This is a genomic window from Nisaea denitrificans DSM 18348 (assembly GCF_000426505.1).
GTDB classification, from domain to species: Bacteria; Pseudomonadota; Alphaproteobacteria; order Thalassobaculales; family Thalassobaculaceae; genus Nisaea; species Nisaea denitrificans.
The window spans coordinates 185384-300726 of record NZ_KE384531.1 but is presented as its reverse complement, the minus strand read 5'-3'; the positions used below and the strand labels follow the sequence as shown (position 1 = coordinate 300726).

Sequence of the window (115343 nt, the reverse complement as noted above, 5' to 3'; positions counted from 1 at the left end):
TTCATGGAGCAGAGCCATCTCGCGGATATCTTCAACTGGGGCCTGATCGGATTTCTGATGGTCTTCGGTATCTCGATGATCATCGGCCGGATGGAAGGCGACAGTTATCTGGGCGGTGTCCTGAAAGGCTTCGTGCCGCCGATTTTCCTGATCACGCTGGTGCTCGGCTCCATCTTTGCCGGCTGGGCAACCCCGACCGAAGCCGCGGGCGTCGGTGCATTCGGCTCATTGATTCTGGCCGTCTCGAACGGGACACTGACCCGGGACGTGCTACGGGATGTCGTTCACCGGACCGGCCTGACCACCTCGATGATCTTCCTGATCTTCGTCGGAGCCACGGCCTTCTCGACGATCTTCCGGAACGTCTATGGCGAAGACCTGATCATCGAGTTCATCGAGTGGCTTCAGCTCGGGCCCTGGCCTCTACTGTTCATGCTGATGTTCGTCGTCTTTATTCTCGGCTTCTTCTTTGACTGGCTGGAGATCACCCTGATCATCCTCCCCGTCTTTGCGCCGGTCATCCAGACAATGGCTCCTGCCTTCGCGCCCCATCTCGGTCTCGAGGTGCCGACCAACAACGCACAGCTCGAATTTGTGCAACAGCAGGTGATCTACTGGTTTGCGATCATCGTGGCCATCAACCTGCAGACATCGTTCCTGACACCCCCCTTCGGCTTCGCACTCTTCTATATGAAGGGCGTCGCCAAGGAGATGGTCTCGATGCAGGAGATCTATAAGGGCATTATCCCCTTCGTCATCCTGCAGCTGATCGGTCTCGCGATTGTGGTTATCTGGCCGGAAATCACGCTCTGGCTACCCAGCGTGTTGCTGGACTAGAGCCAGGCATACATCGAAACAAGAAAACGCCCGGCACAAGCCGGGCGTTTTTGTATCGACGTCAATTCACAGCGCTTTCAGCCCAAGAACCCCGCCTTCAGGTGGCGAATTCAGCCCGGATCGCATCGCTGTGCTGACCGAGTGACGGCACGGGCCCAAAGAACGTATCCGCACCAACGAACTGCGCAGGCGGCGCCACCGTTTCGATAGTGCCGACGGGTGTCTCGAGCGGCACCCGCCGCAAGGCAGGATGCTCCAGCACATCAGCGACGCTGTTGATGGCGCCGAAGGCAATCCCCGCCGCCTTGAGTTTTTCCTTTACCCGATCACGGTTCAGCGGGCCGAAGACTCCGTTGATTGCATCGTTCATCGCCCCGCGATTGGCTACCCGGTCGGTATTCGTGCGGAACCGCTCATCATCCGCGATCTCTTCACTCCCGAGCACAGAGGCGCAAAAGCGGCGCCATTCCCTATCATTCTGCACGGCGATCAGGATCATATCCCCGCCGGCACAGACATAGGCCCCGTAAGGCGCTATGGCCGGATGACTGAGACCGATGCGCTGTTCCTTCAGCACGCCATAGGCCTGATGCAGCAGCCAGGGCGACATCCACTCGGTCATACCGCCGAACAGGGATAGCTTGATCTGGCTGCCCTCGCCGGTCCGCGCACGCAGCAGCAGAGCCTCCAGCACGGCCGTGCGGGCAAACATGCCGCAGGCGATATCGCAGATCGAGACACCGACCCGTCCCATTGCCTCTTTCGAGCCGGTGACCGAGATCAGGCCACTCTCCGCCTGGACCAGAAAGTCGTAGGCCTTCATCTCCGCATAAGGCCCCTCGTCCCCGTATCCGCTGATATCAACCGTAGTCAGCCGCGGGTAGCGTTTGCGGAGGTCGTCGGAGCCAAGCCCGAGCCTGTCCGTCGCGCCTGGCGCCAGGTTCTGCAGGAAGACATCCGCCTTTCCCATGATCCTGTGCAGCAGGGCCAGATCCTCCGGGTTCTTCAGATCCGCAACCAGGCTTTCCTTGCCCCGGTTCAGCCACATGAAAAAGGCGCTCTCGCCCTTTATCTCGTGGTCGTAGCCGCGCGCGAAATCTCCTTCAGCGCGTTCGATCTTGATCACGCGGGCGCCGGCATCGGCAAGGCGGGAGGCGCAATAGGGTGCCGCCACCGCCTGATCGATGGAAAGCACCAGCATGCCGTCGAGTGGCTTTGTCATGACATCTTCCCCGCTCAGTAGGAGCGCGGCAGGCCGAGCACATGCTCGGCGATGAAGGACAGGATCATGTTGGTGGAGATCGGCGCCGTGCGGTACAGCCGGATCTCCCGGAATTTACGCTCGACGTCATATTCCTCGGCGAAACCAAAGCCGCCATGGGTCTGCATGCAGGTATCCACCGCATCCCATGCCGCTTCCGCCGTCAGCAGCTTGGCCATGTTGGACTCGGCCCCGCAGGGCTCACCCGCCTCGAACAGCTTCGCAGCCTTCTCCGCCATCAGGGCGGCCGCTTCGGTTGCCGCAAAGGCTTTCGCGATGGGAAACTGAACTGCCTGATTCTGTCCGATCGGCCGACCGAAGACTTTCCGCTCATTCGCGTAGTTGGTCGCCTTTTCGATGCACCAGCGAGCGTCACCGATGCTCTCGTGCGAAATCAGGATACGTTCCGCGTTCATGCCGTCGAGGATATAGCGGAAACCTTTGCCTTCCTCGCCGATCAGGTTCTCCGCGGGGATTTCCAGATTGTCGAAGAAGACTTCCGTCGTCGCATGGTTGACCATCGCGCGGATCGGGCGGATCTCGAGCCCGTTACCTTTCGCCTCGCGCATATCGACGATGAAGACGGACAGGCCGTCCGTGCGCTTCTTTACCTCTTCCTTCGGCGTGGTCCGGGCGAGCAGCAACATGAGATCAGAGTGCTCGGCGCGCGAGGTCCAGACCTTCTGTCCGTTCACAACATATTTGTCGTTTCCCTTCTTCACCGCGGTGGTGGCAAGGGAAAGCGTATCGGTGCCGCTGGTCGGCTCTGTCACGCCAAAAGCCTGCAGGCGCAACTCACCGCTGGCGATCTTCGGCAGGTACTGCCGCTTCTGCGCCTCGCTGCCGTGCCGAAGCAGGCTGCCCATGATGTACATCTGGGCGTGACAGGCGCCGCCGTTGCAGCCGGATTTATGAATTTCCTCGAGGATCGCGGCGGCGGCACTGATCGAAAGACCGCTGCCGCCATATTCTTCCGGGATCAGAACCGCGAGATACCCGGACTCGGTCAATGCCTGGACGAATTCCGTCGGGTAGGCGCGCTCCCGGTCTTTTTCCCGCCAGTACTCACCCGGAAAATCCGCGCACAATGCCTGAACGGCACGCCTGATCTCGGCGATAACATCGCTGTCCGTACTCATATTTCCTCCCGTTGCGGCTCTTGGCAGCGGCCGCAATCTGGTTTTCAGTCTTCTTTCAGTTTGAAGATAGCAAGCCGGACGGCAATCCGGCCCTCCTTCAAATTGCGATAGATGTGTTTCTGCTTCCGGACGAAGGACTCGCCCATGATGACCGGCGCGCCCGTCGGCGGTTCCGGTTCTCCCTTTTCCGCGCGTAGCTGACGTGCCACGCGCTGATCGTCGAGATAGGTCTCGACCAGGGCTGACTGATCCTCGGATCGTTCAGTTTCTAGCCCGGCGGCATTCGCCAGCGCTTCAATCTCTTCTGCCGAAACCAGATGACTGTGTTCCGGCAGGGTCGCCCAGGGAACGGGCATATGGATCGGCTCTCCCGATCCGGCAACAACGTCATAAAGGCCGAACCGGCCGCCCGGTTTCAGGACCCGGGCGATCTCTCGATAAAGCTCCATCTTGTCAGCGATGTTCATCGCTACATGCAGGGTGAAGATCACGTCAAAACTGTTGTCGGGGAACGGCATGGCAAGCGCGTCGCCCTGCTCGATCCGGATATTTTCCAGCCCGACCAGAGCATTGAGCTGCCGCGCGCCGTCGCAGAACGCCTCTGTCAGATCTATGCCGGTGACATCCGCGCCATAGCGGGTCGCGGCCATGCGTGCCGGTCCGCCCAGACCGCAGCCGACATCCAGCACCTTGTCTCCGGCCTTGATGTCGAGGCTGTCCAGAAACTCCGTCGCCGCCGTCCGGCCACGCAAGTGCATCTGATCGACGGAATGCAGGTCCGCTTCGGTGATGCTGTCCCGGTCGATGCCGGATGCTTCAAGGATTGCGATCAGCCGATCCGCCAGCCCGTCCGAGCTGTAGTGGGACGTGACGTCCGGCAGATCGCCCATCGGAAGGCTAGCCCCAGGTCCCGAATTCGGGAGGCTGAATGATGCTTCCCTGATAGGTCAGTCCCGGCTCCCGGTCTTTCGCCAGCAGCAGCGGCCCGTCGAGATCGACCACGGCGCATCCCTGCGCCACGAGCACGCCCGGCGCCATGGCGAGCGAGGTGCCGACCATGCAGCCGACCATGACCTCGAAGCCCATTTCGAGCGCCTTGTCGCGCAACACCAGCGCTTCGGTCAGACCACCGGTCTTGTCCAGCTTGATGTTGATCATGTCGTATTTGCCGACCAGCGCATCGAGGGTCTTACTGTCGTGACAGCTCTCGTCGGCGCAGACCGGTACGACGCGATCCAGCCCCTTGAGACCTTCATCGTCAGCTGCAGGCAGTGGCTGCTCGATCATGACCACACCGAGTTCGGCGAATTTCGGCGCGTGTTCCTGATACTGCGCCACGGTCCAGCCTTCATTGGCATCGACCACGAGCTTCGCGTTTGGGGCGTTCTTGTGGATCAGGGTAACCCGCTCCAGATCTTTCTCGTCGCCGGTCATCTTCAGCTTCAAAACCGGGCGTGCCGCGTTTTCGGCCGCTTTCGCGCCCATCACTTCCGGATCGTCAACGCCAAGTGTGAAGACGGTCGTGACCGGCTTCGGTTCGGGCAGACCGGCAAGCTCCCAGACCCGCTTGCCGGTCTGTTTCGCCTCAAGATCCCAAAGAGCGCAATCGATGGCATTGCGGGCTGCACCCGGCGCGAGCGCCGCCGCCAGGCCGGCACGGTCCATACCGTTGGCAAGCTCTCCCGCCACGGACTCGATCTGGGCCGCTACGCTATCCAGAGTCTCGCCATAGCGCTTGTAGGGAAAGCATTCTCCCATGCCGGCGACATCGTCGCCGGCAATTTCCACCACAATGACTTCCGACTCTGTCCGGGCGCCCCGGGATATCCGGAAAACACCCTGCAGCGGCCAGCTTTCGCGACGGACGGTAACCGACCTGTACATCGATTGCTCCTCTGAGTTCAGATAGGCCTAGAGCGGCATGTTATCGACGATGGCACCAACACCGTTGCGGATCGGATCCACAGCAGGCAGGCCCGTTTCGTCGCTGGCCTTCTTCAGGAATTCCTCGGCAGCCTTGTCGTCCAGACTGGAGGTATTCACGCAAACGCCAACGAACTGGGCGTCCGGGTTCGTCAGGCGGGCAGCCTGCAGATAGTACGGAATGCACTCGGTCAGGCTCGGAACCGAGTATTCCGGCAGACCGCGCATGTGCGGACGGTTGGCTTCGTGGCAGAGCACGAGCGCATCCGGCTGGGCGCCGTGGATCAGTCCCATGGTGACGCCTGCATAGGAAGCGTGGAACAGAGAGCCCTGACCTTCGACCAGATCCCAGTGATCCGCATCGTTGGCCGGTGCCAGCTCTTCGACCGCACCGGAAATAAAGTCGGCGACGACCGCATCGACCGAGACACCGGAGCCGGCGATGAAGATCCCGGTCTGGCCAGTCGCGCGGAAGGTCGCCTTCACATCGCGGTTGTGCAGTTCCCGCTCGATGGCGAGCGCGGTGAACATCTTGCCGACGGAGCAGTCCGTGCCGACCGGAAGCAGACGCTTGCCGGTGCGCTTCTTGCCGTTCGCGACCGAGAAATTGCCGGTCGGATGGCGCACGTCATAAAGGCCGAGGCCCTTTTCCTTCGCCTTTGCCGCCAGTGACGGAATAGTGCTGATGCGGGTGTGCAGTCCGCTGGCGATCTCCATACCGAGATCGAGCGCTTTTTCCAATTCGACCAACCAGGTATCCGGCATAAACCCACCGCGGTTGGCGACACCGAGGATCACGGTCTTCACGCCGGCCTCGGCGGCTTCCTCGATGGTCATGTCGGGAAGCTTCAGATCTGCCTTACAACCCGGCAGACGGAACTGGCCGACGCACCAGTCCTCGCGCCAGACCTTGACGCCATTGGCGGTCTTGGCTGCGAGCTGATCGGGCGCATCGCCCAGAAACATAAGATAGGGATTGCGGATTTCCACGACGTCACCTTGGCAAAAATGTGGTTGCGCATTGCCCCGGACGGGGCACGAATTCATCTGTGCCCGCGTCCGGGGGAACTTTATCGACCCAGGGCCGTCTCCATGGCGGAGGTGGCGTGCCTTGGTCAGGTCTCCTCAAGATGGACTTCATGATCACCCGTGGGTGCCACTTTCCATCCGGACGCTGCACTTCGCCACAGAAGATAGGCGGAAAGTGCCAGCAACGCTACTCCGATAATCGGCCGCACAAAGCCCTCCATCATGAAGAGCGGAACCGAAACCGCAGCGAGCAGGACCGGGATGTAGGCTAGGGTCCAAGCTTTGGTTGTCCGTGCTTTCTGGTACCAGGGGAAGCCGATGGAGAAGACTGACACAAGCAGGAAAAACAGCGACCACGGCCGGGTCAAGAACAGCATCAGATCGCTGTCGATCGCCAGCGAGCGTGACAGGTTGAGCTCGGCGACATGCCCCAGAACCACACCGAGAATAATCGGTGCCAGCGGGAAGCCGAGCTGCCGCATCACGTAGCCGATGATCCCGAAGAAGAACAGCACCCAGATATCGTAGGTAATGTTGTTCAGGGCAAAGACGCCAATAGCACAATAGGCCAGGATCACGGAGGCCAGTAGATACATCGGAATTCGCGTCACCATCACAAACAGCCGCAGAGTCACCGACTGCATGGCGATCATGATGAAGTGGGCCAGGAAGAACGCGACAAAGATCGCGTAGGCCAGATCCGGATTGTCGGAGATGAAAGTCGGGCTTGGCTGAACATTATGGATCAGCAGGGCTCCGAGCATCACGGCGGTGATGATGTCACCGGGAATGCCGAGCGCCATCATGGTGATCAGGGCTCCGCCGGCCGTCGCATTGTTCGCGCTTTCAGGCGCGATAATGCCATCGGGAGTACCCGTGCCGAACTTCTCCGGTGTCTTCGACGCCTTCTTAGCCTGGTCATAGGCCAGAATATTGGAGATCGAGCCACCGGCGGCGGGAAGTACTCCCGTAAATACGCCAATGACGGACGACCGGAGCAGGTTGGTCCAGCGGGCGAACACCATCCTGATCGCCTTCAGATGCTCAATCCGGATCCGGGCATCGGCGCCCGACGCATCCATCAATGGCTGCCGTGCCTTCACCCGGTCCTGCAAGTCGGACAACAGCTGGCTGAACGCAAAAAGGCCAATCAGAACCGGCAGGAAGGTGAAGCCGGATTCAAGATCATCGATGCCGAAGCTGAAACGCGCCACGCCATTCACTTCGTCCTCGCCTATCGTCGCGATGAAAAGACCCAGCGCACCGGCGATCATGCCCTTGACCAGATTCTCGCCGGAGAGGCTCGCGGTGATGGTCAGAGCAAAGAGCACGAGAGAAAAATAGTCCCAGGGACCGAACTCAAGGCCGATTACGGCCAGACGCGGCGCCAGGGTCACCAGCAGAACGGCGCTGAAGATCCCGCCGAAGAACGAAGACCAGACGCCGAGGCCAAGTGCGAGGCCGGGCTTCCCGTTCCGCGCCATCGGGAATCCGTCAAAAGTCGTGGCAATGGAGGATGGTGTGCCGGGAATACCGGTCAGCATGCCGGACATCAAACCACCGGACAGGCCGCCGACAAAGACACCGATCATCGTCGACAGCCCTTCGACCGGGCTCAGCCCGAAGGTGAAAGGCAGGGTCAGAACGACAGCCATCGCAATGGTGAAACCCGGGATCGCGCCGGCAATCAGGCCCGCGGTGACGCCGATCGTCATCAGTGCCAGGTTCCATGGCGCGAAGACATCGGCGAAAGCATACATAAGTGTTTCGATCATCGCGCTCGTCCTAATTCAGCTGCAAGAGTTCGCCGTCCGGCAGCAGAACGCCGAGACCGAAGGTAAAGATGGACCACATCAGCCCCACCGTTCCAACGGCAACGGCCAGATGAAGCGGCACACGTTTCAGCTCCGGCTCACCCAGAAGCGTCAGAGCGAGAAAGACGAAGCCGATGCCGCCAAGCAGCATGCCGAGATAGGGCAAGGTCACGAGGAAGAGGAAGAACAGGACATAGACGGTAATCGCGTTACGGTACCGACCGAGACCACTGCTCCCGCCGCCGTTCTCCGTTTTGACAACGGATGGCTTGAGCACACTCTGCCCGAGCATTGCGAGACAAAAGACCGTCAACACGCCGAGCACGACCTGGGGCCAGACGCTCGACTGCATTGTCCCGTAATTTGTCTCTTCGATGTCCAGGCTCGCGGAAATCATGACACCGCAAAAGACCAGAAGCAGCAAAGCAATCAACGTATCGCGATTCAAGCGCGCCACCGGCGTTCCTCCACATTCCTTATCGTTAAACGCAAACGGCGGCCCCCGGGGAACGGGAGCCGCCGCGCGTCGGGCTGATTAATCAGTCGCCCTTGTAAAGTCCAACTTCAATCGCGATCCGTTTCCAGTCCGCGAAGGTCTTTTCGAAGTAGCCCGTGTACTCTTTCGGGCCGAGATAGTTCACGGTCGTGCCCTTGGCGGTCATCGCTGCGACCACTTTCGGATCGGCAGCCGCTTTCTTGAAGACTTCGGCGTAGTGATTGATCACGTCCTGGCTGACGCCCTTCGGCAGAACTACACCGCGGTCCGTACCATAGATCAGGTTGTAGCCCTGTTCTTTCAGGGTCATGACATCCGGGATTTCCGAGTTCCGCTCCGGCGTAGTGATACCAAGCGCCTTCAGCTCGTTGGTCTGGATGTACTTCTTTGCCGAGGCAAGGTTGATTTCACCGATATCGATGTTCTTGGCCAGAAGAGCGGTCATCCGCTGACGGGTACCGTCATAGGAAACGTGCTTGAACTTCACGCCCGCAGCATCTTCGAGGAGCAGGAAGATGAAGTGGCTGGTGGAGCCGAGCGTACCGCCCGCGGTCACCGAGCCCGGCGCCTTTTTGGCGGCTGCGACCAGTTCCTTGATGTTGTTGTACGGCACGTCCGGGCTGGCGCCGATGATGGCAGGGGTCCGGGTCAGCAGGGCGACCGGCTCGAACGCATCCCAGGTGAAGTCGACCCGGCCGTTGAAGAAGCTGGTCAGCGCGCTCTGGTGAATGGCGAACAGGGTGCAACCGTCCGGCTTCGCCTTACGGGCTTCCTTGGCACCCTTGTTGCCGCCCTGGCCACCGATATTGACGACCTGCAGCTTCGGCTTTGCGCCGGCTTCGTTCGCCGCTTCGACGAACTGACGGAAGATGACATCGGTGCCACCGCCCGCGCCCCACGGCACGATCAGTTTGGCTGTACGGCAGGACAGATCCGCGGCCTGGACGGCCGACGCGCCGGCAAAAGCAACTGACGCTGTCGCAAGAGCCGCGAAGAGTGCTGTCTTGAGCTTCATTTTATTCTCCCTTAAGGCACACCGACCGGACGGACGGTGCTCGAAACCTTCCAGGCGCACCAGAAGCGCGCCCATCTTGTGGCTGACACCCTATGAATACCCTGCCATCTGTCAACTGTTCACAAACGTTGCCGTGGGCATTCCATTGGAACGTGCATAAAGTAAAATAATTCGCCCAGTGGCCAGGCATATTGATTCAACGAAGTCTTTCGCCCTCAGCTTTTTTGTCCCAGGCGCCCGCCGTTATTCTGGCGTTGAATCATTTCACCCCAATCGGCTGCAAGATTTTCAAGATATCGTGCAAATCCGTCACCGGTGATTAAGGCCGCCTCAGTTCCGTATTCATTGTGCAGGTCCGCCAGAACGCCGCGAGTTTCCATGACCTTCTGCATAATTTCGGTAAGGCTTTTGACGATATCGTTTGGCATATCGCGTGGCCCGAAGAGCCCGTGATCGATCCCGAATGTCAGCCCTCCCGCCTCGGATCCAATCGTGGGTACACCGGCCAGCATGCCCGGCTCAAACGCTCCACTGACCGCGAGCACATGCAACTGCGTCTCTTTGATCCGCGCCGCCGCAGCCTTGAGAGAAACAAATCCCGCCAGACCCGCCGGACCACTCACCAACTCCCGATAGCGCGATATGCCGCTGGGATAGCTGCGGATCCGAAAACGCACACCGAGCGACTCCTCCATCCTCAGAAACAGTAATTGTTCAAGCGGGTCCTCAACGAGGGCGAAAGTAACGCTCTCAGGCTTCTCGCGAAGTTGGGCAACAATGCCGGAAAAACTTGGCGGCTCCGGTTTCTCACCCTTCGGAGCGGCGGGAGGCGGCCCTCCGGCCGACAATACGATTGCCATCGGCGTCCGCGTCAACAGGGCTATCGGCTTGAATTCGCGCCAATCGGTCTTGCCTTTACCCAGAACCTCGAATGCGACCTGAATCTGGGTATCGAGCATCAGAGTACAGCCGTTAGGCGCCGCATCCTCGATCAACTGGCGGGCAATATCCCGGGGCCGGTTGCGGACCCGGAAGGCGGAGCCCCCAAGCTTCGTTGCCGCATCCGCAACGGCGCGGCCAACCAGATCGCCGGCAGAGCCGACCGCTGACGGTACGATTATGGAAACCGTAATACAGGAAAGCTCTTGTGTCCGGACTTCGTTTGGACGCGTGAGCAGCGCCAAGACGGCCAAGACCACAAGCATCAGGAATTGAAACGGTCTCATTGTGCTCCCATTCGACTGGCGCCCCACTATACCCGGCCCGGTATCGCCGTCCAGCGGCAGCAGATTGCCGCCGCCGTTTGACCCGTCGGGATTTTCCGCTACAGAAGGGTGACGAACTCATCGCGCAATCCAGGAACGAAGGAAACAGAAATGGCTGAAAACATGAAAGTCGGCATCGGCGGACTGGGTGCAATCGGCCTGACACTGGCCCGCGCAATCACCGACGGCCGCCTGCCCGGCCTCGAACTCGGCGCCGTTTCTGCCCGCAATGTAGAAAAGGCCCAGGAAAATCTGGCGTCCATCGGCGCCAGCGCACCTGTCGTATCACTGGAAGCCCTGGCCGATACCTGCGATGTCGTCGTCGAGAGCGCTCCGGCTTCGGTATTCCCAATAGTCGCGGAAGCAGCGATCTCCAAGGGACGGATCTTCGTGCCGGTCAGCATAGGAGCCCTGCTCAACCACATGGAGCTTGTTGAGAAAGCGAACGAGACCGGCGCCCGGCTCATTCTGCCAACAGGCGCCCTGATCGGGCTGGACGCTGTACGCGCCGCTGCGGAGGGTACTATCGAATCCGTGACGCTGGAGACCCGCAAGCCGCCGCGCGGGCTCGGCGGCGCCCCTTATCTCGTCGAGAATGACATCTCTGTCGAAGGATTGACCGAGGCAAAGAAAGTTTTCGAGGGAAATGCCAGGGCCGCCGCCAAGGGCTTCCCGGCCAATGTCAATGTCGCGGCAGCGCTCAGCCTAGCCGGCATTGGCCCGGACCGGACCAGCGTGGAAATCTGGGCTGATCCGTCCGTCACCCGCAACACCCACACGATCAGGGTCGAGGCGGACAGCGCGCGCTTCACCATGACGATCGAGAATATTCCGACGGAAGAAAACCCGAAGACGGGCAAGATCACGGCACTCAGCGTTATTGCGACCCTGCGTCGCCTGAACGCGCCGCTGACAGCAGGAACTTAATCTCCGTCAACTGACCTGGCGGTCTAGCTGAGCAGATTGAGCAGACCGCCACCGCCGCTGATATCTTGGAACAGGCCGACCAGAGATGCGTTCTTGGGCTGCGCAGTGGTGCTGCCGCCGATCGCTTCGAGGTCTTTCTTTATCAAATACTGCTCGATGAACTTGATCGCATAGTTCGTGTTCTCAAGCGGCTTCAGAAAATCGAGGGACTCCGCCGACCCGCTCGTATTGGTAAGCGAAGATTTTTTCTCGCCCAGAATCGAATTCTGGATGTTCAGCGTGAACTTCTCGGCGTTAATCCGGCTGAGGGTCGAGCCCACAGAAAACAGGGCGTCGTTAAGAATACTCTCGCGCGATGCCGCCACCCCGCCGCTGACAGCGACATACTGGAGTGAACTCAGGGCGTTCTTGAAATCTTCCTTGAAGCCACCTTGCGCGTCGACAGTGATTGTCGTGCTCAGCGTTCCAAGAGCGATTTTAAGATCACGGCCGAATTCCTTGAGCAGGTTGTCCCCGCTCTCACCGGCACGCTCAATGATCCCGTCAAGGTCACCACTGATCTGCCGAATTTCAGCATCGATAGACCCCAGCGGATCCGCGACATTCGCCGCAAAGGCAAAGACTTTTCGATCCGTGACAAGATTGTCTTTCAACTCGGAAAGGGAATCCGTCACCGTCGTATCGATATCGCTCAGAATACCATTCGCATTTGCAGCGCTAAGAGTAGTGGGAAGCGCTCCGAGAATCACGGTATCCAGAGAACCGCCACGCGCATCGATACTCTTCCCGGAGGCTGCATCGGCTTCGTAGCTGATCGTGCCGCCGGTCAACAGATTGTCGAACGTAAACGTGTTCGTTCCGTCGGTCGCCGTCCCTGCATCGTTGATCAGGGATGCCAGCTCTTCGAGTTTCCCACCATAAGCTGTATTCAATTCGTCAATATCGGCATCATCGGCTTGGGCATCAAATGCCAGCGTCCGAATCTCAGAGATCACTGCCGCTGCTTTCGAAAGGCGCGTGAGCCCATCATCTACTGCCGAGATTCCTTGGGACAGCGCCTGCGTGTTCAGGGAGTAACCGAAATTCACACTGCTCACGCTGCCAGCAAAACTGGATGCATTGACACCGTTATAAACTTGCGCAGATTTGAAATCAGTTTCCACAGCCTCAAAATCAACCTTGGCCGCCGCAATATCCGCAGACAAAGACCCGAGATTGATTGCCTGAAAAGCCGCGTTGCTATTATCCAGATTCGTCAGAAAACTGGAAAGATCAAGCGAGCTGGTCACAACCCCTGTGCCATCCGACTTCACCACCGTCGTCGTCTTGGCCGACGGCAGGGCATCGATACCGCTCCCCCCATCACCTGACGGCAAGAACAAATTCTCGGTCGTACCGGCAGTACTGTCGCTGTAATTCGAACCTTTGATAAAGCCGTCCGCACTGGTGATTTCGGTCACCAGCCGATCAAACTCGCTCTTCAGGGCGTCAAGTTCTTCCTGCGTCTCGACCCCGGCCGCTTCTTTGAATATCGCATTGATCCGGGTCAGGTTCGGGTCGGTATTAATCAGCGCTTTTTCGGCTGCCGCGATCAATCCCTGCTGGCGGATCAGCTCCGGTATGGCGGCTTCCTGAACAGGAATTTCGTCCGCAAGAACCCCGGCCGGATCAGTAATATTATCGATGTCCTGCAAGTGAATGCGAAGATCTTCGAGCTGATCCTGCAAGGTCGACAACTCAAGGCTGGCGTTCGTGACAGCGGCAAGCCCTTTTTTGACGGAGCTCAGGTCGTCATTGACCAGATCGAGCTCGGTCTTGGAGGCATTCTCCTCGTCCCGATCCAATGTATTCAGTCTGTCAAAATCGAGTTTCGCATCGATCAAGGATTGCTGCTTCAGCACGGATTGATTAGCGATCTGCGCCGGCAAACCGAGGGCCGTCGTCACAATATTCCGCAGGGGCAAATCACCAAGAATTTCGAGCGCGCTATCAATTTCATTGATGCGCCGCAGGAAAAACACGGCCTCGCGCGCCGCCGGGTTCTCGAACCCGATCGAAACTTCGAACGCATTGGTGAGGTAATCGTCAATGACCTGGGTCTGCGCTTCAGCAGATTTCAGCTTGTTGAAGCCTTCGTTCTTGACGTTCAGAAACTTCGCCAGCTCGCCGTAACGTGAATCTGCCAGTCGGTTAGCATAGGAATTCACATCGTCCGGATCGCTGTTGATGATCGCCTTCAGCTTGCCCGGATTGTTGAGTTCCGCTTCCAGGCCAAAGGCTGTCAGGACGAATTCGAGGGTCTTCCGGTCTTTCAGAAAATCTTCGAGCGAGCTGATCTCGTTCGCGCTCGACTGGAAGTTCTTGATGTTTTTCTGAACAGCAGCGCTTTCGTAAAAATCACGACGCGCGCCTTCCGGATCCCGTTTGTACTTTGCAAACGCGGCAACACCTGAGGTCGTCCCGCCACTACCGGCGTTGAAGGACCCACCCAAAATGCTCAATGCGGCGGCTGCGTTAGTCATCGAACCCTCTGCTTCTGCTTGCTTTGTGCAGATATATTAACAAAAATTAATATGCACAAAACGGGCCATCTCTTCTGAGATCCCGGAACATATAGCATTTTTTCCTGAAAACTACAATGCAAGATAGAGTCTGGCGCAATTGCACCCGCGGGCATCCCCGGACTATAGTTGCAGCCCATTCCAACCGACCCTCGCGGATCAGTCATGTTTACCACCAGACCCGAAATTCGCGGCACCTTTGGTGTCGTTGCCTCTACGCACTGGCTGGCCTCCTCGGCCGGCATGGCGATCCTTGAGCGCGGCGGTAATGCGTTCGACGCGGCGGTTGCCGCAGGGTTCGTGCTGCAGATCGTCGAGCCACACCTGAACGGCCCGGGCGGCGATCTGCCGCTGATCATGCACAGCGCAAAAGAAAACCGGACGCAGGTGATCTGTGGCCAGGGACCGGCGCCAAAAGCCGCGACGATCCCGGCAATCCGCGATCTTGGCCTCGATCTGATCCCAGGCAGCGGCCTGCTTGCCGCCGTGACACCCGGCGCCTTCGACACCTGGATGCTGATGTTGCGCGACCATGGCACCATGGGCCTCGGCGATGTCTTGGAATATGCCATCGGCTATGCCCGCAACGGCTACCCCGTGGTCTCGAAAATCACCGACACGGTCGAGACAGTGCGCGGGCTTTTCGAAACCGAATGGACGACCTCTGCTGCGATCTATCTGAAAGACGGCAAGGCGCCAAATCCGGGCACGCTGTTCTCCAACCCGAAGCTGGCCGATACCTACGAGCGGATCGTGCGCGAAGCGGAAACAGGCGGCGGCAGCCGCGAGGCCCAGATCGACCGGGCACGGGATATCTGGTATCGCGGCTGGATCGCGGAAACCATCGACCGGTTCTGCCAGGATGCCTACATGGACGCGACCGGACGGCGCCATAAAGCGCTGCTGACCGGAGACGATCTCGCAGACTGGTCGGCTACGTATGAAGATCCGCTGACCTACGACTATGGCCGGTTCACCGTCGCGAAGTGCGGCGCCTGGAGCCAGGGCCCAGTGATGCTGCAGCAACTCTCACTGCTGAAAGCCATGGGCATCGCCGACATGGACCCGACCGGACCGGATTTTGTCCACGCGGTGACCGAAACCTCAAAGCTCTCTTACGCTGACCGCGAAGCTTACTACGGCGATCCGAACTTCGTTGACGTGCCGATGGAAACGCTGCTCAGCGACGCCTATGCGGAAAGCCGCCGGGCTCTTCTGGGGAAAGATGCCTCCGACGCCTTCATTGCCGGCACCATCAAGGGTTACAGCAACAACATCTCCCACTCACTGCTGCCGCATGCGCAGGATATTTCCGGCGCCGGCATGGGCGTTGGTGAGCCGACCGTCGGCAAGATGGGAGAGGCCCGGGGCGACACGGTCCATATCGACATTGTCGACAAGGACGGCAACATGGTCTCGGCCACGCCGAGCGGCGGCTGGCTGCAAAGCTCGCCGATCATTCCGGAACTCGGCTTCTGCCTTGGTAACCGGGCGCAGATGTTCTGGCTCGAGGAAGGCTCGCCTTCCACACTGGCGCCGGGCAAACGCCCACGCACCACGCTGTCGCCCTCCTTCGCGCTGCGTGACGGCGAGGCCTACATGCCGTTCGGCACGCCGGGCGGAGACCAGCAGGACCAGTGGTCTCTGCTGCTGTTCCTGCATCATGCGGACCATGGCATGAACCTGCAGGAATCCATCGATTGCCCGGCTTTCCACAATGAGCATTTCCCGAGCTCGTTCTGGCCGCGCGGCCGGGTCAACAAACGCCTGGTGCTCGAGGACCGGTTCCCTGCGGAGACTTATGCCGAACTGCGCCGCCGGGGACACGATCTGGAGGTCGGCGACCCCTGGTCCGAAGGCCGCCTGACAGCGGCCGCCAAGGATGGCGACATGTTGCGGGCCGCCGCCAATCCGCGCGGCATGCAGGGCTACGCTGTCGGCCGCTAGAGCGGCCGGCCGCGCGCCGCGCGTTCCATCAGGCCTGTCGTAAGATATTCCCGGAGATAAAGCGCGAGATCGTCATTGAGCGATATCGCGCGCTCCCGTCCGTCCTCGAACCGGAAGGTAATGACGAACCGGTCATCGACAAGATCGATCACGAATGATGCAACCTTCGGAACATCGCCCGCTGACTCCTGAGTCAGCCGCTCGTGGGGCTGTTTCGCGAAAAAATCCAGCCACTCGCGCGCTTCCTTATCCTGCATTATCCCCCCACTCCCTCGGCCCGCAACAGTATCATAGGATCGAAACTCCAGAGGATTGCAGCGGAAATACTGTTCATTCAAATAGGATAGCTGCTAGTCCATAAGCAATAACGGTCCCGGCCAGAATGGAGCGAGCCCCGTGAAGAAACTCATCATATTCGTCACCCTGCCGCTGATGCTCATCGTCGGTGCCGGAATGGGGGCTGTGATGTTCGGGCTGATTCCGGGGTTCGACCCGCTCGGAACCCAGAAGAAAAACGACATGGCGAACGCGAGCAGCGAGCCGAAAGAAGAGCCCTTTCTGAATGAAGCGCCGCCGACATTCGCAGCTTCTCCCCCGGACGCCGTTAATTTTCAGCTTGAAGAATTCGTTATCAATTTGCAGACCGAACGGCATTATCCGGTCTTCATGCTGCTCAGCATCGCGTTGGAGCTGAAAGACCCGGCGGCCCAGATCCGGGTGACCGCGCTTGAACCACGCCTTCGGGACAAGGTGATCATCTTCGCCAGCAGCCTGACCGAGCAAGAACTGAACGGGTTCGAGGGTATCAACAGGATCCGGGACGGACTCTGGGTTCGTCTCCGCGAGATCATCCCCAAGGAGGATCTGCTTAACGTCCAGATCCTGAAGATGACGATCAAGTAGCGGCCGCGCTTTCCAGCTTGCCGGTCTCGGTTTCGATGACCTCTTCGAGCCGGGCCATGAAGCTCTTCCGGTCAAGCCCCGGCGGGATCGGCTCCAGCACATGAACGTCGATCACGCCCGGATATTTCATGAAGCTCACGCGGGCCCAGAACTGACCGGAATTGAGGGCAATAGGCACCACCGGAACATTCAGCGCACGGTAAAGCGCGTAGACACCCGGATGATAGGCCTGCTCCGTTCCCGGTGCGACGCGGGTGCCCTGCGGGAAGATCACCACCGGCCGGCCTTCGGCAACCCGCTCCTCCGCCGCCTTGACCATCAGCTTCAGCGCACCGGCACCGGCTGACCGGTCGATCGGGACCATGCCGACGCGTCGGAGATACCAGCCGATCACCGGCAGTTTCAGCAGTTCCTGCTTCAGCACGATGGCAGGGTCCCGGCAGAACAGCTGCAGCGCGATCGTCTCCCAGGCGGACTGGTGCTTGCAGGCGATCAATACCGGGCCATCCGGCATCCGTTCCGCACCAGTCAGGCGCCAGCGCAATCCCACCACTAGGCCGAGCAGTGCAATGACACTTCTGGACCAGGCATCCCTGACGGCGCAAACCCAGCTTCGCGGTCCGAGACAGGCCGGCAAAAGCAACAGGCCGACAATTGGCGTGAGCGTGTAGAAAAGAGCGTTAAAGAGCGATGCCCGGAAGGCTTTCATTTTGGAGTCCCTTGATTTATGGGACACCCTTTACTGAAGAATGCCGGGCCTGTCAGGGCAAAACTGACCGCACGCCCGTTGTACACTGGAGCCCGAAGCCCCGATGAGCGATGCACAAGGCGCCGGACGTCACGACCATGAACCCTGGTTCGCGCGCATGATTGAGGCGCTTGAAGAACAGGCCCGGGCGCAGCAGACGATCACCTATGCGGAACTCGCGGTAGCGGCCGGCATCGCCGGACGCTACCGCATCCATCGCCTGACCGAGGCGCTCGAGGACCTGACGGCACGCGACCACCGGATCGGCCAGCCGTTGCGCGCCGCGGCTGCAATCTCGAAAGCCCGGGACGGTCTGCCCGGCCCTGGTTTCTTCCAGCATTGTGCCAAACTTGGCCTTTATTTCGGCCCAGACCACGGCCCGCAGGCCGAAACCTTCCATCGGCTGGAGTTGAATCGCCTATTTGTGAGGTTCGGATAACGTGGTTTCACTGGTAATTGCGCCGATGAAAGCTGATTAATTATCCTTACTTCCGATATAGTCATGTATTCAGAAATTGAAGTGGACGATTTGATGTCTCTTCCAGGATTGCTTCGCGTCATGCTTTCGGCGGCCGTTCTCCTCGGCACGTCCGGGACGATGATCGCCATCGCAGCGGACCCGGCCGCGACAATCAGCCAGAAGGGCCGAAATTTCACACCCGATGATGTCACCGTGAAAAAAGGCGACATGGTGCGTTTCGTGAACGACGATTTCTACGGACACAACGTCTATTCGGAGACTGAGGGCGCCGACTTCGATATCGGGCTGCAGCCGCCTGGCGAGAAGCGGGACGTTGTCTTGGAGAAACTCGGCATCGTCGATGTCCGCTGCCGGATCCACCCACGGATGCGCATGAAGATCACCGTAACCGAATAACCGGCACGCGATGTCTCTCCGCCTCAAACTGATCGGCGCGTTTCTGGTAGCCGTACTAGCCGCCGGCGCTCTCGCGGGGACCAGCTTCTTTGCCACATGGTCGCTCGGCGACATCGCCAAGGCGATGTATGACCGGCCGCTGCAATCGATCAATTTCGCCCGCTCCGCCCAAACCAACTTCCTGGTCCTGGAGCTGGAGGAACGGCTTACAGGTGCCTCGTCGGAAGAGCGCCTTGGCCGCCTGCGCGAAGATTTCTTCATCGATCTTGAAGTCGCCTCGGATCGCCGGATGTCGGAACGAACACTGGAGCTGGCCGAGGCCCTGCGCATGGACTTCGAAGCTTGGTGGGACGCTGCCCATACCGCGCGGACCGATCCGGCCATGAAGCCCCAGAGGGACATCATCGCGGAACGGCTGAAGGTCAATCTCGACATCCTGGTACAGACCGCCGCCGAGGACGGGTACCGCTTCTGGCTCGCCGCCGAACAGAGCGTCAACGATACCAAACTGCTAACGAGCTACATCCTCGGCGGCGTTCTGGTGGTCTCCCTGATCGTCGCCGGCCTGCTGGCCCGCAACATCATCAGACCGCTGAACCGGCTCGCCAAGGGCACCATATCGCTCGCCTCCGGTGACCGCTCCGTCGCCGTCGACTCGCGCGATCGGACCAGGGGCGACGAGATCGGCGGCATGGCCCGCTCCCTGCTGGTGTTCCGGGACGTCATGAACGAGGTGCGCGAAGCGCGAGACAGCGCCGAGGCCGCCGCCAAGGCGAAGTCGGACTTTCTGGCCATGATGAGCCACGAGATCCGCACCCCGATGAACGGCGTCATCGGCATGACCCGGTTGCTGCTGCGCCGCCCTCTCGGCACTGAGGAAAAACATTTCGCCGAGACGGTACTGGAAAGCGCCGAAGGGCTGATGCACCTGCTGAACGGCATCCTTGATTTCTCAAAACTGGAAGCCGGCAAACTCGATCTCGAACTGCTGGATTTCGACCTCCACCGTATGGTGGATGGCTCCCTCGCCCTGATGCAGGGCCGGGCGGAGGAAAAAGGCCTCACCTTCCAGGCCGATGTGGACGAGAACTGCCCGCGTTACCTGAAGGGCGATTCAGCCCGGCTGCGCCAGGTGCTGCTGAACCTGGTCGGTAACGCCCTGAAATTCACTGAAACAGGCGGCGTCACCGTCTCCGTCAGCCCGGCCTGGACGGAAGGCAGCTACCGGTTCAGCGTCACCGATACCGGCGTCGGCATCCCGCAGGACAAGGTCGACCGGCTTTTCCAGGAATTCAGCCAGGCGGACAGCTCAACAGCCCGGCAATATGGCGGCACCGGGCTTGGGCTCGCCATCTGCAAGCAGATCGTGGAACTGATGGGAGGCCAGATCGGCGTCGACAGCGTCCCCGGTGAAGGCAGCACTTTCTGGTTCGAGATCCCGCTCGCCGACGGTGCGATGCCGGACAACCGCGATCTGCCGGCAAGCGCCCAAACGCTGCCGCCGCTCACTCTGCTCGTCGCCGAGGACAATCTGGTGAACCAGCAGGTCGCCCGCGGCCTGCTTGAGGCCGAAGGTCATAGTGTGAAAATCGTCCCGGACGGTGCCGCCGCGCTTGCGGCGTTGGAGGCCGAGCCGCCCGGCACCTTCGACGCGGTACTAATGGACATGAACATGCCGGTGATGGACGGGCTGGAAGCGACCCGCCGCATTCGCGCCCTCGACCCGCCGCTGTCGGACATTCCCATCGTTGCCGCCACGGCGGCTGCAACGGCAGAGGAGGTCCGGCGCTGCCTTGCCGCCGGCATGGACACCTATGTCGCCAAGCCGATCCATCCGGGCCTGCTGTTCGGCGCTCTGGCCCGCGTGCTGAAGCTCGACAGTCTTGAAGACAGCAACAGTGATGACGACTGGGCGGACGACTTTCCCGAAGACACCGCCTCCCCCGTGACCGAGCGGTTGATGCAGGACGGGCCGGCGCTGGAACCGGACATTCTCGCCACCTACCGGGATCAGCTCGGCGAGGAGTTCGCGGATGAGATGGTGTCCGACTTTCTCGGCTCGGTCGATGCCCACGCAGCCATCATCGAGGAACATCTCAAGGCCCGGAATGCCACCGGACTGAGCGAGGCCGCCCATACGCTGAAGAGCGCAGCCGCCTCTGTCGGGCTACGCGATGTCTACCGGGCTGCACTTTCGGTTGAAACCGGCGCCGAAGCGGATCATTTAGAGAACTGCACGGCAGCCGCCGAAAATCTGCTCGCTGCCCTTGAGCAAAGCCGCACCCTTTTCGACAACCAGGCCGCCAGATGAGTTTCATGACGGATCATACCAGCAGCATTCGCCCGAACTTTTCCGAATACCAGGTGATCATCGCCGAAGACGAGCCGATGGCAACCAAGCTCGCCCAGGGCGCGCTGAAACTGATGGGCTTCCGACGGATCTTCCACGCTGCGGACGGGCTGAAAGCCCTGAAGCTGCTGAACGAGCTGAACGGCGACGTCCAGCTCATCGTCTCCGACTGGAACATGCCAGAGATCAACGGTCTCGAATTCCTGCGCGCCGTGCGGAAGACCTACCCGAAGATGCGCTTCGTTATGCTGACCGGAAACGCGAACAAGGATTTCGTCATCGCCGCCCGTAAATACGGCGTCGATGCCTATATCGCCAAACCCTTCACGCCGGATCAGCTGAAAAGCAAGGTCGAAGCGATTTTCAAGCTCTGAGTGCGCTCCGTTACGGGTGCCTCATCTTATCCTGATCTGATCTAGTCTGCCGAATGCTTCGTAGAAGGATGTACGCGCCTTACTTGATTGCTCGTTTCATGCGCTGATTGCACTTTTTAGCAGACTGGAAAGCAGCAATGACCTTCTCAAAAGCCCTGGCCGCGGCCGCTTTGGCAACCAGCCTCACCTGGGCAGCCCCCGGCTTTGCCCTCGATCTGATTGCCCTGACGGCCAACAACCAATTGCTCCTGATGACCGACACGCAGCCGGGCTCGGCGCGGTCACTCGACATCACCGGGGTCGACACCAAGGTGCTTGGTATCGATATCCGCCCGGCCGACCTCGCGCTCTATGCCGTCACCGCAACCGGCACGATTTACACCATCGACATCAAAACCGGCGCCGCCACCCGCAAATCGAAAACCTCCGAGCGGCTGGAAGCGGTCGACAATCTGGTCGTCGATTTCAACCCCCAGGCCGACCGACTGCGGGTCATGGCCTCAAACGGCCAGAACCTGCGCGTCGATGTCGAAACCGGCGCCGCCGTGATCGACGGCCGCCTGGCTTATGACAAGAGCGATACACATGCCGGAGAGGAGCCAGGCGTGCTGGCCGGCGCTTACATAAATTCCTTCAAGGGGACGAAATACACCCAGCTGTTCGACGTCGACAGCAAGAACGGCATGTATGTCGTGCAGGACCCGCCAAACGATGGCGTGCTGAAAACCGTCGGGCCGACAGGTCTCGCCAAGGGAACCAAGATCGAAGCCATCGACATCTTCACCGACCCGAAAGACGAGTACCACGGCTTCGCTGCCGCCGGGGGCGCGCTTTATACCTTCTCAGTGGCCAAAGGTGCGATGAGCCGCGTCGGCAAGATCGCCTCACCCGCCGGGGCCGACGTGATCGATATCGCCACGCCGGTCGTGAACCGTTGATCGTGGAAGCGCGCGGCCGGACAAAAGGAGACTGCTCCGGCACTGATCGGAGCCGCCGTTTCGTCACACTTCTCGCGCTGACGACAGCAGCCTGCTGGCTCTCAGTCGGAGGGCTCTACGCGGCAACACCGTTTGTGATCGAGCAGTCCGGGATCGCCTTCCAGCCGAAATCCATCACCATCAAGGCCGGGGACACCGTGACCTTCCTCAACTCGGATGTGTTCGGCCACAACGTCTACTCGGACAGCGAAGATGGAGAATTCGATATCGGACTGCAATCGAACGGGTCGGAAGTGCCTGTGATTTTCGAGAATCCGGGCCGTTTCATCCTGCAGTGCCGGATTCACCCCCGCATGCGGGCCGAGGTGATCGTCACCCCCTGAAGGCCACCTATCGAGATGATTTTCAAGCTCTGAAAACCCGGTCATACTCCCCGTTAACGATTAGCCTGAAAGGGCATCATGGGAGGACCGGACAATGAGCCACATTCAAACAGAACATCTTTTCGACATCACACTCGCTGTCGAAGCCCCATTGCAATTGCTCGGCCACACGCCGTACGGCGAGCGCAAGATCGCCAAGGTCACCGGCGGTAGTTTCGAAGGTCCCGCGATCAAAGGCACCGTGCGCGGCGGCGGCGGCGACTGGATTCTCGTGCGCAACGATGGCGTCACGCAACTCGACGTCCGTCTGGTGCTGGAAGCCGACGACGGCGCCCTGATCTACATGACCTACAAGGGCCTGCGCCACGGCCCCGAAGAAGTCATGGCCCGGATGAATGCCGGCCAGCCGGTCAACCGCGACGATTATTACTTCCGGATCACGCCCAGCTTCGAGACATCGGCGGACAAGTATCTCTGGCTGAACAAGGCTGTGTGCGTGGGATCAGGTGACCGGACGCCAGCAGGCCCGGTTTATAATGTTTATCGGGTGTTGTGAGGAACTTTAGATACCCCGGTATTGTCATGTAATTCAGGTCGTTACGCTTCATCAACGCAGACAGAGGCCGACACCAGATCAAAAAACGGACAAGACAAAAAACAAAGCAACTGCGGAGAACAGGAAATAAACGGCAAAATTGGCAACAATGAACTTCGCAGTTGCAATCCGGGATACAATCCACACTTGGGCAGAAAGATCAGCCTCTACCTGATCTAATGGTTTTCCAGAATCGAACTTTTTTTCAAGAGAAAGGCCGTATTCTTCCAATGTTTTATACATAGCGATGTCACGAAAATATACTATCCCCTGATTTTTCAAGACTTCTTCACTCTGGTACATTTTTTTATTCACCCAATTCAAGAAACTTATTCTACAGGATTTTCTCGAAATAGAAGGAATAAGCGCCAGAGCTGACAGAATAAAAGAAGAAAACAACAAAGCTAAAATCAGGAAATCTTTCTCGACTAAAACAGGGAAATTGTCGGAGGCCACAATACCCCAAGTCTTCCTCTGACCTCCCAATAAAAACTGAAGGTACGACAATAAAAGCGTAAAACTAACACCAGCAATTACGACGCATTTTGCATCACCATAGCGCACCGAGTTCCCAACTTCCCGGAACACATTCAACAGAAACCCTTTCACAACCCCACCCCGTCGGCTCATCGAGAACAATGCTGCTTTCTACAACATCATGAAAAGATAAGAAAACAGGGAATTGAGGGGGAGCTGAGCCTGCTTGCCGGCAGGGTCATAAGACATAGGACAGAGGCGAGGACAGGGGGCGAATTACTCCGGCCGCACGGCCTCGGCAAGCATCGTCATGCCCGGGATCATCGGCCCAACCTTCACATCCGTGAAGCCCGTCTTCTTCAACTGCTCCGCCAGCCATTCATCGTCGAGCGAACGCGCTTCAGGCGTGAAGGCGGTGTGCTGGAGCTGCCAGAGGGCGGCGAGTTTCGGGCCTGTGCGGTCGGCCGTAACCACGAAATCGTGGATCAGCAGGCGGCCGCCGGGAACCAGATGATCGTAGGCGCGCTTCAGCAGGCTGTCATGCTCGTCACCGGCCACGCCGGAAAACAGATAGGACATCAGGATCGCGTCCTGCTCGCGCGGCCATTCGGTGCGCAAAGCATCGCCAATGACATATTCGATCCGGTCGCTGAGCCCGGCCTTCTCGACATAGCCTTTACCAAGCGCGGCGACGTTCGGGAAATCGACAATGGTCGCGGCCAGGTCCGCGAACGCTTTACATAAAGTGATGGCAAAAGCGCCGGTACCGCCGCCGACATCCAGCAGCTTCTTGCCGCCACTGAGGTCGATCAATTTCGCCAAGCCCCGCGCCGGGCCGAGGGAGCCGGCATGCTGGCTGTTGGAATAGAGCTTTGCCTGTTCCGGGTCGGAGAACCAGTCGGCGTAGGAGCTGGTGGCATCATCCGGCAGGTTGTTGGCGATGGCATCCTCGATCTGATCCAGCAGACCGTACATCTGCCGGTCCACCTGCAGACGCAGATAGTCGCCGAAATCGTATTTCGCGCCTTTCACCAGGAAGCTCTCGGCCGCCGGCGAATTTGCAAAGCGCCCCTCCACCGCGGAGACCACGCCGAGCGAGGCCAGCGCGGTCAGCAGGGTCTGGACCCGATCCGGATGCAGGCCGGTTGCCGCGGCCATCTCCTCGACGGAGAGCGGACCGTCTGCGAGGCAGGTGAAAACCCCATGATGCAGCGCAGCAAATAACGCCTTAGACCCCATGAATCCGAACGCGATATCGGAAATCTCTTCGGCGTTTGTCAGCAACGTCATCGTCATATCCCTGCTTTTTTATCGTTATTCCGACATAAGTTATCTGATTTTGCCAATAGCTGCAAAACGGTCATGGTTTTTCGCGACAGGGATTGGACTTAGCGGGATCTGCAGGGGTCAATTCATGCTGCGCCGCACACGCAAATGAATTTTGAAGGAAGCTATCCGCCGTCGGCGGATCCACCACCTCCCCCTCTCCTTGACTCGCCCCGCCATCGGTTGAACGATAACTCGATCAAACAACGAATGGAGATGACCATGGCTCTCTACAAAGATGATCGGTATCTCTTGAAATCGGCAGTCCCCGTCTTCGACGAATTCCACCGGCCCGGCGACGATGCGCCGCGTTCCGGAATCTATCGCTGCGAAGGGTGCCGGAAGGAAGTGGCATCAAACCAAGGGGAGCCGCTACCGCCGCAGAACCACCATCAGCATGACGAGAGTCTGGGCGATATTCTCTGGCGGCTAGTCGTCTCAGCGGATCACGATCCGAAATAAGCACGGTCAGGCTCCGGCAGACGCCCTGCCGGCTTCCTGTTGGCGGTAAAATTGACTTTATAAAATATGCAGGCACAGAAACGCGGAGAAGCTTTTCGGCTTCTCCGCGTTGTATGTCAGGACCAGAGAACGTCCACCAAAGGCCCTAGATCAGGAGCGGATACCAGCAAGGAAGCGCTGGATCTCGGCTTTCAGCTTTTCCGCGTCCTGCGACAGGGCGAGAGATTCGCTCTGGATCGTCTGGGCAACCTCTCCCGTCACCTGGGTGGCGGCGGAGACCTCGGAGATATTGCTGTTCACCTGGTTCGTGCCGGCAGAAGCCTCTTCCACGTTCCGGGCAATTTCCTGGGTGGCGGCGGTCTGCTCTTCCACGGCGGCGGAGATGGCGGCCGCGATCTGATCAACCTGCTCGATGGTTTGCGTGATCGCACCGATCGCCGTCACAGATTCGTCCGTGGAAGCCTGAATGCCCTGGATCTGGGCCGAGATTTCCTCGGTTGCCTTGCCGGTCTGGCTGGCCAGATTCTTCACCTCAGAGGCAACGACCGCAAAGCCCTTGCCTGCCTCACCGGCCCGCGCGGCTTCAATGGTGGCGTTCAGAGCGAGCAGATTGGTCTGCTCGGCGATGTCCGTGATGAGGCCCACCACTTCGCCGATTTTCTGCGCGGCTTCCGCCAGACCCTGCACCTTGCTGTTCGTATCTGCCGCTTCGCGCACCGCACCGGAGGCGATGCTGGATGCCTGCGAGACCTGTTGGCCGATTTCCGTGATCGAGGCGCTGAGCTCCTCGGTGGCTGCCGCCACGGTCTGGATGTTCCGGGCCGCATCCTCGGACGCGGTCACGACGAGCCCGGCTTTTGCCTTGGTTTCCTCCGCCGTCGCCGACATGTCTCTGGCGGACGTATTGAACTGTTGCAGCGAAGTGGAAACATGGTCGACCATGCTGCCCACCGTGGTTTCGAAGTCGTCGGCGGTTCGAACCATCATCTGCCGCTTTTCGGCATCGCCTCGCTTCTCGTCCTCAATACGCTGATCTGAAAGAGTACGGCTCTCCATGGACGCGGTCTTGAACATCTCCACAGCCTGAGCCAGATCGCCAACATCGTCTTTACGGTCGAGATAGGGAACGTCGACATCAAGCTCGTTGGCGGAAAGCCGGTGAATGACCCCGCGCAAGACCGGGAACGGCTTCAAGAGGCGACCGACAACCAGCACGGAGACGGCCACAACAATAACGGCAAGCACAGCCATGACGCTCAGCAGGCTGAACGTCAGCTCGTCCCTGATCTCCGCGATCGCGTTTCGACCGACGCCCACATAGAGGATACCGATAACCTTGCTCTTGTCAGTGGTGGAGAATATCGGCTCATAGAGGGTGAAGTATTCTTTGCCGAGGATTGTCGCCAGCCCACGGAAAGTCTGCCCATTGGTGATGATCGGGTAGACCTTGCCTTTCTTGCCAAGCGGCGTGCCGATGGCACGGCTGCCGTCGTTCTTCTTGATGTTCGTGGTACGGCGCCAGAAGTCCCCGGTTTCCTCGTCCCAGGCAAAGATCGTCGCCGTCTCGCCGGTGGCAAAGCCAACATCGTCGATGGCGGCGTGCTCTTCGAATGCGGGGATCTGTCCCTTCCAGGAAACTGAAAGTCCGTCGCCCTTCTTTGTGACAACGAGATTTTCGTAACTGTCCGACAACATCATGGCTGCCGTTCGCAAGTTACGATCCTGAGCCGTCGCCGCCTGTTTCTCGACATAATCCGCGATCAGGAAGATCGCTGAATACGCTGTCGCAAGCATTGCAATGGCAACAAGAATAACAGTCACAGATGTGACCTTATTCCGCACGCTTATGCTGGAAATATTCATGTACCCCACCCACTTTGCAAACATATCTCTCGACGGACTAAGACACCGCTTGATGTACAAAGTAGGCAATATTCCTTAACTAAAACTTACTATGACTTTGTGAAGTCAGAAATCTCAAATACGTCCTTATTCGAATGCTTTTCGGAGAAACAAACAACAAAAATATCAATGCGCTACAATCGCCAAGAAGTGACCTTATTGAATATAAGGACTCAAAAATATCCTACGCCGAAACGGAGATATCTTGGACTTATGATGATGCGCGGCCGTATCTGCACGGCGACCACTCGACACGGGCCGGACGGCGCCGCCGCTTGGACTGATCTTCATCCGGGACTTGCTCGCGTTCGACTTTCTTCGCTATCGCCTGAATGTGCCGAATTATTTTGCGATCGGCCACGCCCCAAAGCCGTACAATGCTTCCGGATTCTCAAGTAAAATGCGATCCCGCACTTCTCCATCGGAAACCCAGGTGCCGAGTGATTCCATCAAGCCCGAATTTACGGGTAAGGAATCAGCCTCTCCCGGCCAGCTCAAATGCGGCCAGGCGCTACCCCAGATCATGCGCTCCGGCGCCCAGTCGACAAGCGCACCGGCAAGCTCGCTCACTTCCGGGTCTTCCGGGTTACCGTCTTTACCGATCGCGTAAGGCGCCGAGAGTTTCACCCAGACATGTCCTTTGTCGACGATATGGCGAAGCGCCCGAAACCCCGGCTGCGTCAGGCTGCGGGAGAAGCGGAACCCGCCAAGATCTGGCAGGATGATATTTCCGGGCCAAGCGCGAACCATCTGCTCGACCTCATGCAAGTCCGAGCCGTCCATCGCCAGCTCGATATTCCAGCCGGTCAGGTCATGCACACGCCGGACATGGCGGTCGATCTCGTCCCACGGACAACTTTCCCGGTGCCGCAGCATGGTCACGCGCATCCCTGTGACACCAGCGGCCGCAAGATCCTCAAGCTCCGCTGCCTCGATCCCCGGGCGCACCATGCAGAAGGCCCGCGCGCAGTCCTCGACATAACCGTCCGGAGCGACGGCCAGTGCTTCTAGAGAGGCAAGCAGCGTATTGTTGTCGAAGCCAAGCTCGTCCGGCTGGATCAGGACCACCCGCGACAGGCCGATTTCTTCCTGAACGTCGCGATACGCTTCCGTCGGGCGCTCCGGCAGATCTTTTGGAGGTGCCTCGCCGGAAACGCTTGTGATGCGAACGTCGCAGTCAACAGAGCCGGGGGGCGGCGTGATGCGGCGCTCGTCCGCATCCGCGCGGAGTTCACCAAGGAAAGCTTCGAAGGACATGCTGTTTCCGGTGGTCAGAAGAGCTGGAACGTGCCGGTTTCCCGATACCGGGCGAAATGACCGAGCGCACTTTTATGGGCATGGATCATCTCCGGCAGATCGTCCAGCGGAAACCAGTCCAGCGCCAGGGTCTCGGCCCCGTCAGCCTTGAGGTCCCCGCTCCATTTGTGGACGACGAAATCCACACCGAAACCCTGGATCGTATCGCCGTTGGGATAGACCAGCGTGGATTCTTCCGGGGAGGAAGCGTGGCCCCATGGCGTGGGATCGAGCACGGTGAGACCGGTTTCCTCCCGGACCTCCCGGACAAGCGTCTGCAGCACGCTCTCGCCAGGCTCGGAGAACCCGGCAGGCAATCCCCAGACACGGAAGTCACCCCGGAGCTGCAGAAGCACACGATCCTGATCATCTAGAATGACGCAGCGCGCACCCGGCATCAGCACCATGCGGCTGCCGATCAGCTTCCGAAGCTGGCCGAGATAACTGTCGGCGAAATCATCACCCATCATGATCGCTCCGGCGATCTCTACATCACCGCCCCGACCTGCCAGGGGATAAACTCATGATCGCCGATGCCAAGTTTCTCGCTCTTGGTCTTCTCGCCGGAGGCGACGGCCAGCACCTGCTGGAAGATCTCCTCGCCCATTTGCTCAATCGTCATGCCTTCGTCCAGCACGGCCCCGCAATTGATGTCCATATCCTCGACCATGCGGCGATACATCGGCGTGTTTGTCGCCAGCTTCATTGAGGGAGCCGGTTTGCAGCCATAACAGGAGCCGCGCCCTGTGGTGAAGGCGACCACATTACTGCCGCTCGCCACCTGGCCGGTGATCGAGCAGGGATCGAAGCCGGGGCTATCCATGAAGACAAAGCCCTTGGTGTCGATCCGCTCACCGTACTTGTAGACGCCGGTGAGGTTCGTGGTACCGCCCTTGGCCGTTGCGCCGAGCGATTTCTCGAGAATGGTGGTGAGGCCGCCCGCCTTGTTGCCGGGGGACGGATTGTTGTTCATCTCGCCGCCGTTGCGGGCGCAATAGGCTTCCCACCACTTGATGCGCTCGATCAGCTTCTCGCCAACTTCCTTGCTGACCGCACGGCGCGTCAGCAGATGTTCCGCCCCGTAAATCTCGGGCGTCTCCGCCAGCACGGCGGTCCCGCCATGGCGCACCAGCAGGTCCGCCGCATAGCCGAGCGACGGGTTCGCGGTCATGCCAGAATAGGCGTCCGAGCCGCCGCATTGCAGGGCCAGCGTCAGTTCCGAGGCGGGACATGTCTCGCGCCGACTCTGGTTGGCCAGCGGCAGCATCTCCTCGATCAGGGCAAGGCCCTTTTCGATGGTCTTCCGCGTGCCGCCGGTTTCCTGCAGCGTCATGGTCCGCAGGCGGGGGCCGCGCTCAAGCTGATGGGCTTCCAGCAGGAAGTCGATCTGGTTCACCTCGCAGCCAAGTCCGACCAGAATGATCCCGGCGAAGTTCGGATGCCCGGCAAAGCCCCAGAGGGTGCGCTGCAGGTTCTCGTACCCCTCGCCCGTATCCGCCATTCCGCAGCCCGTCGCGTGACTGAGCGCCACCACCCCGTCCACGTTCGGATACTTCTCCAGCATTTCCGGACTAACCGCGTCGGCCAGATACTTCGCCGCCGAAGCAGAGCAGTTCACGCTTGTCAGGACACCGATATAGTTGCGCGTCCCAACCTTGCCGTTCTTCCGTCGGAAGCCCTGAAAAGTCGCGCGGTCCGCCTCCGGGATATAGTCTGTCTCGGTCCGATCCATACAGAAGGCGTAATCCCGCTCGAAATCCTTCATGGCGACATTGTGGGTGTGCACATGTCCGCCCGGGCGGATGTCCTCGGTCGCGAACCCGATGATCTGATTGTACTTCTTCACCGGCTCACCGGCGCCGATCCTGCGCGTCGCAATCTTGTGCCCCTGCGGCACAGGTGTGAGCGTCGCCACCATCTCTTCCGGAATCTTGACGTTAGCCCCGATCTCGGAACGCGAGGTAACGACATTGTCCGCCGGGTTCAATCGGACCGTCAATTTCTGCGCGTCCTGCGCCCCGCCTGCTTCAGCCATCACCAGCACTCCCTATTATTTAATTATGGTGATGATAGCCCACCACATGTGCCGCGCAAACGCTTGCCGCATGGAAACCCGATGCCGTACTCATGAACCTCGAGAAAATCAAAATCGGGGGAAACATCATGTCAGGACGTTTGGCGGGGAAAACCGCTCTTGTGACTGCATCCGCGCAGGGTATCGGCCGGGCCACTGTAGAGGCTTTCAGCCGTGAAGGCGCGACAATCATCGCGACTGACATCAATCAGGAAAAGCTCGCCGAACTCGAGGGACTCGCCGGTGTCACCACACGCCGACTCGACGTGCTCGACGGCGATGCCGTTAAAGCCGCGGCAGCAGAGATTGGCGCAATTGATGCGTTGTTCAACTGCGCCGGCTTCGTGCATCACGGCTCGATCCTCGATACATCCGACGAGGATTGGGACTTCTCCTTCAATCTGAACGTCAAGGCGATGTTCCGCATGTGTAGGGCCTTCCTGCCGGCAATGCTCGAATCCGGAGGCGGCTCGATCATCAACATGTCCTCCGTCAGCTCCAGCATGAAGGGCATCCCGCTGCGCTGCGTCTATGGATCAAGCAAGGCGGCGGTGATCGGCCTCACCAAATCGATCTCCGCCGATTTCATGAAACAGGGCATCCGCTGCAACGCGGTCTGCCCCGGCACAGTTCAGTCTCCGTCCCTGGACGGACGAATCAACGCGTTCGACGACCCGGTGCAGGCCCGCAAAGATTTCATCGCCCGCCAGCCGCTCGGCCGCCTTGGCACGGCAGAGGAAATCGCGGCGATGGTGCTCTACCTCGCCTCGGACGAAAGCGCCTACACAACCGGCCAAGCATTTGTAATCGATGGAGGCATCCTCAATTGACCGACCTGTCCGACTTCAAGGCCGCCGCGGAACGTATCCACGGCAAGGTCCGCCGCACACCGCTGCTGGACGCTATCGCCCTGAAAAGCGATCCGGCGCCCGGCGCCCGGTTGCTACTGAAGCTCGAAAACCTGCAACCCACGGGCTCTTTCAAGGTGCGCGGCGCCACGAACACCGTGATGTCGCTGACGGATGAAGAGCGGTCGCGCGGACTGATCACGGCCTCCGGCGGCAATCACGGCCTCGGCGTCTCTTTCGGCGCCCGCATGACCGGCTGCCCGGCAGTGATTTATCTGCCCTCCAGCACGCCGCCTTCAAAGGTGGAAAAGCTGAAATCCCTGGGCGCCAAAACCATCATCGAAGGCTCCGTCTGGGATGAAGCGAACGAAGCTGCCCTCGCCCACGCAGAAGCGGATGGCCTGACCTATATCCACCCCTTCGCAGATCCGCGCGTCATCGCCGGACAGGGCACCATCGCACTTGAAATGCTGGAAGACGCGCCGGAAATCGACATGCTTATCGTCGCCATTGGCGGCGGCGGGCTGATCTCCGGGGTGGCGACAGCGGCCAAGTTGCTGAAGCCGGGTATCAAGGTCATCGGTGTCGAGCCGACCGGCGCGCCAACCCATCATGCCGCACGCGCGGCGGGCCACCTAGTGACTCTGGACAAGATCGAGACGGCGGCGGGCACGCTGGCACCGCGCACATCTGCCGAGCTCAATTTCGAGCTGATCTCGAAGAATGTGGATGAGCTGGTGCTGGTCAGCGACGCGGAAATGAAAGCAGCCGCCGAATGGCTCTGGGAAGAGACCGGCCTGTCCGCCGAGCTCAGCGGCGCAGCGGCCCAGGCCGCCCTCATGACAGGCAAGGTCCCCGCACCGGCTGGCAGCACTGTCGCCGTTATCGTCTGCGGTGCCGGTACGGACGGGCTACCCGCCGCTTAGCGACACATCCATAGCCAACAAGCCCCCCGTTCAGGGGCCCTTGCGGATGACAAACGTGAAGGTGCCTTCCGCCTCAGCTTCGCTGACGAGTTCATGGCCGCCGCTGTTACAGAAGTGTTTGAAATCCAGTGGAGAAGCCGGGTCCGTCGATTGCACGGAGATCAACTGGCCCGCCTCAAGGCCTTTGATGGCCTTACGGGTTTTCAACACCGGCAGCGGGCATTTAAGGCCGCTTGCATCCAGGGTAAGTGCCGGTTCGCTCATAAGTCTCCGTCCCACAGGTGATCACGTTTTCTGCATATTGGGTCGCAGGGCCCGTAATGCCAATCCCGGTAACGTCGCGGCCATGTCCCGTCGGACGAGCATCCGCAATCTCCCGGATAATCTTGGCAAGCAGGACGTCTGCAAACGGCGTCTCTTCGTCCGCCACCATAGCGAAGGCACCGAGCCCGCCAATCACGTCCAGCCGGTAATGCATTTCCAGCGGAATGTTTCCCGGCCCTCGATGCCCACCGCCACGACTCTTTACAACCAAAGCATTGATGGTGATACCCGCATCCACCGCCCGGTCACGGGCCCAGTCAATCGGCCGGCCGCCAATCTGCGGGCCATCACCGGAAACATCGATGACCATGCGCACGCCCTCATAGGTATTCGTCAGGATCTTGTCAGTGGAATAAGCAATGGCCTCGCTGATCGAATTATAGCCCCAGGCTGCCCGGGGCGCGGATAACAACGCCTCTCCAAATGCGCGAGCATCTTCCGGCCCCGCAATCTCTCGCCAGTCGACAATTGTGTGCTGGGACGCTTCATCACCCCATTCGATATAGCTAACCGCGATCTTGCCCCAGCGGCCGGATGCCACGGCATCCAGAACGCGCCGATCAAGCAGCGCCTCCGCATAACCCTGCCGCTGAAGTAAAAGCTCGTCATCGTCAATCGAGCCGGAACCGTCAGCCGTAAAAACCAACTCGAGATCTACCGGTTCCGCGACACCATAGGGTACACAAACTGTTATTCCCAACAGCCCAAGCGCGGCCGGCAGCCAGCAACGCATAAAACAGACATGTAGACTTAACTTATTCGAAAAAAACCGAAACTTACCTGTGGATAACTTTTTTGGCCATACAAGAGAGCTAGAAGCTTTAGATATGAGAGATCCCGCTCGCCCCATGGTTACCCGCCTCTTGACATTCGGACTTAAAAGTCAATTCAGGATATCGCTTTAAATTGGAAAAGATTGATATTATTCACAAGCCATTCACAGCTTGGCATTTTGCATGTACTGGCGGTGAGTGAAGTTCACCTTGGAATCTGATTTCCAACTAACGAACCCAATTAAATATACTGGTCCCTTCGCTTTTTCAAAACATCAAAAAGACGCGGCCCAGAGAGATCGGAGTGCGGGGCCTCGAGGCACAATGTACATCCCGGCGAAACGGCCGACGGGGACTGTCGCGCCACATCACTTTACACAGCACCTGTTCAATAACCCGCACCACCACCGGGCATCACCTCTAGGGCTCGTCTTTCCGAATGAACGGGATTCCCGTCCATCCCCAAAAGCTCAGTCTCCGCTATGAGCGAGACAGGCTCCCTCACCCAATAAGGGAAATCTATCTGCAGAACCAAGCGGCCACCGCCGCCGGTCATCCGCTGAAGCTCACGCCTGTAGCGGCTCTGGTCGACATAGCTGGAGAAAGCGCCATCGATGGTCATGCGCATACGGTGTTCGCCTCTCTCTGCGACACTCATCCGACCAAAGCACACCGGGCCTTTGAAGACGTTGCGATCCGGCGGGATCGCAACCAGATCGCCGCATTCACCGCTAACGGGATCCCGGGCCGCAATAGAAAGGCTGATTAAACCGACCGCATTTCCGCCAGAGCTTTGAGTCTTGTTGTCTGTCGAAGAGAGCCGCAGAACAAAGCCCGCAAATGCGGAAAAAAACAGAATGGAAATAAAAGCCCCCGCCAAGACGGGCGCTCTTAAACGGCTTCGCCATGACGCTATCTTCTTCCCTACAGATGGAGGCTGCTGGAGCAAGAAACGCTCTGCCGCCTCCCGCCCGAGACAGATTTTCAGCGCATCCCGCACGTTTGCCACTGGTAGAGACTGCCAGCCGTCCGTATCCGCGATGGCTTCAGATCCATGCGGGTACAAGAAGACACCCTCTCCCTGATCAGGAGCGTCGGCCCGGGCCAGTTTTTCAGCGACATGCGTTACCGGCGTCACCTTCAGATCCCGGCCCAGACCGCCGGTAACCAGGATCGTTTTCCCGGCCGCGTCCCCCGGCTTGGCCAATACACCGGAAAGCTGGAAGGCATGAGCCAGGAACATTCCCAGCTGCCAGCTCTCTCCCGCCTCTATCGGTGCGGCAACATCGGTACGGTAAACTGGATGCCCCGTCATGCGCTCCACAACACCTGTCGGCTCGCGCACGAACGCATCATAGGCCGGGCTGACCGGCAAGGCCGTGAATGCCCCTCCGACGCAGATGACGGAGCGGACCGCCGGGTTTTCACGCGCGATGTTCTGGACCTCTACCGGCCCGCGCGTTGTTGCGATCAGCACCCTGATCAGCGGCATCGTCGCCATCAGGCCAACAGAAACCGGCTATCCGGGTCGCGAAACAAGTGAAGGAAGGGATCATCGGACGGCAACATGAGCTGAACCCCGCCATCGACGCTTTCAGGCAAAGCCCGCATCACCGGCTCGCCCGCTTCGGGAATGCCAATCGCGAGACGCGGCATGTCACTTCCGTCATCCAGACGTTCCACGATGAAATATGCCAAACCGCCGGCGTCATACGCAGCTTCCAGACGCATCCGGAACGCATCCGTTTCACGTACAGCCAAGGCCCCGTCACTCGCGGCGGCAACTGCAGGGAGATGTCCGAGGGCGAACCGACTGGCCAACGTCATGAGGGCAGCCCTGACGTCCGGACGCCGCACGGCCATTTCCATGACGCGCCGCCCCGTAGCGCTTTCGGGGTCCGCAAGACATTGCACGAACGCCGCGAACGGAACCGGTTTGTCCTCCACCGCCGCCGCCTCTGAAAGCCAGAGACGGATATCCCGGTCCGCGGAACTGGCGACAAAAAGGGCTTTGGCAAACCCGTCATCGTCCCCGGGGAGCTTTGGTTCAGTCATGCCGTCTCCCGGTAAAGCGCCGCGAGTGCGGTATGGAAACGGCGGCAATCCTCTTCGAACACCTGCTCTGCGGGGATCAGGTTGAAATGACGTTCAAGTGCCGCAAGGAACGCCCGCAGCTCTTCCCCGCATACCCGCAACAACGGCTCACATGCCGTGGCGGCCTCCATGATCTCGAGCTCGCACACCCGTTCCTCTTCAAAACCGCGTCGGTTCACCTTGGCAAAAGCCAGACGGGACGCCTTGAAAAGGCCGGCTTCCGGCATCGTCTCCGAATCACCTTCAACAGCGCCCTGAAGCAAACGACCGATCGCCCCGCCCGGGCGCAATGGCACCACGTTGTCAGCAAAGTCAATTTCAGGCTCGTTGATCCGGTTTCGCAGTGCCCGTGCCACCTCCGGGAACAGATCGAAACCAATTTCGAAAGCTTCGGGCCGCGCATTCCGGAACAGGATAAACATCAGGGCGAGCCGGACCTTCCTGATCTGCACCGTCAATTCCTGGAAGTCGTCCGTTGCAGCCCCGTAATCCTCGACCGGCTTCTGATCGATCAAGGCCTCAACCGCCCCATGAGGCTCTGTCGCCTTTCTTTTCCGGACAGCCTGAACGATCCGGGCCTGATGCGCGCCGAAACATTCCGCTCTCAATATGGTCAAAGGCAGGACGGCGGCCGCATCGCCCGCCTCCATCACCAGTTCCAGCCGCGCGCTCTCACGCTTGTTGATGGCCTTCAACCGGTCAGCCGGTGGCAGGGCCAATTCCGCAAGCACGGACCGCCTACCCTCGACCACCTCGAGGGCACCGCAAATCTCCTCCGGATCAACCTCACCGGCATCCCGTGATGAGCCGATCGGCGCCGCCGCATCAATGGCGAGCCGATCGGCGGCCGTCTTCAGCGCCAGTCTCAGATGGAGAAAGTTGATCGCAACCGTCCGGAAACCTTTGAAATCGCTCCCCGCACGACGGTCGGAACAGCATTCCTCCCAGAAGGCGAGCACCGTTCTGTCATCGATTGCATCGGCACTGACCCGCCGGTCCGTTCTGTCCGCGATGAAGCTGCACATCGCGTTAAACTTCCGCTCATATTGCTGCGACGGCAGGTGATCTTTCAGGAAGTCATAGAGCCGCCGGGACAATCCATTGGCAAAGGACTGCATGTCTTCCCGGTCTTTCGGACCAGACAGGAAAGCGGATATTTCATCATCCATTTCGGAAAACCCGAGCGCGGTGACGCAAAAATCCAGCAGCGCCGCCAGAAAGGGCATGCGTCCGTAGCTCACCCTGAACACCGGCCCCGGATAACTGATGATCAACTCATCCGCTCCCGCCTCGATCTCCCTTGGCGCGGCACTCCGCCCCGCTGCCGCGAAAGCAGCGGCCCTGTAGGCACCAGACGTCGCGGCCCGGACACCCCAGAAGAAACCGACATACCCGTGACGGCCGGAAAGCTGGTCCGCGGCCGCTATCAGATAAGCGAGTTCAAGAAGGGGTTTGCCGTAAGCCCTGGCGGCGATTGTCTGAACCAGAGAGCGGCGGGTCCGCGTATCGTAGCGCCCGCCATCGTCACCAGAGGCATCAAGCACGGCGGAAAGCGCCGAGGCCAGCTCATTGCTGATCTCGGTCCTGAGACCAGATGCGCTGCCACCGAAATCCAAAATCGGCACCGGACCTACCCAATATGGTGAATATGCTTCTATTTATTCGTTTTTTACGTGTTTATATTTGTCGATTTTTCCATTAACGGCAACAGCTTATCCTTGGCAGAACAAGCCGCATTAAGGCTCTGAGGCGATGACAGTCAAATGGGTGCCGGCTCCATCATCGACGACACGGGCTCCGGATAATCCGGCTCCCTTGGCGATCTTTCCCAAACGCTCACGGAATTCTGTTTCGGATGCCAGGCTGCTGTAGCGGAAGCCAATGCCGCCCCCCTCTTCCGGCAGGTTGATGACAACAGGCGCCAACGGCCCGTCTCCCTCGACCGTAAGGATATCGGCAATTGTGAAAACCGCTTCCGGGGCAATTCCGTCGAAAGCGACCTCGAACGTCACGGTCTCTCCCTTCCGAGAGATACCCGCCGGAAGTCCCGCCGCTGCGATCATATAGGGAAGAATGTGAAGCGCGCCCTTTTGCCGCCGCGTGACCGCCGCCAACTGCCGGAAAAAAACACCCGCAGAGATGGGAGTTGCTTCCGCAAGTACAGCGGGAAGGCCCTCGGTCAGCAGAACGAAGACGGCCTCCCGATCCTGCTTCAGCCCGGTTCGCGCGGCGACGAAAAGTCCGGGCGTACCGCCAATCGGGATAAGGTGCTCCTCACCCGCCGGGACCTGAAGCACGGGCCCTGACCCATCCACCGTCAGCCGGCCGGTAAAGTAGATAGGCTGGACCAATCCATCCGCCGTCCGGGCATAAAACGCAGCGCTGCGCATGTGCGGAGATGCGGCGATACGGACACGCGGCACGGCACCGCCACGAAGTTCCGCCACATCCAGCCGGACCTCCTGCTCTGCCGCGCCGGCATTCAGCGGCACAATAAGGAAGAACGAAGAAATGACACCTGCGAGCAGGAGAGCGAGCACCGGATCAGCTCTTGCGTGCCGCGACGGCCTCGGCGAGGACACAGAGGATCTCGAACATGATCGTGGCACCGGTCAGGGCGGTAATGCCGCTCGGATCGAAAGGCGGCGAGACCTCAACCACATCCCCGCCAATCAGGTTCGCTCCGCTCATCCCGCGCACGAGCAATTGCGCCTCAAGCGCGGTGAAACCGCCGATCTCGGGCGTGCCGGTGCCGGGCGCGTAAGCCGGATCGATGCCGTCGATATCGAAAGTGAAATAGGTTGGCCCGTCCCCGATCACCCGGCGTGCCTCGGCAATAACCGCATCCAGCCCCATCTCGTAGGCTTCATGTATCTGGATCACGCGCATGCCGTGCTCGTAACTGAAGGCCCACTGGTCCCGTGAATTGATGCCGCCCCTTATGCCGATCTGCACGCAGCGTTTCGGGTCGAGCAGCCCTTCCTCAACCGCGCGGGAGAATGGCGAGCCGTGGTGAAAGCGGGAGCCGAGATAATCGTCCCCGGTATCGCAATGAGCGTCGATCTGGATCAGGCCGACGGGCCGCTCCCGGGCCAGAACCCGCAGGATCGGAAGCGAAATGGAATGATCCCCGCCTACGCTGAGCGGGACAGCACCGGTAACCGCCAGATCCTTGTAGTAACGCTCGATCTCTTCATGGGCGCTTTCAAGCTGGAAAGGCCGCTCGACCACCGCATCACCAACGTCGCCAATGCTGCACAACTCGTAAGGACAGACCCCGGTCGCCTGATTGATCGTGCGCATCAGACTGCTTTGATTGCGCACCTCGCGCGGGCCGTGCCGGGCACCGGGTCGATTGGTGACGCCGCCATCGTAGGGCACGCCGACCAGGGCGATATCGAGGCCCGCCGCACTCTCCCGGTAGGGCGTGCGCATGAATGTCGGAATGCCTGTGTAACGCGGCAATCCCATCGCCTTGATTTCCTGATCCGACATCGTCATCGCCTGTGTCCCCCGGTGCTTTCGTTCCAGTTTGCGATTGGGCCAGCGCGGATTGCAAGTCTGGACCCTCCCGACAGAAGGGCGCTACTGTCCGTTTCCCGCCGAGTTATCAAGAGACCGAGATGACACAGTATTTTCCTGCCTCAAGCGAGTCTTGGGAGCCTATTGATCCGCGTGACGCCGGCTTCGACGCCGCCGGCCTGAAAGCCGCCAGCGACTTCGCCATCAAGAACGAGTCGACGATGGATCGCGATATCCGTCGCGCCCTCGACAACGATCTGTTCGGAGAGCCGGAAGGCCTGCGCGACGTTATCGGCATCACCCGGCCACGCGCCGACCCGCACGGCATGATCCTGAAGGGCGGCCGCATCGTCCATGAATGGGGCGACACCACCCGCCCGGACATCACCTTCAGCATCGCGAAAAGCTACCTCTCGATCTGCGCCGGTCTGGCTCTGGATGACGGCCTGATCCCCAGCTTCGACAGTCCGGTCGCCGAGCTGGTCGACGATGGCGGTTTCGACGACCCACAGAACAAGCCGATCACATGGGCGCAACTGCTGCAGCAGACCAGCGAGTGGCAAGGCACGCTGTGGAGCAAGCCCGACTGGATCGATCACAACCGCGATCTCGACGCTCAAACGGGCGAAGGCACGCTCAAGGGCAAGACCCGCGACATGCAGACCCCCGGCACTTTCTGGGAGTATAACGATGTTCGCGTGAACCGGCTGGCCCTCGCCCTGCTCCGGGTCTGGAAACGGCCGCTTCCGGAAGTCATCAAAGAGCGGATCATGGACCCGATCGGCGCATCAACCGACTGGGAATGGCACGGCTACGAAAATTCCTGGGTTGATATCGACGGCAAGAAGATCCAGTCGGTCTCCGGCGGCTCGCACTGGGGCGGCGGCATGTTCATCAGCTCCCGCGATCAGGCCCGCACCGGTCTGCTCATGGCCCGCAGTGGCGTGTGGAACGGCAAGCAGCTGATCTCCGATAATTATATCGGCCAGGCGACAACTCCGTGCCCGATCAATGCGGATTACGGCTATCTCTGGTGGCTAAACGGCGAGGGCGGCTCCGCGCCTTCCGCACCGCGCACCAGCTATTTCGCCAAGGGCAAAGGCTCGAACGTCATCTGGATCGATCCGGAACTCGACATGGTCGCCGTGGTCCGCTGGATCGAACGCGATGCGTTTGATGGATTCTGTGCCGCCGTGATGGATGCCGTCCGGGAGACGTAAGAATTTATTAATCCAAACAGAGGATTGTTGCGCATTCGGTTGGGCATCCAGCTGAACCGACGGAATTCCAGAATAGCGAATGCCGAGGCTGAAGGAATGCGCATCAATTCTCTGCATTACGCGATCCTGTTCGGGGGAATGGCGGCGACTTTTCTGCTGAATGACACAGCAGTCAGTGCGGAAACCGCCACGGCCCCAACGACAACGACCCAGCCGTCATCCCCGGCAGAAGCAGCCACGGACACTGTTGCGGCTAACAATTCCGCATCTTCGTTTCCGAGTGCGACGCTGATCTGGTGCGGGGCGCTCTTTGTTCTGCTGCAAGGCGCTCTGATCACCCTCCTGGTATTCGGTCATTTACGACGCCGCCGGTTGAGCCAAGCTCTCAAGGCAAGCGAAAAACGTTTTCAGGACTTTGCTTCCATCTCGCCCGACTGGTTCTGGGAACTCGACGCTGAGCACAAGCTGACTTACTTGTCGGACAGATACGAGAAAGTCACCGGGACGCCGGTCGCCATTCAATTGGGCCATTCATACCTGCGATTTGCAGCATTGGAGTGGAACAGCAACCGGGCTGACGTGTGGAAGGAGCATCGCGAGACGCTCAAAGCCCACGAACCGTTCCGCAATTTCGAATACGCAGCCCTCGGCGCAGACGATAAGCCTTGCTTTCGACGTATAAGCGGCACGCCGATCTTCGAAAATGGTGTGTTCAAAGGCTACCGCGGGACTGGCACGGATATCACCGAGGAACGGGACCGTCAGGCACAGCTGCTAAGGACGATATACGAAGCGGATCACGCAAACCGGGCGAAGAGCGCGTTCCTCGCGAATATGAGCCACGAGCTGCGGACCCCACTGAATGCGATCATCGGCTTTTCCGAGATCCTGACCGATCAGCTCTTCGGGAAGATGCAGAACGATCGGTATCTTGAATATGCAAAAGACATCAACGACACCGGCCAGCATCTGCTGACAGTTCTGAACGACCTGCTCGATATTTCCCGTATCGAAGCCGGCTTTCTGACGCTGGACGAGAACGTGATTGATGTGCAGCGAATGATGCGGTCTTGCGTGCGCATGTTGAACGAAAAGATCTCAGCTGCAGCTCTCACCCTCAGTCTGAATCTCCCAGAGGATCTGCCCGCCCTTCTTGGGGATGAAACGCGCCTTCGTCAGGTCGTTATCAACTTGCTGACAAACGCCGTCAAATTCACCCCTGCGGGCGGAAAGATCTCGGCAAGCGTCAGTATTATCGATGACGGCGGCCTTGAGATCACGGTCGAAGATACCGGCGTCGGAATATCCGAGCGGGACCTTGAACGTGTCATGGAGCCTTTCCAGCAGGCCGAACAGGATCTCTCCCGACGCTACGGCGGCGTCGGTCTTGGCCTCTCCCTCGCCCGGAACCTGACCGAAATGCATGACGGGACGATCAAGCTGGAAAGCGAGCCCGGTGTCGGAACTCTGGTGCGTGTCCACCTGCCGGCTGACCGCGTACGAGCCTACCCTGCCCAGGAGGCTGAGAATGCCCCGGGCCAGACCGAGACACTCACTGACTAAAGGCGTTTTCAGATCTCGACGATCTTGCCCGGATTCATGATGTTGTTCGGATCGAGAGCCCGCTTGATCGACCGCATCATACCCAGCGCCGGACCGTGCTCTTCCTGAAGGTAAGACATCTTGCCATACCCAACTCCATGTTCCCCGGTACAGGTACCGTCCATTTCAAGAGCCCGATAAACCATCCGCTGGCTGTGCGCCTTGGCCCGTGCCATCTCATCCGCATCGTCAGGATCGATCACATAGACGAGGTGGAAATTGCCATCACCGACATGACCGACCAGCGGCGCGCAGAGTCCCGAATCGACGATATCCTTTTTCGTCTCCCGAATGCACTCGGCCAGCCGGGAAACCGGCACGCAAACATCCGTCGGCCAGCCCTGTGAGCCAGGACGCAGCGCAAGTCCCGCATAGTAGGCATCGTGCCGCGCCTGCCAGAGAACGTTCCTATCCTCAGTCCTGGTCGCCCATTCGAATGAGCTGCCGCCGAAATCGGCGGTGATCATCTCAACCGTTTCGGCTTGTTCCTTAACCCCGGCTTCGCTGCCGTGAAATTCGAAGAAGATGGTCGGCTTGGCTTCATACCCTTTAAGCTTAGAATAATCGATACAGGCGCCCATCTGGACTTCATCCAGCAACTCCATACGGGCGACGGGAACGCCGGCATGGATCGTCGTTATGACCGAGTCGACGGCCCCTTCCAGAGTGTCGAACTGGCAGACAGCCGACGAGATAGCTTCCGGAATACCGTATACCTTCAGCGTGATCTCGGTGATCACGCCGAGCGTGCCTTCGGAGCCGACGAAAAGGCGCGTCAGATCATAGCCTGCGGAAGACTTCCGGGCCCGCCGCGAGGTCCGGATGATTTCCCCGCTCGGCGTGACAACACGCAGTGACAGCACGTTCTCCCGCATGGTGCCGTAGCGCACCGCATTGGTGCCGGAAGCGCGGGTCGCCGTCATGCCGCCAATCGAGGCGTCGGCCCCGGGGTCAATCGGGAAGAACAGGCCGGTATCGCGCAGATGCTCGTTCAATTGCTTCCGGGTAACGCCCGGCTGCACGGTGACGTCCAGATCCTCGGCATGGACCGCAAGGACCCGGTTCATCAGCGAGGTATCGATGGAGACACCGCCCCTGAGGGCAGCGATATGGCCTTCAAGCGAGGTTCCGGTACCGAACGGGATGACCGGATATTTCAGCCGGTTGCACACCATAACGGCGCGGGCGATCTCGTCTTCGCTTTCCGCGAAAACGACAGCGTCCGGCGCCATCGGAGCATGATAGCTCTCGTCCTTGCCATGCTGATGGCGGACTGCTTCCGCAGTCGTGAATCGGTCCCCGAATATCTGCTTCAGAGCATCGAGCGCTGCGTCACGGGTGGCAGCATCGACTGGCTTCGCCTCTACGTCCATTTCGGGATCTCCGTTCGAAAAGGTAGGTCTGGCAAACTACTCCCAGCTACAAGCTCCAGCAAGAGGGCTACGCTATCGCGCTGACGGCGAACGCCCTGTTGACGGAATTACCGGCAGCCGACATGTTCCGATGATATTCTACAAATGTTCCACCATCTCGGCAGTGCTTGAAACGTGAGTATCTGGGGTAAAATCATTGGCGGCGCGGCCGGTCTTGCGCTCGGCGGACCAATCGGCGCGTTGCTTGGCGCGACCGCTGGCCATGCCGTGGACCGGTTCGCCAGTTCCGATACGCCAAAAGACGAGGAAGCGGCGACCAAGAAAATCGCCTTTACCATTGGCGTCGTCGTGCTCAGCGCCAAGATGGCGAAGGCAGATGGTGTGGTCACCCGCGACGAGATCGCCGCCTTTCGCGAAGTTTTCCATATCCCCCCCGAAGAGGTCCGCAATGTCGGCCGGGTCTGGGACTTGGCCCGACACGATGTCGAAGGCTTCGAGGTCTATGCCCAGCAGATCGCCCGGCTGTTCAATCCGGGCTCACCCGTTCTCGAAGAGCTGCTGCTCAGCCTCTTCCATATCGCCAAGGCAGATGGTGTCATCCACCAGAATGAGATCGCTTATCTTGAACGCCTCTCCGAGATCTTCGGCTTCGATGCCCTTGCCTTTCAGCGCATGCGCGCCGTCGCCGGTGACAAGGACGCGGAAGATCCCTACAGCGTGCTTGGTATCGCGCATGGCGCCGACGATGCTGAGGTCAAAAAAATCTATCGCACCCTTATCCGTGAACATCACCCGGACCGGCTGATCGCCGAAGGCCTGCCAGAAGAGTTCGTCGCTGCCGCGACAGCAAAGATGGCCGCCATCAACGCCGCCTATGACCGTATTGCCAAACAACGCGGTATGAACTGAGCATGGCCCGAGCCTCTTCCGCGCCGCCGATCGTCGCCCTTCGCAACGCCCGGCTCACCCTCAGTGAACGCGTTCTGTTCGACGATGTAGACGTGACCGTGGCCAAGGGCGAGCGCATCTGCCTTGTCGGTCGCAACGGTTCAGGCAAGTCGACCCTGCTGAAATGTCTCGCGGGACAAGTGGATCTCGATCAGGGCGAGCGGTTCGTGCAGCCCGGCGCCAAGATCGCCTATCTGCCGCAGGATCCCCCTCTGCCAAAAGGCATCACCATCCGCGAGCATGTGCGGAGCGGTCTTTCGGTCAATCCAGGTGAGCATCCGGCGGAATATCTGGTCGATTCCATGTTGCTGCATCTCTCCCTCGACGGGGACCGGCTGACCGATGCCCTGTCCGGTGGAGAGTCTCGCCGCGTTGCCCTGGCGCGGGCGATGGTGTCCGAGCCCGACGTGCTGCTGCTGGACGAGCCGACAAACCATCTCGACCTGCCGACCATCGAATGGCTGGAAGAGGAACTGGAAGCCTTCAAGGGCGGCATCCTGCTGATCAGCCATGACCGAACCTTCCTCAGCCGCCTGTCGAACCGGACCTACTGGATCGACCGGGGCGAGGTGCGCCGCAATTCCGAAGGCTTTTCAGCGTTCGCCGATTGGGCGGACAAGGTGCTGGCGGACGAGGAAGCGACCCAGCGCCGGGTCGACAAACAGATCGCCGAGGAAACCCGGTGGCTGCGCGAAGGGCTTACCGCCCGGCGCAAGCGGAACATGGGCCGGGTCCGCGGTCTGCTCGGCATGCGGCGGGAGCGCGCCGAGCGAATGAAGCGGACCGGGCTGGTCAATCTCAGCGTCGGAGATGCCGAGTCCGGCGGCCAGCTCGTCATTGAAGCGAACCATATTTCAAAGTCCTACACGCAACCCGACGGCAGCGAGAAGGTCCTGGCGAAAGACTTCTCCACCATCATCAAGCGGGGCGACCGCATCGGCCTGGTCGGCGCCAATGGTGCCGGCAAGACCACGCTGCTGAAAATGCTGATCGGCCAGGAGAAACCTGACAAGGGCCGCGTCCGCGTCGGCTTCGGCGTCGAGACCGTCTATTTCGACCAGTACCGGGAGACGCTGGACGGCGACGCAACCCTCTGGTCGACGCTCTGTCCCGGTGGCGGCGATACAGTGTTCGTCCATGGCAAGCCGAAGCATGTCGTCTCCTATCTCCGCGACTTCCTGTTCGAGGAGCGCCAGGCACGGGCACATGTGAAGAACCTCTCCGGCGGGGAGCGCAACCGGCTGCTGCTGGCGAAGCTGTTCGCCGGACCGCACAACCTGCTGGTGCTCGACGAGCCGACCAACGATCTTGATATCGAAACCCTCGATCTGCTGCAGGAAGTGCTCGGCGAATATGACGGCACGATCATCCTCGTCAGCCATGACCGAGACTTTCTCGACCGGGTGGTGACCTCCATCATCGCCGTCGAGGGCGATGGCAAGATCGAGGAATTCGTCGGCGGTTTCAGCGACTACGCGGCGTTCCGGAAATCGGAAGCCGAAGAAGCGGCCGCACCGAAAAAACGCGAGAGCAAGCCATCGGCGAGCCAGGCCGAAAAACCGTCCCAGCCACGCGCCAAGCTCAGCTACAAGGATCAACGAGCCCTCGACATGCTTCCGGACACGATCGACAAACTCGGAACGGAAATCGAGACCCTCGGGAACGAGCTTGCCAATCCTGACCTCTTCACCCGCGACCCCAAACGGTTCAAGGCCGCGAGCGCGCGACTGGAGGCGGCCCAGGCCGAACTGGACGATGCGGAGAACCGCTGGCTTGAACTCGAAGAACTGCGTGAGACGGTCGAGAAAGCCCGCGCTTCATGAAGCCGCAGGACATTCTGCTCGGCGTCGTTGTCATGGTGGTCTGGGGCATGAACTTCGCCTTCGGCAAGATCGCCATGGCCGAATTCTCACCAATGATGCTGATAGGGCTGCGCTACCTGCTCACCGCCATCCTGCTGCTGCCTTTCCTCAGATGGCGGGGTATCAAGTTCCTGCATATCTTCGGTCTCTCGGTCACTCTTGGCGTGCTGCACTTCGCCTTCATGTTCACCGGGCTGAAGGGCACCGACGCCTCACTCGCGGCCATCGCAGCACAGATCCAGGTGCCCTTCGCCGTAATTCTCGCGGTTATCTTTTTTCGCGAACGTCCGAACCGGCGGCAAATCCTCGGGATTGCCATAGCCTTCGCTGGTGTGGCCATGCTGGCGGGCGCACCAAAGACGTCCAGCAGCCTGTTCAATCTCGGCCTGGTCATCATCGCCGCGCTGCTTTGGGGGCTTGCCCATATTCAGGTGAAATGGATGGGGACGGTAAACCCGTTCGTGCTGAATGCCTGGATGTCGGTGCTGGCCGCCCCCATGATCCTCGGCTCCTCGCTGATCCTGGAGGACGGGCAATGGGAAGCACTGCAAACGGCCGGGACCGCCGGTTGGGGCGGCGTCATCTACATGTCCGTCGGCGTTACCATCTTCGGCTACGGGATCTGGTACAAGATTCTGCAGAAATACGATGTCTCCCAGACCATGCCGCTGACAATTCTGGCTCCACTGGTCGGCGCAGCCTCCGGCATCATCTTTCTTGGCGAGCATATGGACGCCTTCCAAGTTGCCGGCGCCGCCCTTACCATCGTCGGGGTTGGCGCCGTTACCATCGGACGGACGGCACCAGCACCGAAAGCCGCTGTGGCAGCGGAAGCCGAGGGAAAAGCGCAAGATGGAGGGAATTGAGAACATCATCGACCGCCCCTCCCCGAATCATGACGCTCGTCCGGACGGAACAGCCATCGATATCCTGCTGCTGCACTATACCGGCATGCAGTCGGCAGAAGCCGCTCTCGACCGGCTGACCGATCCGAACGCCAAGGTCAGCGCCCACTACCTGATCGACGAGGACGGCTGCTGCTACCGGATGGTAGACGAGACCCGACGGGCCTGGCATGCCGGTGTCGCTTCATGGCAGGGAGCGACGGACATCAACGCCCGCTCTATCGGCATCGAGCTGGTTAACCCGGGCCATCAGTTCGGCTACCGGCCTTTCCTCGGCTTGCAGATGGACAGCCTGATCAATCTCGCCACGGACATCCTGTCGCGCCACCCCATTCCCGCCTCCCGTGTCCTTGCCCATTCCGATGTCTCCCCGGACCGCAAGGAAGACCCGGGGGAGCTATTCGACTGGGAGAGCCTCGCCCGCAGCGGCATCGGCATCTGGCCCGCGGACGCCCCGACAACAACCGAAATAATGAAGTTTTCGGAGGCGATGAGACTGCTTGCGGAAATCGGATATGCGGCACCTGAAGATACCGTGATGAGCCAGTCAGCACGCAACGTTCTACTCGCCTTTCAGCGCCGCTGGTTGCCCCTTGGTCTGACCGGTGCCCTGACACCGGAGACGGCTGCGCGCATCCGGGAAGTGCATTCAAAGATAATGAGCGCCTAGAACACGCAGCCCCCCATTCGTCATCCCTGCGGACACAGGGACCCAGAGATGACGGGGGAAATAAGGGATGACGGAAGTTAGCGGGTGTTGAGCAAAGGCAAGAGGCGCTGATGCACCTCACTCCATTGCAGCGAGTACAACCGGCTGCGTTGCCCGGCCGAGATACCCCGCCTCGTCGTAAAGATCGCTCGTGGTGATGCCGAGGCCGCTGGCATTCCAGAACGGTTTTGAGTCCACACCCAGCCAAGGACCGGCGGGCGGGCGATGCAGGTGGATAGTGATTTCCGGGTTCGGGAAAACCACTTTCTCCGCATCTACCCAAGCGGGGCGGGAAAGGCCTGTTGCCCAATCAGCCAAAGACAGAACGCGGGTCAGCGGCCCCATGCCGTCCACCACCGGATTAAGATGCCGCATCCAGACGCGGCCTCCCTCTTCCCGGCGCATCTCGCAAGCATCCGCGAACCAGGTTTGATCCATCGACCGGCCGACATGGAAATCCGCCCCCGCAACCGGGGTCCGTTCCACAGGCTGTTCTTCCAGAAACGGCAATGACTCCGGCGTCAGAAACAGGGCGCTCGCCACAGCGCAAGTCTTGCCGCCGGCGACGAGTTCCGAGGAGAGCTGAAGGGAACGGCGCCCCTGACGCAGGGTCCGGACGGAAATCGCGACCGGTTCCATCGGTGTCGGGCGCAGCAGGGACAGGGACATCTGCAATCCCATCCCGCCACCGCTTTCATGGGATGTCTTTTCCATCTCGGCGGCAAGCAGACCGCCGACAACGCCACCATGCAACCCAGGGAAAGGTCCCTTGGCGAGTGGTCCCGGCACCCAGTGGGTGCCGTCGAATGCGCAAACGGGGGAAGCTGTCATATGTCAGCTTCCCCCGTTCACGAAAGATATGTCCAGTGCCTGGAGAGAACGGGATCGTTCCCCCGGGACCGGAGATCGTTTTGCCTTACTCGGCCGCGACCTGCACGCCCGTCGCGTGGGCACGCACGGCCACGTCATAGGCGTCGACCAGCTTGCGGGTCATCTCGCCCGGTGTGAACTTGTAGGTGCCGATGGTGCCGACCGGGGTTACTTCCGCGGCAGTTCCGGTCAGGAAGCATTCGGTTGCCCGCGCCATCTCTTCCGGACGGATGTGCCGCTCGACGATCTCGTAGCCGAGATCGATAGCGAGCTGCTTCACCGTGCGGCGGGTGATGCCGTCGAGGAAACAGTCGGGGGTCGGCGTATGCAGCCGGCCGTCATCCATCAGGAAGAAGATGTTGGCGCCGGTCGCCTCCGCGACATAGCCGCGATAATCCAGCATAAGAGCATCGTGGAAACCACGCGCTTCGGCATCGTGCTTGGACATGGTCGCGATCATATAGAGACCGGCAGCCTTACTGTTCGTCGGCGCGGTGTCGGGAGCCGGACGGCGCCACTTGGCGATATCCAGATTGATCCCCTTCATCTTCGCTTCCGGATCGAAATAGGACGGCCATTCCCAGGCGGCGACGGCCAGATGAATGGTGTTCTGCTGGGCGGACACCCCCATCATCTCGCTGCCGCGCCAGGCAACCGGACGGACATAGCCATCGACGATCCCCATAGAGTCGATCACCGCCTGCTTGGCGGCCTCGATGACATCGACATCGTAAGGGATCTTGAAGCCCAGAATTCCGGCGGAACGGTGCAGCCGTTCGGTATGCTCGCGGGACTTGAAGATCTGTCCGCTATAAACCCGTTCGCCCTCGAACACCGAACTGGCATAATGCAGCCCGTGGCTAAGTACATGCAATTTGGCGTCACGCCAGTTCAACAAGGTACCGTCCATCCAGATGGCACCGTCGCGATCATCGAAAGGAAGCAGGCTCATGAGGTTTCATCCCAGCAAGCTCCAAAGCCTAACCCGTTCGAATTGTTCATGTTGACGGGTGCTTTGGTTAGATTGTTACCCAAACTTGAGCCAAGAGCTAACATTCAAAAGGAATTAAGTCAACATGGTTGACGTAAAAAGCATGGCCAATCCGCTTTTCCTGCGGGAGGAGGAACTGAGGCAAGGCATAGAGATGCTGTTTTTTGCCTATCGGGACTTCACGGGTGAGCCGGATGCCATCCTTTCGGAAATCGATCTCGGGCGGGCCCATCACCGGGTGATCTACTTCGTCGGACGCAATCCCAGGATCACCGTCACCGACCTTCTGAAGATCCTGAAAATCACGAAACAGAGTCTCTCCCGAGTTCTCAGCCAACTCGTGAATGAAGGCTATATCGACCAGACAACCGACCAGGGAGACCGGCGCAAGAAGCTGCTGACCCTGACCGAGAAAGGCGTCGATCTGGAGCATCGTTTGACGGAAAACCAGCGCAAGCGGATCGCCCGCGCGTACAAGGCCGCCGGGGCGGAAGCGGTACAGGGGTTCCGGGAGGTGCTGCGTGGCATCATCGATCCGGGCGATCAGGAGCGCTTCGAGATCGTCGCCCCGGCCATGCCACCTCAACGCCGCGGCAAGGGATGAACAGCCCGATGGATGGCGAGGACCAGGCCCATATTCTTGTCGTCGACGATGACAGCCGGCTACGCGATTTGCTGACCCGATTCCTGAGCGAAAACGGTTTTCGTGTAACCGCCGCAGGCGATGCTGCCGACGCCCGGCGCAAACTGGCGGCAATCGAATACGACCTGATCGTTCTGGACGTCATGATGCCGGGGGAAACCGGCTTCGAGCTGACCCGGTCGATGCGCCAGACCCGCGACCTGCCGATCCTGCTGCTCACCGCCATGGGCGAGGTGGAAGACCGCATCGAGGGACTGGAAACCGGGGCGGACGATTATCTGACCAAGCCGTTCGAGCCACGTGAACTCTTATTGCGCATCCGCACCATCCTGCGACGCACCCGCATCGCCCCAGGCATGCAGGAAGCGACCTCACGCGTCACCTTCGGCCCATACATCTACGACCGGACAGACGCCGAGCTGACCAAGGACGGCAGCGCGGTGCACCTGACCGAGTCGGAAGCATTGCTGCTCGGATGCTTTGCCCAGACACCAGGCCGCACACTGAGCCGGGAGGACCTGGTTGCCCGCAATGCCGTGAACGGCCACGAGCGTACCGTCGACGTACAGATCAATCGGCTGCGCCGGAAGATCGAGAAAGATCCGAAATTCCCCCGCTTCCTGCAGACCGTGCGCGGCAAGGGGTATGTGCTGAAAGCAAACACGGTCGACAGCTGAGTTTCTCCCCGACGCGCCCAGCTATCCGTCCGGGCCAATTTATTTTACATTCTTCCCAGATTTACCGGGCGTGAGCGCCAGCAGAAAGAACGGCATCCGATCAATGGCAACTCTTGCCGACTCCCCACCCCGGACCAAGCGCCGGTCCTGGCTGAAGCGCCGCATGCCAAAGACCCTGTTCGGACGGGCTTTGGTGATTTTCCTGACCCCGCTGATCCTGATGCAGGTGATCTCGACCTATGTTTTCTATGACCGGCACTGGGACACGATGGTGCGCCGGCTTGCGACCTCGCTTGCCGGAGACATCGCCCTGATCGTCACGGAAGTCGAGACGGATTCAAGTCCGGCCGCGCTGGCCCGGATAGACCGGCTTTCCCGTAACCACCTCGGACTGGTTATCACCTACCGGTCCGGCGGCATCCTGGAAAACCGCGGGACTGTAACCCTTTTCGACCCCACCTTGCAGCAGATGCGGCGTTCGATGACGGAGCAGGTACGCCGCCCCTACATGATCGATACCGAAGCGGGCGACCGGCAAATCGCCATCACGGTGCAGCTTTCGGACGGCGTGCTCGAAGTGCTCGCACACGAGAAGCGCCTCTATACCTCCACCACCTATATCTTCGTCATGTGGATGCTGGGCAGTGCGCTGATCCTGTTCGCTATTGCGCTGATTTTCATGCGCAACCAGATCCGGCCGATCCGAAGACTCGCTATAGCTGCCCGCGCCTTCGGACTTGGCCGCGAGGTTGCCAACTTCAAGCCGGAAGGCGCCCATGAAGTCCGTCAGGCCGCGGAAGCCTTTCAGCAGATGCGGGCCCGGATCCGGCGCCAGATCAAACAACGCACAGACATGCTGAGCGGCGTCTCGCACGATCTGCGCACGCCACTCACCCGGATGAAGCTGCAACTCGCCATGCTGGGCGAGGACAAGGCCGTGCAGGAACTCCAGGCCGACGTGCAGGACATGGAGCGGATGGTCGAAGGCTATCTCGCCTTTGCCCGCGGCGAGGGAACAGAGGCCGCCGTCACGACGGATATCAAGGCTCTGGTTACCGATTTCGCCATCGGTGAGCGGCGCGGCGGCATTCCACTCGAGCTTGAGATTATCGGCCAGCCTGTGCCGCCGTTGGAAATGAAACCGCAATCGATGAAACGAGCGCTGACCAATCTGGTGTCAAATGCAAGACGGCACGCGAAAACGGTACGCATCACGCTCGACGGATCCGAGGACGCGTATGAGATTTTTGTCGATGACAACGGACCGGGTATCCCTGAGGCTGAACGCGGCCGTGTCTTCAAACCCTTCTATCGTGGCGACCCGTCCCGCAACCCGGAAACGGGCGGAACAGGCCTCGGGCTGACCATCGCCCGCGATATCGTGCACAGCCACGGCGGCGAAATAGGCCTGGAAGACTCGCCTCTCGGCGGCCTGCGTGTCCGGATCAGAATGCCGGTTTAGTAAAGCCGTCCCCCGTTCGGGACATCGAGTGTCGGGCTGATCAGCACAACTTCTCCATCCTCATCCGGGAAGCCGACAACCAGGCACTCGCTCATAAACTTGCCGATCTGTTTCGGCGGAAAATTGACGACAGCAACCACCTGTTTGCCCTTCATATCTTCCGGCGTGTAGTGCTTGGTGATCTGGGCGGAGGTTTTACGGACACCGGTTTCCGGTCCGAAATCGATCCAAAGCTTGATTGCCGGCTTGCGCGCTTCGGGATATGGCTCCGCATCGGTCACTGTGCCGACGCGGATCTCGACTTTCTGAAAGTCGGAGAATTCGATGGTCATGAGCGGCTCCCTTATCCGGGAGCGGACCTTATGCGCTCTTCCATTTGTCGTGAAGAAGTTTCCCGCGCGCAAAAACAAAAAGCCGCTGGAACCAGAGGCTCCAACGGCTCTTCGCACTCTCTCGGGGAAAGCTTATTTCTTGCCGGTCAGGGACTGGACTTCTTCGAGGCTTTCGTTGATCCGCTTGTTGATCACTTCGAAGGCTTCCTGGTTCGATTTCGCGAGCATCTCGGAGATTTCACGAAGGTTCGTAACAGTGCGCTCGATCGTGGTCTTCACGGTCTCGGTCTGCTTCGCGATCCGGTCTTCCGGTGCACCCTGCGTCATCAGATCGCCGAGGGTCTTCTGGGATTCCTCGACAGCCTGCTGGAAGAGTTCGGCCTGACGCTTGCCAATGGCCTGAAGACCTTCCACAGCCAGCTGGTTGGCGTTGGTGATGGCTTCGATATTCTTCTGCTGCGCGTTCATCAGCGCGTCTGCATCGATGCCGGGCATCTTGAAGTCCATCATCATCTTCTGGAAATCAAGATTGAGAAAAGGGTTTTCCTGCTTGGCCATTGAACGTCTCCACATTTTTGACCCCGTATTACGCGTGTCATCATGACCGGGATACGGTGGTTATTTTTCGCGTCGCAGCGTCATATTGCACTGCATCATCCGCCTTGATATCGGTGTATCCAAGGTAAATGTCAAGAAATATGTTGCACCGCAACAAAATCCTCACCCGCCCGAAAAATCCCTTTTTCAGCTGCGCCTTTTTCGCCCGATAGGCGTGGACGCAACAATCTCGTCAAGCTGTCTCAGCCGCTTGTCGAGCGCGGCCATGGTCGGGCCAAGATCCTCGCTCTCATCCTTGAGCCACACCTGCATAACTGAAATACAGAGTGCGCCCAGAACCTTACGACGCAGACAACCGAGCGGCCCGCGATCTCCGAGGCCGGTCTGCCGAAGGACCATGCCCATCGCCGGAGAAAGGCGGGTCAAACCAGCAAGCGTCATACAGGGGTCCAATCGCGCCGCGGCAAGGATCGCCACATAACCGTCCCGACGCTCCTGCAACAGCTCGAACCGGGTCATGATTGCGTCAAAAAGCCGCTCCGGAACCGGCAGGGATGGATCGCATGCGTCTTCATCAACCGTCGCGTCGGCGAGCCGTTCGAACCGGTCCGCCAGGGCATTCAATATCGCGCGTTTGCCTGGATAAAGACTGATGACTTCTGGCGCGGAGAACCCGGCCCTATCGGCCACCATCTCAACGGTCAGGTCACGCCAACCCTGTTCGCCCGCGACCTGGAGAACCGTATCAAGGATCTTGTCGCTATTCACCGGTTCCATAGCTCGCTCCTGTTGACGTCCCTTTCACATATGTCCCGGTCGGGTATCAAAACAACCGCGTACCTCGGTCACCCCTGATACTCGTCCAGCACCACCACTGCCGTCGCGGTCGAGACATGCTCAATTGCCGAGATCCGGTCGACCAGAGCAGACAAGGCCTGTGTATCGGCAACCCTCACAAGGACCACCGCATCCGTCGGCCCCGCCACGGAAAACAGTCTCTCGACTCCCGGTAAAGCCTGAAGATGCACAAGGACAGGTGCACAAGGCCGCTCCGAAATTGTGATGGAAACAAGAGCGGCGATAGTTGGCAAATCGTCCGCCACCGAGATAACTGCCGTATAGCCGAGGATGACGCCCGCCTTTTCCAGGCGCCGTATACGATCCTGCACCGCCGTTCTCGACAGGCCGAGTTTACGGCCTAGGTCAGACGCGCTGGTACGGCCATGCTCCTTCAGCAGAGCCAGTAAACGCCGGTTCGTTGGATCCAGCTTTCCGTCTTTTCGCATGACGCCCTCCAAAATTCACGCCCTTTTGCAAGGCAGATACGTCAGCCCGCAAATTGCCAGCCCTGTCGTTTCCTGCGACCAAGGAACGATCCTGAAACCGTGATGATGGCCCCCACAATGAAGCACTATAACGCCGCAGACTTCCGCCCCTCAAAGGCCTGGCAAGCGCTGGATATCGAGGTTATCGCGAATGCCAGCGTACGGCTGCACTGGACTGACAAAGCCTACAAATGGCACGTGAATGATGGCCCGGAAGTTTTCGTCGTGCTCGACGGCGAAGTCGACATGAAATACCTGGATGGAACTGAAATACGGTCCATCCGCCTGACACCGGGGGACATCTTCCACGCCGAGGACGGAGATTCGCATGTCGCCGAGCCGATCGGCGAAGCCAGAATACTCGTTATTGAACAGGAAGGCAGCGTGTAGCTAGCCTGCAAGTTCCCGGGAACGGTCCGCCGCCGCTTTCAGCGCTTTCTCGAAGACCGGACCGATACCGTCATCAGCCATCAGGACCTTGAGGGCTTCCGCCGTCGTCCCGCCCGGGCTGGTGACGTTCTGCCGGAGCTGTGCCGCCGGCTCGGAGGATTGCCGGGCAAGCTCACCCGCGCCGGAAACGGTGGCCGCAGCCAGCCGCATGGCGAGATCTGCCGGAAGGCCAAGCTTCTCGCCGGCGGCAGCCATAACCTCGATCACCAGGAACACATATGCGGGACCACTGCCCGAAACAGCTGTGACCGCATCGAGCATGCCTTCTTCAGGGACCTCAAGCGCTTCACCGACAGCGGACAGCAGGTCGCCCGCCAGGTTCATCTGTTCCTGGCTGGCGGCCTTGTTGCCGACATAGGCGGTGATCCCGCGTCCGACCGCAGCCGGCGTATTCGGCATGGACCGGATAATCGCGGCGTCGGAGCCGAGCAGACTCTCGAAGTACTGGATGGTCTTGCCGGCGGCGATGGAGAGAAAGGCAGTCTCCGGGCCGGCATAGCGGGCGAGCGGAGCCGCCGCATCCATCATCTGGGGCTTGAGCGCCAGCATGATCATGCCCGGATGGAAATCGTCCGGGACGTCCGCAATATCCCGGACGATCGTCACACCGTCGATGCCTTCGAATTGAGCCGTCGCGGCCTCGGAATGTTCGATGACGCAGATGCCATGAGCGGCGTAGCCTTTTTCAAGCCAGCCTTGAAGAAGGGCGCCGCCCATTTTGCCGCATCCGAGCAGCAGGAGAGATTTGTTCATTGGAATCTCAAGCTTCTCCGACAACATCCAGCAGCGAGGCCTGCATGGCCTCTTCCGCCGACTTGCCGCCCCAGATGACGAATTGGAACGCGGGGAAAAAGCGCTCGCATTCGGTCAGGGCAACATCGACCAGATCCTCAAGCTGCTCGACGCTCGCGGATTGCGCGCCGCGCAGCAGACACGTCTGCCGGAACATCGGTGTCCCGTCCTCGGTGGAGAGGTCGAAATGTCCGAGCCAGAGTTTCTCGTTGATCATTGCAAGCAGGGAATGGACCTCGCGCCGTTTCTCGACCGGAACCCGGCTTTCAAAAATGCACGAGAAGTGAAGTGCTCCCATATCCTCCTGCCAGAGGAAAAAGAGCCGGTAGTCAGCCCAGCGGCCTTGGATTTCGACGGCAAGCTCATCTGTGCTCGCACGCTCGTGAGCCCAATCATTGGCTCCGACAATTTCCTCCATCAGGTCTAACGGATTACGGGGAACTTCAACCGTTTCGACGTAAGTCAGAGACATACTATCAAACCCCCTCTGAGAGGTGCGCTGTCCGGCGCTCCGGGACGATCGTAGACAGGGAAGCTCGGTCCGTCAGACCGCGATTAACAGCCCGACTAGATCTAGCGTGGTACCAATCGCCAAGTACCACGAGGAGTAGCCTCTCAAATGCGAAACCCGCGATCAACCTATATTTCGTGGGTCGCGTCCGAAATATTGGTACATTTAGTTTTCTTTAGAAAACAGCGGCTTATTTGTTCTTTGCCGTATCCGTCGATGCCGATTTGGCGGAAGCCGTTGTTTTTGCCTGCTTTGGCGCCCGGCGCGTTGTCTTCGCCTTGGCCTCCTTGAGGCTTGCGAGCTCCTTTTCGAGCATTGCAACCCGTTGCGCAAGCGCTTCCTGCTCGGAGCGTGCCTTGTTCGCCTGCTCGCGCACAACCGCGAACTCCTCATAGGTCACGAGGTCATGTTCGCCGAGATAACGCTCGAACTGCTGCCGAATCATCTGTTCCATCTCTTCGCGAACACCGGCGGCGGCGGACATAGCGCCATTCGCCATCTTGGCGATGTCGTCGAAAAACCTGTTATTCGTCTGCATCGGCGGCTCCTCCTATCTGGCCACGGCTGCCGCATAATCGGCAGAAGTACGGGGCACAAGCAGCGTCCGTCCCCAGACCTACTACTTTCGAGCTTGCGAAAGCAATCGGCGTCGGGCGAGAAACGTTCATATAGAGCCAATAAGCGCGACAGGCAGATCGTGGGTCTGTTTGTCGCAGCAGCGGAGGAACGAGCATGATTGTCGTTACAGGCGGGGCCGGATTTATCGGATCGAACCTGGTTGCCGCACTCAGCGAACGCGAAGACCTGGCCCGGGACATTGTGGTCTGCGACGTCCTCGGCACGGGCGAGAAGTGGCGCAACATCGCAAAGCGCGAGCTGGCCGACATCATCCCACCCGAGGACCTGTTCAGCTTTCTCAACTCGCACAAGGACATGGTCGAGACCGTGTTTCATCTTGGCGCCAGCTCCTCGACCACCGAACGCGATGCCGATTTCATCGTGAAGCAGAACTTCCGCACCTCCGTCGATCTGTGGAAATGGTGCGCCGAGAATGACGCGAGGCTGATCTACGCCTCGTCCGCTGCGACCTATGGCGACGGCAGCGAGGGGTTTGAGGATGATGCCAGCATCGACGGCCTCGCCGGTCTGCAGCCGCTCAATCCCTATGGCTGGAGCAAGCACCTGTTTGACCGCCGGATCGCCCGGCTGGTTGCCGAGGGGCGTAAGACTCCGAAACAGTGGGCCGGCCTCAAATTCTTCAATGTCTACGGCCCCAACGAATCCCATAAGGGTAGCCAGCAGAGTGTGGTGGCGCAGATCTACCCGCGCGCAGCAGCCAACCTGCCGGCCACTCTTTTCCGCTCACACAACCCGGATTACGAGGATGGCGGACAGCTTCGCGATTTCGTCTGGGTCGGCGATTGTGTGGACGTGATGATCTGGCTGCACGACACGCCGGATGTCTCCGGCCTGTTCAATCTCGGCACCGGCCAGGCCCGCTCCTTCGGCGATCTCGCCCGCGCTGTTTATGTCGCGCTTGAGAAGGACCCGCGAATCGATTTCGTCGATACGCCGGTGGAGATCAGGGACCGTTACCAGTACTTCACCGAAGCATGCATGGAAAAGCTTCGGGACGCCGGATATCCGGGCCAGTTCACCCCGCTTGAAGAAGGTGTACGGCGTTACGTCCAGGACTATCTCGATACCGAAGATCCTTATCGCTGAGCGCGGGAGCGACACTGATGGAGCAGGCTGGCCTGCCTTTCCCGAATATCGATCCGGTGATCTTCTCCATCGGACCGTTCGCCGTCCGCTGGTACGCACTGGCCTATATTGCCGGCCTGATGCTCGGCTGGCGTTATTGCGTCCATCTGTGCCGCCGCGCTCCGCGCTTCATGGACCCGTCCTCGCTGGATGACCTGCTGGTCTACGCCACGCTTGGCGTGGTGCTCGGAGGGCGTCTCGGCTACGTGCTGTTCTACAACCTCCCCTACTACCTCGAAAACCCGGCGCAAATTCTCATGGTCTGGCAAGGCGGCATGGCTTTCCATGGCGGTATGCTCGGCACGCTCGTCGGGTTGTTTCTGTTCGCCCGGAGGCGCGGCATCAATCCGCTTCTGGTTGGCGACATCGTGGCGGCGGCTGCACCGATCGGCCTTTTCTTCGGTCGCATCTCGAACTTCATCAACGGCGAGCTCTTTGGCCGCGCCACCGATGTGCCATGGTCGATGGTGTTTCCGAATGGCGGCCCGATGCCGAGACATCCGAGCCAACTTTATGAAGCCGCGCTGGAAGGCCTGCTTCTGCTCGCTGTTATCGTGCTGCTGATCGCCCGCACCGATATCAGGCGCTATCCGGGTGCCATCGGCGGCCTGTTCTTCGCCGGATATGGCATCGCCCGCTTCACCGTCGAGTTTTTCCGGGAGCCCGATGCGCAACTCGGCTTCCTGTTCGCTGGCGCGACAATGGGGCAACTTCTTTCAATACCGATGATCCTGGTCGGAAGCTCAGTCATGATCTGGGCCCTCCGCCGCCCGCCGCTCTCTGATAACGCATGACGGCAAGCCCGCTTTCCACTCATCTGAAGGCCTTGATCGAGGCAGACGGCCCGCTCACCGTCGCGCGCTACATGCGGGAAGCCCTGCTGCACCCCGAACATGGCTATTACACAACGCGCGAGCCGTTCGGGATCGCGGGCGACTTCATTACCGCGCCGGAAATCAGCCAGGTTTTCGGCGAATTGATCGGCCTCTGGTGCGCCGCTGTCTGGCAGCAGACGGGCAGCCCGTCCGAAATTACGCTGGTCGAATTCGGCCCCGGCCGCGGCACATTGATGGCCGATGCCCTTCGCGCCGCCCGCATCGTGCCGGGTTTCCGCGACGCCATTGAGGTTCATCTCGTCGAAGCCAGTCCGAGGCTTCGCGCGCTCCAGCGCGAGACGCTGTCCGGTATCGAGGTCAGCTGGCATGACACAGCGGAAACGCTCCCGAGCCATCCGTCTCTGATCCTCGGCAATGAATTCTTCGATGCCCTGCCGATCCGGCAACTGATCCACCGTGATGGTATGTGGCGGGAGCGATGCATCGCCTGGGACAATGAAAGCGACGCCCTAGGCTGGTCGGATATGCCTGCACCAGTGCAATTGATTCGGCTGGTACCTTCCTCCCTGGCTCCGGGCGAGGGCGACATATTCGAGATCTGCGAGGACGGCCGCACGGTCGCGGAGCAGATCGCCCGGCATATTGCCATTTGTGGCGGCGCCGGACTGTTCCTCGATTACGGCCACGGCGAAAGTGCTTTCGGCGATACCTTCCAGGCACTGCGCAGCCACCAGTATGCGGAAGAGCTGGACAGGCCGGGGACCGCGGACCTGACCGCCCACGTCGACTTCAATGCACTTCTCGATAGCGCCGCATCCAGCGGGTGCACCTGCTTCGGCACCGTGACACAAGGACAATTCCTCTCCGCGCTTGGCATAGAGGCCCGGGTCGAGGCCCTTGTCGGAAAAGCCTCCCCCGCCCAGGTGGCAACAATCCGTAGCGGTGCGCGGCGCTTGATTGAACCCACCGAAATGGGCACGCTGTTCAAGGCAGTGGCAATCGCCGCACCGGGAGTGGGTGCACTTCCCGGTTTCGGCCCGCCGCGGGGCCTGTCGGTGCGTGAAACGGGAGCCTTTTCAGGGTGATCCAACTTGACGAGATGAACACGGACAAAATCCGCCACGCTTTCTATACAAGGCGCGGCGGGGTCAGCCAGGGGATCTACCGCTCGCTCAATTGCGGGCTCGGTTCCGGCGACTCGCGAAAAGCTGTCGTCGCCAACCGGGCACGAACCATGGCCGCACTCGATTGCGATGCAGAGTCCCTTTTCACCTGCAACCAGATCCATTCCGCAGTCGTCCATGTCATCGACAGCAACGAGCGGCCGGAAGAACCTCCACGCGCCGACGGCATGGTAACCACGCTCAAGAATGTCGCCCTCGGCGTTCTGACAGCGGATTGCACGCCTGTTCTGTTTTCCGACCCGGGAGACGGCATCATCGGCGCCTGCCACGCAGGCTGGCGCGGCGCCCTGAACGGCGTCATGGAAGCGACGGTCGACGCGATGATCGAACTCGGTGCACGGGCGGACAACATCCAGGCAGCCGTCGGCCCATGCATCGGCCAGACATCCTACGAGGTCGGCCCGGAATTTCCGCAGTCCTTCCTTGAGCAGGACAAGAACAACGCCGCCTTCTTCAGCGCCAGCGCGCGCGAGGGGCACTTCCAGTTCGACCTCTCGAACTACTGCACTTCGCGTCTGTCCCGTCTCGGGCTGGGTGAGATCTACCGGCTGGATTGCGATACCTGCAAGGACGAGCCGAACTTCTTCAGCTATCGACGTTCACGTCTGCGCAACGAGCCGGATTACGGCCGGCAGCTCTCAACCATCGTCATATCGGAGTAGCGCGTGCTGCACTTCACTGATCAGGAACTCGCGGATCGCCGCGCGCGGACTATTGCCCTTATGCAGGAGCGCGGTCTCGACGGCCTGCTGATGTTCCGCCAGGAGAGCATGTTTTATCTGACCGGATATGACACGTTCGGCTTCTGCTTCTTCCAGTGCCTCTATCTCGGCGCGGACGGGCGGCTGGCCCTGATGACCCGGGCGCCAGACCTCCGGCAAGCACAGAATACCAGCATGATCCAGGATATCAGGATCTGGGTGGACCGGGACGGCGCGACACCGGCGCGTGAGCTGAAAGCGATGCTGAGCGAATTCGGCGGCGGCGGGAAGACGTTCGGGATTGAATACGCAGCCTATGGCCTGAATGCACGGAACGGCATGGCGATCAACGCAGAGCTGGAAGACTTCTGCACATTGATCGACAGTTCCGAGCTGGTCTCGGAACTCCGTGTGGTGAAATCGCCCGCAGAGCTGGCCTATGTCCGTCGCGCTGCCGAGCTGGCAGACGATGCCCTCGTCGCCGGACAGGAGCTGACCGCACCCGGCGCCTTTGAGGGAGACATACTCGCCGCCATGCAGGGGGCTGTCTTCAAGGGGGGCGGAGATTATGCCGGCAACGAGTTCATCATCGGCTCCGGCTCCGACGCCCTGCTCTGCCGCTACTTTACCGGCCGCCGCACGCTGGACGCCGAGGATCAACTGACATTGGAGTTCGCCGGGGCATACCGGCACTACCATGCCTGCATGATGCGCACGCTCCCGATCGGAAAGCCGAAGCCGGAGCATGACGACATGCACAGCGCCTGCGTGGAAGCACTGCAGGCATGCCGCGAGGCACTACGCCCCGGCAATATCGTCGGCTCGGTTTTCGACGCGCATGCCGGTGTTATGGACCGGCGCGGATACAGCCATGCCCGGATGAATGCGTGCGGTTATTCGCTGGGGGCAGTCTTCGCGCCGATCTGGATGGATTATCCGATGTTCTATCATGGCAACCCGGTTGAAATCCGCCCCGGCATGGTGTTCTTCGCACACATGATCCTGATGGACAGCGATAAGGATCTCGCAATGACCCTCGGTGAAACCTTCATTGTCACGGAAGATGGAAACGAGCGTTTGTCGAAGCTTCCGCTCGACCTTGTCCGCAAGTAACACCCCGGGAAAGAAGTCGACGGATGCCTCACCTCCAGATCCTGTTCGCCGCCGCAATCATCGGGCTGCTTGTCAGCTGCGTCCTGGTGATTTAAGCCCCCGATCATGAAAGACAGCCTCCCGTGCCGGGACTTTTCCGCGTTCCTTCTCATTCTGCCGGTACTGCTGGCACTGTTCCTGACCGGCTGCGGAGAAATACCCCGCCCGTTCAGCCGACAGCCTCACGAGAAGCCTGCCGTCGAATTTTTTCTCGCCCCCGAAGCCGCCGGCATTTACGTCGAGCCAATTGAGGGACCTGTGGGCTGGGTCGGAGAAGCGATGGCGGCGGCAATCTCGAAATCGCTGGTCGAGCATAATGTCATCGCGAGCGTCAGTGCCCGGAACAAACGCAGTTATGTCCTGAGAGGTCAGGGCTATCAGCAACTCCATGTCGGCCAGCCGGCCGAACTTGTCCTTGATTGGGAGCTGAGTGATCCATCCGGCAAGGTCATCGGAGAGAAACGCGTCTCGTCGACCCCGCCCCCCGCATTCTGGGAGGCGCCTATCGCCGCTCATTTCCGGGATATCTCCAACCAGAATGCGCCAGGCATCGCAGCCTGGCTGCTCCCGCAGCTGGAAACCGTGGCCGCGGCCGATCTTCCGGGACTCTATGTCGATTTGATAGAAGGCAAGGCCGGCAGCGGGAACGCCATCCTGCGCCAAGCCCTGCTACGCAAGCTTCGCGCCCGCGGCGTAACCATAGAGAACAGCATCGCGACTGCGGAAAGCACCCTCTCGCTAAAGGGCAAGATCGACATCAAGCCAATCAATGCGGATACGGATATCGTCGCCATATCCTGGCGCCTTATCGATCCCGTCGGCAGAGAAATTGGCGTGATAGACCAGCAGAACGCGGTACCTTCCGGCAGCATGGATGACAATTGGGTCGCCGCCTCCCCGGTTATTGCTGACGGTGCCCTGCAGGGCCTGTTGCCGCTGCTGCGGGCGTATGAGCGCCAAAGAATAGGCGAGAAACCTGTCACAAAGCGGCAATAACCCTTGCGCGCTTTCAACACGCGCTGATATGTTCCGCCCGCTTCTACTGATGCTGGTTTCCTCGAGATCAGGCACAGCAAGATAGGGATTTCACCGCTCCTTTCCCAACCGAGATCACAGGGCACGAATGTCAGACGTTCGTATGAAGATCCTGGCCTGTAACAGTAACAGGCCTTTGGCGGAAACAATTGCCGCCTACCTCAACATGCCATTGGCAAAAGCCGACATCCGCCGGTTCTCGGACATGGAAGTGTTCGTCGAGATCCAGGAGAACGTGCGCGGGGAAGACGTCTTCGTCATCCAGCCGACCTCCTATCCCGCGAATGACAATCTGATGGAACTGCTGGTCACGCTCGACGCGCTGAAACGCAGCTCGGCACGGCGCATCACGGCTGTCATCCCCTACTACGGCTATGCCCGTCAGGATCGAAAGTCGGGTTCCCGGACGCCGATTTCCGCCAAACTGGTCGCCAACCTGATCACCTCCGCCGGCGCCGACCGGGTGCTGACCATGGATCTCCATGCGGGGCAGATACAGGGTTTCTTCGATATCCCGACAGACAACCTGTTCGCCGCACCCGTGTTCCACAAGGACATCACGGAGCGCTACGGCGATGAGGAAATCACCATCGTCTCGCCCGATGTCGGCGGTGTCGTGCGCGCCCGTGCGCTGGCCAAGCCGCTGAACGCCGATCTGGCGATCATCGACAAGCGCCGCGAACGTGCAGGTGTATCCGAGGTCATGAACATCATCGGTGACGTGAAAGACCGGCGCTGCATCCTGGTCGACGATATCGTCGACAGTGGCGGTACCCTCTGCAACGCGGCCGAAGCCCTGATGGCCTCGGGCGCGGTGTCCGTCGATGCCTATATCACGCACGGCGTTCTCTCCGGTGGCGCGGTCGCCCGCATCACCTCCTCGCCGCTGCAGTCCCTGGTCACCACCGACAGCATCCAGACCACGGAAGCCGTCCGGGTAGCCCGGAATATCCGGCAGATTTCGGTCGCGCCGCTGCTTGGGGAGTCGATCCGGCGGATCAGCGAAGAGCGCTCGGTTTCCAGCCTCTTCAACTTCTAGACCTGTCGCGCCGGACCGGTATCCCGGTCCGGGCCGCTTTGCGCTAGCTTTTTCCGGCGAAAGCCACTAAAACGCCCCGCTCATCCGTTCCGCCTTGCGGGCTGGCACCCCTGGAGGTCAGCCGCACGCGGAACATCTTTATTGGAGAATAAAATGTCTGATGTGATCGCACTGAGAGCCCAGACGCGTGACCGGGTCGGTAAGGGGTCCGCCCGTGCCGCCCGTCGCGCGGGGCTCATCCCGGCCGTAATCTACGGCGACAAGAAAGACCCGGTTTCCGTAACCCTGAATGAACGCGCACTGACGAAGCTGCTTCATCAGACCGGTTTCTTTTCGACCCTGATCGACCTCGAAGTCGACGGCAAGAAGCACAGCGTACTCGCCCGTGACGTCCAGCTGCACCCGGTCACCGATCGTCCGGAGCATGTCGATTTCCTTCGGGTCAGCGCCAGCTCGACGATTACAGTCGAAGTGCCGGTTGAGTTCATCAATGAAGAAGAGTGCCCAGGCCTCAAGGCCGGTGGTGTTCTGAACATTGTGCGGCATGAAGTCGAAGTTAGCTGCCGTCCGGACCAGATGCCGTCTTCACTGACGCTTGATCTGTCCGGCTGGAATGTCGGCGACAGCATCCACATCAGCGCGATCGAACTTCCGGAAGGTGTCACCCCGACGATCACCGATCGGGACTTCACCGTGGCAACCATCGCCGCACCGTCCGCGATGAAGAGTGAAGCCAGCGAATCCGAAGACGAGGACGAAGATACGGCTGAAGAAGCCGAAACCGAGTCCGAAGACTAATCGGCCACGCCGTGCCCGCCTCCTCGCGAGGCGGCCCGGCGGGAGGGGACCGAGCGATGTTTTTGTTCGTTGGCCTTGGAAATCCCGGGGCGAAATACGAGCTGACGCGCCATAACATCGGCTTTCTCGTCGCGGACGAAATTGCCTCAAGCTATGGTTTCGGTCCTTTCCGGTCACGCTTTCAGGCCCTCACCGCCGACGGTACCGTCGGCGGTGAGAAGGTCCTTCTGATGAAACCGACCACCTTCATGAACGATTCCGGCCGCGCGGTCGGCGAAGCGGTCCGGTTCTTCAAGATCCCTCTCGAGAACATCATCGTCTTCTATGACGAGATCGACCTTGCCCCGGGCAAGCTGCGCGTGAAGCGCGGTGGCGGCTCCGGCGGCCACAACGGTATCCGCAGCCTCGATGCCCATATCGGCAAGGAATACTGGCGGGTCCGGCTCGGCGTCGGCCATCCGGGTGACAAGGATCGCGTGAAAGATTACGTTCTGCAGGATTTCGCGAAGGCGGAACGCACCGGCTGGCTTTCGAAACTCGTGCCCGCCGTCGCCGACGAAGCGGACCTTCTGGTCCGTGGTGACGAAAGCGGTTTCATGAGCCGGGTCAGTCAGGCCGTGTTTCCGCAGCGCCCGAAGCCGCCAAAACCGCCGAAACAAAACAACAAGCCGGACCCAGCCAAGGCTGACGGCGCCAGCGATAACAGTCAGGAAAATTAAGTCATGGGCTTCAAGTGCGGCATCGTTGGCCTGCCGAATGTTGGCAAATCCACCCTCTTCAACGCGCTGACCGAAACGGCAGCAGCGGAAGCGGCGAACTATCCGTTCTGCACCATCGAGCCGAATACCGGCCGGGTGGCCGTGCCGGACCCGCGGCTCGACAAGCTAGCCGAACTCGCCAGCTCGAAAGCCATCCTGCCGACCCAGCTTGAATTCGTCGACATTGCCGGTCTGGTGCGCGGCGCCAGCAAGGGCGAAGGGCTGGGCAACCAGTTCCTCGCCAATATTCGTGAGGTCGACGCTATCGTGCATGTGCTGCGCTGCTTCGCCTCCGACGACATCACCCATGTCGAAGGATCTGTCGACCCGCTACGGGATGCGGAGACCATCGAGACCGAGCTGATGCTGTGCGACCTCGACAGCCTGGAGCGCCGGATCTCCCCGCTGGAAAAGAAAGCCAAGTCCGGCGACAAGGATGCGAAGATCCAGGTCGCCATCATGACCAGGCTTCTGGAAGCCCTGCGCGACGGCAAGCCGGGCCGCTCCATCGATGACTGGAGCACGGAAGAGCAGAAGATCGTCGCGACCCTGCAGCTGCTGACCACCAAGCCGGTGCTCTATGTCTGCAATGTCGACGAGGAAAGCTCGGCCGAGGGCAACGAATATTCCGCCAAGGTGTTCGAGATGGCGAAAGCCGAGGGCGCCGTCGCCGTTGTGATCTCAGCCGCGATCGAGTCGGAGATTGCCCAGCTCGGCACCGCGGAAGAGAAAGCCGAATTCCTGGAAACCCTCGGCCTTGAGGAGACCGGGCTTGCCCGTGTGATCCGCGCCGGCTACAGCCTGCTCGACCTGCTGACCTTCTTTACGGTCGGCCCGAAGGAAGCTCGCGCATGGACCGTCGGCCGGGGCGCCAAGGCCCCGAACGCGGCAGGCGTGATTCATACCGATTTCGAGCGCGGCTTCATCCGGGCGGAAACCATCGCCTATGACGATTTCGTCGCCTGCGGCGGCGAGAGCGGCGCCAAGGAAGCCGGCAAGATGCGGGTCGAGGGCTCGGAATACCTGGTGAAGGACGGTGACGTCTTCCACTTCCGCTTCAACGTCTGACCTCAATAGCTTTCACTCGGCATTGGCGGCGGGTAACAACTTCCGCCGGGCCAGCGCAAGAAACAGCAGCCCGGTCGCGAACATGATCAGGCTGTATGTTGCCGCTGGAATGACGTAAGCGCCGCCGCCGAAGAGCAGCACGCCCACCGCGATGGCGAGGGTGCCGTTCTGAAGGCCGCATTCAATACAGATCGAAATTCTCTGCTCCGGCCCGCTGCCAAGCGCTTGGGCGCCGAGGAAGGCGAGCACCATCATGACGATGTTCAGTGCAAGCGTGACCAGTCCGGCTTCGGCAAAATACGCCACCACATTTTCCCACTCCTGCAGAATTGCGCCCGCAAGTACGAGTACGAAAAACAGGGTCGAGAGCTTGGTGGCGTAAGGTACGCAACGGTCCGTCAAATCGGACACGAAGTGACGCACCGCCATGCCGAGCAGGACCGGCACGGTAACGATCAGGAAGATGCTGATTGCGGTTTTGCCGATCGAGACTTCCCCGGCCAGTGCCTCACCGACAATCTGTTGATAAGCCATACCAAGAACCAGCGGGATGGTTACCACGCTGAGTAAACTGGCGACCGCGGTCAGCGACACCGAAAGCGCGACGTCTCCTCTTGCAAGCGAGGTCAGGAAATTCGATGTCACGCCGCCCGGCGCCACCGCGATCAACATCACTCCCATGGCAATTTCGGGGGCCAAAGGCCAACTGGAAACCAGAAGAAAACCAACGAGCGGCAACAGCAGCATCTGGAAGACCAGACCGGTCACCATGTCTCGTGGCTGCGTCAGCAATCGGCTGAAATCGGAAATCCGGAGCCCCAGCCCCAAGGTGAACATCATGAAAGCCAGGACCAAAGGCAGGACGATGTCAGTGACGATCCCCATTTCGAACCTCGTTATTCAATTTTGACCGCCCCTCGGCGTGCCGGGGATTTCCCCAATATCACAAAGGGTTCGTGAAGGCTTCAAAAGGATGGCACAGGGCCAGATCCGGTATCCGTTCAGAGCCCGCCATGCACAATGAGAGCGAGTCCCTCATCCTGCTCCGGCGTCTCGAAATATCGGGAGATCAGGTCGAAATCCGCATCGCTCGGCGCGAAGGCATGTGTTCCGCTCGCATTGCGCTTGCGGAGACGGTCGCGGCATTGCGCTTCGGAGAGATCGAGATAATGCAGGATCGGCAAAACCTCCGCCGCTTCGGCCATCTCCCGCATCCAGGCCCGCAGGCTCCGCGTATTGGCCGGGAAATCCAGCGCCACAGTTGTGCCGCCGCGCAGCAGGGAGATCAGATGCGGCTCCATGACCGACCGCAGCCGGGCGGAATACCGGACATAATCATCGAAGCTCTTCAGCTCTGGCCCATACAGTTCGCTCATCCAGTCATCCTCGCAGATCAGCAGAGCGTCGGACTGATGGGACAGGCGTTTGGCGAAAGTGGATTTACCGGCGGCGATCTTGCCGCAGAACAGATGCAATATGGTGGACATGGCGCTTTACCGTTTCCGGGTCTAAGCCCGGCTGCGGGCGTAACCCGCGGGTTTTGGAACAAGGGTATACGATGACCCGGCCTGTTGGTCAGACCGGGTCGGTAATAACTCGGCGCACCACGAGGGTCGCCGCCTTGTTCAGAAGCGCGTTCATGCCTTTTGACTAACGCATCATGCGGTGCCCGTCACGCGGAAACCGCTTTGCCATCTGCAGGCGCTGGCTCTAGAGTCCGCCGCACGGAGCCAAGCCACCGGAGGGACTGATGGGCGAGTTCATGCAATTGACGGCGTCGGACGGGCACAAATTCGACGCATATCTGGCACAGCCGAGCGGCAAGCCCCGCGGCGGCGTGGTTGTCGTTCAGGAAATTTTCGGCATCAACGCGCATATCCAGAGCGTGGCGGATGATTATGCGGCGCAGGGTTATCTTGCGATCGCACCGGCACTCTTTGATCGGATCGAGCCGAAGATCGAACTCGGTTACGAGGCCGACGATATCGAGAAAGGCCGGGACTACAAGGAACGTTCCGATACCGACGCGGCATTGCTGGACATAGCGGCCGCTCGGGAGACCGTGGCGGCAGCCGGCAAGGTCGGCGTGGTCGGCTATTGCTGGGGCGGGTTCCTCGCCTGGCTGGCAACGACACGGATCGACGGTTTTTCCGCCGGCGCGAGTTATTACGGCGGCGGCATCGGCTCGGTTGCCGAGGAGAAGCCGAAATGCCCGGTCATCTGCCATTTCGGCGAACAGGATCATGCAATCCCGAAGGACGATGTCGACAAGGTCCGCGCCGCACACCCGGAGTTGACGGTCAACATGTACCCGGCCGGACACGGCTTCAACTGCGACCACAGAGGCAGCTTCGACGCCACAAGCGCCGAGATCGCCCGGGAGCGGACGCTGGAGCTGTTCGTCCAGCATGTCGGCTAGGTCTCGGATGACTAAGACCGCGGCGCTTGCGTAAGCGTCGCGGTTGTATCCAGAGCGTTGGCAGAACCCAGCAAGCGAGCGCAGAGATTTGGAATCCCTTGATATCTCGATCGACTACCGTGATCCGGCTTGGATAGCTGTCGCTTTTCTGTCCGGTTTGGCGGTACGACAAATCAGCCTGCCGCCAATGGTCGGCTTCCTGATCGCAGGTTTCGTCCTGCATTTGCTTGGTGCCGAAGACGGCCCGTTTCTTCGCGCCGTTGCCGATATGGGCGTCACGCTGCTGCTCTTCACCATCGGCCTGAAGCTGAGGGTCAACACACTCTTCAGGCCGGAAATATGGGCGACGACGACCATTCACATGGCGCTCAGCGTCGGCTTCGCTCTCAGCTTCATACTAACCCTCGGCTGGGCAGGTTTTCTGCTCTTCAGCGAGGTCAATTTTGGCAGCGCACTCATCGCCGCATTCGCCCTGTCGTTCTCGAGCACGGTCTTCGCCGTAAAGATCCTGGAAGACCGTGGATCACTGATGTCCCGTTACGGTCAGGCCGCCATCGGGATCTTGATCATGCAGGATATCGCCGCTGTGGTGTTCCTGGCTTTTTCGTCAGGAAAACTGCCCTCCCTTTGGACATTCGCCCTTCTCGCTCTCATTCCGGCGCGTCATCTCCTAGCCTCCATCATGGATCGGACAGGGCATGGAGAATTGCTTGCCATATTCGGCTTCAGCATGGCGCTTGGCGGCGCATCGCTTTTCGAACTGGTGGGGATGAAAGGAGACCTCGGCGCGCTTGCCGTGGGCGTCCTGCTATCCCACCACGCGAAGGCGAAGCAGTTGTCCAACAACCTGATGACCTTCAAGGACGTGTTTCTCGTCGGTTTCTTCCTGACGATCGGCCTGACGGGCCTTCCCACTTGGGAAACAGCGGCAACCGCCCTTGTCCTTATGATCCTCATTCCGGTCAAGGCGGTGTTGTTTGTCATCTTGCTTCAGCGGTTTCGGGTGCGCGCCCATGGCGCGGCATTCGGTGGCCTGGTTCTCGGCAACGATTCCGAATTCGGGTTGATCGTTGTCGCGATCGCCATCGGAACCGGTTGGCTTCAACCCGAATGGTTGACCGTAGTCGCCATTTCGCTCTGCGCGTCTTTAATCCTCTCGTCGTTCTTCAACGTCTATGCGAACTCGATCTACAACCGGTTCCATTCGGGACTGACCAGATTGGAATCCCCGCGGCGGCTTCCCGGCGACGAGGATATCGATCTGGGCGGTCACCGGTTCCTGATTTTCGGCATGGGCCGCGTCGGACGCGCGGCCTATGACGAGATGCGGGAGCATGCTCGGGGTATGATCGTCGGCATCGACCTGGACGAGGCCCAGGTTGAGCGAAACCTGAAGGAAGGCCGCAATGTCGTGCTCGGAGACGCAACCAATCCCGAATTCTGGTCCCGGCTCATCACGCCGCACCAGGAAATCGAGATGATTCTGGTCGCGACACCCAATCACAGCACCAACATCGAAGCCGCGAACAGGATGCGGGAGCGCGGTTACAAGGGCCCGATCGTCTCCACTGCGCTGTATCCGGACCAGGAACAGGAGCTGCACGACAATGGCGTCGACGAGGTCTTCAACATTTACGAAGAGGCGGGCAGCGGTGCCGCAAAGCGGATGCGCGCTCTGCTGGGTGGGCAAGAGACCTGAGTAGAGGCTTACCACCTCGACCCAAGACCACGCGCCGTCACACGCCGGGTAGCCGGTAGTCCCTGAACTGCTCGCGCAAGGTCATCTTGGACAGCTTGCCGGTTGCAGTGTGGGGGAGTTCGTCGACGAACACCACATCGTCGGGCAGCCACCATTTCGCGACCCTGCCGCCGAGAAACTCCTGCATCTCTCCAGCAGTCAGCCGCGACCCGTCCTGCAGGACCGTGACCAGCAATGGCCGCTCTACCCATTTCGGATGCGGCACCGCGATCACCGCACATTCGGCAACGTCCGGATGCGCCAGCGCCGCGCTCTCCAGATCGATCGAGCTGATCCATTCCCCGCCAGACTTGATGACATCCTTGGTCCGGTCCACGAGGAACAGGAAACCCTCAGGGTCGATCCGGGCAACATCGCCGGTCTTCAGCCAGCCCTCTTCGTCGAACGCGCCATCCGTCGCCTCGTCGTCATTGAAATAGGCACTCATGATGGCGGCCCCGCGCACATGCAGCTCGCCGAAAGCAACCCCGTCATGGGGCAGGCGGTTGCCATCGCCGTCGACGATCTTGAACTCGACCCCGAACATGCGGCGCCCCTGCGCCGTCTTCAAATGCATGCGCTCTTCTTCCGGCATGGCACGCTGCCGGGCGTAGAAGACACCGACGGAGCCGACCGGGCTCATTTCGCTCATGCCCCAGCCATGCACGACGGTGACACCGAAATCCCGCTCGAATTCCTCGATCATCGGTTTCGGCGCGGCTGAACCGCCGATCAGCACGCAGTCGAACCCGTCCGGCTTGCGGCCATGCTTGCGCATCTCGGCGAGCAGACCGAACCAGACTGTCGGCACCCCCCAGCTCGTGTTCACCTTTTCCTGATCCATGAAGGCGAAAAGCCCCGGCCCGTCGAGCCGCGGCCCCGGAAGCACGAAATCGGTGCCGACAAGCGGCGCGGCAAAGGGCAGGCCCCAGGCATTCACGTGAAAAAGCGGCACCACTGGCAGAAGCGAACGCTCGGGGCTGAGGCCGATGCTCTGCCCGACCGCCAGCAGCCCCATGGTATGGATCAGGGTCGAGCGATGGGAATAGAGCACGCCCTTCGGATTACCGGTCGTCCCCGAGGTGTAGCAGAGCCCGGAGGCCTGACGTTCATCCAGATCAGGCCAGATGATGGTGTCAGGCTGCCCGGTGAGCAGATCCTCATATGCCAGAACGTTCAGGCTGGTCTCCGGTAAATCTTCAGCCGCGCACATCACCACATAGCGCAGGTCCGGCGGCAACCGGTCCGCCAGCTTCTCCACCAGCGGCAGGAAGCTGGTCTCCAGAAACAGAACCCGGTCTTCGGCATGGCCAACGATGTAGAGGATCTGATCCTCGAAGAGCCGGGGGTTGATCGTGTGGCAGACCGCGCCGATGCCCGAGATCGCGTAATAGAGCTCGAAATGCCGGTAGCCGTTCCAGGCCAGCGTCGCCACCCGGTCACCGTCTCCGATGCCGAGCTGACGCAGCGCATGGGCCAGCCGTGAGACGCGCCTGTGCACATCGGCATAACTGTAGCGGTGCACGTCTCCCTCGACCCGGGCCGATATCACCTGGGCATCGCCGTGAATTTCGGCGGCAAAATCAAGGATGCTCGGAACCGTCAGGGGACGGTCCATCATATTGCCTGGCAGCATGTATTTCCTCCCTCGCGCCAGCCCGCTCTCCGGCCGGCTGCGGCGCGATCGAGGAGGACTCTAGCAAGGCCGGGTCTGCTTTGAACAGATCCCCCGGCATTGCCCGGCATACAGGTCCGCGCCATAGTCACCCCGTCGCGCCGACAGGGAGGGCTTCATGACACATCCAGCATTCGCCGAAGGAAATGTAGCGGTAATCACAGGCGCTGCCCTCGGCATCGGACGGGCCGCCGCGCTGCACTTTGCCGAGATGGGTATTAAGGTGTGTCTGGTCGACCTGCCGTCCGACGATCTGGTGACGGCAACGGCGGAGGTCATCGCGAAGGCGGACGATGCTGCGAATATCATCGCCGTCCCGACCGATGTCTCCGACCCGGACCAAATAAAGAAACTTGAGAAGGCCGTACGGGAAAAATTCGGCGGTGCGGACATCCTGCTGAACAATGCCGCGTCCCGCACGGGACGCGGTTTCGACGGAGATATCGAAGATTGGCGCCACCTCGTCGAGGTCAATCTATGGGGTGTGATCTACGGCACGCGCGCCTTCCTGCCGGGCATGCGGGACCGCGGCACCCCTGCCGTGATCGTCAATACAGGCTCCAAGCAAGGCATCACCAACCCGCCGGGCCACCCGGTCTACAATCTTAGCAAGGCGGCGGTGAAATCATTCACGGAAAGCCTCGCGCATGAGCTGCGCAGCACCGGTGTGGAAAATGTGACGGCACATTTGCTGATACCGGGCTGGACGACAACCGGCAAGAACGAGCATCGGCCAGGTGCCTGGCTGCCGGAACAGGTCATTGAACGCATGTTGCAGGGGATAGAGGCCGGATCGTTCTACATCGTCTGCCCCGACGATGAAGTCAGTGAAGAGGAAGATCGCCGCCGCATTCTCTGGGGCGCGGCCGACATAACAGAGGACCGCCCGGCCCTCTCACGCTGGGATCCGACCGTCGAGCATGCCTATCACGCATTCAAACCATAGCCCTAAGGCGTGTTGTCGCTCGATCATACCATTCGCCACCGTAATGAAAGAACATGCGGTCACGTTTAATAAACATGTGGTACGGCCCAGCCTGCCCTTCCTGATTACCCTGAAGCCCTACAACACACCAGTCAGTCCATTGGAAAGGGAACAGGAACAATGCAGGGAATGGTCGCCTTCATGAAGGCCGTACAGGAAGACGAGGCTCTTGCCGGAAGCTTCTACAAATTGGTTCAGGACGATGATGGCAGCGCGACTGACGAAACCGTCGCACAATTTGTCACTGCGAAGGGCTATTCGGTTACGGCCGACGATGCTGCGGCCTTTCGGTTGGCCGCTGCGCGGGCCGTCAATACCGAGTCCGGCGCCGACGGAGATCTTGATGACACGGACCTCGACGGGGTCTCCGGTGGAAACGGTGCCAGAACGATCTTCGGAGACATCGCCGAATTGGCCTCACCATCGGGCAAGAGCAACGATTTCTCGCGTGCCATGTGGGACGCCGATCGATTCCTGAGGAAGTGGTGACGCTCCTCGCCGACCTCAGCCGCCGGCGATCTCAATTACCGTCCGGCCGCGGACGGCGCCCTTGAGGATCGCCTTGCCGAGTTCCGGCAGATCTTCCATCGTGTGGCGCTCGATCATGTGATGCAGCTTCCGCATCGGAAGCTCCTTCGCGATCCGCTGCCAGACCTGCAGCCTGCGCTCTTTCGGGCACATCACGCTGTCGATGCCGAGGATGCTGACGCCACGCAGCAGGAAGGGCAGCACGGTGGTGTTCAGATCGTTCCCGCCGGCAAGGCCGACCGCGGCAACAGCACTGCCGTATTTCATCTGGGTCAGCAGGTTCGAAAGCGTGGTGCCAGCGACATTGTCGATGCATCCGGCAAACCGTTCGGCCGCCAGAGGACGTGACGGCGCCTCCGCCAGTTCGGCCCGGTCGATCACCTGGGAGACGCCAAGGTCGCGGAGGTAATCCGCCTGATCCGGTCGTCCGGTCGATCCGGCAACGCTGTAGCCGAGATTGGAAAGGATCGCGGTCGCAACGCTGCCGACGCCACCGGCCGCCCCGGTGACCAGCACATCGCCCTGATCCTTCGTCAGGCCATGCCGTTCCAGCGTGTCCACAGCAAGCATCGCGGTGAAACCGGCGGTGCCGATTGCCATGGCGTCGTCGAGCCCGAACCCGTCCGGCAGCTTGACCAGCCAGTCGCCCTTCACCCGCGCCAGTTCGGCATAGCCACCCCAATGCATCTCGCCAACCCGCCAGCCGGTCAGCACGACCTTGTCGCCCGGCTTGAAGTCAGGATGATCGGAAGTCTCGACGGTGCCGGAGAAATCAACACCCGGAATATGCGGGTAAGTCCGCACCAGCCGGCCGATCCCGTTCAACACCATCCCGTCCTTGTAGTTCAGCGTGGTGTAGGAAACGCGCACCGTCACATCGCCGTCTGGCAGATCCGCCATCGGCACCTGTTCGATCGCTGCCGTAACCTTTTTGTCCGCCTCGCGCAGCAGCACTGCTTTGAATGTGTCGCTCATCTGTTCCCCCCTGCTCCGAATGGCTTTCGCATCGCCACCCGTTTTTCGCTCGGAAAATTCGCCACTTCCGATTGCCAGGCGAGCCGAAGCGGCTCGTCCATTTCGTCCGGTGCCACGATGCCGAAACCGATGCGCTCATAATAGGGCGCATTCCACGGCACATCGATGAAGGTTGTCAGGCTGATATATGGGATGCCCCTGCCGGCGAAGAAGCGCTCCACCGCATTCAGGATTGCAGCGCCCAAGCGCGCGCCGGCATGGTCCGGATGCACGTCCAGTTCACGAAGATGCAGCCCGTCCCCCAATATCTTGAGGTGCGCCGCACCGACCGGACGGTCATCAGCATCGACCGCGACCCAGAGCCACCAATTATCCTGCGCCGCAGCCAAAGTCTCCGCGTCGTCAACCGGATCGCCGGCTGCTTCTGGATAGGGTGTCTCGAGAAACATGCGGCCCGCCGCCCGCTGGATGTCCCGGACGATTTCGATCTCGTCCGGGCGAGCCAGCCGGCACGGGCCGCCGGTACCGTCAGTCATTGATAGCCTTTAACGCAGCGGTTCGAGGATCGAGACGTAGTTCGCCACGGCGGCCCCGCCCATGTTGAAGATACCGCCCATCTTGGCGCCCTGGATCTGCATGTCGCCGGCATCGCCGCGCAATTGCATGGAGGTCAGGACGTGCATGGAAACGCCGGTGGCGCCGATCGGATGCCCCTTGGCCTTCAGGCCGCCGGACGGATTGACCGGAAGCTTGCCGTCCTTGTGGGTCCAGCCTTCCTTGACAGCACGGGCACCCTGGCCCGGTGCCGTCAGGCCCATCGCTTCGTACTCGATCAGCTCGGCGATGGTGAAGCAGTCATGGGTCTCAACGAAGCTGAGATCGTCCAGACCGACCCCGGCGGTGCCGAGCGCCTGCCGCCAGGCCTCGCCACAGCCTTCGAACTTGACGATGTCGCGCTTGGACAGCGGCAGGAAGTCGTTCACCTGCGCCGCCGCCCGGAAGGCGATGGCCTTGTCCCGGCCGAGCGCCGTCTCGACATCGGTCAGCACCAGTGCCGCCGCTCCATCGGAGACCAGCGAGCAGTCGGTGCGCTTCAGGGGACCTGCAACAAACGGGTTCTTCTCGGACTCGTTCCGGCAAAACTCGTAGCCAAGATCCTTGCGCATCTGGGCATAGGGATTATGCACGCCGTTGGCATGGTTCTTCGCCGCGATCATGGCAAGCGCGTCGGACTGGTCGCCATGGCGCTGATAATAAGCCTGGGCTATCTGACCGAAGACCCCGGCGAAACCGCCTTCAATACCGGCCTCTTCCTTCAGATAGCTCGCCTTCAGCAGCGTTTCGCCGATCTGCTTGCCCGGCAGCTTGGTCATCTGCTCAACACCGACGCAAAGCACGACGCGCGCTTTCTTTGCGGCAATCAGGTTCAGCCCCTGATGCACGGCGGCACTGCCGGTCGCGCAGGCATTCTCGACCCGGGTCGCCGGCTTGAAGCGGAAATCGTCGGAGCTCTGGAATACCAGGCTCGCGGTGAAGTCCTGAGGCGAGAAGCCGCCATTGAAATGGCCGAGATAGACGGCATCGACGTCTTTCGGCTCGAAACCGGCATCAGCCACAGCTTCCGAAGCAACCTTGACGATCATGCTCTCGACATCTTCGCCCTCATGCCTGCCAAAAGGCATATGGGACCAGCCGACGATACATCCGGTCATGAGACTTTCTCCCTCATTGTCAGCGCCGTGCGTATACGGCTTTGGTTTTCCCTAGCAGAAATCGGAGGACGAGTCCCAGTCGACAATGCTGCACCGCGGGATGTAAGCGGTGCCAATCAGGAAAGACCGCCCCGTCAGGTAAAGCACTTCCGAAAGCTTACAGTGTCTCGACGAACCTGACCGGCGCGCCCGATGCCTTGCCGACCAGCTCGTCTTCGCGCATCACGACATTCCCGCGCACCAGCGTCGCCATCACCCAGCCCGTGACTTTCTTGCCGTCATAGGGCGTCCAGCCGCATTTGCTGGCGATCCAGTTGTTCGTGATGGTGCGCTTTGCCTTCAGGTCGACGATGGCGAAGTCTGCATCGTAGCCTTTGGCGATCCGGCCCTTGCAGGCGATGTTGTAGACCCGCTGCGGGCCGGCCGAGGTCAGCTCGACCAGGCGGCGCAGGGACAGCCGTCCCTCGTTCACATGGTTCAGCATGTTGACCAGCAGCGTCTGTACCCCGGTCATTCCGCTCGGGGTCTGCGGATAGGGCTTAGCCTTTTCCTCCAGCGTGTGTGGCGCATGGTCGGAGCCGATTACGTCGACCACACCCTGCTCAATGGCGCGCCAGAGCGCGTCCTGATGATGCTTCTCACGCACCGGCGGGTTCATCTGGGCGAGCGAGCCGAGTTCCTCGTAGCAGTCCGGCGCCGCCAGAGTGAGATGGTTCGGCGTCACCTCGACGGTGGCGATATCCTTGTTGGCGGCGAGGATGTCCATCTCCTCCGCCGTCGTCACATGCAGGATATGAACGGGCCGTCCAGCCGCACGGGCGAGCTTCAGAATGCGGTTAGTCGCCAGGACAGCGGTTTCCTCGTCGCGCCAGATATTGTGGACGCGGGGATGGCCCTCTTTTTCGGCAATATGCTTACGCTCCTCCAGCCGGTATTCGTCCTCGGCATGCACGGCAAAGCGGCGGTGGCCGTCGGCGAGGATCTTCGCCAGGGTCTCGTCATCCTTCGCCAGCAGGGAGCCGGTCGAGGAACCCATGAAGATCTTGATGCCGGGGCAGCCCGGCAGGTTCTCGTATTCATGCAGCTTGCCGACATTCTCCGCCGAGCCGCCGACGAAGAAGGCGAAATCGACCCAGCCGCCAGCCTCGCCCCGGGCGATCTTGTCCGCGTGGGTTTCCGGCGTCAGTGTCAGTGGGTTGGTGTTCGGCATCTCGAAGATCGCCGTCACGCCCCCCATGGCCGCCGCCATGGTGCCGTGCGCGATGTCTTCCTTGTGCTCCGCACCCGGCTCCCGGAAATGCACCTGGGTGTCAATCACGCCGGGCAGCACATGCAGGCCCGTGGCATCGAACACCTCGGCCGCCGATCCCGCATCGAAGCACCCCAGCCCGGCAATCTTGCCGTCCTTCACCGCGACATCCATCGCCTCAATCGCGCCAGGCGTGGCGACGGTACCGTTCTTGATGATCAGATCGTAAGAGGACATGGGAGCGGGCCTTTCGGGAGGATCTTGTGGCGAACGCCTAGCGATACAACCGGACGCGCGCCCAGACAAGGCGGAGCGAGTCGATTATAGGGCGCAGCAATTTTTGGGAACCCGCAGGTGACACAGATTGCATCTCAGGATACGACAATAATTCAAAGTACAACGTCTACGTGATTTGGGGACATTGATGACGTTTGAAAGCAGTGGTGCGGGCAGCATCGGGATTGCCGGGGAAAAGGATATTCTGGCTCACAAACTGGAATTCGACCGGAACGGGGTTGGCGGCCTCCTCATGCTTCACATCGTGAACATCGTCTTCATGGTGTTGACCTTTTTCGTCTACCGCTTCTGGGCTCTTACCCGCGTGCGACGCGCCCTCTGGCCACGGATGCGTTTCGACGGCAGCCCGCTGGAATATACAGGCACCGGACTCGAGATCTTCATCGGCTTCCTGAAAGTCTTCCTGCTGATCCTGCTCCCCTACGGTATTTTTTCGAACTGGGTGAACTCCCGCATCATCGACCCGGAGATCGGATTCAGCTTCCTGTTCGCCTTGCTTTCCTATCTCAGCGTTCTCGGAATTGCCTTTCTCTATTCGGCCGCCCGTTATCTTGCGTATCGCTATCGCGTCAATCGCACACACTGGCGCGGCATCCGTGGATCTGTCGACGGGGCGGCCTATATGTACGCTCTGAAGTCGTTCGGGTGCTATTTTCTGGTTTTCATTACATTCGGGATCATGAAACCCTGGATGGATGTCAAATTACTTCAATACAAATTGGACCATACCAAGTTCGGCGGGCAGCAATTCTGGTTTGCAGGCACGACAGAAGGACTATGGCGACCATATCTGCTCTTTCTGCTTATGCCTCTTATTGTGCTCTTTGCTTTTGTCGATATCGACGGCGGAATAATTTCTATCAGATTTAGCTTTCAATTTGACTCTTCCGACAGCGCGGCAGCCATACATTGGCAGAGTGTAGGGATTGTTGTGATAGGAGCGATCTGCTCGGCACTCGCTTACCTGAATTACCAGATTCAGTTCTGGAAAAAAGCCGCTAGCAGGCTCACATTCGGTGCAGCTCATTTCAGCTTTCAGCCAACGATACGCCAAGTTTTCGGCCTCTATATCGGCAACTGGCTGATCACCTATCTCTCACTATGGATCCTTTTGCCCATAGCTTGGCTCCGAAAGGGCCATTTCCTTGCACAGCATTTGACGATCACCGGCAATCTGAACTTGGACGCGCTTGTACAGGCCGAATTCGATACCGATTCAAAGGGTGAAGGATTTCTCGGTGACTTCGATATTGCATAGATCATGAGTTCGCATTTTTTCGACGGCAGCTCCGCCAAGCGTTACGAGATCACGCCGGAAGTCTGGCAGGAGGGCATCTCTTTCTCGACCGAACGGGGTGATCTTGCCTGGCGCTACGAGGACTTGATCCGGCTCTGGGATTATCGACCGTCGGACCATCTGGCCTTCACCCATCGCAAACATCAGGACTCGCGCCTGATCATCGAAGAGCCGGAGCTTGTCAAAGCGATCGGGCAGCATGCGCCCGATCTGCTCAATCGCAAGAAGGAAGGATTGCGGGCGGCACGCGTTGCCGGAGTGCTTGCGGTCGGCGTGATCACGGTGGTCGCGGCAATCTATTTCCTCGTTCCGCCGATCACCGACACTCTTGCACGCATCGTGCCCTGGTCCTTCGAGGTGGAAGAGCGGCCGGAGCTCGCGGCGCTGGAGAAATTTTTGGGCAAGCGTTGCACCGCCGGGCGCCCAAACGAGATCCTCAAAAGCCTGACGGACCAACTCCTCTCAGTCTCCGACTTCCCGCATCCGATCCTCATCGATGTTCTGGACAACAAGATGAGCAACGCCTTCGCCCTTCCGGGCGGGCGCATTGTCGTGATGCGCGGCTTGATCCGCAACGCGCGCAGCCCAAATGAGCTTTCAGCCGTACTCGCGCACGAAATCGGCCATGTGGTGAACCGTGACCTGACTGAACGCTGGATGCGGAACAGTGCGATCGGCGCAATCGCCACCTTGCTGTTCGGAACCGGTCCAACCTCCCTCGGCGACACGTTGTTCCAGAATAGCCTGTCACTTTCTTTTTCCCGTTCGGACGAAGAAGCGGCGGATCGCTATTCAGTGCACCTGCTGAACCAGCTCGATCTCGACCCGAGCGGCGGCGCAGCTTTCTTCGAACGGCTGTCCAGGTCGGGCGGGCTTGGCGAGACCCTGCCCGACTATCTCAACACGCATCCCGAAAGCGAAGGACGCGCCGATTATTTCCGGGAGCGCGGGACGGGGACCAAACAGGCACTTTCACCGGCGGACTGGCTGATCCTGAAACAGATCTGCGTCAAATCGAGCTAGAGCGGCTCGCCTTCCCGCAGCTTCTCCAGCGCTTCCAGCCGCTCCACGATCCATGGCATGTGCGGGTTGATTTCGAGCGCGGCGGTGAAGGCCCTGATGGCACCATCGGCGCTTTCAATCTGCTCATAGATCAGACCAAGACCGGACAGCGCGCCAAAATGGCGTGGCTCCAGAGCCAGCGTGCGCTCGATATCGCGTACCGATCCCACGACGTCTCCCATGAGATAGAGCAGGGTCGCGCGCTTGTTCCAGGCTTCGGAAAACTCGGGATCTATCTCAACAATCGTGCTAAAGATCCGGGCCGCTTCTTCCAGCCGCCCGGCATTCATCAGTAATATGCCGCGCTGGAAGCGAAGATCTATTTCCGCATCCGAGCCGTGCTGGGACCAGATGGCCCAGATCTGACGCTCGACATAGAGGGCATCGGTAATGGAAGCGGCCGCCTTGAGTTCCGCGAACAACGGATCGAGCCGCGTGTCGGTCTGGTCCGCCGAAACCGGGGAGGAGAGGAAGATGGCGAACAGAGCCGCGAGGATCAGTCTCCGCATAATTCTGAGGTAGATCCCGATCCGGTCCCGCCAAGCCCCCGATCACACGTTTTCGAGCGCTTCCGGTTTCGGCCCGCCGGTTGCCCAGTCGAGCAACTCCACCGTGTGCACAACCGGCACGCCGCTGCCCGATGCGATCTGCGTGATACAGCCAAGATTGCCCGCCGCGATCACTTCCGGCGCGGTCTTTGCGATATTGGCCAGCTTGCGGTCCCGCAGGCGGGTGGCGATCTTCGGCTGCAGCATGTTGTAGGTGCCAGCCGAACCGCAACAGAGATGCCCTTCCGGCACATCCTTCACCGTAAAGCCCGCCTTGCGCAGCAGGGCCTGGGGCAGGCTCTTGATCTTCTGGCCGTGCTGCATGGAGCAGGCGGAATGATAGGTCACCCGGAGCCCATCCCCGGCAAGGCTTTCCGGCAGATCCAGCTCTGTAAGCAACTCGGTGACATCCTTTGCCTTGGCAGCAATCCGCGCCGCCTTCTCCGCATAGGCCTTATCCTCGCGTAGCAGAAAGCCGTAGTCCTTCACCGTGGTGCCGCAACCGGAAGCATTGATGATGACGGCATCAAGACCGCCTTCCTGCTCTTCCAATCCTACCCAGGCATCGATGTTCGCCCGGGCCGAGGCCATCGCCGCCTCTTCCTTCCCCATGTGATGGGTCAGCGCGCCGCAGCAGCCCGCATCCTTCGGCACCACCACCTCGACATTGTGGCGGGTCAGCAGGCGGATGGTCGCATCGTTGATCGACGGCGCCAGCGCCTTCTGGGCGCACCCGGCAAGCATCGCCACCCGAAGCTTGCGCGGACCCGCCGCAGCATGCGTACCCGGCTTTTCAAGCGGGCTGCGCGCGGGAAGCTGTTTCGGTGCGAGGGACAGCATGGCCTTCACCCGGCCACCGAGGGCATCGCCAAACAGCCCGGCGAAAGGACGCGCCATTGCCGCCCCGAGCAGGGCGAAACGAAACCGGTTCGGGTACGGCAGCAGCCAGGCCAGCAGGGAGCGCAAGGCGCGGTCCATGAGGGGGCGGCTGTAGGTCTCCTCGATATGGGCGCGGGCATGATCGACCAGATGCATGTAGTTCACGCCGGAGGGACAGGTGGTCATGCATGAGAGGCAGGAGAGACAACGGTCGACATGCCGGACCACCTCGTCATTGGCCGGCTTGTCGTTCTCCAGCATATCCTTGATCAGGTAGATCCGGCCGCGCGGACTGTCCAGCTCGTCGCCAAGCAGTACGAAGGTCGGACAAGTCGCGGTACAGAACCCGCAATGCACGCACTTGCGCAGGATGCTTTCGGATTCCTTGACCGCCGGATCGGCGAGCTGGGCGAGGGTGAAGTTTGTTTGCATTATATCTCGCCCTCTCAGACGCCCGCATACATGCGGCCGGGATTGAGGATGTGTTTCGGATCGAAACTCTCCTTCAGGCGCATGCTGAGCGCTGCAATCGCATCCGGTTGCGGATGGAAAACTGGAACAGCCGCGCGCACTTCGTGCCCGGCACGTACCAGCGTCGCATGTCCACCGGCAGCGCCGACAGCCGCACGCACCACCTCGGCACCAGCATTGTCCGAGACCGGGAGCTGCAACCAGATCAGGCCACCTGCCCAGTCCGAGAACCAGGCAGCGCCGTCCATCGCGGACAGCCTCCCCGCGACATCGGCTCCGGCGGACGGCGGTACGGATATGCGCCAGACGGGAGCGGGCAACGGTGCCACCAGATACTGCACATCACGCACCTCACGCCAGAAACTCTGGCTGTTCATCGTGTGCAGTTCCTCGACAGCGCCGAACGCGGACAACTCCTCGCGCAGATCGGCACAACGGCGCTCGACGGACGGCCCGAAACCCTCGATCCGCAGCGCCGTGACGGACACACCGGCGCCCTTGATATAGGACACGCCGGACTTCCCGGTGAGATCCGCAGGTATATGAGCCGCAGCGGACACTTCATGGGCGCTGTTCATGGCCGCACTCATCGCCTTCACGGCGGCCGGGCCATCAAGGCCAAGTACCAAAACGGTGTAGACCTTCTCCGGCGAGGGCAGGACCTTCACGTCGATCTTCGTCACCGCCGCCAGCGTGCCGTAAGAGCCGCAGATCACCTTCGGCAGATCGTAACCGGTGACGTTCTTCACCACCCGGGCGCCGGACTTGAACTGTTCGGCCCGCCCGCTGACCGCCTCGAAGCCGAGCAGATGATCCCGGGCCGAACCCGCCTTGATACGGCGCGGCCCGCCGCTGTTGATCATCAGCGCGCCGGCAAGGCTGCCTTCGGACGATGCGCCACCGAGCAGAGCCGTCAGATCCATCGGCTCGAAAGCGAGCATCTGGTTGTTCTCGGCCAGCAGCTTTTCCACCTCGGCCATCGGGGTAGAGGGATAGGCGGTAAGGACCAGTTCCGCAGGCTCATAGTCGATCACGCCGGAAAGCCCCGACAGGTCCAGCATGGTCTCCGCCTGGAAAGGCCGCCCCAGAGCGCGCTTGCTGCTCCGCCCGACAATCGCCAGCGGCTCCCCGTTGGAGACCGCCCAAGCGACGGCTTCCTCAACCTGTTTGCTGTCTTCCGGCTTAAACGTTGATGCCATGTGTCGTCCCTGTTGCCCCGATGCGGCCTGCCGCCGCTATTCCGTTTCGGTTGGTGTGCCGTCACCCCGGCCACGCTGCTGTTCCGGATGCAGCGATTTTCCGAGGATATGATGATCGTCGCCGACGACATGCGCGCCGGAGCCGACGATCAGCGGGTCGGGCCCGCGCACGATCCGCCGGTCCTTGTTGTCATAAGGCAGACTGGACAGGAAGTGCTGCATGCAGGCCAGCCGCGCCCGTTTCTTGTCGTCCGACTTGATGATGGTCCACGGCGCATCGGCCGTGTCCGTATAGAAGAACATCGCTTCCTTGGCCTCGGTGTAATCGGGCCACTTGTCGAGCGACGCCAGGTCGATGGGAGAAAGCTTCCACTGCTTCAGCGGATCTGTCTTCCGCGCCTTGAAGCGCCGTTTCTGCTCTTCCTGGGTAACCGAGAACCAGTATTTGTACAGACGGATTCCGGAGCGGGTCAGCATCTGTTCCAGCACCGGCGTCTGGCGCATGAATTCCAGATAGTCGGAGGGAGAACAGAACCCCATCACCCGCTCGACACCGGCCCGGTTGTACCAGGAGCGGTCGAACATAACCAACTCACCACCCGTCGGCAGATGCTCGATATAGCGTTGGAAGAACCACTGATTCTTTTCCCGGTTGGTTGGTTTGTCGAGTGCGACAACGTGGGCCCCGCGCGGGTTCAGATGCTCCATGAAGCGCTTGATCGTCCCGCCCTTGCCAGCTGCATCCCGTCCCTCGAAAAGGATGACGACCTTCTGATCGGTATCCTGGATCCAGCGCTGCGCCTTCAGAAGTTCAGCCTGCAGACTGGCTTTCTGACGTTCATAGACAGCCCGCTTTATTTTCTGATGATAGGGATATTCGCCAGTCTCGAAGATGCGATGGATCTCTTCCGGGCTATGCCGCATTTCTGAGAGGTGGTGGAGCGTTTGCCCGGCAGCTGCATGAGCAGCCTGGCTACGGTCCGCTGCATCAGGCGCCGCTTTATCAGACACAGTGTCCACGGCAGGCGCAGTGGGTGCTTTACTCTTCGCCGAGGCAGTCGTTCGCCGCTTGGCTGCCGCAGGCTTCGTCACATCTGTCATATCAATTCTCCCTAGTCGGCCGGCCCCAACCGATCAACCATTTGGCGCCTACAAACCGGCCCCATCATTGACAGACATCAAAATCGTGGAATTTCGGGAAACGGTAGCTGGCCCGCGCTGACATGCATCCGGCCGAGCTCGGCGCAGCGATGCAGTTGCGGGAACACCTTTCCCGGGTTCAGCAAGCCATCCGGGTCGAAGGCGCATTTCACCCGCTGCTGCTGGTTCAGGTCGGTCTCCGTGAACATCGCGCCCATCAAGTCGCGCTTCTCGATGCCAACTCCGTGCTCACCAGTCAAAACACCACCAAGCTCGACGCATGCCGTCAGGATGTCGGCGCCGAAAGCCTCCGCCCGCTCCAACTCACCTTCCTTGTTCGCATCGAACAGGATCAGCGGATGCAGGTTACCGTCCCCCGCATGGAAGACATTGGCGACCCGCAGATTGTGCTTCTTCGACATCGCACTCATCCGGGTCAGGATTTCCGGGAGCTGTTTGCGCGGAATGGTACCGTCCATGCAGATGTAGTCGGGCGAGATCCTTCCGACCGCCGGGAACGCGGCCTTGCGTCCGGCCCAGAAGGTGTTCCGCTCGTCCTCGCTCTCGCTGATCCGGATTTCGCTGGCGCCGTTCGCTTCCGCGATCTCCCGCACCTGGCCGATCAGATAATCGACCTCGACCTCCGGGCCATCGAGTTCCACGATCAAAAGAGCGCCGACATCGCGCGGATAACCGGCATGGACGAAATCCTCCGCCGCGTTGATCGCCGGATTGTCCATCATCTCCATGCCGCCCGGAATGATCCCGGCACCGATCACAGCCGCGACGCAGGCGCCCGCTTCTTCCGGCGTCGGGAAGCCGACCAGCACGGCGCGCGCGGTTGAGGGCTTGCGCAGGATCCGCACAGTGACCTCTGTGACCACGCCCAATAGTCCTTCGGAGCCGGTAATCAGGCCGAGGAAATCGTAGCCGTCCGCTTCAAGATGCTTGCCGCCAAAACGCAGGATCTCACCGTCGATGGAGACGAACTCGACGCCGAGCACATTGTTGGTGGTGAGACCGTATTTCAGGCTGTGCACGCCACCGGAATTCTCCGCGATATTGCCGCCGATCGAGCAGGCGATCTGGCTGGACGGGTCTGGCGCGTAATAGAAGCCGTCATCCTGGACCGCGTGAGTTATGCCGAGATTGGTCACGCCCGGCTGGGTCACCACTGCGCGGTTGTCATAATCGATATCGAGAATCCGGTTGAACTTGCCGAGGCCGAGCAGGACACCGTCAGCCAGCGGTAGAGCGCCCCCGGACAGACCGGTTCCCGCACCGCGCGGCACGACCTTCACACTCGCTTCCTTGCAGTAGCGCAGAATATCCGCCACCTGCTGCGTGGTTTCAGGCAGCACCACGATCATCGGCAACTGGCGATAGGCGGAGAGGCCGTCGGTCTCGTAGACTCGCATGGAATCGGTTTCGGTGATCACCCCCTCACCAGGGACGATTGCCCGAAGCGCGGCTGCGATTTCCTCGCGGCGGCCGATAACGGACTGATCAGGCTCCGGCATCTGCATAGCGCTCTCCCACTTGTTTTCAGTCCACAATAGGACCGTCGGACACGGTGGGCAATCTGACGTCGAAATTCCGTATGGAAAGATCCAATCCCACGATATGGAATTACTTTTTCAGACATGAAAAAGGCGGCGATCCTTACGGACAGCCGCCTTGATCGGATCAGGCCGAGGCTATTAGCCCTGACGTGCCTTGAAGCGCGGATTCTGCTTATTGATCACGTAAGTCCGGCCCTTGCGGCGAACAACGCGACAATTACGGTCCCGCTTTCTCAGCGTCTTGATCGAATTCGCGATTTTCATGACACGAGTCCAAATAATTCTGTCGGAAAGGCTTGCTGCCTTCGAGAAGCGCGGAACATATGGTGGGGGATTGGGGTTGTCAACGCCTGATCCCCGAAAAACGCCCTTGCGGAAACGTTTCCCGGATCAGGCCTTTACGGGCTTCAGAGCGAAATAACGATGCAGCCGGATCTCGCCCGCTTCAAGCAGTGCCGCCAGCCGCGCCCAGCGCTCGACCTCACCCATCAAAATCTCAAGTTGCCGAGGAGTGGCGCTGATCTTGCCTTCCTGATACCGGTCAATGAAGCTCTGGAAAGCTCGGGTCATATAGCCATGATAGTCTTTGCTGATGTTTTCGGACACCCGGACATCCATTTCCAGCGCAGCCATTTCCGCGTCGTAGCGATCCATCGTCCAGAGGTGAATCGGGAAAGGATCGTTCTTGATCCATTTCTGGACCGCAGCTGAAGGCTCTTTGCCAGGCGGGAGTACGAAATCGGTGAGCGACAATTGCCCGTACATCCGAAGCGCTCGCTTCAGGGTACGCAACATCCGGGTCTTATCCTCGGTCCTGAACAGGAACTCCCTGGTCAGGATACAGTCGAAACTGTTCGCCTTGAGCGTGATATTGGCCGGATCGTACTCCTGCAACTTGACCTTCGCCCGGGTCTGCGACATGTCGATATTGCGTTTGGAGATCTCGGTCAGCTCCGGCACGTTCTCGAGCAGCGTCGCATAGCAGCCAAACTGACCAACTACCGCGATCGTGCCGCCGCCCATGCCGCTGGTCAGGTCGAGCAGGTTCATCTGGTTGTCGAGAGCGAACGGTTTGGCCAGGGTCAACGCATGCTGCGCACCGCCCGGCATGTTGAAGCCCTTGCCCCAGATAGCCTCTATCATTTCGATGGTTTTTGGATGCCAAGGACCGAGGGCTTCTTCCTCCTCGGGTTCCTTCTCCTCGAGTTCGAAATCGAAATCGAGTTTTGTCTCGTCAACAGAGAGTGTCCGCAAAAAAGCGTACCAGACACGCTTTACGCGCCTCGCCACTTTGCTCTGTCTCCAACCACCCGCCAAACTATCCCCCAAAGACTTCACGCAAATAAAGATACAATTTTATGTTAACCATGAATTTTTTAACACTTTATGAATCTCTCACGGAGATTTCATTCTATCCACCTTTGCTTTCCCGCGAAAAATTTTCAGGCATCATTCATGGAATGACTTTCGCGTATCGCCCGATTCTCCAATTTTTTCAAGTAATAGAAACACAAGACCATTGAAATAGGGGAATTGACGATCATCAAGCTGAGCGGCCTATAGTCGCATTCTGACTTTGCAAAGCTGGATAGTGGACATGAGTGCTGGATTCTCCGAGACCTTTCGGGGTGACGTTAAAGCTTGGGAATGCGACGTCGTCGAACATTTCACCGTCGCCTATTACTATGAAAAATTTGAAGCGGCCGGCTGGCGCTTCCTGCGGGACCATGGCCTCGACCCGAGGAAAGCTCGCACGACGGACTGCTACACGCGCTATCATGCCGAACTTCGAAAGGGCGATCTGTTCCACATCGAAACCGGTCTGATCGAGACCGGGCTGCGCCCCGTCATTGCCCACAAACTCTTCAATTCAGAGACAGGCAAGCTCTGCACCACCATGGAGCAGACGCTGGACGGCGCAGCACTGACCGGCTCCGAAGTCGAGTGGGACGGACCGCCGAAGGAAGAGCGGGCGCCCGCATCCGCGTCGGCCAAATGGGTCCGTGCCGGGATGGATGTGGTGCGGCCGAGCGATCTCGACTGGACAGGAAAACTCGGCCTTGGCGGGCTGATCCACCAGTTCTCCGGCTCCGGTTTCCACGCCCTTGCCACCATCGGCATGAGTCCGACCTACCTGCGCGACAACCGACGCGGCTTTTCGACCTTCGAATTCCAGATCGAGATGGATCATTGGCCGGACAGCGGCGATCTCGTGCATATCGACAGCACGGTCGCCCATGTAGGCTCGTCCTCCATCCGGATGGTCCATCGTTTGATGGACACCACGAAGAACACGCGGCTGGCCGAACTCAGCCAGTTCGGTGTGCATCTCGATCTCGACGCGCGCAAACCAACACGGCTACCGGAATCGATCCTCGAAAAGGCAAAGGAAATGCTCGGCGCCTAAGCCCAGGCCGTTCAGTCCGTCCCATTCAGGAAAGCGGCGTCCGACCGGAGCTCGATCAGAGTCGGGCCCGTTGCAGAGAAGGCTTCGGCGAGCGCATTGCCGAAGCCTTCGGCATTTTCAGGCCGGGCATAGCCGCAATGATAGGCCGCTGCGAGTGCGGAGAAATCGGGCACCAGCAAATCCGTGCCGAGCGGCTGCACGCCCGCATCGATCATGTGATCCCGGATCTCGCCATAGCCGCCATTGTTCCAGACCACCACGGGCAAGGGCATACGCAGCTCCGCCGCGACGATCAGCTCCTCCGCCGTGAACAACAAACCGCCATCGCCGGCAATCGCCATGGCCGGCCGCTCTGGCGCCCCGAGCTTTGCACCGATCGCCGTCGGCACGCCGGTGCCAAGGGTCCCGAAGCCGTTCGGGAAATGCCAGCCATTGGGATGGTCGATCCGGAAGTAGGAGGCGCCGGTATAGGCGACCTGCGTCGAATCGAGGGAGATGAAGCAATTCTCCGGCATATATTCGGCCAGCATATTGAGCATGCGGCAGCGGTTCATCGTCTCGGGCGCCTCATGCACCGCACGGTTCTCTTCCCAGAGACGGGCGGCACGTTCTTCTCCACCAGTAGCAGGCGTGCGGCCAAGGCGCTGGGTCAGCGCCTCCATAGTCAGCGCGGCGTCCCCCAGGATCGCGAGATCGGGTCTGAAACCGCGCACGAGCTGCGCGGGGTCGATATCCACGCGGATCAGCCGGGCACCAAGCTGAATATCCGAAGCACTCGTCCAGAAACTCGTCTCCGCCAATTCGGAACCCACCGCGAGGACGATGTCGGCATCGGCGAGCGCGCGCTGTGTCGGCTCAAGTTCAAGAGTTGCCCCGGCGCTGAGGGGGTGCGTTTCCGGAATCGTCCCTTTGGCGGCCGTGGTCGTAACGACCAGGGCGCCAAGCCGCTCCGCCAATACGAGCGCTTCGGCCCCGGCCCATTTCGCCCCGCCGCCGAGCAGCAGTACCGGCCGTTCTGCCTCGGATAGGAGCGCAGCCGCTTTGGCTACAGCACCAGCTTCAGGTCCGGGCTTCGACGTTCTTGGCCATGCGGTGGCATCAACGTTGGCGGGCTGATCAAACAGATTACGCGGCACTTCCAATCCAACCGGGCGGGGACGCCCGCTGTCGAACTGGGCATAAGTCTGCGCAAACACCTCCGGCAGATTTTCCGGAGCCCGCAGTTGATGATTGAAGGTAGTGACGGTCCGCGCCGCATCGTGCTGGTTCGGCATTTCGTGCAGGAAGCCCTGCCCCATCCCGAGCTCGTTGCTCTTGTTCGCTGCGGCGACGACGAGCATCGGCACAGAATCCGAATAGGCCTGACCGATCCCCGTCGCGGCATTGAGAAGCCCCGGGCCGGTGATGACCGAACAGGCTGCCGGACGGCCGGTCGCAAGACCATATCCATAAGCCATCAGCGCCCCGCCCTGCTCATGCCGTGGCGTCACGTGGCGCAGACCGCTCGATACCAGCGCTCGGTAGAAGGCTACGGTATGCACGCCCGGAATGCCGAAGATCGTATCGATCCCGTAGCTTTCCATCAGTCCGACAATCGCATCGGCGCAGCTTTTCTCGGCCATCTCGCCTCCGTTACTTTCTGGTAATTGACGCCGACCCGGGCCGGTACCGTGCACCGCTTGGCACTTCACGGGACCCTAACGCCCGGTCTATCGTCGGCAAAACAACAAATTCTTAAGCGCAGATAAGCCCACTTGGAGAGAGCCGCCATGACCACGGACATTCAGCAAGCCCGCATCGATCTCGCCTGCTCACTACGCTGGTCTGCCCGCATGGGCCTCAATGAAGGTGTCGACAATCACTTCTCGCTGGCCCTGCCCGACGATGACGGCGTGATGCGCGGCAATCGGTTCCTGATCAACCCGTTCGGCTGGCACTGGTCGGAAGTCACCGCTTCCTCGATGGTCCTCTGCGATGGTGACGGCACTGTGCTGGAAGGCACGGAGACGGTCGAGGACACGGCCTTCTTCATCCACAGCCAGATGCACAAACACGTGCCAAGCGCGGTCTGCATCATGCACACGCACATGCCCTATGCCACCGCCCTCACCCTGCTGGAAGGCGGGCGCCTCGAGATGTGCGAGCAGAACGCCCTTATGTTCGACGGCCGTATCGCCTATGACGACGAATATGAAGGTCTGGCACTGGATGAGGATGAAGGCGCGCGGATGGCGAGTAAAATCGGCAATAACGCGATCCTGTTCCTCGCTTGCCATGGCGTGATCACCACCGGCGCCACGGTGCAGGACACGTTCAACGACCTTTATTATCTGGAACGCGCCGCGAAGGTGCAGGTTCTGGCGAAATCCACCGGCCAGAAAATGCGCACGATTTCGGAACGAGTCCGCTCCCACACCCGCCAGCAGGCCTCCACCGAAAATGCCCGGGTCGCGGACCGGCATTTCAAGGCATTGCGCCGGATGCTGGAAAAGGAAGAGCCCGATTTTCTGAATTAAGATGACAAAGTCTGAAATCGGAACACCAACTGAATAAACTTTTATGGCGAATATTCGCGCATGAAAATAACCCTTTAAGGGCATACTGATTGGTGGCACGATCCCGCCTTGTCGTGGGCACAGGTCCGCGACGATGCAGGACCGGGATCGATGGACGGGCACGGGAAAATCGATAGCGACGCCGAGCAGGGGAGTAGTGCGCCAATCGAGCACGCGCTGTCCCCTTACCTCACCATTCAGAAAGCGGCCGCCTGCCTGCGGTCCTTCTATGGCGATCCGGTCAACCGAGCCCAGCTCCTTGAGGAAATCGGCAGGGTTGTCGCGGCACACAAGATTACTCTGCTGTCTATCGACGTCTTCGATACAGCATTGCTAAGGTCACCGGGATCGGAACTTGGCCGTTTCTGGTCACTCTCGAAGCGCTTCCATGAAACACTTCCAGCAAGTGCCAACGGACCGGATCCGTCGGCAGAAGATGCAATGCTTGTCCGCATCGCCGCGATGCGCGCCGCCTATGGAATGCAGCGACACTCCGTCATTGGGAGCGACCCCTCACTCGACGATATTGCCGGAACCGTCTGCTCACTTCTCAACCGGCCGGATCTGACGGAACATTATGTCCGGACCGAACTGGAATGCGAGATTGAAGACGTCACGCTCAACCCGCTGATCTCCGAGATCAGGGAGCACTTCCCCTCTCTGCGGACTGTATTTCTCTCCGACATGTATCTCGACAGCCGGCGGATCGGGCGCATCCTCACGACAAAGAGCGACATCAGTTATCGTCCAAAGGTCTATTCCTCGGCGGACGGGCACGGCAGCAAGATTGGCGGAGGCCTGTTCGATCATGTTGCGAAGACACTGCGGGTCAAACCAAACCACGCCCTGCATATCGGCGATCATCTGGAACATGATTATCGCGGTGCCAAGCGCCGTGGCTGGCATGCTCTGCACCTTCCCCTGCCGGATGAAGAACTTCGCGAACGGCGGGCCCGTTTTGCCGGCACCCGTGCCGAGATCATCGCGCTGGATGGCGGCTTCGGTCATGAATGCAGGTTTGCGCCATGACCAAGCGCCCCGCAGAGACGAGAGATCTTCGGGAGATCGGGCGCGACCTATTCGGCCCGCTCGTCAACCTCTACCTGCTGAAACTGCACGCACATCTTTTGCAGACCGATCCGCGCCGCGACCGCATCCTGTTCGGGCTCCGTGCAGGGCTGCGTATCCGGTCCCTCTACGGCATATGGCTTGAACGGCGCGGCTCCTCCCTTCCAGATCATGCGGTTCTATTCAAAACCTCCCGGCTGATGGCCGTAAAGGCTGCCTTCAAGGCCGTTCCCGATCTCGCCCTGACGGCTCTTGCCCGGGAACTTGATGGAGAGAGCCTCGACAGCATCGTCCGCGCCCTGCTCCGGGCGGAGGTGCCATCCAGCGAACTCAAACGCGACAATCCACCTATCCAGCAGCAGCCGCTGCACGAGTTTCTGCGCAGGGATATTCCGGAGGCACGGCGCGTCCGGCGCCACCTACGCCAGCAGGCGGACCTCTTCGCGGACTATCTCGATGCCGTTTCCGGTCCGGCGGAGCGGCTTGTTCTTGTCGATACCGGATGGCGAGGCACTCAACAGCTCCTGCTCGAACGCACCTTCCCGAAGAGAGACTGGGCCGGTGTCTATTTCGGCTGTATCGGTCGCGCCGATATTCTCGGGGTAAAACCTCAGGAAATGTCCGGCCTGCTATTCGACAGCCCGGATATCGACCCCGATAACCCTGCCTCGACTCTCATCCTTCACCGTCATCTGATCGAGAATCTATTCGAGCCGTCTTTCCCATCGGTCGAGCATCTCGACCGCAGCGACATCAAAGCCGCAAAACACGGAACCACGGTAAAGAGTCCAGTCCGCGAACTGCCCGACCCGGCATATGAAGGCGTCATCGACCATATCGAAGCCCACGCTTCGGACAGCCCTCGGGAAATCGCAACTGCCTATGCGATGGCAATGACCCGTCTCCCGGACATGATCGCGGCACCGACACCGGCAGACCTGGAACAGCTCACCCTGAAACCGCGCTCTCTCGATCTCGGCCGGACCGGCTCCGTTTCCGTACTCCTGCCTGCAAGGGACCGCTATCCCGGCGACAGCCCGCAACAGCGTGTCGAGGAAGCGCTTTGGGGGCCGGGACAGGCCACTATCGAGTTTGATGGGGAGCGGAGACAGCGCGCCCAACGTGCACTGCAAGCAGAGGTCACCCGGTCGCCGCGCCCCGATGAGCCATCCGTTGCAATCATCACCCGCACCAAGGATCGCCCGATCCTTCTGGAAAGAGCGGCCCGCAGTGTTGCCGGGCAGACCTATCGAAACATCCGCTGGGTTGTGGTCAACGATGGCGGTGATCCGAAACCGGTGGGCGATGTTCTGGAAAGATCCCTGGTCGATCCAGGCCGGATTGTCTTTCGCTCACACCCGGAAAGCCTCGGCATGGAAGCGGCCTCGAATGCCGGCATCCGCACCTCCATCTCCGACCTGATCGTCATTCATGACGATGACGATAGCTGGGAGCCGGATTTCCTTGAACAGTCCGTCAATTTCCTCAACCGGCATCAGGGTCTGTATGACGGCGTCGTCTGCCACAGCACACATGTCGAAGAGATCATCTCGGGAAACACTGTTCTTGAGTGTGGCCACCGCCCCTTCAACAACTGGCTGCACAACGTGCAGACCGCCGAAATGGCGGCGGGCAATGTATTCCCGCCGATATCCTTCCTGTTCCGCCGCGCCTTATGGGAACGCCTCGACGGGTTCGACGAGACACTCCCGGTGCTGGGGGACTGGGATTTCAATCTGCGCTTTCTGATGGAAGCAGATATCGGTGTGCTGCCATTGCCGCTGGCAAACTATCATCATCGCTCGGACGAGGGCGAGGACACGGACGGCAGTTACGCGAATTCCGATAGCGGAAGAGAAAACCCGCATGTCGCTTTCAATGCAATTTTGAGAAACCGCTATCTACGGCGGGCGGCGCGCGAACCACAATTTGCCACACTCGCCGGGCTGATGGGGCAGGCATACGGATTGGGAGATCTGCGATCGCGCCTTCAGACAGTCCCGGCTACGCCATCCGCAGCGCTGGACGAGGCTGATGCGGGAATACTGAAAAAGCGCTGTGCCGCCCAACAGCAGGAACTCGACCGGCGCTGGGTTCTCCTGCAAATGACCGTAACGGAAATCATCCGCACCCGGGGTCTGTCCATCGAGGCGGGTGATCTCATCCGGCAGATCTCCAGCCTGGCCGATGAATATGTCCAGTCGACCGTGATCCAGCCGCCACCGGATTTCGACGAGACAGCGTATCGGATGGAAAATCCGGATATCGCCCGGGCAATTGCCGAGGGGCGCTTCAAGACCGCTTTTGACCACTTCACCAAGTTCGGCCGGCACCAAGGTCGGCAGCGGCCACATGCGGAACCTGCCGACCAACAACGGATGCCCGCCGATGACTGAGCAACTCCCCGCCGCCAGCGCCTATATCCGCACCTTGCGGACGGAGATCAGTGCCGCCCAGGAAAAGGCGCAACGAGTGCGGCAGACCATCGAGTCCTGTTGGTCGATGGCTGCAAACGCGCTCCCGCCGCCAGCCATGATGAATATCGTGGGGAGCCCGGATGAGACCCATTTCCGTACAACAATGTGTGATCTGTTTGGCGAGTTGGTACAGCGCGGCAGCATCGACCGGACGGACACAATCCTCGACCTTGGCTGCGGTTGCGGGCGGCTGGCGATCCCCTTCGCCGCTCATCTGGATGGCGGCGCCTATTTCGGCGTCGACGTCTGGCCGGAGGGGCTCGATTGGTGCCGGGAAAACTTAGCCTCTGAGACGGGAGCCATCCGGTTCATTCAGAGAGAAGCTGTCAATAACTACTACTTCGAGCCCCGCGATCCCGGTGCCGCCAACCGCTACCACCTCTCAGAACTGCAACGCGAGCAAGTCGATTTCGCGTTTGCCGTCTCCCTCTTTACCCACCTCCAGAAACAGGACTGCATCAGCTATTTCTCCGAACTGTCGCGTGTCCTGAAACGAGGCGGCTGCGCGTACCTGACCTGCTTCATCATTGACGAATTCTTCTTTGATTTTGTGCGCCGAACCGGCCTGCACCGATCCGTCTCGCAAGAGGAGCAAGGGTGCTATTACGCCTATCAGGGACAGGATTTTTTCGCCGGGTACACCCGGAAAACCTGGACCCGGATGCTGGAGGACAGCGGCCTCAAAATAGTCGGGTTCGACCCCGGAAAATGGGCCGAGAAACCAGGCGCCCTGCATTATCAGGACACATTCATGGTCGTGCCTCAAGGGTATCGAAAGGACTGACATTGGCCACGACAACGACACGACCAAACAGGAGGAGCATCTCGTGGCATCCCTAGTAGGGGGCAGTTTCGATCCGCTGGAAAACCGGAACATCGACGCGGAGCAGAGCACGCTCATTCGCGATTTTCTCGATCAAATCGGCTTGTCGGAAGGGTCGGTCGAGACTGTCACGGTCCAATCATCTGGAGGCTCGTCCGGTATCGATAGCCAAGAGCCCTTCGTCCTTCCCGACGCAACGACCGCGGCGACCGTTCTGGCTCCTGACGGAGAGCAGATTTCGATCTCGCTCAATCCGGATTCCGCAACCGGACGGGTTCTGATCGTGCAGGGCTCCGGCGACGCCCTGATTACCGGCGGTGGCGGCGACGACAAGGTTCAGGCGGGCAGCGGCGCCGACACTGTCGATGCCGGCCGCGGCGACGATCTTGTTCGCGGCGGTCTCGGCTCCGACAACCTGGCTGGCGGCTTAGGCAATGACATCATTTACGGCAACACGGGAAGCGACACGATCGGCGCGGACGACGGCGCGAACAGTCTTTTCGGTGGCCAGGGAGAAGATTGTATATCCGGCGGAGACGACGGCGATTTCATCATGGGGAACCGGGACGCGGACATCGTCTACGGAAACATCGGCGCGGATGTCGTTTACGGAAACCAGCAGAACGATACGATCTTCGGCGGAAACGGCCGTGACACACTCTACGGCGGTCAGAGCAACGATATCCTGGAAGGCGGCAATGGAGACGATGCCTTGCACGGCAATCTCGGCGCCGATCAGTTCGTCTTCCGAACCAACAGCGGCGTAGACATCATTTATGACTTTGTGGCCGGAACCGACACAATCAGAGTCGCGTCGGGGATCAACGGCTTGCCAGTCACGGAAGCAGGGGATCTCGTGAGCCGCATCTCCAGCGATGCGCTCGGCAATGCAGTGATCGATTTCGGGAACGGCAATGTTGTCACCATCGACGGCCTGAGCGCCAGCGACCTGCTTGGCGACATAAACTCCTACATCAGCGTGGGTTAAGATTAAAGCCACCGGAGATTGAAGAGCTCGGAGATCTCCCGGAAATGGTAAAAGTCCCCTAAAACCAACAATTCGAGACGACTCGCATACAAATGCAGTCAATGATAGAAACTTATTGGTTGTATTTATGTGAAATCAATAGTGATGCCAAAGCAAGCCAATACAGCCCTGTCATCCTCCCGGCATTTTCAGTCAATTATGATGAAATGCGTACCCGGGCTAGTGCTCTGCATTGTTCTGAGTTTCGCCATTTCACTCACTATGTTCGTTCCGCCCCTCTACATGCTGAAACTGTTCTCCGGTGTAACGGAAAGCGGCAGCGTTGCAACTATTGCCGGATTGTCGCTTCTCGCCGGCGGAGCGATCCTGCTCTATTCTATCCTCGATTACCTGCGCAGCCTCACCTACCAGCGCCTTTCCGGCTGGCTGGCAGAGCAACTAGGTGAGGTGGCAATCGCGCCGATCTCGGCGCTCTCTCTCGGGGGCGGCGAGAGACCGGCCGAACTGCTAAAGGATATCGGACTGCTGCGCGACTTTGTGTCGGGAGGCGCGCTTACCGCCGGACTGGAAATGATTTGGGCGCCGATGTTCTTCGGGGCCCTCTTCCTTATGCATCCCTATTTTGGCTGGCTCGGCCTCGGCGCGGGATTTGTCCTCATGGTCATGGCCGTGACAAACGATCTGCTGACCAGAGCACCAGCCCGGCAAAGCAGCGACTGTGCGGAAACCGCCTATCGCGAGATCAGCGATGCCCTGCGCTGTGGCGAAGTCATCGATGCCATGGGAATGCTCGGCAACGTCGCCCGGAGATGGCGCATGCAAAACGCGGCAATGATCGCCGCGAATATGCGCGGGGCGCAACGTCAGGCGATCATTCTGAGCACAGCGAGGGGCTTCCGTCTCTCGGTACAACTGGCCGTGTTTGGCGGCGGCACCCTGCTGGTTCTGGAACAGGCCGCCAATTTCGGCACGCTGCTCGCCAGCTCCATCATCCTTGCCCGTGCCCTCGCGCCGCTCGAGCAACTTCTTGACCGCTGGCGGCATTGGAATGCGGCGGCAGGCGCGATCCGGCGCATTGCGGCCACGCTGGGTGAACCCGCCCGGTTGCAGCGCTCGTTGATGCCGCAACCCCGTCCGTGCACCAGGTTGAGTCTCGACAATGTCTCTTTCGTGCCTCCCGGTGCATCGCGGCCAACCGTGAAAGGCGTCTCTTTCGATGTCCGCAGCGGAGAGTTCGTCTGTATCGCAGGCGCGGCAGCGTCCGGAAAAACCACCCTGCTTCAGCTTATGACGGGCCTATGGCAGCCGACCGTCGGCTTCGTCACGCTGGACGGCCACGATACCCATAGCTGGAGCCGCGACGATTTCGGCCACCATGTCGGCTATCTGCCGCAATCGGCCCAGCTTTTTGGCGGATCAATCCACTCGGTTATTTCGCGGATGTCGGAGAGCGATCCCTACGTCACGGTCAAGGCCGCGAAACTTGCTGGCATTCACCATGTGATCGGCAGATTGCCAAACGGCTATGACAGCCCGCTCGACAGACTGACCGGCGGGCAGAGACAACAGATAGGCATTGCCCGAGCGTTTTATGGCGACCCCGCACTGATCCTGCTGGACGAGCCAGACAATAACCTGGACGGACACGCCCTGAACACCCTGATTACCACGCTCAAATGGCTGAAGGAGAGGGGCCGGATGATCATTGTGACCAGTCATCGCCAGGAAATGTTGCGTAGTGCGGACCGGGTGATCCTGCTCGACAACGGAGCCGTCGCAAAAATCGCTGTGCCGGCTCCCCCCCCTTCGCCCGACCTGTCCCCACCTTTGCCTGAGCCGGCCCCATCATGAGCACGCTTACAGATTATCGAACCGGGAAGTTCGATTCCGGTCCTCGCATCGGTTTAATTATCCTGTCCGCTCTCTCTGCGATTACGCTCTTCGTGATCGGAGCAATACTCTGGAGTTGGCTTATTCCAATCAATGCCGCCGTGCTGGCCGAAGGCCGCGTGCTGGTTCAGTCATACAAAAAAACAGTGCAGAGCCGGGACGGCGGGCGGATTTTGCGGATTCTGGTTTCGGAAGGAGACAGCGTCACCGCAGGGCAACCTCTGCTGCGTTTCGATCCGGCGGAGGCCTGGGCCGAGCATGACATGACACGCAACCGGCTGATGCAGACACTCGGCCGCGAGGCCCGTCTGTCGGCCGCCCTGCGCGGGGCGGACCAACCGGATTGGCCGGCCGCCCTGACCCGGAACCCAACTGACCCGGATGCCCTGCGGGTGATGGAAATCGAGCAAACCCTGTTCACTGCGGCAAAGCAGGAGCAGGAAGGCAAGGAGCTGGTGCTGGCCCGCCGGATCGCGGAGATAGAGGAAGAAGTCCGCTCCCTTGAGGCGCAGGTTCGCTCGACGGACAGACAGTTGCCGATGCTCGAAGAAGAAACTGCGGATGTGTCGACGCTGCTGAACAAAGGGTTGGAGCGCAAGCCTCGGCTGCTCGCCCTGAAGCGCGCCCGGGAAGCCCTCCTCGGCGAACGGAACACGCTCCGAAGCAAGATCGCCCAGGCCGAGGAGAATCTGGCAGCCGCCAGGCTCAACCTGCTGGCCTTCCGGAGCCAGAGCCAGACGGAACTGGCCGAAGCCCTGACCCGAACCTCCAATGAAATCGCAGCGTTGCGCCAGCAAATGAAAAGCGCGCGCGACCGTCTCCGCAATACGGAGATACGCGCGCCTGCAGCGGGAGAAGTCGTCGATCTCGCTTTCCACACCATCGGCGGCGTGGCCCAGCCGGGGGAAGCAATCCTGAGCATCGTCCCGCGGCAGGATGAACTGGTTGTCGATGCCCGTATCCGCGCGGCGGATATCGACGCAGTCTATCGCGGACAGCTCGCCGAAATCCGTATCAGGGCCTACCGTTGGAGAGACCGGCCACCGCTGCATGCACGGGTCGTTCGGATTTCAGCGGATCTGCTGGAAGATGCGACAACCGGCCAGCCATTCTACGAAGCGCGGCTGAGGTTCGATATCGGCAGCAGCCAAGCGGCCGCGATATCCGCCCTCAAAGTAGGAATGGCGGCAGACATCGCTCTTCTGACTGAAGCTCGGACCGCCGCCGACTATATCCTGGGCCCGGTCTCCCAGCTTCTGTTCCGCGGATTCCGGGAACGCTGAGCCACGCATTTCATCACTCGAACCGCTCACACTTTAAATCCGCTTCCCCTGCGCGATATGCTCTTCGCCGAGGGAGAAAACAATGACGCCGACCGTAACGATACTGCAATCACGTATCGAGCTCGTGGATCCGCAGGACTGCACCGATAACTCGGACACTCTCGCCTTGCTAGAGGCCTTGTTCGACGCACTTGTCCGGCGTGGCCGAGACGGACGGTTCGTTCCCGCTCTGGCGGAGAGCTGGGCATTGGCTGAAGATGCCTGCCGCTGGACTTTCCGGCTCCGGCCGGGGCTGCACTTTCACGACGGCAGTCCACTGGATGCGGAAGCGATGAAGTACTCGATCAAACGCATGCAACGGCCTGACATCGGCGCCACCCTCGGCGCACCGGCTGTCTGGGGCCAGTATCTCGGCGACGCCCGCATCACTGCCCCCGATCCCCTGACCCTGACGATAGAAACGGTAGAGCCGACTGCGGATCTGCTCGATATTCTGGTTTCCGGCTATGCCCTGCCGCCCCATCTCGCCGACCGCCAAGATTTTATGCAGCACCCTGTCGGCAGCGGAGCTTTTCAATTCGAAGGCGCCGAGCCCGGTCGGGAGGTTCGCATGACAGCCAATCCCCATTGGTGGGGCGGTGCCCGGCCACAAGAACAATTGATCTGGCATTGTGTGCCTCTGTCAGAAGCGCGGGCGGAAGCGATCGTGGCTGGACGGGCGCAGGTGGCAACCCGTCTGTCGCCGGCAGACGCCGAGCAGCTTAGCGACGGCATCACGCAGCACGATTACTTCGACCCGACAGCGATCATCTACTTGCTGAACGCCGCATCGGGGCCATTCAGCGATCCCCGTGTCCGGCGCGCGATCACGCTCGCTGTTGACAGACAAGCGCTGATCGCCGATGTGCTCGACGGCGCCGGGACACCGCTGGGCGATTTCGTCAGCAGTGCCCATATCGGCGCCGCGCCGGAGCCGGCAGACATAAAACCCGATCCCGAGGCCGCTCGGGCCCTTCTTGCCGAGGCCGGTTATGGCGACGGCCTTGTGCTGGGTGTCGACTGCCCGACCAGACTACCGGACGAAGCGCAGGTCCTGACCAACGCCCTTGCCCGTCAGTTGGCGCAGATCAATGTTTCACTCATTGTGCGCACGGTAGAGGATCGAGTGGCCTATGCGGAGCAGATCCGGGACAAGAAAATCCACGACATGTGCGTCTTCGATTCCAGTCCGATGAGCACGTTCCGCGTGCTGAACGAAAAGATCGACAGCCGGGTCCGCGGTTCCTGGTGGGAAGGCTACCGGAACGATGCGGTGGAGGCACTGCTCGACCGCTCCCGCCGGACAGTTGATCCAGACGCACGCGAAAACATCCACCGGCAGAGCTACATGGCTCTCCGGCAGGACCCGCCATGGCTGCCGCTCTATCATCATCGTTTCACGGCGGCGATCGCCGGCGATCATCCGGACTGGCGGATGCGCGCCGACGGTGTTCTCGATGTAACGACCCTGCCCTGAGATCAAACGGTCAGGCGTTGCCGGTCAGATACTCCATCGCTGCCTGGGCGCCGCCCTTCTTGTGCGGCACACCGGCAACGGCAAAGCCCATCTCGACACCGGAGAGGGTGCCCATCAGCATCAGGTCGTTGAAGTAACCGAGATGACCGATGCGGAAGACTTTTCCCGCCACCTTGCCCAGACCTGAGCCGAGAGACATGTCGAACTTGTCAAGCACGGTTGCCCGGTAGGTATCCGCATTGTGGCCGTCAGGCATGACGACGGCGGTCAGGACGGGGCTGTATTCGTCGGCCGACTGACAGAGCACTTCAAGGCCCCAGGCCCGGACAGCGCGGCGGGTCGCCTCGGCGAAGCGCTCGTGCCGGGAGAAGACATTCTCCAGCCCCTCTTCCATCATCATGTCGCAAGCCTCGTTCAGGCCGTAGAGCAGATTGGTTGCCGGAGTATAGGGAAACCAGCCGTCCTTGTTCATGCCGATCTGGCTTTTCCAGTCCCAGTAGGACCGGTTGATGCGGGCATTCTCGCTCGCCTTCACCGCCTTCGGGCCGACCGCGTTGAAGCCGAGGCCCGGCGGCAGCATCAGGCCCTTCTGGGAGCCGCTGACGGTGACATCCACGCCCCATTCGTCATGCTTGTATTCGGCGGAGCCGAGACCGGAAATGCTGTCCACCATGAACAGTGCCGGATGGTTCGCCGCATCGATGGCCTTGCGCACCTTCTGGATCTGCGACGTCACACCTGTCGAGGTTTCGTTATGGACGACGCAGACCGCCTTGATCTCATGCCCCTTGTCTTCCAGCAGCCGCGCCTCGATGGCCGCCGCGTCGACACCATGGCGCCAGTCGCCCGAGATCACTTCCGGCTTCAGGCCAAGACGCGTGGCGAGTTCTGCCCAGAGCGAGGAGAACTGACCGGTCTCGAACATCAGCACCTTGTCGCCGACATTCATGGTGTTGACCAGTGCGGCTTCCCAGGCACCGGTGCCGGAGGACGGCAGGATCACGACCGGGCATTCCGTCTGGAAGATCGGCTTCACCTTCGCCAGCACCTCGTTTGCGAGGACCTGGAATTCCGGGCCGCGATGGTCGATCGTCGGCTGACCGATGGCGCGCAAGATCCGGCCAGGGACGTGGCTTGGCCCGGGAATTTGCAGAAAATGGGGTCCGGACTTGTAAGTCATTGGTCTTCTCCTAAGTGCAGGATCACGCCAGCGCGCGGTCCAGAATGGTTGCGACATGCACCGCCTCGCGGGCGGCGCCGTCCTTGATCTGATGGCGGCAGGAGGTGCCGTCGGCGACGAGCACTGTGTCCCCGTCAGCGGCGCGCACGGCGGGCAGCAGATCGCGCTCCGCCATGGCCATGGACACCTCAAGATTCTTTGCTTCGTAGCCGAACGCGCCGGCCATGCCACAGCAGCTCGACTGGATGACTTCGACGTCCATGTCCGGCACGAGCCGCAACGCGGTCTCAATCGCGCCCATGGCGTCAAAGGCCTTCTGGTGGCAATGGCCATGTACCAATGCCTTGGTCGCGACAGGCTTGAAAGCAGCGGTAATTTTGCCGGCATTCTGCTCCCGGGCGATGAACTCCTCGAACAGCAGGGCATGCTCGGCGATCAGGTCCGTGTCCGCCCCCGGCAGCATCGCCTTGAATTCATCCCGCAATGTAAAGAGACAGGACGGCTCCAGTCCGACAACGGGAATCCCGCGCCGGGCATAGGGCAGATAGGCCGCGATCATGCGCCGCGCCTCTTCCTTCGCCTTGTCGACAAGGCCGGAGGCCAGGAAGGTTCGCCCGCAGCAAAGGTGGCGCCCACCCGAACCACGCGGATCGACGACATGGACACGGTAGCCGAGTGCCTTCAGGACCCGCAGCGCGGCCCGCAGGTTTTCCGGCTCAAAATAGGTACTGAAGGTGTCGTTCAACAGCACCACGTCCCGTCCGTCATTCTCGTCCGGGTCGACATCGTCGGCCTCGCTGCCGGAGAACGGCACGTCGCTCCAGACCGGCAGGCTGCGCTTGGCGCTGAAACCAAGCAGTGCTTCGGAAAGGCCCTTAAGCCCCGGCACCACATCCCGCGCATTCGCCAGATACCCGAAGCGGGACGCCGCCTCGGCATAGCGCGGCAGGTAGGAAACGAGACGGTCCTTTAACTTTAAACCATGTTTCTTTGTATAGTGATGCAGGAACTCGACCTTCATTCGCGCCATGTCGACGCCGGTCGGACATTCCCGCTTGCAGCCCTTGCAGGAAACGCAGAGATCCATGGTCTCTTTCATCTCCGGCGCAACCAGCGCCTCGGGGCCGAGTTGACCGGACAGAGCGAGCCGCAGCGTGTTTGCCCGGCCGCGGGTCAGGTCTTTTTCATTCTGCGTCGCCCGGAAGCTCGGGCACATCACACCGGCGTCGCGTTTCCGGCAGGCGCCATTGTTGTTGCACATCTCCACCGCACCGGAGAGGCCGCCCCACTCGGACCAGTCCAGCGCCGTGTCGATCGGAGTTGGCGCATAACCCGGCTTGAAACGGAACAGCGAACGGTCGTCCATCTTCGGCGGGTCGACAATGCGGCCCGGATTCATCATCCGCTCCGGATCGAACGCGCGCTTCACCTCGCCGAAGGCATCGACCAGCCGCTTGCCGAACATCTTCTCGTGGAACTCGGAGCGGACAATACCGTCGCCATGCTCGCCGGAATGGGAGCCTTTGTATTCCCGCACCATGTCGAAGGCGGCTTCAGCGATGGCGCGCATGCGCTTCACATCGCCCTCTTCCCGCATGTTCAGTACCGGGCGGACATGCAGGCAGCCGACGGAGGCATGAGCGTACCAGGTGCCGTGTGTGCCGTGTTTTTCAAACACTTGGGTCAGCCGGTCTGTAAACTCGGCCAGATCTTCCAGCGGCACCGCGCAATCCTCGATGAAGGAGACCGGCTTTCCCGCCTGCTTCATGGACATCATGATGTTCAGGCCTTGGCGCCGAACCTCCCCGATGGTTGCCTGCAGGGCCGGCGCGGTCGCATCCACCACCGCATCCGGATAGCCAAGGTCCGCCATCAGCACTTCAAGCTGACGCAACTGCGCGACACAGGCCGCATGGTCTTCGCCCGCGAATTCGACGACCAGAACAGAGTCCGGCTCACCCTTCACGAATTCGGCGATCATCGGTTTGAAGATCGGGATCTCGCGGGCCAGCTCGATCATGTTCCGGTCGATCAGCTCCACCGCATGCGGCTTCAGCGTCACGATATGCTGGGTCGCATCCATCGCCTTGTAGAAGGTCGGGAAATGGCAGACCCCCATGACCTTGTGCGTCGGAATCCTGTGCAGCTTCAGCTCGACCTGACGGAAGGCCGCGAGCGTGCCTTCGGAGCCGACCAGCAGGCTCGCCATATTGTGCCCGGCGGGATTGATGGTGTTGATATTGTAGCCACCGACCCGGCGCATGAGCTTCGGGAACCTCGCGGCAATCTCACCGCCTTCCCGGTCGGCGATAGCGCGCATTTCCTGCACCAGATCGCGATAGCGCGGCTCTGTTTCGATGGCGCCGAGATTGCCCGGCACCGGTCCGAAATGAAGCTGCTCACCGGTCGGCAGAACCGCATCGATGGAGAGCACATTGTCCACCATGATGCCGTAATGGATGGACCGGCCGCCGCAGGAATTATTCGCCGTCATGCCCCCTATGGTCGCCCGGCTGGCGGTCGAAACATCGACGGGGAAGAACAGACCGTAAGGCTTGAGGGCCGCGTTCAGATGATCGAGCGCGATGCCCGGCTCGACCACCGCCCGCATGTTCTCGGCATCGATCTCGATGATCTTGTTCAGGTGTTTCGAGCAGTCCAGAACGAGAGACTCGTTCACCGTCTGCCCGCACTGGCTGGTGCCGCCGCCGCGCGGCAGCAGGGAGACGCCGTTCTCCCGCGCGATCTCCATGGCCGCAATCAGGTCGGCCTGGTTCTTCGGGATAACGACGCCGACCGGCTCGACCTGATAGATCGAGGCATCGGTCGCATAACGGCCGCGAGAGAAGCGGTCGAAAAGCACCTCCCCCTGCAACGCGCGCTCAAGACGCGCTGCCAGATCCCCATCTCTTGGCGACACGGCGGCCATCACTTACTCCTGACAAAAGCTAAGCGCAAAGTCTGGCGGGTTTTTCCACCATGACAAATCGACTTCCACGATGCGGCAACGAGCCGCCGCATATCAGTCCTGCGCGTGAGCCTTTTCGAAGTCCCAGACATCGCCGAACCCCATGGTCCGGGAGAAGGCTCCGAAATCGTCCAGCTTCTGGGAGGCTCCCTTGCTCGAGCCAGTCTCTTTCAGCCGCCCATAGACGGAGCGCAGCGCGGCGCCCATGGCAAGGAAACCGGTGCCCGGATAGATCGCCATCGAATAACCGAGGTCGGTATATTCTTCCGCGCTCAGGACTGGCGTCTTGCCGCCCTCGACCACGTTGACCAGCAGCGGTTTATCGAAGCTGGCGCAGATTTTCTCCATCTCTTCCACCGTCTCCGGCGCCTCGATAAAGAGGACGTCCGCTCCCGCTTTGGCGAAAGCCTCGCCCCGGCGCAGGGCTTCGTCGAGTCCGTAATTCGTGCGTGCATCGGTTCGGGCGACGATGGCGAAGTCCGGATTGTCCCGGCTTTCCACCGCGACCTTGATCTTCTGCACCATGTCTTCAAGCGGGATCACCTTCCGGTTCGGGGTATGCCCGCACTTCTTCGGAAATTCTTGATCCTCAAGCTGGATACCGGCGGCACCCGCCGCCTCGTAGCCGCGTACCGTGTGCTGGACATTCAGAAGCCCGCCATAACCGGTATCGCCATCCGCGACCAGTGGTGCCGAGACCGTATCGGCCAGCACTTTCACCCGGCCGACCATGTCGGAGTAACTGGCAAGACCCGCATCGGGCAGTCCCAGATGGGAGCCCACCGCGCCATATCCGGTCATGTAAAGCGCTTCAAAACCGAACTCGTCGGCGATGCGCGCGGAAATACCGTCGAAAATACCGGGAGCAATCAGCAGTTTGCCCGGCTTGATCAGGTCCAATAGCCGCGTCACGGCACTTCCTCCAGATGTCTAGGGCTCAAGCCCTTGTTCCGGGGACGATACCCAGCCAGACTAGAGACAATCAATCCTCGCGCTTTCCACTCTCGGAAAAACAGCCTGCGCGGTTTGCCCCTAATTCGAACATGGTGACCCATGACACAGGATCTTCTCGCCCCCGTGCTCGCCCGCATTGATGCCGGTCTGGACCAGTCAGTTGAACGGCTTGTCGACGTGCTGCGCATCCCCAGCATCAGCACCGACCCGAAATTCGATCCCGATGTGCATCGGGCCGCCGAATGGATGGCCGACCAGCTGACAGAGATCGGCTTCGATGCCGCCGTCCGCCCGGCATTGAAACACCCGATGGTGGTCGGCCACATGAAGGGCCCTGAAGGCGCGCCGCATATCCTTTATTACGGTCATTACGATGTGCAGCCGGCCGATCCATACGAGCTCTGGGATTCCGACCCGTTCGATCCGGTGATCGTCGAGGCCGAGCGCGGCAAGCGCATCGTCGCCCGGGGCGCGGTAGACGACAAAGGCCAGGTGATGACTTTCATCGAGGCCTTCCGCGCCTGGATGGAGGTGCACGGCTCCCTGCCGATCAGCGTGACCGTGCTGCTGGAGGGCGAGGAGGAAAGCGGCTCCGAAAGCCTCGAGCCTTTCCTTACCGCCAACAGGGACGAGCTCAGCGCCGATGCCTGCGTGGTCTGCGATACCGGCATGTGGTCCGTCGACAAGCCCGCCATCACCTACATGCTGCGCGGTATCGTTTCCGTCGAAGTGAAGATCAAGGGCCCGAGCCGGGACCTGCATTCAGGCATGTATGGCGGCGGCGTCATCAACCCGATCAACCTCCTGTCCAAGATCCTCGGCGACTTTCATGACGAGACCGGCCGGATCAGGATCGAAGGCTTCTATGACGATGTCCTGCCGGTCGGCGACAACGAGCTGAAACAATGGGCCGGGCTCGGTTTCGACGAAGAGGCTTTCCTTAAGGAAGTCGGACTGGAGGTGCCGGGCGGCGAGCAGGGTTTCAGCGCTTTGGAGCGGATCTGGGCCCGGCCGACACTGGACGTCAACGGCATTACTGGTGGCTATCAGGACCCGGGCGGCAAGACCGTGATCGCCTCCGAGGCATCCGCCAAGATCACCTGCCGGCTGGTCCCGGACCAGGACCCGGACAAGATCATCGCCGGGCTGAAAGCCTTCGTCTCCGAACGGCTGCCGAAGGGCTACAGTCTGGATATCGTCCATGAAGGCGGCTTCCCTGCCCTGCGGGTGCCGACAGAATCCGACTATCTGAAAGCGGCCGTTGACGGGCTTCGGGACGAGTACGAGACGGAGCCGGTGCTGATCGGCTGCGGCGGCTCCATCCCTGCCGCCGGATCGATCCGCAATCTGCTCGGCATGGACAGCCTCTTGGTCGGCTTCGGCCTGGAAGATGACCGGGTGCACAGCCCGAACGAGAAGTTCGAAATGGTCTGCTATCACCGGGGTATCCGCTCCAACGCCGCCATCATGGCGCGCCTTGCGGAACTCGCCGGGTAACCGGCACAGCATCAGTCGAAAAAAGCGCTGCGGAGGAATTCCCGCAGCGCTTTTTTATTGGCACGTCACGGCCTTATGCAGTATTTGGCAATGAGTTTGGGAAATTGGATGCCATGAACATCACGGCCAACACAGAGCGACGAGGCAACCCGCGACGACGACGTATCGCCGCGCGTAGTGCGCTGTCCGTCATCACGCTCTAGGCCGCTTCCCGCTTCGGGACGGCCTCCCCAAGGCCGGAAGTCCCGACAATGATCGTCATCGAAAAAGAAAACGCCGCCGACGCGGCAGCCATTGAGTCCCTGCTGAATATCGGTTTCGGCGAGGATCGCCTTTCCAAGACCGTCTACAAACTGCGGCAGGGTCCGTCCGTGCCGTCCCTCAGCCTCGTTGCCCGCACCGGGTTCGATGCCAAGCTCGGAGCCTCCATCCGGTTCTGGCGCTGCGACGTGGAAAACGGCGATGAAATTCTCCCGGCACTGGTGCTTGGCCCGCTGGTGGTCGATCCGGCATTACAGGGCAAAGGCCTCGGCCGGACGCTGGTGGCACGGGCGCTGGAAGAAGCGGATCAGGAAGGCTGGGAGCTTTGCCTCGTGGTCGGCGAAGCCTCCTATTACAGCCCCTACGGCTTTGTGCTGGCAGAGCCCTATGGATTCGAGCTGCCGGGACCGGTCGATCAGCCGCGCTTCCAGGTGCGCGCAGCGCCGGACCTGTTGCGATCCCTCACGGAGGAACCGATGGCCCGCAAAGTGCTGCCTTGGAGCGGCACGGCAAGTGGCGTAGAAGAGTCCGGGGACGCATCCTGCGCCGCCTGAGGTCCTGACACCGGCAAAGGCTCCACCAAGCAATGTTCGAGACGATGCATTTCGGGTGGGTCCTGCATATCTGGACCGTCGCCCTCGTCGCCACGCTGATCGGCGGGATTGTCCGGGGATTTACGGGCTTCGGGTTCGCGCTGATCCTGATCAGTGCATTGCTGCTGGTGGCCGATCCCGTCTCCGTCGTCCCGCTGACGTTGATCCTTGACCTTCTGGCAGGCTTTACCTTGCTGCCACGCACCTACCGGGACGTCCATTGGACGGGTATCCGGCAACTTATGATCGGATCCGTCATCGGCGTGCCCGTCGGGTTCGCCTGCCTGCTGCTGGTCGAGCCAGAGCCGATGAAGATAGCGATCTATGCAGCCATCCTCATATCCGTGATCCTGATCGCCTGCGGCTTCAAGATGGCCACCGTCCCGAACAACAGAATGCTCGCCGGGACCGGAATTGTCTCCGGATTGATGTCCGGCGCCGCCGGTGTGCCCGGCCCACCGATGGTGCTGCTCTATCTTTCCTCGCCGCTGCCGGTCGCGATCACCCGGGCGACGGGGATCGCCTTCTTTATTTTCATCGACATTTTCGCCATCGCACTTGCCGGCTATAAGGGACTGATACACGCGGACATGCTGATCCGCTGCGCCATCCTGGTGCCGGTCATGGCGGTCGGAACCTCCATCGGGCACAAGCTTTTCGCCATCACACGCCCGGAAACAGTCAAACTGGCGGCCATTATCCTGCTTGGCGTGCTGGCGATTGTCGGCATCGGCAAGGTTCTGGTAGTTTAGCGCCGCCAACCGCAAGGCATCCCCCAGACCTAACGGTGAATTGAATGCCGACCCTCTATCACCTTTGGATTTCGCCTTTCTGCCGGAAGATCCGCGTGTCCCTCGGCGAGAAGAAAATCGAGGCCGAAACCAAGGTCGAGCAGATCTGGGACCGGCGCCCGGAATTCCTCGCCAAGAACCCCGACGGCACGGTACCGGTCTTCGTCGACGATGACGGCACCGTGGTCGCCAACTCGGGCGCCATTTCCGAATATCTCGAAGAGACCCGCCCGGATGTCCCGCTGCTGCCGGGAGATGCGGCCGCGCGCGCCGAGATCCGCCGTCTGGTCGCCTGGTTCGACCGCAAGTTCAATGCGGAAGTGACCGAGATGCTGGTCGGCGAGAAGCTGATGAAACGCTTCCTCGGCACCGGCGAGCCTTCCAGCGCGGCGATCCGCGCCGGGCATACCAATATCGCCACCCACCTGGGCTATATCGGCTTTCTGGCGGAGCGCCGGAACTGGCTCGCCGGAGACCATTTCAGCCTCGCCGACATCGCCGCCGCGTCCCACATCTCCACCGTCGACTATATCGGCGACGTGCCGTGGGAGAAGTATCCGGAGGCCAAGGAATGGTACGCCCGGGTCAAGTCCCGCCCGAGCTTCCGCCCGCTGCTGTCAGACCACATCCCCGGCGTCCGCCCACCGGCGCACTACGCCAACCTGGATTTCTGACCAGCTCAGGGCGTCATCCCGCCCCACGAGCCGGGGCCTTTTCGATCGCAGGCTTTGCCCCGCTTCGGAAGATCCCGGGTCAAGCCCGGGATGATAAAATGGAAGGTGGCGAGAAGGTCCGCGGACTACCCGAGCTCCCATCCCGTCGCGGCCGCGAGGTCGGTCTTGGAGACGCCGATCACGGTCACGGTGCCGCCGTCGGAGAGGGTGACGATGGTATTGCCGCCGCTCTCGACACCGCCGCTCGCGCCGAGCCCGACTTCAAGAGCAAGCGTGTCGGTGCCCGCCTGAAAGTCTGCCACCTGATCGTTGCCGCCATCGAAGCTGAAGACGAAGGTGTCCGCTCCCTCGCCGCCGGTGAGGGAATCGGCGCCCCGGTTGCCGGCAAGATGGTCGGCGCCGCTGCCGCCGGCAAGCGCGTCGTTACCCTGGCCACCGCAGAGCGTGTCGTCGCCGGGATCGCCGTACAGCGTGTCGTTCCCGGCATTGCCGTAGACCATGTCGTTGTCCTGCCCGCCATAGAGCAGATCCACCCCCTCGCCGCCAGAGAGGGTATCGGCGCCCTTGTTGCCGTAGAGCACGTCCGCATCGTTGTTGCCGTGGAGGATATCGCCCCCCTGGCCGCCAAAGAGCGTGTCCCTACCGCCGCCGCCAAAGAGAGCGTCCGCACCCTGGTTGCCATAGACCAGATCCTCGCCCCAGCTCGATCTGACCGTGTCCGCGCCGCCGCCGCCGGCGATCGTGTCGTTGCCTTCGCTGAGCGAGATGAGCTGCACGGCATCGTCGCCGACGATGTAGCTGGAACTGCCGCTGCCGCCAGTGACCGTGGCGTTGCCGAGGATCGCGGCGAAGTCGACATGATCGAGATGCAGGGTCGAGCCCGGGGTCAGGCCGGTGGTGTCGATCACCAGGGCCTCGGGGCCGCCGGTTGCTGTTCCGCTGAACTGGGCGGTCTGCTGCGAGCCGTCCGCTCCGGAGAAGGTGACTGTCCGGATGTCGAGCGCGGTGCCGCCGAGGCTGTTCACGAAACTCTGGCCGTGGGTATCGAGGAAGCCCTGGTTCGTGGCCGAGGTGCCGCTTGCCTGAATCTGTCCGGATAAGCTTGTCCCCGCCGCATCTCCACTCACCGCCGTGCCGGTGCCGCTGTTCGTCAGGGAAAGCCCGGCGGGCAGGGTGACGGTGACGGTATTGCCGCTGCCGGTACCGGAGATCAGCGCGCCGGATGCGGTACCGCCGACATTGTTCACCAGCATGTGGTTGGTCTCGGTGCCGGCAATATCCGCTGCTGTCTGGTTCGTCTTCGTCAGACTACCGTTCGAACTGCCGCTCTGTGCGCCTGCCGCGACCGAGACCAAATTACCGGCGCTGTCGAGCTTGAGCAGGAAGGCGTCGAGAGAACCGGCGCTGGTCAGATTTTCCGTTCCCGTGCCGGGATCGAAATCCACCGTTCCCTGGAATACTCCCGTAACGTGGACGTTGCCGCTGCTGTCGACCTGGACAGATCTGCCTTGATCATCACTTGTTCCGCCGAAACTTTTCACCCAGACCAGGGCGCCGCTGCTGTCGTATTGAGCGATGAAGATGTCTCGCGCGCCGGCGCTGGTCAGGTTTGTGGTCCCGGCCCCGGGATCGAAATCCGCCGTACCCTTGAAATCTCCCGTGACGTAACTGTTGCCGCTGCTGTCGACAGCGACCGACAGGCCAATATCATTCTCTGTTCCGCCGATGTTTTTCGCCCAGACCAGACCGCCGCTGCTGTCGTATTTGGCAATGAAGGTGTCGTACAAACCGGCGCTGGTCAGGTTCGTTACCCCAGCATCAGGATCGAAATCCGCCGTTCCCTGGAAAATTCCCGTGACATAACTGTTGCCGCTGCTATCGACCTGGATCGAGTTGACAGCGTCATAGTCTGTTCCGCCGACATTCTTGGCCCAGACCAACGCGCCGCTGCTGTCGTACTTGGCAATGAAGGCGTCGTTACTGCCGGCGCTGGTCAGGTTCTGGGTCACGCCGCTGGGATCGAAATCCGACGTTCCCTGGAAATTTCCCGCGGCATAGCTGTTGCCGCTGCTGTCAACCTGGATCGAATCCCCTTGGTCTCCACCTGTTCCACCGAGATTTTTTGCCCAGACCAGACCGCCGTTGCTGTCATATTTGGCGATGAAGATGTCGTTACCGCCGGTGCTGGTCAGGTTCTGGGTCACGCCGCTGGGATCAAAATCCACCGTTCCATCGAAATATCCCGTGACATAGCTGTTGCCGCTGCTGTCGACCTGGATCGATTTGCTGTCGTCAGCACTGGTTCCGCCGACGCTTTTCGCCCAGACCAGATCGCCGCTGCCGTCATATTTGGCAATGAAGATGTCGCTCGAGCCGGCGCTGGTCAGGTTCTGGGTCACGCCGCTGGGATCGAAATCCGCTGTTCCCTGGAACTGCCCCGTGACATAGCTGTTGCCGCTGCTGTCGATTTCAATCGAACGGCCATAGTCGCTACTTGTTCCGCCGACGCCTTTCGCCCAGACCAGACCGCCGCTGCTGTCATATTTGGCAATGAAGATGTCCTGATTTCCGGCGCTGGTCAGATTAACCGTTCCCGCGCCGGGATCGAAATCAACCGTTCCCCCGAAATATCCCGTGACGTAGCTGTTGCCGCTGCTGTCGACCTGGATAGAATCGCCTTGTTCAGCACTTGTTCCGCCGATCCCTTTCACAAACTGCATGACAGACCCTCACGTCATTTCGGGGACAGCGGATTGACGAAAAGGACGCGCTTTCCGTTTCCATGTGGCGGACAGGCTAAGTTGCAGGCGGGCTAAGTGGCAGACAGGCTGACCGCCCGCGAGGTGAGCTATCTTTGAAGTAACCTGAAGATGCTTGTGGGGATTGATGCAAGCTATTGGAATTTTTGTCTTTTCCAACTTTTCCAAAATTTCCAATTTTTCCAATGCGGCCTGACACCGCTCGAAAACGGCTGTGGAAACGCCTTCACCGGAAAGTTCACTGATCCTTGGTGTCCGTCCGTCGGCGCATTGCGCCACCCCGGATTTCCAATCAGATCAGGACGTCATCCCGGATCGGGTCCGGGATGACTAAAGAGAGGGTCCGAGAGGGTCCGCGGACTACCCGAGTTCCCAGCCCGTCGCAGCCGCGAGGTCGGTCTTGGAGACGCCGATCACGGTCACGGTGCTGCCGTCGGAGAGGGTGACGATGGTATTGCCGCCGCTCTCGACACCGCCGCTCGCGCCGAGCCCGACTTCAAGAGCAAGCGTGTCGGTTCCGGCCTGGAAGTCGGTCACCTGATCGTTCCCACCGTCGAACTCGAAGACAAAGGTGTCTGCCCCGTCGCCGCCAGAGAGCGTGTCGTCGCCCTTGTTGCCGCCCAGGAAATCGTCGCCGCTGCTGCCCGAGAGCAGATCGTTGCCCTGACCGCCATAGAGCGTGTCGTTACCGAGATTCCCGTTCAGGCTGTCATTGCCGGAATTGCCGTAGACGATGTCCTCGCCCTGCCCGCCATAGAGCAGATCCGCATTCTCGCCACCCCAGAGCAAGTCATTGCCCTTGTTGCCGTAAACCACGTCGTTGTCGTTGTCGCCTCTGACCGTGTCGGTGCCCTGGCCTCCATAGAGCGTGTCCATGCCGCCGCCGCCGAAGACGTTGTCCGTGCCCTGGTTGCCGTAAAGGATGTCCTCACCCCAACCGGAGCCGATGGTGTCCGCCCCGCCGCCGCCGGCCAGCGTATCGTCCTCGGCCCCGAGGGAGATGAACTGGTTCGCATCGTCGCCGACGACATAGTTCTGGCCGCCGCCGCCATTGATGGTCGCGCTGCCGACGATGGCCGCGAACTCGATATTGTCGAGTTGCACGGTCGAGCCCGCGGGCAGGCCAGTCGTGTCGACGACGAAGGCTTCACCACCGCTGGAGCCCTGGCCGGTGATCTGGACGGTCTGCGCCGAGCTATCCGTTGAGGAGAAGCCGATGGTGCGAATATCCATCGACATGCCGCCACCGAAGCCATTGACGAAGGCCTGACCATGCCCCTCGAGGAAGCTCTTGCTGGTCGTATCGGCGCCACTGCTCTGGATCTGCCCGGACAGCGTGGAGCTGGCGACAGAGCTGACCTGGGCGGTGGATGTGCCCGAGTTGGTCAACGAGACCCCAGTGGGCAACGTCGCGTTGACGGTGTTCCCGTTGCCAGTGCCGGAGACGAGCGCACCTGTCGCCGTGCTACCGGTATTGTTCACCAGCGTATGACTGGTCGCAGTACCGGCGGAGTCGGTCACTGTCTGATTGGTCTTCGTCAAGCCGCTACCAGACGAGCCGCCACTGCTCGATGACACCGAGACGAAGTTCCCGTCACTGTCGAGCTTCAGCAGGAAGGCGTCTGCCGCACCCACGCTGGTCAGGTTCGTCGTCCCGGTCCCGGGATCGAAATCCACCGTGCTGCTGAAATCTCCCGTAACATAGCTGTTGCCGCTACTGTCGACCTCGATCGAGTTGCCTCCATCACTGCCTGTTCCGCCGACATTTTTCGCCCAGACCAGAGCGCCGCTGCTGTCGTACTTGGCAATGAAGACGTCATTGTTGCCGGCGCTGGTCAGGTTTGCAGTCCCGGAGCCGGGATCGAAATCCGCTGTTCCCTGGAACTGCCCCGTGACATAGCTGTTGCCGCTGCTGTCAACCTGGATCGAATCCCCTTGGTCTCCACCTGTTC

Annotated in this window: 107 protein-coding genes and 1 pseudogene (1 of these 108 cut by a window edge); 53 read left to right on the top strand and 55 right to left on the bottom strand. The window is 60.4% G+C overall.

Annotation, left to right across the window (positions count from 1 at the left end; genetic code table 11):
• Window positions 1-837, top strand: the 3' portion of a protein-coding gene (locus K328_RS0118380) for a TRAP transporter large permease (RefSeq protein WP_051285115.1). 768 nt of this gene lie to the left of the window's left edge; 837 of the gene's 1605 nt are visible here — the last part of the coding sequence; the start codon falls outside the window, past its left edge; it ends in the stop codon at window positions 835-837.
• 97 nt (window positions 838-934) lie between these two features.
• Here the strand turns inward: K328_RS0118380 and K328_RS0118375 are convergent, their stop codons facing one another.
• The 9 genes from K328_RS0118375 to K328_RS0118335 all read right to left on the bottom strand — a co-directional run bounded on the left by K328_RS0118375 (window position 935) and on the right by K328_RS0118335 (window position 10719).
• On the bottom strand, window positions 935-2059 hold the full coding sequence (locus tag K328_RS0118375) for a CaiB/BaiF CoA transferase family protein (RefSeq protein WP_028467221.1): 1125 nt from the start codon (window positions 2057-2059) through the stop codon (window positions 935-937).
• A gap of 14 nt (window positions 2060-2073) precedes the next feature.
• Window positions 2074-3237, bottom strand: a complete 1164-nt coding sequence (locus K328_RS0118370) for an acyl-CoA dehydrogenase family protein (RefSeq protein ID WP_028467220.1) — start codon at window positions 3235-3237, stop codon at window positions 2074-2076.
• Between the two features lie 44 nt (window positions 3238-3281).
• Window positions 3282-4127, bottom strand: a complete 846-nt coding sequence (locus K328_RS0118365; protein WP_028467219.1) for a class I SAM-dependent methyltransferase — start codon at window positions 4125-4127, stop codon at window positions 3282-3284.
• A 7-nt stretch (window positions 4128-4134) separates the two neighbouring features.
• Complete coding sequence (gene dgcA, locus K328_RS0118360; RefSeq protein ID WP_028467218.1) at window positions 4135-5121, bottom strand: N-acetyl-D-Glu racemase DgcA; 987 nt, start codon at window positions 5119-5121, stop codon at window positions 4135-4137.
• 27 nt (window positions 5122-5148) lie between these two features.
• Window positions 5149-6150, bottom strand: a complete 1002-nt coding sequence (gene dgcN / locus K328_RS0118355) for an N-acetyltransferase DgcN (RefSeq protein WP_028467217.1) — start codon at window positions 6148-6150, stop codon at window positions 5149-5151.
• Between the two features lie 125 nt (window positions 6151-6275).
• Entirely contained in the window at window positions 6276-7964 is a 1689-nt protein-coding gene (locus K328_RS24815) for a tripartite tricarboxylate transporter permease (protein ID WP_051285113.1), read from the bottom strand.
• A 10-nt stretch (window positions 7965-7974) separates the two neighbouring features.
• Window positions 7975-8460 (bottom strand): tripartite tricarboxylate transporter TctB family protein, encoded by a 486-nt coding sequence (locus tag K328_RS0118345; RefSeq protein ID WP_028467216.1) that lies wholly within the window; start codon window positions 8458-8460, stop codon window positions 7975-7977.
• A gap of 82 nt (window positions 8461-8542) precedes the next feature.
• Window positions 8543-9514, bottom strand: coding sequence for a Bug family tripartite tricarboxylate transporter substrate binding protein (locus tag K328_RS0118340; RefSeq protein ID WP_028467215.1), 972 nt, complete (start codon window positions 9512-9514; stop codon window positions 8543-8545).
• A gap of 215 nt (window positions 9515-9729) precedes the next feature.
• Entirely contained in the window at window positions 9730-10719 is a 990-nt protein-coding gene (locus K328_RS0118335) for a tripartite tricarboxylate transporter substrate-binding protein (RefSeq protein ID WP_245577600.1), read from the bottom strand.
• Between the two features lie 171 nt (window positions 10720-10890).
• On the opposite strand from K328_RS0118335, the gene K328_RS0118330 reads away from it, so the two are divergent.
• Window positions 10891-11706, top strand: coding sequence for an aspartate dehydrogenase (locus tag K328_RS0118330; RefSeq protein WP_036554903.1), 816 nt, complete (start codon window positions 10891-10893; stop codon window positions 11704-11706).
• A gap of 23 nt (window positions 11707-11729) precedes the next feature.
• Here K328_RS0118330 and K328_RS0118325 read toward each other — a convergent pair whose 3' ends face one another.
• Complete coding sequence (locus K328_RS0118325; protein WP_084608396.1) at window positions 11730-14228, bottom strand: DUF1217 domain-containing protein; 2499 nt, start codon at window positions 14226-14228, stop codon at window positions 11730-11732.
• Window positions 14229-14432: 204 nt separating this feature from the next.
• Between K328_RS0118325 and K328_RS0118320 the strand changes: the two genes are divergently transcribed.
• Window positions 14433-16214, top strand: a complete 1782-nt coding sequence (locus K328_RS0118320) for a gamma-glutamyltransferase family protein (protein ID WP_028467211.1) — start codon at window positions 14433-14435, stop codon at window positions 16212-16214.
• Here the strand turns inward: K328_RS0118320 and K328_RS0118315 are convergent.
• The gene (locus K328_RS0118315) at window positions 16211-16471 is read right to left on the bottom strand and encodes a hypothetical protein (protein WP_028467210.1); all 261 of its coding nucleotides are present in this window, start codon (window positions 16469-16471) and stop codon (window positions 16211-16213) included. The genes K328_RS0118320 and K328_RS0118315 overlap by 4 nt on opposite strands.
• Before the next feature lie 139 nt (window positions 16472-16610).
• On the opposite strand from K328_RS0118315, the gene K328_RS0118310 reads away from it, so the two are divergent.
• On the top strand, window positions 16611-17117 hold the full coding sequence (locus K328_RS0118310) for a flagellar basal body-associated FliL family protein (protein ID WP_028467209.1): 507 nt from the start codon (window positions 16611-16613) through the stop codon (window positions 17115-17117).
• On the opposite strand, the gene K328_RS0118305 is transcribed toward K328_RS0118310, so the two are convergent.
• The gene (locus K328_RS0118305) at window positions 17110-17826 is read right to left on the bottom strand and encodes a lysophospholipid acyltransferase family protein (protein ID WP_028467208.1); all 717 of its coding nucleotides are present in this window, start codon (window positions 17824-17826) and stop codon (window positions 17110-17112) included. The genes K328_RS0118310 and K328_RS0118305 overlap by 8 nt on opposite strands.
• Before the next feature lie 103 nt (window positions 17827-17929).
• Here K328_RS0118305 and K328_RS0118300 point away from each other — a divergent pair, with 103 nt between their 5' ends.
• The 7 genes from K328_RS0118300 to K328_RS0118270 all read left to right on the top strand — a co-directional run bounded on the left by K328_RS0118300 (window position 17930) and on the right by K328_RS0118270 (window position 23343).
• Entirely contained in the window at window positions 17930-18304 is a 375-nt protein-coding gene (locus K328_RS0118300) for a hypothetical protein (protein WP_028467207.1), read from the top strand.
• A 93-nt stretch (window positions 18305-18397) separates the two neighbouring features.
• A complete protein-coding gene (locus K328_RS0118295) occupies window positions 18398-18742 on the top strand; it encodes a plastocyanin/azurin family copper-binding protein (protein ID WP_036555094.1) in 345 nt (114 codons plus the stop codon).
• A 10-nt stretch (window positions 18743-18752) separates the two neighbouring features.
• A complete protein-coding gene (locus K328_RS26045; protein ID WP_051285109.1) occupies window positions 18753-21053 on the top strand; it encodes an ATP-binding protein in 2301 nt (766 codons plus the stop codon).
• A 5-nt stretch (window positions 21054-21058) separates the two neighbouring features.
• Window positions 21059-21466: a response regulator gene (locus K328_RS0118285; protein ID WP_169721229.1), complete on the top strand. Its 408-nt coding sequence runs from the start codon at window positions 21059-21061 to the stop codon at window positions 21464-21466.
• Between the two features lie 137 nt (window positions 21467-21603).
• Window positions 21604-22404, top strand: a complete 801-nt coding sequence (locus tag K328_RS0118280; RefSeq protein WP_028467204.1) for a DUF4394 domain-containing protein — start codon at window positions 21604-21606, stop codon at window positions 22402-22404.
• Between the two features lie 2 nt (window positions 22405-22406).
• Window positions 22407-22787: a plastocyanin/azurin family copper-binding protein gene (locus tag K328_RS0118275; protein WP_051285105.1), complete on the top strand. Its 381-nt coding sequence runs from the start codon at window positions 22407-22409 to the stop codon at window positions 22785-22787.
• A gap of 94 nt (window positions 22788-22881) precedes the next feature.
• Window positions 22882-23343: a DUF3237 domain-containing protein gene (locus tag K328_RS0118270; RefSeq protein WP_028467202.1), complete on the top strand. Its 462-nt coding sequence runs from the start codon at window positions 22882-22884 to the stop codon at window positions 23341-23343.
• Between the two features lie 78 nt (window positions 23344-23421).
• On the opposite strand, the gene K328_RS24805 is transcribed toward K328_RS0118270, so the two are convergent.
• Together K328_RS24805 and K328_RS0118260 are read right to left on the bottom strand one after the other, a co-directional pair.
• Window positions 23422-23991, bottom strand: a complete 570-nt coding sequence (locus K328_RS24805; RefSeq protein ID WP_156901473.1) for a Pycsar system effector family protein — start codon at window positions 23989-23991, stop codon at window positions 23422-23424.
• A gap of 144 nt (window positions 23992-24135) precedes the next feature.
• Window positions 24136-25149, bottom strand: a complete 1014-nt coding sequence (locus tag K328_RS0118260; protein ID WP_028467200.1) for a methyltransferase — start codon at window positions 25147-25149, stop codon at window positions 24136-24138.
• A 258-nt stretch (window positions 25150-25407) separates the two neighbouring features.
• Between K328_RS0118260 and K328_RS0118255 the strand changes: the two genes are divergently transcribed.
• Entirely contained in the window at window positions 25408-25647 is a 240-nt protein-coding gene (locus K328_RS0118255; RefSeq protein WP_028467199.1) for a hypothetical protein, read from the top strand.
• A gap of 150 nt (window positions 25648-25797) precedes the next feature.
• Here the strand turns inward: K328_RS0118255 and K328_RS0118250 are convergent, their stop codons facing one another.
• The 4 genes from K328_RS0118250 to K328_RS0118235 form a co-directional block, all read right to left on the bottom strand.
• Window positions 25798-27468 (bottom strand): methyl-accepting chemotaxis protein, encoded by a 1671-nt coding sequence (locus K328_RS0118250; protein ID WP_169721228.1) that lies wholly within the window; start codon window positions 27466-27468, stop codon window positions 25798-25800.
• A gap of 423 nt (window positions 27469-27891) precedes the next feature.
• A complete protein-coding gene (locus K328_RS26040) occupies window positions 27892-28806 on the bottom strand; it encodes an amidohydrolase family protein (RefSeq protein WP_051285103.1) in 915 nt (304 codons plus the stop codon).
• 14 nt (window positions 28807-28820) lie between these two features.
• Window positions 28821-29315: an NUDIX hydrolase gene (locus K328_RS24795; RefSeq protein WP_084608393.1), complete on the bottom strand. Its 495-nt coding sequence runs from the start codon at window positions 29313-29315 to the stop codon at window positions 28821-28823.
• A gap of 17 nt (window positions 29316-29332) precedes the next feature.
• Window positions 29333-30880 (bottom strand): UxaA family hydrolase, encoded by a 1548-nt coding sequence (locus K328_RS0118235; protein WP_036554896.1) that lies wholly within the window; start codon window positions 30878-30880, stop codon window positions 29333-29335.
• Window positions 30881-31008: 128 nt separating this feature from the next.
• On the opposite strand from K328_RS0118235, the gene K328_RS0118230 reads away from it, so the two are divergent.
• Together K328_RS0118230 and K328_RS0118225 are read left to right on the top strand one after the other, a co-directional pair.
• Window positions 31009-31749, top strand: coding sequence for an SDR family oxidoreductase (locus tag K328_RS0118230; RefSeq protein ID WP_028467196.1), 741 nt, complete (start codon window positions 31009-31011; stop codon window positions 31747-31749).
• A complete protein-coding gene (locus tag K328_RS0118225; protein WP_028467195.1) occupies window positions 31746-32693 on the top strand; it encodes a threonine ammonia-lyase in 948 nt (315 codons plus the stop codon). The genes K328_RS0118230 and K328_RS0118225 overlap by 4 nt, the downstream gene beginning before the upstream one ends.
• 30 nt (window positions 32694-32723) lie before the next feature.
• Here K328_RS0118225 and K328_RS0118220 read toward each other — a convergent pair whose 3' ends face one another.
• The 7 genes from K328_RS0118220 to speB all read right to left on the bottom strand — a co-directional run bounded on the left by K328_RS0118220 (window position 32724) and on the right by speB (window position 39385).
• Window positions 32724-32957, bottom strand: coding sequence for a sulfurtransferase TusA family protein (locus tag K328_RS0118220; protein ID WP_028467194.1), 234 nt, complete (start codon window positions 32955-32957; stop codon window positions 32724-32726).
• Window positions 32917-33663: a DUF1194 domain-containing protein gene (locus K328_RS24790; protein ID WP_205620703.1), complete on the bottom strand. Its 747-nt coding sequence runs from the start codon at window positions 33661-33663 to the stop codon at window positions 32917-32919. The genes K328_RS0118220 and K328_RS24790 overlap by 41 nt, the downstream gene beginning before the upstream one ends.
• Window positions 33664-34178: 515 nt before the next feature.
• On the bottom strand, window positions 34179-35291 hold the full coding sequence (locus tag K328_RS0118210) for a hypothetical protein (protein ID WP_028467193.1): 1113 nt from the start codon (window positions 35289-35291) through the stop codon (window positions 34179-34181).
• Window positions 35291-35845, bottom strand: a complete 555-nt coding sequence (locus tag K328_RS0118205) for a hypothetical protein (protein ID WP_028467192.1) — start codon at window positions 35843-35845, stop codon at window positions 35291-35293. Before K328_RS0118205 ends, K328_RS0118210 begins: the two co-directional genes overlap by 1 nt.
• On the bottom strand, window positions 35842-37509 hold the full coding sequence (locus K328_RS0118200) for a hypothetical protein (RefSeq protein ID WP_028467191.1): 1668 nt from the start codon (window positions 37507-37509) through the stop codon (window positions 35842-35844). Before K328_RS0118200 ends, K328_RS0118205 begins: the two co-directional genes overlap by 4 nt.
• A gap of 111 nt (window positions 37510-37620) precedes the next feature.
• Complete coding sequence (locus K328_RS0118195; protein ID WP_028467190.1) at window positions 37621-38424, bottom strand: hypothetical protein; 804 nt, start codon at window positions 38422-38424, stop codon at window positions 37621-37623.
• Between the two features lie 4 nt (window positions 38425-38428).
• Window positions 38429-39385: an agmatinase gene (gene speB / locus K328_RS0118190; RefSeq protein ID WP_028467189.1), complete on the bottom strand. Its 957-nt coding sequence runs from the start codon at window positions 39383-39385 to the stop codon at window positions 38429-38431.
• A gap of 122 nt (window positions 39386-39507) precedes the next feature.
• Between speB and K328_RS0118185 the strand changes: the two genes are divergently transcribed.
• Entirely contained in the window at window positions 39508-40626 is a 1119-nt protein-coding gene (locus K328_RS0118185; RefSeq protein WP_028467188.1) for a serine hydrolase domain-containing protein, read from the top strand.
• 96 nt (window positions 40627-40722) lie between these two features.
• Window positions 40723-42189, top strand: a complete 1467-nt coding sequence (locus K328_RS26035) for a PAS domain-containing sensor histidine kinase (protein ID WP_028467187.1) — start codon at window positions 40723-40725, stop codon at window positions 42187-42189.
• An 8-nt stretch (window positions 42190-42197) separates the two neighbouring features.
• Here K328_RS26035 and K328_RS0118175 read toward each other — a convergent pair whose 3' ends face one another.
• The gene (locus K328_RS0118175; RefSeq protein WP_028467186.1) at window positions 42198-43601 is read right to left on the bottom strand and encodes an FAD-linked oxidase C-terminal domain-containing protein; all 1404 of its coding nucleotides are present in this window, start codon (window positions 43599-43601) and stop codon (window positions 42198-42200) included.
• Between the two features lie 174 nt (window positions 43602-43775).
• Between K328_RS0118175 and K328_RS0118170 the strand changes: the two genes are divergently transcribed.
• Genes K328_RS0118170 through K328_RS0118155 form a run of 4 tightly spaced genes read left to right on the top strand, consistent with a single transcriptional unit; the run spans window position 43776 to window position 47986 of the window.
• Window positions 43776-44510, top strand: coding sequence for a TerB family tellurite resistance protein (locus K328_RS0118170; RefSeq protein WP_028467185.1), 735 nt, complete (start codon window positions 43776-43778; stop codon window positions 44508-44510).
• 2 nt (window positions 44511-44512) lie between these two features.
• Window positions 44513-46372 carry an ATP-binding cassette domain-containing protein gene (locus tag K328_RS0118165; RefSeq protein ID WP_036554893.1) on the top strand — a complete coding sequence of 620 codons (1860 nt, stop codon included), beginning with the start codon at window positions 44513-44515 and terminating at the stop codon, window positions 46370-46372.
• Window positions 46369-47277, top strand: coding sequence for a DMT family transporter (locus K328_RS24780; RefSeq protein ID WP_051285099.1), 909 nt, complete (start codon window positions 46369-46371; stop codon window positions 47275-47277). Before K328_RS0118165 ends, K328_RS24780 begins: the two co-directional genes overlap by 4 nt.
• Complete coding sequence (locus K328_RS0118155; protein WP_028467183.1) at window positions 47264-47986, top strand: N-acetylmuramoyl-L-alanine amidase; 723 nt, start codon at window positions 47264-47266, stop codon at window positions 47984-47986. Before K328_RS24780 ends, K328_RS0118155 begins: the two co-directional genes overlap by 14 nt.
• Before the next feature lie 117 nt (window positions 47987-48103).
• Here the strand turns inward: K328_RS0118155 and K328_RS0118150 are convergent, their stop codons facing one another.
• Both K328_RS0118150 and K328_RS0118145 read right to left on the bottom strand, forming a co-directional pair.
• Window positions 48104-48856 (bottom strand): thioesterase family protein, encoded by a 753-nt coding sequence (locus tag K328_RS0118150; RefSeq protein ID WP_028467182.1) that lies wholly within the window; start codon window positions 48854-48856, stop codon window positions 48104-48106.
• 85 nt (window positions 48857-48941) lie between these two features.
• Complete coding sequence (locus K328_RS0118145; RefSeq protein ID WP_028467181.1) at window positions 48942-49847, bottom strand: branched-chain amino acid aminotransferase; 906 nt, start codon at window positions 49845-49847, stop codon at window positions 48942-48944.
• A 124-nt stretch (window positions 49848-49971) separates the two neighbouring features.
• On the opposite strand from K328_RS0118145, the gene K328_RS0118140 reads away from it, so the two are divergent.
• The 3 genes from K328_RS0118140 to K328_RS0118130 all read left to right on the top strand — a co-directional run bounded on the left by K328_RS0118140 (window position 49972) and on the right by K328_RS0118130 (window position 52668).
• Window positions 49972-50490, top strand: a complete 519-nt coding sequence (locus tag K328_RS0118140) for a MarR family winged helix-turn-helix transcriptional regulator (RefSeq protein ID WP_028467180.1) — start codon at window positions 49972-49974, stop codon at window positions 50488-50490.
• A gap of 8 nt (window positions 50491-50498) precedes the next feature.
• A complete protein-coding gene (locus K328_RS0118135) occupies window positions 50499-51206 on the top strand; it encodes a response regulator (protein WP_205620702.1) in 708 nt (235 codons plus the stop codon).
• A gap of 103 nt (window positions 51207-51309) precedes the next feature.
• Window positions 51310-52668 (top strand): ATP-binding protein, encoded by a 1359-nt coding sequence (locus tag K328_RS0118130; protein WP_051285097.1) that lies wholly within the window; start codon window positions 51310-51312, stop codon window positions 52666-52668.
• On the opposite strand, the gene K328_RS0118125 is transcribed toward K328_RS0118130, so the two are convergent.
• From K328_RS0118125 to K328_RS0118110, 4 genes are all read right to left on the bottom strand, one after another.
• Window positions 52665-53000 carry a tRNA-binding protein gene (locus K328_RS0118125; RefSeq protein WP_036554886.1) on the bottom strand — a complete coding sequence of 112 codons (336 nt, stop codon included), beginning with the start codon at window positions 52998-53000 and terminating at the stop codon, window positions 52665-52667. The genes K328_RS0118130 and K328_RS0118125 overlap by 4 nt on opposite strands.
• A gap of 132 nt (window positions 53001-53132) precedes the next feature.
• A complete protein-coding gene (locus K328_RS0118120) occupies window positions 53133-53558 on the bottom strand; it encodes a phasin family protein (protein WP_028467176.1) in 426 nt (141 codons plus the stop codon).
• Window positions 53559-53744: 186 nt separating this feature from the next.
• Complete coding sequence (locus tag K328_RS26030; protein ID WP_051285095.1) at window positions 53745-54335, bottom strand: TetR/AcrR family transcriptional regulator; 591 nt, start codon at window positions 54333-54335, stop codon at window positions 53745-53747.
• A gap of 68 nt (window positions 54336-54403) precedes the next feature.
• Window positions 54404-54844, bottom strand: coding sequence for an Lrp/AsnC family transcriptional regulator (locus K328_RS0118110; RefSeq protein ID WP_036554884.1), 441 nt, complete (start codon window positions 54842-54844; stop codon window positions 54404-54406).
• Window positions 54845-54946: 102 nt separating this feature from the next.
• Between K328_RS0118110 and K328_RS0118105 the strand changes: the two genes are divergently transcribed.
• Entirely contained in the window at window positions 54947-55273 is a 327-nt protein-coding gene (locus K328_RS0118105; protein ID WP_245577589.1) for a cupin domain-containing protein, read from the top strand.
• Here K328_RS0118105 and proC read toward each other — a convergent pair whose 3' ends face one another.
• The 3 genes from proC to K328_RS24770 all read right to left on the bottom strand — a co-directional run bounded on the left by proC (window position 55274) and on the right by K328_RS24770 (window position 57174).
• Window positions 55274-56086, bottom strand: a complete 813-nt coding sequence (gene proC, locus K328_RS0118100) for a pyrroline-5-carboxylate reductase (protein WP_028467173.1) — start codon at window positions 56084-56086, stop codon at window positions 55274-55276.
• Window positions 56087-56093: 7 nt separating this feature from the next.
• Complete coding sequence (locus K328_RS0118095) at window positions 56094-56597, bottom strand: type III secretion system chaperone family protein (protein ID WP_028467172.1); 504 nt, start codon at window positions 56595-56597, stop codon at window positions 56094-56096.
• A 229-nt stretch (window positions 56598-56826) separates the two neighbouring features.
• Window positions 56827-57174, bottom strand: coding sequence for an accessory factor UbiK family protein (locus K328_RS24770; protein WP_051285093.1), 348 nt, complete (start codon window positions 57172-57174; stop codon window positions 56827-56829).
• A 194-nt stretch (window positions 57175-57368) separates the two neighbouring features.
• Here K328_RS24770 and rfaD point away from each other — a divergent pair, with 194 nt between their 5' ends.
• The 10 genes from rfaD to ychF all read left to right on the top strand — a co-directional run bounded on the left by rfaD (window position 57369) and on the right by ychF (window position 66971).
• Window positions 57369-58361, top strand: coding sequence for an ADP-glyceromanno-heptose 6-epimerase (gene rfaD / locus K328_RS0118085; RefSeq protein WP_028467171.1), 993 nt, complete (start codon window positions 57369-57371; stop codon window positions 58359-58361).
• Window positions 58362-58378: 17 nt separating this feature from the next.
• On the top strand, window positions 58379-59194 hold the full coding sequence (lgt, locus tag K328_RS0118080; RefSeq protein ID WP_028467170.1) for a prolipoprotein diacylglyceryl transferase: 816 nt from the start codon (window positions 58379-58381) through the stop codon (window positions 59192-59194).
• The gene (locus K328_RS0118075) at window positions 59191-60321 is read left to right on the top strand and encodes a class I SAM-dependent methyltransferase (protein WP_028467169.1); all 1131 of its coding nucleotides are present in this window, start codon (window positions 59191-59193) and stop codon (window positions 60319-60321) included. The genes lgt and K328_RS0118075 overlap by 4 nt, the downstream gene beginning before the upstream one ends.
• Window positions 60318-61082, top strand: a complete 765-nt coding sequence (gene pgeF, locus K328_RS0118070) for a peptidoglycan editing factor PgeF (protein ID WP_028467168.1) — start codon at window positions 60318-60320, stop codon at window positions 61080-61082. Before K328_RS0118075 ends, pgeF begins: the two co-directional genes overlap by 4 nt.
• Before the next feature lie 3 nt (window positions 61083-61085).
• Window positions 61086-62234, top strand: coding sequence for a M24 family metallopeptidase (locus K328_RS0118065; RefSeq protein ID WP_028467167.1), 1149 nt, complete (start codon window positions 61086-61088; stop codon window positions 62232-62234).
• A 105-nt stretch (window positions 62235-62339) separates the two neighbouring features.
• The gene (locus K328_RS0118060; RefSeq protein WP_028467166.1) at window positions 62340-63269 is read left to right on the top strand and encodes a hypothetical protein; all 930 of its coding nucleotides are present in this window, start codon (window positions 62340-62342) and stop codon (window positions 63267-63269) included.
• Window positions 63270-63411: 142 nt separating this feature from the next.
• Entirely contained in the window at window positions 63412-64347 is a 936-nt protein-coding gene (locus K328_RS0118055; RefSeq protein ID WP_028467165.1) for a ribose-phosphate pyrophosphokinase, read from the top strand.
• Between the two features lie 153 nt (window positions 64348-64500).
• Window positions 64501-65145, top strand: coding sequence for a 50S ribosomal protein L25/general stress protein Ctc (locus K328_RS0118050; protein ID WP_028467164.1), 645 nt, complete (start codon window positions 64501-64503; stop codon window positions 65143-65145).
• Window positions 65146-65201: 56 nt separating this feature from the next.
• A complete protein-coding gene (pth, locus tag K328_RS24765; protein ID WP_036554879.1) occupies window positions 65202-65864 on the top strand; it encodes an aminoacyl-tRNA hydrolase in 663 nt (220 codons plus the stop codon).
• Between the two features lie 3 nt (window positions 65865-65867).
• Window positions 65868-66971: a redox-regulated ATPase YchF gene (ychF, locus tag K328_RS0118040; protein WP_028467163.1), complete on the top strand. Its 1104-nt coding sequence runs from the start codon at window positions 65868-65870 to the stop codon at window positions 66969-66971.
• Window positions 66972-66983: 12 nt separating this feature from the next.
• Here ychF and K328_RS0118035 read toward each other — a convergent pair whose 3' ends face one another.
• Together K328_RS0118035 and K328_RS0118030 are read right to left on the bottom strand one after the other, a co-directional pair.
• Window positions 66984-67856 carry a bile acid:sodium symporter family protein gene (locus K328_RS0118035; RefSeq protein WP_028467162.1) on the bottom strand — a complete coding sequence of 291 codons (873 nt, stop codon included), beginning with the start codon at window positions 67854-67856 and terminating at the stop codon, window positions 66984-66986.
• Window positions 67857-67972: 116 nt separating this feature from the next.
• Window positions 67973-68458, bottom strand: a complete 486-nt coding sequence (locus tag K328_RS0118030; protein WP_028467161.1) for a P-loop nucleotide/nucleoside kinase family protein — start codon at window positions 68456-68458, stop codon at window positions 67973-67975.
• 263 nt (window positions 68459-68721) lie between these two features.
• Here K328_RS0118030 and K328_RS0118025 point away from each other — a divergent pair, with 263 nt between their 5' ends.
• The gene (locus K328_RS0118025) at window positions 68722-69390 is read left to right on the top strand and encodes a dienelactone hydrolase family protein (RefSeq protein ID WP_028467160.1); all 669 of its coding nucleotides are present in this window, start codon (window positions 68722-68724) and stop codon (window positions 69388-69390) included.
• A gap of 88 nt (window positions 69391-69478) precedes the next feature.
• Entirely contained in the window at window positions 69479-71089 is a 1611-nt protein-coding gene (locus K328_RS24760) for a cation:proton antiporter family protein (protein WP_051285091.1), read from the top strand.
• A 37-nt stretch (window positions 71090-71126) separates the two neighbouring features.
• On the opposite strand, the gene K328_RS0118015 is transcribed toward K328_RS24760, so the two are convergent.
• Window positions 71127-72764 carry a long-chain-fatty-acid--CoA ligase gene (locus K328_RS0118015; RefSeq protein ID WP_084608391.1) on the bottom strand — a complete coding sequence of 546 codons (1638 nt, stop codon included), beginning with the start codon at window positions 72762-72764 and terminating at the stop codon, window positions 71127-71129.
• Window positions 72765-72921: 157 nt separating this feature from the next.
• Here K328_RS0118015 and K328_RS0118010 point away from each other — a divergent pair, with 157 nt between their 5' ends.
• The gene (locus K328_RS0118010) at window positions 72922-73749 is read left to right on the top strand and encodes an SDR family NAD(P)-dependent oxidoreductase (protein ID WP_028467158.1); all 828 of its coding nucleotides are present in this window, start codon (window positions 72922-72924) and stop codon (window positions 73747-73749) included.
• Between the two features lie 159 nt (window positions 73750-73908).
• Window positions 73909-74277 carry a hypothetical protein gene (locus K328_RS0118005; protein WP_028467157.1) on the top strand — a complete coding sequence of 123 codons (369 nt, stop codon included), beginning with the start codon at window positions 73909-73911 and terminating at the stop codon, window positions 74275-74277.
• 15 nt (window positions 74278-74292) lie between these two features.
• Here K328_RS0118005 and K328_RS0118000 read toward each other — a convergent pair whose 3' ends face one another.
• The 4 genes from K328_RS0118000 to K328_RS0117985 all read right to left on the bottom strand — a co-directional run bounded on the left by K328_RS0118000 (window position 74293) and on the right by K328_RS0117985 (window position 78489).
• Window positions 74293-75291, bottom strand: coding sequence for an MDR family oxidoreductase (locus tag K328_RS0118000; protein WP_028467156.1), 999 nt, complete (start codon window positions 75289-75291; stop codon window positions 74293-74295).
• Window positions 75288-75827, bottom strand: a complete 540-nt coding sequence (locus K328_RS24755; protein WP_051285089.1) for a GNAT family N-acetyltransferase — start codon at window positions 75825-75827, stop codon at window positions 75288-75290. The genes K328_RS0118000 and K328_RS24755 overlap by 4 nt, the downstream gene beginning before the upstream one ends.
• 9 nt (window positions 75828-75836) lie before the next feature.
• Window positions 75837-77003, bottom strand: a complete 1167-nt coding sequence (locus K328_RS0117990) for an acetyl-CoA acetyltransferase (RefSeq protein WP_028467155.1) — start codon at window positions 77001-77003, stop codon at window positions 75837-75839.
• Between the two features lie 157 nt (window positions 77004-77160).
• Window positions 77161-78489, bottom strand: coding sequence for a dihydroorotase (locus tag K328_RS0117985; RefSeq protein WP_028467154.1), 1329 nt, complete (start codon window positions 78487-78489; stop codon window positions 77161-77163).
• Window positions 78490-78676: 187 nt separating this feature from the next.
• Between K328_RS0117985 and K328_RS0117980 the strand changes: the two genes are divergently transcribed.
• A complete protein-coding gene (locus K328_RS0117980) occupies window positions 78677-79807 on the top strand; it encodes a YjgN family protein (RefSeq protein ID WP_028467153.1) in 1131 nt (376 codons plus the stop codon).
• Between the two features lie 3 nt (window positions 79808-79810).
• Complete coding sequence (locus K328_RS0117975) at window positions 79811-80869, top strand: M48 family metallopeptidase (protein ID WP_028467152.1); 1059 nt, start codon at window positions 79811-79813, stop codon at window positions 80867-80869.
• Here K328_RS0117975 and K328_RS0117970 read toward each other — a convergent pair.
• The 7 genes from K328_RS0117970 to K328_RS0117940 all read right to left on the bottom strand — a co-directional run bounded on the left by K328_RS0117970 (window position 80866) and on the right by K328_RS0117940 (window position 87997).
• A complete protein-coding gene (locus K328_RS0117970; RefSeq protein ID WP_051285087.1) occupies window positions 80866-81417 on the bottom strand; it encodes a tetratricopeptide repeat protein in 552 nt (183 codons plus the stop codon). The two genes, K328_RS0117975 and K328_RS0117970, sit on opposite strands and share 4 nt — an antisense overlap.
• Window positions 81418-81459: 42 nt before the next feature.
• A complete protein-coding gene (glcF, locus tag K328_RS0117965) occupies window positions 81460-82767 on the bottom strand; it encodes a glycolate oxidase subunit GlcF (RefSeq protein ID WP_028467150.1) in 1308 nt (435 codons plus the stop codon).
• A 14-nt stretch (window positions 82768-82781) separates the two neighbouring features.
• On the bottom strand, window positions 82782-84005 hold the full coding sequence (locus K328_RS0117960) for an FAD-binding protein (RefSeq protein WP_028467149.1): 1224 nt from the start codon (window positions 84003-84005) through the stop codon (window positions 82782-82784).
• 36 nt (window positions 84006-84041) lie between these two features.
• Complete coding sequence (gene ppk2, locus K328_RS24750) at window positions 84042-85106, bottom strand: polyphosphate kinase 2 (protein ID WP_084608390.1); 1065 nt, start codon at window positions 85104-85106, stop codon at window positions 84042-84044.
• A gap of 77 nt (window positions 85107-85183) precedes the next feature.
• Entirely contained in the window at window positions 85184-86671 is a 1488-nt protein-coding gene (locus K328_RS0117950) for an FAD-linked oxidase C-terminal domain-containing protein (RefSeq protein WP_028467148.1), read from the bottom strand.
• 174 nt (window positions 86672-86845) lie between these two features.
• The gene (gene ykgO / locus K328_RS0117945) at window positions 86846-86971 is read right to left on the bottom strand and encodes a type B 50S ribosomal protein L36 (protein WP_028467147.1); all 126 of its coding nucleotides are present in this window, start codon (window positions 86969-86971) and stop codon (window positions 86846-86848) included.
• 126 nt (window positions 86972-87097) lie between these two features.
• Complete coding sequence (locus K328_RS0117940; protein WP_028467146.1) at window positions 87098-87997, bottom strand: class I SAM-dependent methyltransferase; 900 nt, start codon at window positions 87995-87997, stop codon at window positions 87098-87100.
• A gap of 307 nt (window positions 87998-88304) precedes the next feature.
• Between K328_RS0117940 and K328_RS0117935 the strand changes: the two genes are divergently transcribed.
• On the top strand, window positions 88305-89114 hold the full coding sequence (locus tag K328_RS0117935) for an acyl-CoA thioesterase (RefSeq protein WP_028467145.1): 810 nt from the start codon (window positions 88305-88307) through the stop codon (window positions 89112-89114).
• An 11-nt stretch (window positions 89115-89125) separates the two neighbouring features.
• Here the strand turns inward: K328_RS0117935 and K328_RS0117930 are convergent, their stop codons facing one another.
• Window positions 89126-90736: a 5-guanidino-2-oxopentanoate decarboxylase gene (locus K328_RS0117930; RefSeq protein WP_028467144.1), complete on the bottom strand. Its 1611-nt coding sequence runs from the start codon at window positions 90734-90736 to the stop codon at window positions 89126-89128.
• Between the two features lie 147 nt (window positions 90737-90883).
• Between K328_RS0117930 and K328_RS0117925 the strand changes: the two genes are divergently transcribed.
• The 8 genes from K328_RS0117925 (at window position 90884) to K328_RS0117885 (ending at window position 101714) form a co-directional block, all read left to right on the top strand.
• Complete coding sequence (locus K328_RS0117925; protein ID WP_036554873.1) at window positions 90884-91630, top strand: aldolase; 747 nt, start codon at window positions 90884-90886, stop codon at window positions 91628-91630.
• A gap of 108 nt (window positions 91631-91738) precedes the next feature.
• Window positions 91739-92698 carry an HAD hydrolase-like protein gene (locus K328_RS26025; protein WP_156901469.1) on the top strand — a complete coding sequence of 320 codons (960 nt, stop codon included), beginning with the start codon at window positions 91739-91741 and terminating at the stop codon, window positions 92696-92698.
• Window positions 92695-95133 carry a glycosyltransferase gene (locus K328_RS26020; RefSeq protein WP_051285083.1) on the top strand — a complete coding sequence of 813 codons (2439 nt, stop codon included), beginning with the start codon at window positions 92695-92697 and terminating at the stop codon, window positions 95131-95133. Before K328_RS26025 ends, K328_RS26020 begins: the two co-directional genes overlap by 4 nt.
• Window positions 95126-95998: a class I SAM-dependent methyltransferase gene (locus tag K328_RS0117905; RefSeq protein ID WP_169721227.1), complete on the top strand. Its 873-nt coding sequence runs from the start codon at window positions 95126-95128 to the stop codon at window positions 95996-95998. Before K328_RS26020 ends, K328_RS0117905 begins: the two co-directional genes overlap by 8 nt.
• A 43-nt stretch (window positions 95999-96041) precedes the next feature.
• Complete coding sequence (locus K328_RS24735) at window positions 96042-97025, top strand: calcium-binding protein (RefSeq protein WP_051285082.1); 984 nt, start codon at window positions 96042-96044, stop codon at window positions 97023-97025.
• A gap of 144 nt (window positions 97026-97169) precedes the next feature.
• Window positions 97170-98876: an ATP-binding cassette domain-containing protein gene (locus K328_RS24730; RefSeq protein ID WP_084608388.1), complete on the top strand. Its 1707-nt coding sequence runs from the start codon at window positions 97170-97172 to the stop codon at window positions 98874-98876.
• Window positions 98873-100198, top strand: coding sequence for an HlyD family type I secretion periplasmic adaptor subunit (locus K328_RS0117890; protein WP_028467140.1), 1326 nt, complete (start codon window positions 98873-98875; stop codon window positions 100196-100198). Before K328_RS24730 ends, K328_RS0117890 begins: the two co-directional genes overlap by 4 nt.
• An 82-nt stretch (window positions 100199-100280) precedes the next feature.
• On the top strand, window positions 100281-101714 hold the full coding sequence (locus tag K328_RS0117885) for an ABC transporter substrate-binding protein (protein ID WP_028467139.1): 1434 nt from the start codon (window positions 100281-100283) through the stop codon (window positions 101712-101714).
• Window positions 101715-101724: 10 nt separating this feature from the next.
• Here the strand turns inward: K328_RS0117885 and K328_RS0117880 are convergent, their stop codons facing one another.
• The 3 genes from K328_RS0117880 to K328_RS0117870 all read right to left on the bottom strand — a co-directional run bounded on the left by K328_RS0117880 (window position 101725) and on the right by K328_RS0117870 (window position 106774).
• Window positions 101725-102894 carry a pyridoxal-phosphate-dependent aminotransferase family protein gene (locus K328_RS0117880; protein WP_028467138.1) on the bottom strand — a complete coding sequence of 390 codons (1170 nt, stop codon included), beginning with the start codon at window positions 102892-102894 and terminating at the stop codon, window positions 101725-101727.
• A gap of 22 nt (window positions 102895-102916) precedes the next feature.
• A complete protein-coding gene (locus tag K328_RS0117875; protein WP_156901465.1) occupies window positions 102917-105823 on the bottom strand; it encodes an FAD-binding and (Fe-S)-binding domain-containing protein in 2907 nt (968 codons plus the stop codon).
• Between the two features lie 93 nt (window positions 105824-105916).
• Entirely contained in the window at window positions 105917-106774 is an 858-nt protein-coding gene (locus K328_RS0117870) for an isocitrate lyase/PEP mutase family protein (protein WP_028467136.1), read from the bottom strand.
• Window positions 106775-106915: 141 nt separating this feature from the next.
• Between K328_RS0117870 and K328_RS0117865 the strand changes: the two genes are divergently transcribed.
• From K328_RS0117865 to K328_RS0117850, 4 genes are all read left to right on the top strand, one after another.
• Window positions 106916-108313 (top strand): dipeptidase, encoded by a 1398-nt coding sequence (locus tag K328_RS0117865; RefSeq protein ID WP_028467135.1) that lies wholly within the window; start codon window positions 106916-106918, stop codon window positions 108311-108313.
• Window positions 108314-108564: 251 nt separating this feature from the next.
• Window positions 108565-109128, top strand: coding sequence for a GNAT family N-acetyltransferase (locus K328_RS24725; protein WP_051285078.1), 564 nt, complete (start codon window positions 108565-108567; stop codon window positions 109126-109128).
• Window positions 109129-109160: 32 nt separating this feature from the next.
• Complete coding sequence (locus tag K328_RS0117855) at window positions 109161-109919, top strand: sulfite exporter TauE/SafE family protein (RefSeq protein ID WP_028467134.1); 759 nt, start codon at window positions 109161-109163, stop codon at window positions 109917-109919.
• 44 nt (window positions 109920-109963) lie between these two features.
• Window positions 109964-110632: a glutathione S-transferase family protein gene (locus K328_RS0117850; protein ID WP_028467133.1), complete on the top strand. Its 669-nt coding sequence runs from the start codon at window positions 109964-109966 to the stop codon at window positions 110630-110632.
• Between the two features lie 125 nt (window positions 110633-110757).
• Here K328_RS0117850 and K328_RS26015 read toward each other — a convergent pair whose 3' ends face one another.
• Both K328_RS26015 and K328_RS26010 read right to left on the bottom strand, forming a co-directional pair.
• Complete coding sequence (locus tag K328_RS26015; protein ID WP_051285076.1) at window positions 110758-113352, bottom strand: SBBP repeat-containing protein; 2595 nt, start codon at window positions 113350-113352, stop codon at window positions 110758-110760.
• A gap of 399 nt (window positions 113353-113751) precedes the next feature.
• A pseudogene (locus tag K328_RS26010) lies at window positions 113752-115343 on the bottom strand (hypothetical protein); the annotation flags it as partial.

What these genes read in the sequence shown, in the direction of transcription:
- K328_RS26020 (WP_051285083.1), top strand. Translation starts at nt 92,695, where the DNA reads ATGACCAAGCGCCCCGCAGAGACGAGAGATCTTCGGGAGATCGGGCGC.
- K328_RS0118105 (WP_245577589.1), top strand. Translation starts at nt 54,947, where the DNA reads ATGATGGCCCCCACAATGAAGCACTATAACGCCGCAGACTTCCGCCCC.
- glcF (WP_028467150.1), bottom strand. Translation starts at nt 82,767, where the DNA reads ATGCAAACAAACTTCACCCTCGCCCAGCTCGCCGATCCGGCGGTCAAG.
- K328_RS0117905 (WP_169721227.1), top strand. Translation starts at nt 95,126, where the DNA reads ATGACTGAGCAACTCCCCGCCGCCAGCGCCTATATCCGCACCTTGCGG.
- K328_RS0118305 (WP_028467208.1), bottom strand. Translation starts at nt 17,826, where the DNA reads ATGAAAGCCTTCCGGGCATCGCTCTTTAACGCTCTTTTCTACACGCTC.
- proC (WP_028467173.1), bottom strand. Translation starts at nt 56,086, where the DNA reads ATGAACAAATCTCTCCTGCTGCTCGGATGCGGCAAAATGGGCGGCGCC.
- K328_RS0117970 (WP_051285087.1), bottom strand. Translation starts at nt 81,417, where the DNA reads ATGCGGAGACTGATCCTCGCGGCTCTGTTCGCCATCTTCCTCTCCTCC.
- K328_RS0117975 (WP_028467152.1), top strand. Translation starts at nt 79,811, where the DNA reads ATGAGTTCGCATTTTTTCGACGGCAGCTCCGCCAAGCGTTACGAGATC.
- K328_RS0118055 (WP_028467165.1), top strand. Translation starts at nt 63,412, where the DNA reads ATGAAGATCCTGGCCTGTAACAGTAACAGGCCTTTGGCGGAAACAATT.
- K328_RS0117855 (WP_028467134.1), top strand. Translation starts at nt 109,161, where the DNA reads ATGTTCGAGACGATGCATTTCGGGTGGGTCCTGCATATCTGGACCGTC.
- ykgO (WP_028467147.1), bottom strand. Translation starts at nt 86,971, where the DNA reads ATGAAAATCGCGAATTCGATCAAGACGCTGAGAAAGCGGGACCGTAAT.
- K328_RS0118075 (WP_028467169.1), top strand. Translation starts at nt 59,191, where the DNA reads ATGACGGCAAGCCCGCTTTCCACTCATCTGAAGGCCTTGATCGAGGCA.
- K328_RS0117985 (WP_028467154.1), bottom strand. Translation starts at nt 78,489, where the DNA reads ATGTCCTCTTACGATCTGATCATCAAGAACGGTACCGTCGCCACGCCT.
- K328_RS0118295 (WP_036555094.1), top strand. Translation starts at nt 18,398, where the DNA reads ATGTCTCTTCCAGGATTGCTTCGCGTCATGCTTTCGGCGGCCGTTCTC.
- K328_RS24755 (WP_051285089.1), bottom strand. Translation starts at nt 75,827, where the DNA reads ATGACTGACGGTACCGGCGGCCCGTGCCGGCTGGCTCGCCCGGACGAG.
- ppk2 (WP_084608390.1), bottom strand. Translation starts at nt 85,106, where the DNA reads ATGACAGATGTGACGAAGCCTGCGGCAGCCAAGCGGCGAACGACTGCC.
- K328_RS0118365 (WP_028467219.1), bottom strand. Translation starts at nt 4,127, where the DNA reads ATGGGCGATCTGCCGGACGTCACGTCCCACTACAGCTCGGACGGGCTG.
- K328_RS26045 (WP_051285109.1), top strand. Translation starts at nt 18,753, where the DNA reads ATGTCTCTCCGCCTCAAACTGATCGGCGCGTTTCTGGTAGCCGTACTA.
- K328_RS0118155 (WP_028467183.1), top strand. Translation starts at nt 47,264, where the DNA reads ATGGAGGGAATTGAGAACATCATCGACCGCCCCTCCCCGAATCATGAC.
- K328_RS26040 (WP_051285103.1), bottom strand. Translation starts at nt 28,806, where the DNA reads ATGTCCTTCGAAGCTTTCCTTGGTGAACTCCGCGCGGATGCGGACGAG.
- K328_RS0118110 (WP_036554884.1), bottom strand. Translation starts at nt 54,844, where the DNA reads ATGCGAAAAGACGGAAAGCTGGATCCAACGAACCGGCGTTTACTGGCT.
- K328_RS24780 (WP_051285099.1), top strand. Translation starts at nt 46,369, where the DNA reads ATGAAGCCGCAGGACATTCTGCTCGGCGTCGTTGTCATGGTGGTCTGG.
- K328_RS0118005 (WP_028467157.1), top strand. Translation starts at nt 73,909, where the DNA reads ATGCAGGGAATGGTCGCCTTCATGAAGGCCGTACAGGAAGACGAGGCT.
- K328_RS0118260 (WP_028467200.1), bottom strand. Translation starts at nt 25,149, where the DNA reads ATGACGTTGCTGACAAACGCCGAAGAGATTTCCGATATCGCGTTCGGA.
- K328_RS26030 (WP_051285095.1), bottom strand. Translation starts at nt 54,335, where the DNA reads ATGGAACCGGTGAATAGCGACAAGATCCTTGATACGGTTCTCCAGGTC.
- K328_RS0118010 (WP_028467158.1), top strand. Translation starts at nt 72,922, where the DNA reads ATGACACATCCAGCATTCGCCGAAGGAAATGTAGCGGTAATCACAGGC.
- K328_RS24730 (WP_084608388.1), top strand. Translation starts at nt 97,170, where the DNA reads ATGCCAAAGCAAGCCAATACAGCCCTGTCATCCTCCCGGCATTTTCAG.
- K328_RS0117935 (WP_028467145.1), top strand. Translation starts at nt 88,305, where the DNA reads ATGAGTGCTGGATTCTCCGAGACCTTTCGGGGTGACGTTAAAGCTTGG.
- K328_RS0118285 (WP_169721229.1), top strand. Translation starts at nt 21,059, where the DNA reads ATGACGGATCATACCAGCAGCATTCGCCCGAACTTTTCCGAATACCAG.
- K328_RS0118205 (WP_028467192.1), bottom strand. Translation starts at nt 35,845, where the DNA reads ATGACTGAACCAAAGCTCCCCGGGGACGATGACGGGTTTGCCAAAGCC.
- K328_RS0117865 (WP_028467135.1), top strand. Translation starts at nt 106,916, where the DNA reads ATGACACAGGATCTTCTCGCCCCCGTGCTCGCCCGCATTGATGCCGGT.
- K328_RS0118130 (WP_051285097.1), top strand. Translation starts at nt 51,310, where the DNA reads ATGGCAACTCTTGCCGACTCCCCACCCCGGACCAAGCGCCGGTCCTGG.
- K328_RS0117885 (WP_028467139.1), top strand. Translation starts at nt 100,281, where the DNA reads ATGACGCCGACCGTAACGATACTGCAATCACGTATCGAGCTCGTGGAT.
- rfaD (WP_028467171.1), top strand. Translation starts at nt 57,369, where the DNA reads ATGATTGTCGTTACAGGCGGGGCCGGATTTATCGGATCGAACCTGGTT.
- K328_RS0117880 (WP_028467138.1), bottom strand. Translation starts at nt 102,894, where the DNA reads ATGACTTACAAGTCCGGACCCCATTTTCTGCAAATTCCCGGGCCAAGC.
- K328_RS0117990 (WP_028467155.1), bottom strand. Translation starts at nt 77,003, where the DNA reads ATGACCGGATGTATCGTCGGCTGGTCCCATATGCCTTTTGGCAGGCAT.
- K328_RS0118325 (WP_084608396.1), bottom strand. Translation starts at nt 14,228, where the DNA reads ATGACTAACGCAGCCGCCGCATTGAGCATTTTGGGTGGGTCCTTCAAC.
- K328_RS0118370 (WP_028467220.1), bottom strand. Translation starts at nt 3,237, where the DNA reads ATGAGTACGGACAGCGATGTTATCGCCGAGATCAGGCGTGCCGTTCAG.
- K328_RS0118335 (WP_245577600.1), bottom strand. Translation starts at nt 10,719, where the DNA reads ATGCTTGTGGTCTTGGCCGTCTTGGCGCTGCTCACGCGTCCAAACGAA.
- K328_RS24795 (WP_084608393.1), bottom strand. Translation starts at nt 29,315, where the DNA reads ATGATGGGTGATGATTTCGCCGACAGTTATCTCGGCCAGCTTCGGAAG.
- K328_RS0118270 (WP_028467202.1), top strand. Translation starts at nt 22,882, where the DNA reads ATGAGCCACATTCAAACAGAACATCTTTTCGACATCACACTCGCTGTC.
- K328_RS0118025 (WP_028467160.1), top strand. Translation starts at nt 68,722, where the DNA reads ATGGGCGAGTTCATGCAATTGACGGCGTCGGACGGGCACAAATTCGAC.
- K328_RS0118135 (WP_205620702.1), top strand. Translation starts at nt 50,499, where the DNA reads ATGGATGGCGAGGACCAGGCCCATATTCTTGTCGTCGACGATGACAGC.
- K328_RS0118300 (WP_028467207.1), top strand. Translation starts at nt 17,930, where the DNA reads ATGAGCGATGCACAAGGCGCCGGACGTCACGACCATGAACCCTGGTTC.
- K328_RS0118165 (WP_036554893.1), top strand. Translation starts at nt 44,513, where the DNA reads ATGGCCCGAGCCTCTTCCGCGCCGCCGATCGTCGCCCTTCGCAACGCC.
- K328_RS26035 (WP_028467187.1), top strand. Translation starts at nt 40,723, where the DNA reads ATGCGCATCAATTCTCTGCATTACGCGATCCTGTTCGGGGGAATGGCG.
- K328_RS0118210 (WP_028467193.1), bottom strand. Translation starts at nt 35,291, where the DNA reads ATGGCGACGATGCCGCTGATCAGGGTGCTGATCGCAACAACGCGCGGG.
- K328_RS0118120 (WP_028467176.1), bottom strand. Translation starts at nt 53,558, where the DNA reads ATGGCCAAGCAGGAAAACCCTTTTCTCAATCTTGATTTCCAGAAGATG.
- ychF (WP_028467163.1), top strand. Translation starts at nt 65,868, where the DNA reads ATGGGCTTCAAGTGCGGCATCGTTGGCCTGCCGAATGTTGGCAAATCC.
- K328_RS0118035 (WP_028467162.1), bottom strand. Translation starts at nt 67,856, where the DNA reads ATGGGGATCGTCACTGACATCGTCCTGCCTTTGGTCCTGGCTTTCATG.
- K328_RS0118375 (WP_028467221.1), bottom strand. Translation starts at nt 2,059, where the DNA reads ATGACAAAGCCACTCGACGGCATGCTGGTGCTTTCCATCGATCAGGCG.
- K328_RS0118315 (WP_028467210.1), bottom strand. Translation starts at nt 16,471, where the DNA reads ATGCAGGATAAGGAAGCGCGCGAGTGGCTGGATTTTTTCGCGAAACAG.
- K328_RS0118095 (WP_028467172.1), bottom strand. Translation starts at nt 56,597, where the DNA reads ATGTCTCTGACTTACGTCGAAACGGTTGAAGTTCCCCGTAATCCGTTA.
- K328_RS0118050 (WP_028467164.1), top strand. Translation starts at nt 64,501, where the DNA reads ATGTCTGATGTGATCGCACTGAGAGCCCAGACGCGTGACCGGGTCGGT.
- speB (WP_028467189.1), bottom strand. Translation starts at nt 39,385, where the DNA reads ATGACGATGTCGGATCAGGAAATCAAGGCGATGGGATTGCCGCGTTAC.
- K328_RS0117960 (WP_028467149.1), bottom strand. Translation starts at nt 84,005, where the DNA reads ATGGCATCAACGTTTAAGCCGGAAGACAGCAAACAGGTTGAGGAAGCC.
- K328_RS0117930 (WP_028467144.1), bottom strand. Translation starts at nt 90,736, where the DNA reads ATGGCCGAGAAAAGCTGCGCCGATGCGATTGTCGGACTGATGGAAAGC.
- K328_RS0118235 (WP_036554896.1), bottom strand. Translation starts at nt 30,880, where the DNA reads ATGGCTGAAGCAGGCGGGGCGCAGGACGCGCAGAAATTGACGGTCCGA.
- K328_RS0117950 (WP_028467148.1), bottom strand. Translation starts at nt 86,671, where the DNA reads ATGCAGATGCCGGAGCCTGATCAGTCCGTTATCGGCCGCCGCGAGGAA.
- dgcA (WP_028467218.1), bottom strand. Translation starts at nt 5,121, where the DNA reads ATGTACAGGTCGGTTACCGTCCGTCGCGAAAGCTGGCCGCTGCAGGGT.
- K328_RS0118320 (WP_028467211.1), top strand. Translation starts at nt 14,433, where the DNA reads ATGTTTACCACCAGACCCGAAATTCGCGGCACCTTTGGTGTCGTTGCC.
- K328_RS0118175 (WP_028467186.1), bottom strand. Translation starts at nt 43,601, where the DNA reads ATGGACGTAGAGGCGAAGCCAGTCGATGCTGCCACCCGTGACGCAGCG.
- lgt (WP_028467170.1), top strand. Translation starts at nt 58,379, where the DNA reads ATGGAGCAGGCTGGCCTGCCTTTCCCGAATATCGATCCGGTGATCTTC.
- K328_RS0118330 (WP_036554903.1), top strand. Translation starts at nt 10,891, where the DNA reads ATGGCTGAAAACATGAAAGTCGGCATCGGCGGACTGGGTGCAATCGGC.
- K328_RS24815 (WP_051285113.1), bottom strand. Translation starts at nt 7,964, where the DNA reads ATGATCGAAACACTTATGTATGCTTTCGCCGATGTCTTCGCGCCATGG.
- K328_RS0118000 (WP_028467156.1), bottom strand. Translation starts at nt 75,291, where the DNA reads ATGAGCGACACATTCAAAGCAGTGCTGCTGCGCGAGGCGGACAAAAAG.
- K328_RS0118280 (WP_028467204.1), top strand. Translation starts at nt 21,604, where the DNA reads ATGACCTTCTCAAAAGCCCTGGCCGCGGCCGCTTTGGCAACCAGCCTC.
- K328_RS0118150 (WP_028467182.1), bottom strand. Translation starts at nt 48,856, where the DNA reads ATGACAGCTTCCCCCGTTTGCGCATTCGACGGCACCCACTGGGTGCCG.
- K328_RS0117890 (WP_028467140.1), top strand. Translation starts at nt 98,873, where the DNA reads ATGAGCACGCTTACAGATTATCGAACCGGGAAGTTCGATTCCGGTCCT.
- K328_RS0118030 (WP_028467161.1), bottom strand. Translation starts at nt 68,458, where the DNA reads ATGTCCACCATATTGCATCTGTTCTGCGGCAAGATCGCCGCCGGTAAA.
- K328_RS0118015 (WP_084608391.1), bottom strand. Translation starts at nt 72,764, where the DNA reads ATGCTGCCAGGCAATATGATGGACCGTCCCCTGACGGTTCCGAGCATC.
- K328_RS0118145 (WP_028467181.1), bottom strand. Translation starts at nt 49,847, where the DNA reads ATGAGCCTGCTTCCTTTCGATGATCGCGACGGTGCCATCTGGATGGAC.
- K328_RS0118140 (WP_028467180.1), top strand. Translation starts at nt 49,972, where the DNA reads ATGGTTGACGTAAAAAGCATGGCCAATCCGCTTTTCCTGCGGGAGGAG.
- K328_RS0118185 (WP_028467188.1), top strand. Translation starts at nt 39,508, where the DNA reads ATGACACAGTATTTTCCTGCCTCAAGCGAGTCTTGGGAGCCTATTGAT.
- K328_RS26015 (WP_051285076.1), bottom strand. Translation starts at nt 113,352, where the DNA reads ATGCAGTTTGTGAAAGGGATCGGCGGAACAAGTGCTGAACAAGGCGAT.
- K328_RS0118220 (WP_028467194.1), bottom strand. Translation starts at nt 32,957, where the DNA reads ATGAGCGAACCGGCACTTACCCTGGATGCAAGCGGCCTTAAATGCCCG.
- K328_RS0117875 (WP_156901465.1), bottom strand. Translation starts at nt 105,823, where the DNA reads ATGGCCGCCGTGTCGCCAAGAGATGGGGATCTGGCAGCGCGTCTTGAG.
- K328_RS0118230 (WP_028467196.1), top strand. Translation starts at nt 31,009, where the DNA reads ATGTCAGGACGTTTGGCGGGGAAAACCGCTCTTGTGACTGCATCCGCG.
- K328_RS0118340 (WP_028467215.1), bottom strand. Translation starts at nt 9,514, where the DNA reads ATGAAGCTCAAGACAGCACTCTTCGCGGCTCTTGCGACAGCGTCAGTT.
- K328_RS24770 (WP_051285093.1), bottom strand. Translation starts at nt 57,174, where the DNA reads ATGCAGACGAATAACAGGTTTTTCGACGACATCGCCAAGATGGCGAAT.
- K328_RS0117980 (WP_028467153.1), top strand. Translation starts at nt 78,677, where the DNA reads ATGACGTTTGAAAGCAGTGGTGCGGGCAGCATCGGGATTGCCGGGGAA.
- K328_RS0118255 (WP_028467199.1), top strand. Translation starts at nt 25,408, where the DNA reads ATGGCTCTCTACAAAGATGATCGGTATCTCTTGAAATCGGCAGTCCCC.
- K328_RS0118060 (WP_028467166.1), top strand. Translation starts at nt 62,340, where the DNA reads ATGAAAGACAGCCTCCCGTGCCGGGACTTTTCCGCGTTCCTTCTCATT.
- K328_RS0117850 (WP_028467133.1), top strand. Translation starts at nt 109,964, where the DNA reads ATGCCGACCCTCTATCACCTTTGGATTTCGCCTTTCTGCCGGAAGATC.
- K328_RS24725 (WP_051285078.1), top strand. Translation starts at nt 108,565, where the DNA reads ATGATCGTCATCGAAAAAGAAAACGCCGCCGACGCGGCAGCCATTGAG.
- K328_RS0117925 (WP_036554873.1), top strand. Translation starts at nt 90,884, where the DNA reads ATGACCACGGACATTCAGCAAGCCCGCATCGATCTCGCCTGCTCACTA.
- K328_RS0118125 (WP_036554886.1), bottom strand. Translation starts at nt 53,000, where the DNA reads ATGACCATCGAATTCTCCGACTTTCAGAAAGTCGAGATCCGCGTCGGC.
- pth (WP_036554879.1), top strand. Translation starts at nt 65,202, where the DNA reads ATGTTTTTGTTCGTTGGCCTTGGAAATCCCGGGGCGAAATACGAGCTG.